Genomic DNA, 110,641 nt, shown 5'->3' on the forward strand with positions numbered 1-110,641 from the left:
CGTCAACGATTTCCGCGCCATTCTCATCGGCGCGTAGCGCGATTCACGTGAAACGGGCGCTACGGTCGCCACGCCTCAGGCCCACGGGGACACGCCTCTCATGCCACGCCGCGACTTCGACCCCGCCAGCGTCACTCCCGACGGCCGCGCCCCTGCGAAGGCGAGGCTGTTCACCCCGGACGGCGACCAGCCGTGGCGGGGGCACGTCCACGGCGAGGCCATCGGCGGCGAATGCACGGTGCTGACCTACGGCAACGACACTGTCGGGATGGGGCCCAAGCTCCACATGCACCCTTACGACGAGACCTTCGTCGTCGTGGCCGGCCGGGCGCGCTTCTTCGTGGGCGACCAGGTGATCGAGGCGGAGGCCGGCGACGTCGTGTTCGGGCCGAAGGGCCTTCCCCACCGCTTCGAGAATCTCGGCCCGGGACGGTTGCAGACGATCGACATCCACCATTCGCCGCGCTGGCTGCAGGTCGACCTGTAGCCGCCGGCCGTCGCCTTACACGTCGAGATTGGCGACGTTCAGCGCGTTCGACTGGATGAAGTCGCGGCGAGGCTCGACGATGTCGCCCATCAGCTTGGTGAAGATGTCGTCGGCGTCGGCGACCTCCTTCACCTTCACCTGCAGAAGCGAGCGGACGTTGCGGTCGAGCGTCGTCTCCCACAGCTGCTCGGGGTTCATCTCGCCGAGGCCCTTGTAGCGCTGCAGCGTCAGGCCCTTGCGGCCGAAATTCGTCATGGCGTCGAACAGCGCCACCGCGCCGCTCACCACGGATTCCTCGCCCTTGCGCACAAGCGTGGCGGGGGCGGAGAAGGCTTCGCGCAGCGATGCCGTGTGCTCCTCGAGCTTGCGCGCGTCGGCGGAGGCCAGGAGGGCGGGGTCGAGCGTCACCGCCTGACGCACGCCGCGCAGCGTCCGCTCGAGCACCAGCGCGCCGTCCGCGACATGGCCGCTCCAGCCGCGCTCGAGGTCGTCGGCGACGAGGTCGAGCCGGCGCGCGATCGTCTCGGCGACCTCGCGGGCGGCGGCTTCGTCGGCGAAGGGCCGGAACGCGCCCGCCAGGGCCGCCTGCTCCACGACGCGCGTGTCGTAGCGGCTGTGCAGCCCGTTCAGCAGGTTGCGCACGATGCGCGCCTCCTCGACCAGCCCGCGCAGGTCGCGCCCGGCGCGCTCCTCGCCGTTGGCGAGGCGCAGCAGCGCGCCGTCGACGCCCTGCTCGATCAGGTAGTCCTCCAGCGCCCGCTCGTCCTTGAGGTATTGCTGCGACTTGCCGCGCGTCACCTTGTAGAGCGGCGGCTGGGCGATGAAGATATGGCCGCGCTCCAGCAGGTCGGGCATCTGGCGGAAGAAGAAGGTGAGCAGCAGCGTGCGGATATGGCTGCCGTCCACGTCGGCGTCCGTCATGATGATGATCTTGTGGTAGCGCAGCTTGTCGGCGTTGAACTCCTCCTTGCCGATGCCGGCGCCCAGCGCGGTGATCAGCGTGCCGATCTCCTGGCTGGAGAGCATCTTGTCGAAGCGGGCGCGCTCGACGTTGAGGATCTTGCCGCGCAGCGGCAACACGGCCTGGTACTCGCGGTTGCGTCCCTGCTTGGCGGAACCGCCGGCCGAGTCGCCCTCCACGATGAACAGCTCGGCCTTGGCGGGGTCGCGCTCCTGGCAGTCGGCGAGCTTGCCCGGCAGCGAGGCGATGTCGAGCGCGCCCTTGCGGCGGGTGAGGTCGCGCGCCTTGCGCGCCGCCTCGCGGGCGGCGGCGGCCTCGACCACCTTGCCGACCACGTTGCGCGCCTCGGCCGGGTTTTCCTCCAGCCACACGGCCAGCGCCTCGTTGAGGACGTTCTCGACCACCGGGCGAACCTCGGAGGACACCAGCTTGTCCTTGGTCTGCGACGAGAACTTCGGGTCCGGCACCTTCACCGAGAGCACCGCGGTGAGACCCTCGCGGCAGTCGTCGCCGGTGAGCGAGACCTTCTCCTTGCGCATCAGCCCCGAGCTGTCGGCGTAGCCGGTGACCTGCCGCGTCAGGGCGGCTCGGAAGCCGGCCAGATGCGTGCCGCCGTCGCGCTGCGGGATGTTGTTGGTGAAGCACAGCACGTTCTCGTGGTAGCTGTCGTTCCACCACAGGGCCGCCTCGACGGCGATGCCGTCGCGCTCGGCGCGCACCATCAGCGGCGCGGCGATTAGCGGCGACTTGGCGCGGTCGAGATAGCGCACGAAGGCTTCCAGGCCGCCCTCGTACAGCATTTCCTCGCGCTTCACCTCGGCGTGGCGCGAATCCGTGAGGACGATGCGCACGCCGGAATTGAGGAAGGCAAGCTCCCGCAGCCGGTGCTCCAGCGTGTCGTAGTCGAACTCGACCATGGTGAAGGTTGCGGTCGAGGGCAGGAACGTCACCTCGGTTCCGCGCCGGTCGCCGGCGGGCCCGACGATGGCGAGCGGGGCGTCCGCGTCGCCGTCGGTGAAGGTCATGACGTGCTCCTTGCCGTCGCGCCAGATGCGCAGGCGCAGATGGCTGGAGAGCGCGTTGACGACGGAGACGCCGACCCCGTGCAGGCCGCCGGACACCTTGTAGGAGTTCTGGTCGAATTTCCCGCCCGCGTGGAGCTGGGTCATGATGACCTCGGCGGCGGACACGCCCTCCTCGTGCATGTCGGTGGGAATGCCGCGGCCGTTGTCGGTCACGGTCACGGAGCCGTCGGCGTTCAGGGTCACCGTCACGAGGTCGGCGTGGCCGGCCAGCGCCTCGTCGATGGCGTTGTCGACCACCTCGTAGACCATGTGATGCAGGCCCGAGCCGTCGTCGGTGTCGCCGATATACATGCCCGGGCGCTTGCGGACGGCATCGAGACCCTTGAGGACCTTGATCGATTCCGCGCCATAGGCGGTCGGCGCATCTTCCCGGCGTGCTGCTTCTGACATGTCTTGCTTTCGGAACCCTGTCGCGACGTGCGAACGCATTGATTCGTTTGACGTTTATACCCCGAAAACACCGGCTTTTTCACGGCGAAAACGGCCGCGCGGGGAGGCGTCCGGGCCTCTTCCGGCAGGGTGCGGCGGCGTCGCGCCCGCCGCGCTCGGGTCGTCACGCGGCCCGTATAGCCTTTACGCGCCCCGGCGTCACCTCGAACAACGCCGAATCGGCCGGAAGGTCGCCGAAAAGGGCCGAATCAGCCCCGGTCATCCAGACTTGCGACCCGAGACGGGACAGGGTGTCGTACAGCGCCTCGCGGCGGCGCGGGTCGAGGTGGGCGGCCACCTCGTCGAGCAGCACGAGGGGGGCGATGCCGCTCATCGCCGCGACCAGCCGCGCATGCGCCAGCACGAGGCCGATCAGCAGCGCCTTCTGCTCGCCGGTCGAGGCCTGCGCCGCCGGCACGTCCTTGGGACCGTGGCGCACGGCGAGGTCGGCGGCCTGCGGGCCGACCAGCGTGCGGCCCGCCGCCCTGTCGCGGGCGCGGCCCTCGCGCAGCCAGGAGCGGTAGAGATCCTCGACGTCGACGGCCGGCATGCGCCCCAGCTCCGCTTCCAGCGGCCCTTCGAGCGCGAGCGCGGCCCAGGGGAAGGGCGACGCGTCGTCGCGGCCGGCCAGGATCAGGGCGGCGAGGCGCTCCACCGTCTCGCGCCGGGCCGCCGACACCGCGACCGCCGTCTCGGCGACCTCGCGCTCGACGGCGTCGATCCACGCCGGCGCGGCGCGGTCGTCCTCCAGCAGGCGGTTTCGCGAGCGCAGCGCCCGGTCGAGCGCGTTGACCCGCGCGCCGTGCTCGGCGTCGACGGCGAGCACCAGCCTGTCGAGGAAGCGGCGACGGTCGCCGCCCGATCCGGTGAACAGCCCGTCCAGCGCCGGCGTCAGCCAGACCACGCGCACGTGCTCGGCGAAGACTCCCGGGGAGGCGACGGGCGCACCGTCGACGCGGCAGCGGCGGGCCAGCCCGCCCTCGGCCTCGGCGCGCTCCGTCCCGGTGCCGAGGCGCGTCTCGTGCCCGTCCGCCTCCAGCAGCACGGAGGCTGCGAACACGCCCGGCCCGCCCTGCCGGGCCATGGCGGCGAGCTCGGCGCGGCGCAGCCCGCGCCCGGGCGTGAACAGGGACAGCGCTTCGAGAATGTTCGTTTTGCCCGCGCCGTTCTCGCCAGTCAGCGCGACGAGCCGCGCCCCGACCGACAGGTCGAGCCCGGCATAGGACCGGAAATCGGACAGGATCAGCCGCCGCACGATCGGCGCGAGGCCGGCGGGCGAATCCGGGACGGGTGCGCTCATCGTCCTCACATGCGGCGCGGCGGGGCCCGTGGCAAGCGCTGCGTGGCCGCGCCACCGCCGGCCCCGCGTGTTTCACGGAGAGTGTTTCACGCGGCGTGTTTCACCGCGAGTGTTTCACGTGAATCACTCGATCTCCGATCCGGGGACCGGGCGGTCAGACCGGCAGGCCGTTCTCCTCGGCCAGCGCGCGCAGATTGGCGGCCGGCCGGGCCCCGAGGTGCTGGATGATCTCGGCGGCGGCGAGCGCTCCGTGCCTGGCGCAGGTGGCGGCGTCGAAGCCGCGCGCCAGCCCGTAGAGGAAGCCGGCCGCGAAGAGGTCGCCCGCGCCGGTGGTGTCGACCAGTTCCTCGATAGGGGCGGCCGGCACGGCGACGGTCTCGTCGCGCGACACCACGAGGCAGCCCTCCTCAGAGCGGGTGACGACGCCGAGCAGGTTCTCCTCGCGAAGCGCGGCCAGTGCCGTGTCGAAATCGGCCGTCTGATAGAGGCTCTTCAGCTCGGACTCGTTGGCGAACAGGATGTCGAGGGACCCGTGGCGCATCAGGCCGAGGAACTCGTCGCGGAAGCGGTCGACGCAGAACCCGTCCGACAAAGTCAGCGCGACCTTGTTGCCCGCCGCGTGGGCGATGGAGGCCGCCGTGCGGAACGCCTGCTTGGCGTGCTCGCGGTCCCACAGATAGCCTTCGAGGTAGATATAGGCGGAGGCCTCGACGGTGGCGCGGTCGACATCGGCGGGACCGAGGTTCTGGCACGCGCCCAGATAGGTGTTCATGGTGCGCTCGCCGTCCGGCGTCACCAGGATGAAGCTTCGCGCCGTGGCCGGTCCGTCCTGCGCCGGCGGCGTGGCGAAATGCACGCCGGTGGCGCGGATATCGTGGGTGAAGTGCCGCCCCACCTCGTCCGCCTTGACCTTGCCGATATAGGCGGCGCGACCGCCGAGCGAGGCGACGCCGACGATGCTGTTGGCGACCGACCCACCCGAGACGATGGTCGCCGGCCCCATCGCGGCGTAGAGCCTGTCCGCCTCCGCCTCGTCGATCAGGCGCATGGCGCCCTTGTGGAGCTTGTTGGCGATCAGGAAATCGTCCTCGGCGTGAGCGAGGACGTCGACGATGGCGTTGCCGAGGCCGAGCACGTCGAAGCGGGTGGCGGTCATCCGGGGTTCCTGGCTTGAGCGGCTTGTGCCGGGGCGTTTCGCACCCGCCCGCTCCCCGGTCAAGCGCCGCGGCGGCGCGCAGGGGCCCGGTCCAGCCGGTCGAGGAGGTCGGCGAGGTCCGCTTCCTCCAGCGTGGCGATTGCGCGGGCGAGGCGGTTGGCGAGCAGCGTGGCGGCGGGCGACAGGTCGGTGGTGTCGATGACGACGCGCGGATGCGACACGTCGGCGAGGTGCTGCAGCTCCTCGGCCTCGTCCCAGATCACGTTGAAATACTGGATGACGCGCTGCACGAAGCCCCAGCTCGGCCGGCCGCGCCGTCCGCGTTCGAGCGCCGACAGATAGGTCGGCGTCACGCCGATCTCCGCCGCCATGTCCTTCAGCGCCACGCCCCGCTCGGCGCGCAGCTCGCGCAGGCGCTGGCCGAACGGCGTCACCACGCGCCTCCCAGCTTGCCGGCCCGCCGCAGCCGGACATAGAGCGCCCCGCCGCCGCCGTGGTGGCCGGCGGCCTCCTCGAAGCCGACCACGATCGCGCGCAGATCCGCCTGGCGCAGCCAGTGCGGCGTCGTTCGCCGCAGCACGCCCCGTTCCTCGAAGATCGAGCCGCCCTCGACCGCGCCTCCCCCCTTGCCGGTGACGACGAGCACGACGCGGTGGCCGGCCGCCTGCGCGCCGTGCAGGAAGCGGCGAAGCGCCTCGTGCGCCTCGGCCTGCCGCATCCCGTGCAGGTCGATGACGGCGTCGATGGGGTGAGCGCCGCGCGACAGGCGCTGGCGCAGTCGGCGTTCCAGCGGCGCGAGAGAGGGAACCGTCGGCGCGGGCGGAGGCGGCGGCTTCACCTGCGGCGCGGCCTTGGGCTTCTTCGGCATCGGGCCGGGCGGCGGCTTTTTCGGGGGTTCGGGCGCGGCGGGCGTCGGCGGCGCGACGACCGCTTGCGCGGGATTGGCGGCGGCAGCCGGTCGGCCGGAAAAGGGCGCGATGTGGCGCGTCACATGCGCCCACAGCGCCTGCTCGTCGCCGGTGAGGGTACGGCGGCGTCGCGTCATGGCGTCGTCTCGCGCGGCAGCAGGACCGTGAGGTCCATCGCCTGCCGCACCAGCCCCGCGCGCGCGCCGGCCGCCTCCCCGGAGCCGATGAACAGGTCGGCGCGGGCCGGGCCGAGAATGGCCGACCCGGTGTCCTGCGCGATGGCGAGCGCCTGGAACGGCTCGGTGACGCCGAGCGTGACCGGCAAGGCGACGGAGACGAAGAAGGGCAGCCCGTAGGGCCACAGATTGCGGTCGACCGCGATGGAGCGCAGCGGCGACAGCGGCGCGGAAGCAGCCCCGATGGGGCCATGGGCCGGGTCCATGCCCTCCCCGCGCGCGAAGAAAATATAGGACCGGTTGAGCCGCATGATCCGGCGCGCCTCGGCCGGATGGGCGCGCAGCCACGCCTTCAGGCGGTCGAGGGTCATGTCTTCCAGCGCCATGTGTCCTTCGGCGACGATGACCCGGCCGATGGACGTATAGGGATGTCCGTTGCGCCCGGCATAGACCAGCCGCTCCACGCGTCCATCCGCCAGCCGCACGCGGGCCGAGCCCTGCACCTGCGCCAGGAACAGCTCCACCTCGTCACGGACGTAAAAGAGCGCCAGCCCGCGCCCGGCGAGCGCGCCGTCCTGGATCGCGGCGCGGTCGGGGAACGGCTCGAGGCCGGCCTGCGTCCGCCGCGCGGCGGCGAGTGAGGGATCGAGGCCGGGCGGCGTCTCGCCCGGCGGGAACGTCACGAGGTCGTCCGGCCGGCCGAGCACGGGGACGGGAAACTCCGGAGAGGGCCCGGTTCGCGCCTCCATCTCGGGCTCGTAATAGCCGGTGAGGAAGCCTCGCCCCTCGTCCGGCACGATGCGGAAGGCCTGGAACTCGCGCTCGAAGAAGGCGCGGGCGGGCCCCGGGCCGGCGAGCGCCCGGCGGCACACGGCGCGCAGGGCCTCGGGGGTCGGGAGGCCGGGCCGCAGGGCCGGCGCGTCCGCCACCAGCCCCGGACAGGTGCGCAGGAAGGCGGCGAGCGCCGCCTCGTGGTCGTCAAGCGCCCAGCCGCGCAACGCTTCGAACGCCACGGGCTCCAGGCGCGAGCCGCCCGGACCGGGGCGCGGCGGGGCGATCTGGCTGGAAGCGGTCACGGCGGCGGTTCCGAGGAGCAGGGCGGCCAGCGCCGCAACGAGCGGCGCGGCCGGCATCAATGGCCCGATTCGGTGGCGATCAGCTTCCAGTTGGGGTCGCGGGAGCCGGCCTCGCGGGCGAAGGTCCAGACGTCGGTGACGTCGACGATCTTGTCCGGCGCGCCGTCGACGACGGCGTTGGCGCGATCATAGGTGGCGGTGATGAGCTTGGACACGAACCTCACCGTTACCTGGGCCGAGCGTCCCTTGAGCTGGGCGTCGACGATCTCGGCGCGGTCGATGGAGACGAAGGTCGTCTCCACGCGTTCGCCGCGTTTCTCGCGCTCGGAAATGGCGCTGACGAAGCCATCGTTGACGTCCTTGGAGAGCAGATCCCGCAACGCCCGCCGGTCGCCCTGGGCGAAAGCCATGACGATCATTTCGTAAGCCGACTTGGCGCCGTCGCGGAACGCGCGCGCGTCGAAGGTCCGGTCGGCGGCGCTGATGGCGTCAAGGCCCGCGGCGAGCGGCGTTCCGGGCTCGGCGATGCCCTTCCAGCGGTCGGCCTCGGACTCCGGCTCGCGGTCTCCGGCGCGGTCGCCGAGCTGGACGACGTTCGAGTCGTTGGCCGCGGCGGGGGCGACCGGCTCGGCGCGGCGGACCATGTCGACCGGGCGGCGCTCGGCGCCGGTGCGCGTGCCGAGTACGGAGCGCAGGCGCCAGATGACGAAGACGGCGAGGCCGAGAAAGAAGATCGTCGTCAGGTCGAAAGAGTCCTGCATGAGCGCCTGTTCCGGTCGGGCGGCCGGCCCCACGCCAACGCCCTGTGGAGCATATAGGGTTTTCCGGGCGCGACATAAAGCGTCGCGGCGCGGCGGACCGCGCCCCCGCTTCACCTTGTTCGCTCCACGGTTCCGTGTTAGCCCGCTGGCGCTCGTCGCGGACCACGCCCGGCGACCGAAATTCAAACCCGGTCCGAGGGGGCCGGCCAGAGGAGACACACATGGCTGCAAACGGAAACGGCGCGCAGGACGAAGCGACCGCCCCGTCGCTGAACGCGCTGGCGCAGTTCATCAAGGACCTGTCGTTCGAGAACCCGAACGCGCCGCGTTCGCTGGCCCCGCAGGCGAACCCCCCGCAGATCAGCATTTCGGTCAACGTCAACGCCCGCCCGCTGTCGGACACCGACTACGAAGTGGAGCTGACGCTGGAAGGCAAAGCCGGCGAGGCGCCCAACCTGCTGTTCAGCTTCGAGCTGCTCTACGCCGGCATTTTCCGGGTGCAGAACATCCCGCAGGACAACGTTCACCCGGTCGTGATGATCGAGTGCCCCCGCCTGCTCTTCCCCTTCGCCCGCCAGATCGTCGCCGACGCGGTGCGCAATGGCGGCTTCCCGCCGCTGTTCATCGACCCGATTGACTTCGCGGCGCTCTATCGCCAGCGCATCATGGAAGCGCAGAACACCGGCGGCGACCAGCCCGTCGCCTGACAGGCTTCGTCCCCGACGTGAAAAAGCCGGCCTTCGGGCCGGCTTTTTTGTCGGCTCAGGCGGTCGCGCCGACCGCCGCCTCGTCGCGCGCCATGTACTCGCCCCAGACGGGCGTGCCCCCGCCCAAAGTCGCCACGAAGGCGGCGTGCGCGGCGATCTCCGCCTCGGTGAGGCGGGGCGGCAGCGGCTCCGGCCGCGCCCCGACCTGGCGGGGACCGCCGGCGACCCGCTGGACGCCCGCGCCCGGACTGGACGTCGACAGCCCGAGATCGGCCTGCCGGCCGCCGAGCAGTTCGACATAGACGTCCGCCAGGATCTCGGCGTCGAGCAGCGCGCCGTGTTTTACGCGACGCGAATTGTCGATGCCGTAGCGCTGGCACAAGGCGTCCAGGCTGTTGGAGCCGAACGGATTGCGCCGCCGCGCCAGCGCCAGCGTGTCGACCACCCGCCCCTCGTCGATCGGCGGCCGGCCGAGCCGCCCGATCTCGGCGTTGACGAACCCCATGTCGAAGGCGGCGTTGTGCGCCACCAGCCTGGCGTCGCCGACGAAGGCGAGGAAGTCGTCGCAGATCTGCGCGAAGACCGGCTTGTCGGCGAGGAAGGCGCTCGACAGGCCGTGGACGGCGAAGGCCTCCTCCGGCATGTCGCGCTCGGGGTTGATATAGACGTGGAAGGTCGCCCCGGTCGGGATGTGGTTGAGCATCTCGACGCAGCCGATCTCGACGATGCGGTCTCCGCCGTGAGGGCTCAGGCCGGTCGTCTCGGTGTCGAACACGATCTCGCGGACCGCCATGCCTGCCTCGCCTGTTCAGTCCCGCTCCGCCAGAGCCCGCCGGGCGGCCTCGCCGTCCCGCCCCGCGAAAGCGCGGATCGCCGCCCTCACCTGGTCGCGCGCCGCGTCGAAGCCCCGGCTCGTGTCGATGACCAGGTGGGCGCGGCGGCGCTTCTGCGAATCAGCCATCTGGCGGGCGAGAATCGCCTGAAACCGCTCCTCGGTCATCCCGGGCCGCGCCATCACGCGCTGCTTTTGCACAGCGGCCGGCGCGGAGACCACGGCGACGGCGTCGCACCTTCCCTCTCCCCCCGTCTCGAACAGCAGCGGGACGTCGAGCACCACGAGCGGCCGGCCGGCCGCGACGGCCCCGCGCAGGAAATCGCGCTCGGCCTCGCGCACCAGCGGATGCACGATCGCTTCGAGCCGCCGCATCGCCGCGTCGTCGCCGAGCACGCGCCTTGAAAGGGCCGCGCGGTCGATGGCGCCGTTCGCGGTGACCCCCGGAAACGCGGCCGCGACCGGCGCGACGGCCGCGCCGCGATACAGCGCGTGCACGGCCGCGTCGGCGTCGTGGACCGGCGCGCCCTCGGCGCGGAACATCGCGGCGGTGGCCGACTTGCCCATGCCGATGGAGCCGGTCAATCCGAGCACGAAGGTCATGCGGCGAGGCTCCCCGCGCCGCGCAGGAAGGCGAGCAGCTTCAAAAGCGGCAGACCCAGGATCGTGAAGTGATCGCCCTCAATGCGCTCGAAGAGATGCACGCCCAGCCGCTCCAGCTGGTAGGCCCCCACGCTGCCGAGCACGGCATCGCCGGCGGCTTCGAGGTAGAGCGAGATCATGGCCGGCGTGAGCGTGCGCATGGTCATGCGGGCGGTTTCGACCGTCTCGAACAGCACCGTCCCGTCGCGCACCACGGCGGCGGCCGCGTGCAGCGCGTGGGCGCGGCCCGAGAGCGCGGCGAGCTGGCGCGCGGCGTCGGCCCGGCTTTCCGGCTTGTGCAGGACGACGGCGTCCATGGCCAGCGTCTGGTCGGCGCCGAGCACGAGCCGGCCCGGCCGCCGGGCCGCGACGTCGAGCGCCTTGGCCCGCGCCAGAGCGACCGCCACGCCGCTGGCGTCCGCGCCGGCCGCCCTCGCGTCGCGCTCCAGCCCGCGCTCGTCGATGTCGGCCGGGCAGGGCTCCACCGGAAGCCCGGCCGCCTCCAGCATCGCGATGCGCGCCGCGCTGCGAGAGGCGAGGACGAGCGGCGCGGCGTCGCGCCAGAGCGAGGCCGACGCGCTCATTCGGCGATGAACTTCAGCCGATGCGTCTTGTAGAGGTCGAGGATCGCGGCGGCCGTCTCCTCGATCGACCGGCGCGACACGTCGATCAGCGGCCAGCCGTGCCGGGCGCAGAGCTTGCGGGAATAGGCGATCTCCTCGGCGACCGCCGCCTTGTCCACGTAGGAGCTGGTGTCGCCGGCGTTCAGCGCGAGGAGCCGGTTCTGGCGGATCTGCACGATGCGCTCGGGCGAGGCCACCAGCCCCACGACCAGCGGATGCTTGACGCCCTCCAGCTCGCGCGGCGGGGGGATGCCGGGCACGAGCGGGATGTTGGCGGCCTTGATGCCGCGATTGGCGAGATAGATGGAGGTCGGCGTCTTCGACGTGCGGGAGATGCCCACGAGGATGACGTCGGCTGTCTCCAGGTCGGGCGGCAGCTGGCCGTCGTCGTGCATCATCGTGTAGTTCAGCGCGTCGATCCGCTTGAAGTAGTCGGCGTCGAGCACGTGCTGCGCGCCCGGTCGCTGCGTCGACGCCGCGCCCAGATAGGACTGGAACATCGCCAGGACCGGTTCGAGGACCGACAGGCACGGGCAGCCGAACTCGCGGCAGGCGTCCTCGAGCCGTCGCGCCAGGTCCGGCTCCACCAGCGTGTAGAGCACCATGCCGGGGGCCGCCTCCAGCTCGTTCAGTACGCGGTCCAGCTGCGCCTCGCTGCGCACCAGCGGGTACATATGCTCGATCGCCGAAATCCCCTGGTACTGGGCCGCGGCGGCGCGGCTCACCGCGATCAGGGTCTCGCCCGTCGCGTCGGAGACGAGGTGAAGATGAAAATAGCTGCGTCCCACGCCTGTCTCCCGTCGGCCGTCTCCGCCTCGCGCCGCCGCCCCGCCTCCCGGCCGCCCAAGAGCGCCTGTGGAGTTCTGTGAATGACGGGGAGGACCGGCCGACTCCGACCCTCCGGCGGGAACACTCTCACCTTCCCCCCGTTCGCGATCAACAGCGCTGTCGCGCTGGAGCGATTCAGGGCCGCGTTGCCCACATCGTCGGACGGGCGCGGCCGGCCGGACAAGGCCCGCAGCCGTTAACCTTTCGTAAACGATTTGGGCGCCTTCATAATTTCTTAAGGAGTGTGGCGGGATCCGGACGGCCCGGCGGACTCGCGAAGCCGGAACCCGGCGAGGGCAAGCTGTGGGCGGCCTGTGGACGATTTGGAACCCCGGCATTTCCCGGTCTAGAAACAGAAACTGAATCAAGAATCTCTCTCATAGATAGGTTGATTGGCGTGCCTTTGAGCGTGAGCCCCGCCCCGGCGGACGGACCGAAAAAGCCCCTGATGCGCGTGCTGGCCGGAGAGCGGCTGGACAAGCCGCCGATCTGGATCATGCGCCAGGCCGGGCGATACCTCCCCGAATATCGGGAGCTGCGCGCCAGGGCCGCCTCGTTCATGGATTTCTGCTACACGCCGGCGATGGCCGCCGAGGCCACGCTGCAGCCGATCCGCCGCTACGGGCTCGACGCCGCCATTCTGTTCAGCGACATCCTCGTCGTCCCGGACGCGCTCGGCCAGCAAGTGGGCTTTGCGGAAGGAGAAGGGCCGCGCCTGCCGCCCGTGACGTCGATGGCGGAGCTCGCCAGGCTGCGGGACGAGATCGACCTGGAGCGCCTGGGGCCGGTGTTCGAGGCCATCGGCAGGGTCCGCGAGGGCCTGCCGGCCGAGACCACCCTGCTGGGCTTCTGCGGGGCTCCCTGGACCGTCGCGAGCTACATGATCGCCGGCAAGGGCACGCCGGAGCTCGCGCCCTCCCGCCTCGCCTCCTATCGCGACCCGGCCTTCCTGCAGGCGCTGATCGACCGGCTGGTGACGGCCTCGATCGCCTATCTCACGCGGCAGTTCCACGCCGGCGTCGACGCGGTGCAGATCTTCGAGAGCTTCGCCGGCGCGCTGCCGGCCGCGTCGCTGGAGCGGTGGTCGCTGGACCCGATCCGCCGCATCGTTTCGGGCGTGCGCGCCAACGTTCCGGGCGCGCGGATCATCGTCTTCGCGCGCAATGCCGGGCTCGGCCACGCGCTCGTGCCGTCGACCGGGGCCGACGCGGTCGGGCTCGACTGGAGCATCGACGGCGCCTGGGCGGCGCGCGAGGTGCAGAGCCAGCGCCCCGTGCAGGGCAACCTCGACCCGCTGACCGTGGTGGCGGGCGGGCAGGCCATGGAGCGGGGCATCGACGAGGTGCTGGCGCGGTTCTCCGGCGGACCGCACATCTTCAATTTCGGCCACGGGATCGTTCCCGAGACGCCGCCGGAACATGTCGCCGCGCTGGTCAAGCGCATCCGGGGGGCGTGAGCGTGACCTACGAGTGGATCAAGGCGCTGCACGTCGTCGCTATCATCTCGTGGATGGCCGGCCTGCTCTATCTGCCGCGCCTGTTCGTGTACCACGCCGACGCGCCGAAGGGCTCCGACGCCTCGGAAACCTTCAAGGTCATGGAGCGCCGTCTGCTCAAGGCGATCATGACGCCGGCCATGGTCGTGAGCTGGCTGGCCGGGCTGTGGCTGATGATGGAGATGGGCTGGTACAAGGCGGGGTGGTTCCACGCCAAGCTCGCTCTGGTTCTGGCGCTGAGCGGGGTCCACGGCCTGCTGGCCCGCCACGTCCGCCTGTTCGCGCGCGACGCCAACGGGAAAAAGTCGCGCTATTTCAGGATCTTGAACGAAGTTCCGACGCTCATCATGATCGCCGTCGTGGTCCTGGTGATCGTCAAGCCGTTCTGAGCGGCCTCGCGAGGGGCTTGTTTCGTAACGCGAAAACGGCTAGAGAGCGAAGGGTCCTCACCCCACGATCGTCGGGTTTCCTCGCGCTGCGGCTCCCGCCCAGCCTCGGGCCACGAAGCCCGAATGAGGAACTTCCCCGACCGGTCTCACGTTTTCACAATCCCACGCATATGCGCGCCCGCGTCTCCTGACGGGCGTATCTCAGGACCCTCCCATGCGGGAAATCAAGCTGCAGGACCTCAAGGCTAAGTCGCCTACCGAGATGCTGACCTTTGCCGAAGAGCTGCAGGTCGAGAACGCCAGCACGATGCGCAAGCAGGAGCTGATGTTCGCCATCCTCAAGCAACTCGCCTCCAACGAGGTCGAGATCATCGGGGAAGGCGTGGTCGAGGTGCTGCCCGACGGGTTCGGTTTTCTGCGCTCGCCCGATTCGAACTACCTCGCGGGCCCGGACGACATCTACGTGTCGCCCTCCCAGATCCGCCGTTTCGGCCTGCGCACCGGCGACACGGTGGAAGGCCAGATTCGCAGCCCGAAGGAAGGCGAGCGCTATTTCGCGCTGCTGAAGGTCAACACGATCAACTTCGAGGACCCGGACAAGGCGCGGCACAAGGTCAATTTCGACAACCTGACGCCGCTTTATCCGAACTCCCGCCTGAAGCTCGAGATCGAGGACCCGACGCGCAAGGATTTCTCGGCGCGCGTCATCGACATCGTCTCGCCGATCGGCAAGGGCCAGCGCGCCCTCATCGTCGCGCCGCCCCGCACCGGCAAGACCGTGCTGCTGCAAAACGTCGCGCAGTCGATCACGACCAACCATCCCGAGTGCTACCTGATCGTCCTGCTCATCGACGAGCGGCCCGAGGAAGTGACCGACATGCAGCGCTCCGTGCGGGGCGAGGTCGTGTCCTCCACCTTCGACGAGCCGGCGTCCCGCCACGTCCAGGTCGCCGAAATGGTGATCGAGAAGGCCAAGCGCCTGGTGGAGCACGGCCGCGACGTGGTGATCCTGCTCGATTCGATCACGCGCCTCGGGCGCGCCTACAACACCGTGGTGCCCTCCTCCGGCAAGGTGCTGACGGGCGGCGTCGACGCCAACGCCCTGCAGCGGCCGAAGCGATTCTTCGGCGCCGCGCGCAATATCGAGGAAGGCGGCTCGCTCACCATTATCGCGACCGCGCTGATCGATACCGGCAGCCGCATGGACGAGGTGATCTTCGAAGAGTTCAAGGGCACCGGCAATTCCGAGATCATCCTGGACCGCAAGGTCTCGGACAAGCGGGTGTTCCCGTCGCTGGACATCACGCGCTCGGGCACCCGCAAGGAAGAACTCCTCGTGCCGCCGGACGTGCTCAAGAAGATGTACGTGCTGCGCCGCATCCTCAACCCGATGGGGACGGTGGACGCCATCGAGTTCCTGCTGGACAAGCTGCGCCAGACCAAGACCAACCAGGACTTCTTCGACTCCATGAACACCTGAGCCGGAACGGCCGCGAGGCGGTCGATTCGGACTCGAAACGCCACGCGGGCAACACGCGTCGACGGCGTTCCGGACGCTGGTATGACCGGTCATCCCACCGATACCATCTTCGCCCTCGCCTCGGGCGCGGGGAAAGCCGCGCTCGCGGTGATCCGGATCAGCGGACCCCGGACTCGATTCGTCCTCGAAACAATGGCCGGGACGGTCACCCAACCGCGCCGGATGAGCCGTCGAACGTTGCGGGACGGAACGGGCGCGCCGCTGGACGATGCCCTGGTGGTGTTCTTCCCTGGGCCGGCCAGTTTCACTGGCGAAGACAGCGCGGAGCTGCATCTCCATGGCGGGCGAGCCGTCATCGAGAGGGCGCTGGCTTCGCTCGGCGCTCTCGTGGGATGCCGCCTCGCCGAACCGGGCGAGTTCACCCGCCGCGCCTTCCTCAACGGGAAGCTCGACGGAACCGAGGTCGAGGCGCTCGCGGATCTCATCGACGCCGAGACCACGGGCCAGGCTGCCCAGGCGCTGGCCCAACTCCGCGGCGCGTTGTCGACCGCCATTTCCGACCTTCGTTCCCGCTTGCTGCACGCGATGGCGTTGTTGGAAGCCGGACTCGATTTCGCCGACGAAGGCGATGTCGAGCCCGACACCCTGCCCGTTCGCGAGGCGCTGGGCGATGTCGCGGGCCTCATCGACGCATTGCTGGCCGACGCGGGTCGGGGCGAGAAGGTCCGCGAAGGCGTGAACGTCGTCATCCTGGGCCGCCCAAACGCCGGGAAATCAACTCTCCTGAATGCGCTCGCCCGACGCGACGTGGCGATCGTGACCGACACACCGGGCACAACCCGCGATCTGTTGGAAGTCCGGCTTGAACTCGCCGGCGTTCCGGTGACGCTGGTCGATACGGCCGGACTTCACGAGACGAGCGATCCCGTGGAGCGCGAGGGAATTCGGCGCGCACTGGTCCGAGCGGAGCGGGCTGACCTCGTCATATGGCTGGCGTCAACCGGAGACGAACCCCCGCCCTCAGTGAACGCGCCTCTGCTCAGCGTACAGTCCAAGGTCGATTCGACTCCGGATCGATTTGGGTGCTCCCTCGAAATTTCCGCGCGAACCGGTGAAGGGATGGACGCCCTTCTTGGCGAGCTGGAAAGGTGTGTCCGCGACCGCTTCGGGGGTGAGACTGCTGTGGTGACGCGCGAACGCCATCGTCTCGCGCTCGAAGCCGCCAAGCGGCGGGTCGAGAGCGCCATCGAGGGACTGGACGAAGGCCGACTGCCTGAACTGGTGTCAGAGGACATGCGGCTCGCCACACGTGAGGTGGAGCGGATCCTTGGCCGTGTCGACGTCGAGCAGATGCTGGACACGCTATTCTCGGGCTTCTGCATCGGAAAATAGGTCGTTTCACGTGAAACGCGTTTTGACCCGCACAAGCGCCTTCGCTACAAGCTGAGCGAGGAGATTTCGATGCATTTCGACGTGCTTGTTGTGGGAGGCGGACACGCCGGCACCGAAGCCGCATGCGCGGCCGCGCGCATGGGCGCACGGGTCGCGCTCGTGACGTTCGACCCCGCGAAGATCGGCGAGATGTCATGCAACCCGGCCATTGGGGGCCTCGGCAAGGGCCATCTCGTGCGCGAGATCGACGCTCTCGACGGCGTCATGGCGCTCGCCGCCGACCGCGGCGGCATCCAGTTCCGGGTCTTGAATCGCAGGAAAGGCGCGGCCGTTCGAGGGCCACGCGCTCAGGCCGATCGCCGTCTGTTCAAGGCGGCGGTCCAGCAGATCGTCTCCGAGACCCCGGGCCTCACCGTGATCGCGGGGGAGGTCGCCGACCTTGAGATTCAGGATGGTCGCGTGCACTCGGTGAGCCTGGCCGACGGCCGGCGACTCGCGGCGGGCGCCGTCGTCCTCACGACCGGAACGTTCCTGAACGGCGTCATTCATATCGGCGAGCTGAAGCACAAGGCCGGGCGGGTCGGCGAGGCGCCTTCGGTCCGGCTGGCCGACACGCTGGCGCGGCTTCAATTGCCGCTCGGCCGCTTGAAGACCGGCACGCCTCCCCGCCTCGACGGCCGCACCATCGACTGGGCCGGGGTGGAGATGCAGCAGGGAGACGATCCGCCGGAGCCATTTTCGGCGCTGACCTCCGCCATCACGCGCCCGCAGGTCGAATGCGGGGTCACGCGCACCGTCGAGGCCGGGCACGAGCTGATCCGCGCTAATCTTCACCGGGCTCCGATCTATTCGGGCGACATTTCCGGGCGAGGGCCACGCTACTGCCCCTCCATCGAGGACAAGGTCGTCCGCTTCGCCGACCGCGGCTCGCATCAGATTTTCCTTGAACCCGAGGGGCTGGACGACCCCACGATCTATCCCAACGGCATCTCGACCTCCCTTCCCGCCGAGGTTCAGGCCGCCTTTGTCCGCACCATCCCCGGGCTTGGTCGGGTCGAGATCCTTCGGCCGGGCTATGCGGTCGAGTACGACTTCGTCGATCCCCGCGCGCTGGAGCCGACGCTGGAACTCAAAGCCGTCAGCGGCCTGTTCTTGGCCGGGCAGATCAACGGGACCACGGGGTACGAGGAGGCGGCAGGGCAGGGGCTGTTGGCCGGAATGAACGCGGCGCTGCGCGCCTCCGGCGGGGCGCCGGTCGTGCTCGACCGGAGCCAGGCCTATATCGGCGTCCTTGCCGACGATCTGGTCACACGAGGTGTAACCGAGCCCTACCGCATGTTCACGTCGCGGGCCGAGTACCGCTTGTCGCTGCGCGCCGACAACGCCGACGAGCGGTTGACGGATTGGGGTGCCAGGCTGGGCGTCGTCGGGCGCGAGCGGCGGGACGCGTTCCGGGCGCGGCAGTCACGACTGGGGATCCTCCGCGCCAGGCTCGAGAGCCTCGTCGCCAGTCCGAACGAAGCAGCTCGGCATGGTCTGGTCATCAACCAGGATGGCGTCCGGCGTACCGCTTTCGATCTGCTGTCGCGGCCCAACGTCTCGTTCAATGACCTCGAGCGGATCTGGCCTGAGTTGGTGGACGCCCCGGATTGGGCGCGAGATCGGGTCGAGACGGACGCGAAGTACGCGGTCTATCTCGACCGCCAGCATGCCGACGTCGCGGCCTATCGGCGGGACGAGGCCCTGGTGCTCCCCTCGGACATCGATTTTGGCAGCATCTCCGGCCTTTCGGCGGAGTTGCGGCAGAAGCTCAATGCGGTTCGCCCCCGAACCCTTGGCCAGGCGGGCCGATTGGAGGGAATGACCCCCGCTGCGCTCACTTTGTTGGCGGCGCACGCCCGGCGGACGGGAGTCGCCGCGTGACAATCGATTCGGATCGGAAAAGATCGGAAGTCGACCATCGCGCCGACCGCGCCAGGGCGTTGGCGCTCGTCCCGGTTTCACGTGAAACAGCTGCGCTCTTCGACCGTTACGTCGCGCTCCTGGAGAAATGGCAAAAGATCAAGAACCTGGTCGGCCCCGCCACTCTCGCCGAAGTTTGGACGCGGCACATCGCCGATTCGGCTCAACTCGACGCTTTGGCGCCAAAAGCAGAGACATGGGTCGATCTCGGGTCCGGCGCCGGGTTTCCAGGATTGGTGATCGCCATCATGCGACGCGAAGACCCGGACTTCCATATGGAGCTTGTGGAGAGCAACGGGCGAAAATGCGCATTTCTGCGCGAAGTCTCACGCGAGTTCGGGTTGAACGTGACGGTTCGCGACGGCCGTATCGAGGATGTCCTGGCGGGATGGACCGCGCCCGTGGACGTCGTGAGCGCGCGCGCCCTCGCCCCGCTCTCTGCGCTTCTCGGGCTGAGCAGCGAGCTGTTGAAAACCGGGGCGATCGGACTCTTTCCCAAGGGACAAGATGTAGAGCACGAATTGACCGAAGCCTCTAAATATTGGAGAATCAACGCGTTGACCGTGGCCAGCAAGACCGATCCCAAGGCCAGGATCGTCCGGGTCGAGGCGCTCGCGCCGAACCCGTCTCCGCCACGGTCGTGATCGGGTAACTGAAGGCGGCGACATGGCGATCGACTCGATCCGGCTCAGCAGGGACGGCGGGCTGCCCAGGGTTCTGGCCCTGGCGAACCAGAAGGGCGGGGTCGGCAAGACCACGACCGCGATCAACCTCGGCACTGCCCTCGCCGCCATCGGCGAGCGCGTGCTGATCGTCGACCTCGACCCGCAGGGCAACGCCTCGACCGGGCTCGGCATCGACCGCAAGAGCCGCCGCGTTTCGACTTACGACGTCATGGTCGGCGCGCATACTCTCGCCGAAGCCGTGCTGGAAACGGCGGTGCCGCGCCTCAGCGTCGCCCCTTCGACTCTCGATCTGCTCGGCGTGGAGCTGGAGATCGCGTCGGAGCGCGACCGGGCGTTCCGCCTGCGCAACGCCATCGTGAAGCTGCATGAGGCCGCCCGCCTCAGTGGTGAAGAGGGTTTCAGCTACATCCTCGTCGATTGCCCGCCTTCGCTGAACCTGCTCACCATCAACGCCATGACGGCCGCCGATTCCGTGCTGGTGCCGCTGCAGTGCGAGTTCTTCGCGCTGGAGGGCTTGAGCCAGCTGCTCAAGACGGTAGAGCAGGTGCGCGCGGCGCTGAACCCGCGGCTGGGCATCCACGGCGTGGTTCTGACCATGTTCGACCCGCGCAACAACCTTTCGAACCAGGTCGTCGAGGATGTGCGCCAGTTCATGGGCGACAAGGTCTACGACACCATCATTCCCCGCAACGTCCGCGTGTCCGAAGCGCCCTCGCACGGGAAGCCCGTGCTGCTGTATGACTTGAAATGCACCGGCGCGCAGGCCTATTTGCGGCTCGCATCCGAGGTGATTCAGCGCGAACGCGCGCTCCAGGCCGCCTGAGCGCCGGACCGACATGTATCAGGAGAGTTCCATGGCCGACGAGCCGATCCGTCCACGCCTCGGTCGTGGCCTTGCCGCCCTCATCGGGGATGTCGGCGACGAAATCGGCGCGGTGGAGCGGGCCAGGGGCCAGCGGCGCGTGCCGGTCGAGTTCCTGCGGCCCAACCCGCGCAATCCGCGAAAAGGCTTCGACGAAGCCGAACTCGACGATCTTACCGCCTCGATTCGCGAAAAAGGCATTATTCAGCCCATTCTCGTTCGAACCTTGCCGGGCGTCGCCGACGTCTACGAGATTATCGCCGGCGAGCGCCGCTGGCGTGCCGCCCAGCGCGCCGGCCTCCACGAAGTGCCGGTGATCCTCGTCGAGGCGGGGGACCGGGAGGCGCTCGAGCTCGCCATCATCGAGAACGTCCAGCGCGCCGACCTGAACGCCCTCGAGGAGGCGATGGGCTATGAGAAGCTGATCGCCGAGTTCGAATATGCCCAGGCCGATCTCGGCCGCATCATCGGCAAGAGCCGCAGCCACGTCGCCAACACGCTGCGGCTGCTCAAGCTGCCGGAATCGGTCAAGGAACTGGTGCTCAAGGGAGAGCTCAGCGCCGGCCATGCGCGCGCCCTTCTCGCGGTGTCGGATCCCGAAGGGGCCGCGCGGCGGATCCTGGAAAAGGGCCTGAACGTCCGCGATGTCGAGCGCATGGCGCAGGAGGACGCCCAGGCGGCTCCGGAGACGAAATCGGGCGGAAGCGCGCGGGCTCAGCGCGAGAAGGATCCGGACACGCGGGCGCTCGAAAAGGCGCTGGAAGACGTGCTCGGCATGATCGTGACGATCCAGCACGGCGCCCGGGGCGGCGAATTGCGGATCAAATACAAGACTCTGGACCAGCTGGACTCGCTCTGCCGCCGCTTGCGCGAGTAGCGCCCCCAGGGCGTCGAGCACAAGCCGCGCGATCGCTCCACCGCTCAGCGGTTGCTTTGCATCTGCGGCGGCATGCTCTTGGTGTAGTCGATCGCGAACAGCGAGGGATCGGGCCGGTGCGTCTGGTCGACGTTCCGCAGGTTCACGGTCGTCTGGTAGCCCTGCGGATCGACGATCACCCATTGGCGCAGCACGTAGGTGCGGGCGTCGAAGAACAGCTCGATGCGCGAGGTGCCGCCGAACGTCGACCTGTCTTCCAGCAGCACCGACACGAGGTCGGGCGCGGGGTGGACGTCGATCACCCTGGTGTCGCGCGTGAGGTCCAGCTTCTCCTTGAGCAGAAATTTCAGCGGCGTCTGGGCGATGCCGTAGAGGTCCTGCGTGCCCGCGCGGCCGTCGCGGATCACCACGGAGTTGCCGTCCGCGACGATCTCGAGCGAGGCGGGCGGGTTGTATTCGAACCTCAGCCGGCCCGGTTTCTGCACGTAGAGACGGCCCTCGGCGCGGCGGCCATTGCCGCCCACCTGCACGAAATCGGCTGAAAGCGTCGTCATGGCGTTCAGCGCGACGTTCACGCGCTCAAGGACGGTCTTGGGCGAGAGGTCGACAGCGGCGGGCTGCACGGTCGCAGGCGGCGCGGCCGGCGCGGGAGCGACACGCGCCGGGGCGGCGGCCGGCGACGGCGAAGCAGCGCTGGGGACCGCGACCGGAACGGGCTGGGTCGCCGAGGCGAATTCGGCCGGGCGGGGCAGAGGCAGGGGGATGCGGGCCGGGGCCGCCGGAGTGGCGGCAGGCGCGGGGCGCGGCGCGACGGCGGCGGCCGGCGGGCGCAGCTGCAAGGGCGCGCCCTGCGCCCAGACGGGGCCGACGCCAAGCGAAACACTCGCCACAACCAGAACAGAGAAAGAACGAAGTGACATCATCGGGTGAGAATTACCGATCCCGTGTGGCGCTTTCGCGGCCCGGCGGACTTCGATCCGCGGCTGCATGGACCGGAAACGAGCGGGGGAAGGCTTTCGATCCATGGGCGGCGGAGCGCCCCGGGGCAGTATTCACGGTTCGCGAGCGCGGTCCAGAGAATCCGGGCGCGCGACCTCGCGCCCCGGTCAGTCGTCGTCGTCGAAGGGCGCGTCGTTGCGCGCAGGGGCCTCGACCAGGATCTCGCGCTTGCCCGCGTGGTTCGCGGGCCCGACGATGCCTTCCTTCTCCATCCGCTCCATCAGCGAGGCGGCGCGGTTGTAGCCGATCTGCAGGCGGCGCTGGATGTAGGACGTCGAGGCCTTCTTGTCGCGCAGGACGACGGCGATCGCCTGGTCGTAGAGGTCTCCGCCCGGCGCGCCGAACTCGCCCTTGTCGAACACGGGCGAATCCTCGGCGTCGGCGTGCTCGCCTTCCTCCTCGTCGACGAGGACGGATTCGAGGTACTGCGGCCGGCCCTGCATCTTGAGGTGAGCTACGACCTTCTCGACCTCGTCGTCCGACACGAACGGTCCGTGCACGCGGCTGATGCGGCCGCCGCCGGCCATGTAGAGCATGTCGCCCTGGCCGAGGAGCTGTTCCGCGCCCATCTCGCCGAGAATCGTGCGGCTGTCGATCTTCGAGGTCACCTGGAAGGAGATTCGGGTCGGGAAGTTGGCCTTGATGGTGCCGGTGATGACGTCGACCGAGGGTCGCTGCGTGGCGAGGATGACGTGGATGCCGGCGGCGCGCGCCATCTGCGCCAGGCGCTGGATCGCGCCCTCGATCTCCTTGCCGGCCACCATCATCAGGTCGGCCATCTCGTCGACGATGACGACGATGTAGGGCAACGGGGCGAGATCCATGACCTCGTCCTCGTACACCGCCTCGCCGGTCTCGCGATCGAACCCGGTCTGCACGGTGCGGGTGATGACCTCGCCCTTCGCCTGCGCCTCCGACACGCGGGCATTGAACCCGTCGATGTTGCGCACGCCGAGCTTCGACATCTTCTTGTAGCGCTCTTCCATCTCGCGGACGGCCCATTTGAGCGCCACGACCGCCTTCTTGGGGTCGGTGACGACGGGCGTCAGCAGATGGGGAATGCCGTCATAGACCGACAGCTCGAGCATCTTGGGATCGACCATGATCAGGCGGCACTGCTCCGGCGGCAGGCGGTAGAGCAGCGACAGAATCATGGTGTTGATGGCGACCGACTTGCCCGAACCCGTGGTGCCGGCGACGAGCAAATGCGGCATGCGCGCCAGCTCGGCGATCACGGGTTCGCCGCCGATCGTCTTGCCCAGGCACAGGGCCAGCTTGAGCTTGGTCTTCTCGAAATCCTCGGAGGCCAGCAGTTCGCGCAGGTAGACCGTCTCGCGGCGCTGGTTCGGCAGCTCGATGCCGATGGCGTTGCGGCCGGGCACCACCGCCACGCGGGCGGACACCGCGCTCATGGAGCGGGCGATGTCGTCGGCCAGGCCGATGACCCGCGACGACTTGATGCCGGGCGCCGGCTCCAGCTCGTACAGCGTCACCACAGGGCCGGGATGCACCTTGATGATTTCGCCGCGCACGCCGAAATCCTCGAGCACGCCTTCCAGCAGCCGGGCGTTCTGTTCCAGCGCGTCGCTGGAGACGGCCTGTCCGGCCTGCAGGCGGCGCGGTTCGGCCAGCAGGGCGAGCGGCGGCAGCTTGTAGTCGTCGGCGTCGAGCAGCGAGGGCTGCGCCTCGCGGGCAAGCCGCTTGCCGGGGCGGGGGGCGGGCGCGCGCTGTCCGACGCGCGGCTGCGCCGTGGCGTCGATGACCGGCCCACCCGGCGCGGCCTGGTCTTCGTCCTCGTCTACGTCGTCGATGTCCACCGGATCGGGCCTGCGGCGGGTCTCCTCGCGGGGCGGCGAGGGTTCGCGTGGCGCGAGCGCGCGCTCGGCGGGGATGGCGAAGTCCGGTTCGGCGCGGTCCGGCGACCGACGGGAGAAGCCCGCGAGCGGGTCCGGTTCGGCCGCCGGCGTCAGACTGCGCAGCCGCGCCATCAGGCCCGGCCGCGAGCCCCGGCGGGCGAGGCGGCGTGCGATGGCGGCCTTCAGGCTGAGCAAAGCGTGGATCAGCGCGCCGACCGACACGATTCCAAGGCCCGGCTCGCCGCCGCGGTCCTCCTCCTCGAGATCGTCGATCCGGGCGGGCGGGCGGCTTTCGCGCGATTCCGCCTCGGCCTCCTCGGCCTTCTCGAAGCCCATGCCGGATGCGGCGGAGAGGCTAAGAATGGCGAATCCGGCGATCGCCAGCGCCACGGCGGCGCGAATCGGGCCCGCCCCGAACGTATGGCGGACATAGCCCATGATCATGTCGCCGAGCGCGCCGCCGAGCCCGGTCGGAAGCGGCCAGCGGCCGGTGGTCGGCAGGGCGCTGGCGACGGCCGCGGCGGCGACGGTGCCCGACAGCCAGAGCACGACGCGCAGGCGTGCCCGAACCATGGGCCGGCCGGAGAGCAGGCGCAGTCCGGCGAGAGCGGGCGGGGCGAGCAGCGCGATGGCGGCGATGCCGAGGATCTGCATCAGGATGTCGGCGACGATGGCGCCGGGACGGCCCATCAGGTTCCGCACCGGGCCCTGGATCGCGTAGTTCAGGCTGGGGTCCTGCACCGACCAGGTCACCAGCGCGACGCCGCAGGCGGATGTGAGCGCGAGCAGGGTCAGGCCAGTGATTTCCGCCGCGCGGCGCATCAGGAAATCCCGAAGCGCGTCGGTCAGATGGTCGAATCCAGATCGGCTCGCACGTGTTGTCCGCATCACCCTACCCGACAGGAGGACGGAGGCCGCGACGCCAGGGTCGCTCAAGGTCCGACACTAGGGCGGTGCGGTTAAAGGGGCCTTAACCTTCGTGCTCGGTTAACCCCTGGGAAACCACGTTGACGTCGAAAAAAAGGGCGACCGTCGGTCGGTCGCCCAGTTCTCGGGAGGCCGGAGGGGCGCGGCCCCTCCGGTAAACGCTGTCGACGCCGCTCAGTAGTTGTAGGCGCGCTCGCCGTGCTCTGCGATGTCGAGACCTTCGCGCTCCTGCTCCTGCGTGACGCGCAGGCCGAACACCAGGTCGACGACCTTGTAGAGGATGGCGGAGCCGACGCCGGACCACACGACGGTGAGCGCCACCGCCTTGATCTGCGCCGAAACGGCGGTCCCGAACTCGTAGGCCGCTGACACGGCCGTGCCGGGGCTGGCGACGTAGTCGACGAGGCCGGCGCCGCCCAGCGCCGGGTTGACCAGCACGCCTGTGGCGATGGCCCCCAGGATGCCGCCGACGCAGTGGATGCCGAACACGTCCAGCGAGTCGTCGTAGCCCATGGCGTTCTTCACCGTGGAGCAGAAGAAGAAGCAGACGCCGCCGGCGAGGAGGCCGAGCACGATGGACCCCATCGGCCCGGCGAAGCCGGAAGCGGGCGTGACGGCGACCAGACCCGCCACCGCGCCCGACACCATGCCGAGCAGCGAGGGCTTGCCCTTCACGGCCCATTCCACGAACAGCCAGGACACGGCGGCCGCGGCGGTGGCGACCATGGTGTTGACGAAGGCGAGCGCGGTGGTGCCGTTGGCTTCGAGGTTCGAGCCGGCGTTGAAGCCGAACCAGCCGACCCACAGCAGCGCGGCGCCGATCATTGTCATGGTCAGCGAGTGCGGCGCCATCAGCTCCTTGCCGTAGCCGACGCGCTTGCCGAGCAGGATCGCGCCCACCAGGCCGGCGATGCCGGCGTTGATGTGCACCACCGTGCCGCCCGCGAAGTCCAGCGCGCCCCACTTGTAGATCAGGCCGGCGTCGGCGGTGACCTCGTCCAGCTTGGCGGAAGCGGCGGCCTTGGCCGCGGCGTCGCCCGCGTCGGCGACGGCCTTGGCGGCGGCGGCGATCGCATCAGGCCCGGCCCAGTACCAGACCATATGGGCGATCGGGAAATAGACGAAGGTGACCCACAGCACCACGAAGGCGATCAGCGCCGAGAAGCGGATGCGCTCGGCGATGGCGCCGACGATCAGCGCCGGCGTGATGCAGGCGAAGGTCATCTGGAACACCATGTAGACGTATTCCGGAATGACCACGCCATTGGAGAAGGTGGCGGCGGTCGAGCTGGCGTCGACGCCGCGCAGGAAGGCCTTCGAGAAGCCGCCCACGAAGTCGTTCAGCGAACCGCCATTGGTGAAGGCGAGCGAGTAGCCGTAGATCACCCACAGCAGCGCGACGATGGAGACGATCGCGAAGATCTGCGTCAGCACGGACAGCATGTTCTTGGTGCGGACGAGCCCGCCATAGAACAGGGCCAGGCCCGGGATCGACATCATCAGCACCAGCGCCGAGGCGACCAGCATCCAGGCGGTGTCGCCCTTGTTCGGCACGGGCGCGGCGTCCTGGGCCATGGCGATGGCGGGCAGCGCGCTCAGCGCAAGGCCGGCAGCAATCGCCTTGATCGGAGTAGAGAATTTCATTGGAAAATGACTCCTGTCCAGAACGCCGGCTCAGAGCGCGTCGCCGTCGCGTTCGCCGGTGCGAATGCGGACAGCCTGCTCGATGGGGGAGACGAAGATCTTTCCGTCGCCGATCTGGCCGGTCTTGGCGGCGGTGGTGATCGCGTCGATGACCTGCGGCACGAGGTCGGCGGCCACCGCGACCTCGATCTTCAGCTTCGGCAGAAAGCTCACGGCGTATTCGGCGCCGCGATAGATCTCGGTGTGGCCTTTCTGGCGGCCATAGCCCTTCACTTCGGTCACGGTGAGGCCATGCACGCCGATGGAGGTCAGCGCGTCGCGCACCTCCTCCAGCTTGAACGGCTTGATGATCGCCATCACGATTTTCATGAGTCGGGTCCCCGTTACGCCACCCCCGCGCCGCTGCGCGGTCGTTCCGCAGGTGTGCAATCAAGCACCGTGCCAATTGACGTAAGCGGCGTCGGAACGGGCAGTGGGGACGTGTTCGGGGACGGAAGGGGTCGTTCGGCCGCGCGGAGCGGCCGAGCCTGCACAATCCTTGTGCATCGAGGCTGGATTCGAGGCAGGGCCTCAGCGCTTGACGCGGATGAGGCCTTCCTGCGCGACGGATGCCACCAGTTCGCCGGACTGGGTGAAGATCGAGCCTCGCGCGAAACCCCTCGCGCCGCCGGCGAAGGGGCTATCCTGGGCGTAGAGCAGCCATTCGTCGGCGCGGAACGGCTTGTGGAACCACAGCGCGTGATCGAGGCTCGCCGGCAGGATGTCGCGCTCGAACACGGTGCGGCCATGCGCGACGAGCGTGCTGTCGAGCAGGGTCATGTCGGAGGCGTAGGCCAGAACGCATTGGTGAATGGCGGGATCGTCGGGCAGGCGGCCCGTGGCCCGGATCCACACGTTGAAGGACGGGTCGCGCTTCTCGCGGGAGGCGTAGCGCTCGAACTCGACCGGCCGCAGCTCGATCGGCCGCTCGCGGGAGAAATAGGCGCGCACCGGGTCCGGCATGGTGGGCAGAATGCGCGACCGGATCTCGTTTTCGTCCGGCAGTTCGTCCGGCGACGGAGTTTTGGGCGGCGCGATCTGATGCGAGAAGCCCTCTTCCTCGACATGAAACGAGGCTGACAGCGTGAAAATGGCGTTGCCGTGCTGGATCGCCTTGACCCGGCGGGTTGCGAAGCTGCGCCCGTCCCGGATGCGCTCGACCTCGTAGATGATCGGCACGGCCGGGTCGCCGGGCAGGACGAAATAGGCGTGCAGGGAGTGCGGCTGGCGGCCCTCGACGGTGCGCGTCGCCGCCACCAGCGCCTGGCCGATCACCTGGCCGCCGAACACGCGCTGCCAGCCGACCTGCGGGCTGCGCCCGCGGAACAGGTTCACCTCGAGCTGCTCGAGATCAAGGATCGCGAGAAGATCGCTGACCGCCTTCGTCATGTCATGGCCTGCCCGATTCGCGTCGCCGATGCCCTTTATGGCACCGCACAACGCGGTTGGGCAGGGTTTTGACGACGAATCCGCGCCTCACGAGGCCAGGTTGCGGGCGATATCGTCCACGGTGTGCTTGGTGAGGTCCTTATGCAGCTCGCCGATCACCGCCGACTTCAGATTGTCCGGGAGCGCGGCGCGCAAGTCGCCCAGCACCTTGGGCGGGGCCACGAGCACGACGGCGTTCATCTGGCCGGACGCCGCCAGCGCGGTGAGCCCGCGCACGATCTCGCCGGCGAAGCGATGCTCCTCCATCTCGTGCCAGTCCGTGTCGGCATAGGCGCTGCGCCCCGTGCCCATGCTGGACATGGCGCGGCCTGGCCGGTCGGAGCCCTGCTCGCGGGTCGGCGGGTTTTCGGAGGCGAGAACGCGGTGGACGGTCAGGGCGATGCGGTCGGGCCGGCCCTCGTTGCGCAGGAACAGCGCGCGGCGTCCGTCGCCCACGATCACCCAGGCGTCGTGCGGAACCAGAAACTCTGCCATGTCTTGCCCTCGGTTGGATCGCTCCCCGCAGACTACAAGCACAGCGTGTGTCCGCGTGTGATCTAACGCAAGGTTTTCGCGCGGGAGGGCGTCTTCCGCGAGGCTCAGTTGCCCCCGTCCAGCAGGCGGCGCGCGATGACCTGCGCCTGAATCTCCGCCGCGCCCTCGAAGATGTTGAGGATCCGGGCGTCGCACAGCACGCGGGAAATCTCGTATTCCAGCGCGAAGCCGTTGCCGCCGTGGATCTGGAGCGCGTTGTCCGCCGCCGCCCAGGCGACGCGCGCGCCGAGCAGCTTCGCCATGCCGGCCTCGAGGTCGCAGCGCTTGCCGGCGTCCTTGGCGCGACCGGAAAAATAGGTGAGCTGCCGGGCGATGTGGATTTCCACCGCCATCATGGCCAGCTTGTCGGAAACCCGGGCGAACTCGACCAGCGCCTTTCCGAACTGCACGCGTTCCTGCGCGTAGCGAAGGCCGAGGTCGAGCGCCGACTGCGCCACGCCGAGCGCGCGGGCGGCGGTCTGGATGCGCGCCGACTCGAAGGTCTGCATGAGCTGCTTGAAGCCCTGGCCCTCGACGCCGCCGAGCAGGTCGGCCGCCGGCGTCTCAAAATTGTCGAAGGCCAGTTCGTATTCCTTCATGCCGCGATAGCCGAGAACCTCGATCTCGCCGCCGGTCATGCCCTTGGCGGGAAACGGGTTTTCGTCCGTGCCGCGCGGCTTCTCGGCGAGCAGGATCGACAGCCCCTTGTAGCCGGGCTCGTCGGGATTGGTGCGCACCAGCATGGTCATCAGATCGGCGCGCACCGGGTGGGTGATCCACGTCTTGGCGCCGGTGACGCGGTAGACGTCGCCGTCGCGCACCGCGCGGGTGCGCAGCGAGGCGAGGTCGGAGCCGGTGTTCGGCTCGGTGAACACGGCGGTGGGCAGCACCTCGCCGGAGGCGATGCGCGGCAGCCAACGCGCCTTCTGGGCGTCGGTGCCGCCGCCCAGGATCAGCTCGGCGGCGATCTCCGAGCGCGTGCCGAGGGAGCCGACGCCGATATAGGCGCGCGAAAGCTCCTCGGAGACGACGCACATCGACACCTTGCTCAGGCCGAGGCCGCCGAATTCCTCAGGAACGGTGAGGCCGAACACGCCCAGTTCGGACAGCTTTTCGATGACGTCGAGGGGGATGTATTCGTTCTTCAGGTGCCATTCGTGCGCGTGCGGCAGAACCTCGCTCGCCGCGAACTTGCGCATCTCCTCGCGGATCGCCTCCAGCGTGTCGTCGAGGCCCGGGTCGCCCACCGGGCCGCCGTGGCCCTCCCGCATCAGGGTCACCAGCCGCGCGCGGCGCTCCGGCGTGTTGCCCTCGGCAATCAGCGTCGCCACGGGCTCGGTCATCCGGGCCGCGATCTGCGCCGGCGTCAGTCCGAGCGCCGGCAGGCGGACGATCTCGCCCTGGCTCATCGGAATGCCGCCGAACGCCTGGGCGAGATATTCGCCCGCCCCGATGCCGACCAGCAGCGCTTCCGTTTCGCCGAACCGGCCCTCGGCCGTCATGCGCTCTGCGTAGGCGCCGAGCTCGCGCAGCGCCTCCGCGTAGGTGGCGAGCCAGGCGAGGCCGTGGCAGGCGTGCTGTTCCCGCTCGACCAGGGCGGAGGAGACCCGGCCGTGCTCGAGCACGCGGCCGCGCACCGCCTGTGTGGCGTCGGCCACCAGGGCCTGCATCTCTCCAGCGGCCTGGACGACGAGCGCGACCCAATCGTGGTTCCGGGGCGGGCGGGCGGACGCGACACTCATTGGCGGACTCCGGCGTCAATTCTGCTGCGACCCCGAGGGGCGTTTCGCAGTGCAGCATGGCGGGTTCGCGCCGCACATTCAATCGGCAGATGGAGGAACGTCGCTGCCGTACGAAGCCTCAATGGCGGCGGGTCGCCAGGGCCACGCCGGCGGCGGTCACCGCCATGCCGACCACCTGCACGAGCGACATGGTCTCGCCGAAGAGCAGGAAGGCCTCCACGGCCACCGTGGGCGGCACGAGGTAGATCAGCGTCGCGGCGCGCGACACCGCCCCTTGGCGGATCAGCATCAGCAGCAGCCAGATCGCGCCGATCGACAGGGCGAGCACCGACCATGCCATCGTCGCGATGACGGTGACGTTCCAGTCGATGCGCATGGCCTCGGTCATGAGCGCGACCGGCAGGGTGGCCAGAAACGCGCCGGCGTATTGCAGCACTGTCACCGTGCGCAGGTCCCCGGTCGGGATGAACCGCTTCTGGTGGAACGTGCCAAGCGTCACCGAGATCATGGCGACCACGTTCACCAGCATGGGCCAGAGCGTCGCGCCCATGGCGTCCGCAGGAATGGAGGCGAGCTGCGGCTGCAGAACCAGCGCGATGCCCGCGAAGCCGAGCAGGATGCCCGCCCAGCGCCGCCGCGAAATGCGTTCGCCGATGAGCAGGGGCGCGAGCAGGGCCGTGAGGATGGGCTGAACCGCCGCGATCAGGCCGGAGATGCCGGCGGGCAGGCCGTGGCGGATCGCCCACCAGACCCCGCCCAGATAGATGGCGTGAAGGAGCACGCCCGTCAGCAAGGCGTGGCCCCAGTCGGCGCGCCTCGCCGGCCAAGAGGCTCCCGTCGCGACGGCGACGCCGGTCAACAGCGCGCCGGCCAGCGCGTAGCGCACGGCGAGAAAGGTCAGCGGGTCCGCGAAAGGCGCTGCGAAGCGCGCCGAGATCCAGCCGGTCGACCAGATGAGCACGAAAACGAGCGGCGCGGCGCGCAGCAGCAGGGGCGAGGTCATCTTGAAGGGTCCGCCGGCGGGGGAATGCGACGGAACGCCTGATAAAGCAAGGCGTTGTCGCGGTCGAGCCGAACGGCGTTCGAGGCGGCGTGGTCCGCCCGCCGGTTGTGGCGCGACCCCGCGCCGTTGACGTTCGGGACCGTGGATGTCTAACACAGATCGAGCCGCCTCCCCTTCACCTCCACGGGTCGATTCGATGCCGGGTGCGCTTCGCTCGCTGTTGAAGCTTCCGCGCCTGTTCTGGGACGCCTACTGGCGGCTCGTGGACGACGACGGCTGGGCGATCGCCTCGCACATCGCGCTCTCGGCGCTGATGTCGCTGTTCCCGTTCCTCATCTTCGTTACCGCGCTGGCGGCGACGTTCGGCACGCAGAACCTGGGCGACGCGGCCGCCGACATCATCCTGGAGGCGTGGCCTAAGCAGGTGGCCGAACCCATCACCCGCGAGGTCCGAAGCGTCTTGACCCGCACGCGCAGCGACGTGCTGACGGTCGGCGCGGCGCTGGCGCTGTATTTCTCGTCGAACGGCATCGAGGCGCTGCGCATCGCGCTCAATCGCGCCTACGGGCTGAAGGAGCTGCGCGCCTGGTGGCTGACGCGGCTGGAATCGATCGCCTATGTCGTGGTCGCCGCGATCGCCATCCTGGCGCTCTCGGTGCTGGTGGTGCTCGGCCCGTTCTTCTGGAACGCGCTGACGGACTACCGGCCGGGGTTCCTGCCGTTCTCCAGCACGGTGACGGTGTTGCGGCTGGTCGTGGCGACGTTGGTCATCGTCGTGGCGCTCACCATCGTCCACAAATGGCTGCCGTGCGGCACGCGCAAGCTGGAGGACGTGATGCCCGGCGTGCTCCTGACGGTGGTGCTGTGGCTCGGCTATGCGCTGGCTTTCGCGGCCTATCTGGGCAGGGCCGGGCAGGCCTACGTCACCACCTACGCGGGTCTCGCCTCGGTGATGATCGCGCTCGTCTTCCTGTACGCGATCGCCGCGACCTTCATCTTCGGCGGCGAGTTCAACGCCGTGATGATGCACCGGCGCAAAATGAAACGCGACGCGCAGAAGACGGCGGAGAAGGCCTGAGCCCTCCCGCCGTCCGGCGGGGACGCGTCAGCGCTGGGCCTCGATCACGTCGTCGAAGGAGCGCAGCCCGGTGCGTGGCGCATTGACCAGCACGGCCATGTTGCCCGGCGCGTGCTGGTTCTTCCACATCTTGGTGTGCGCCACCGGGATCTTGTCCCAGGGGAACACCTCGCTCATGCACGGGTCGACGCGGCGATCCAGCACGAACTGGTTGGCGGCCGCCGCCTGCTTCAGATGGGCGAAGTGCGAGCCCTGGATGCGCTTTTGCCGCATCCAGACGAAGCGCGCGTCGAAGGTCAGGTTGAAGCCGGTGGTTCCGGCGCAGAACACGACCATGCCGCCGCGCTTCACCACGAAGGTCGAAACGGGGAAGGTCTGTTCGCCCGGGTGCTCGAAGACGATGTCGACGTCCTTGCGCCCGGTGACGTCCCAGATCGCCTTGCCGAACTTGCGGGCCTCCACCATGAAGGCGTTGAACTCGGGCGAGTTCACCTTCGGCAGCTGGCCCCAGCAGTTGAAGTCCTTGCGGTTGATAACGCCCTTGGCGCCGAGGCCGAGCACGTAGTCGCGCTTGGATTCGTCCGAGATGATGCCGATGGCGTTGGCGCCGGCCGCCGCGCAGAGCTGCACGCCGAACACGCCCAGGCCACCGGAGGCGCCCCAGACGAGCACGTTGTCGCCCGGCCGCACCGTGTGGGGCTGGTGGCCGAACAGCATGCGATACGCAGTGGCGAGCGTCAGCGTGTAGCAGGCGCTCTCCTCCCAGGTCAGGTGCTGCGGTCGCTTCATGAGCTGGCGCGACTGCACGCGGCAGAACTGCCCGAACGAGCCGTCGGGCGTCTCATAGCCCCAGATGCGCTGGCTCGGCGAGAACATCGGGTCGCCGCCGTTGCACTCCTCGTCGTCCCCGTCGTCCTGGTTGCAGTGGACGATGACCTCGTCGCCGACCTTCCAGCGCTTCACCTTCCGGCCGACGGCCCAGACGATGCCGGCCGCGTCGGAACCGGCCACGTGGACGGGCTGCTTGTGGCCGTCGAACGGAGAGACGGGCTGGCCCAGCGCCGCCCAGACGCCGTTGTAGTTGACGCCGGCGGCCATCACGAGCACCAGCACCTCGTCGTCGCCGATGCTCCAGGTGGGGATCGCCTCGAGCTGCATGGCGTCCTCCGGCGGGCCGTGCCGATCCTTGCGGATCGCCCAGGCCCACATTTTTTCCGGCACGTGGCCCATCGGCGGGATCTCGCCGATGTCGTAGAGGTCCTTCAGCGGCTTGGCGGAAGCGGCGGGCGCAGCAGACACGAACAGTCCTCCCTTGGCGACGGCGAGGATTATTACGCGTCATGTTGCAGTGCGCAATTGATCCAAGAGCGATTTGCCGACTGTGCGAAATCGCTCGCATTCGAGCGAATTCCTTAACGCTTCCTTGCGTCGGCCGGGGGCAATCTGCGGCGGGGAGCTACAACCAGGGCTTGCAAAGGGTTGAGGAGCACGGACACATGTCGGTCATCCGCTACCTCGGTCTAGGTCTGTATTCAGCCGAGACGCTCGGCTGGATCCTCTTCGTCATCGCCTGTTCCAGCCTCATCGCCGGCTGGGTTTGCGACGCCGTGCTGGACGAGCTCGGCTTCGGCCTGTTCGGCAACGCCTTCCTCTGCTTCATCGGCATGACGATCGGGCTCATCGCCTGGAATCTCAACGTCTCCCTGATGACGACGAACGCCGTGATGGTCATCGGCATCGCCGCCGCCGCGGCCTTCGGCTGCGTCTTCGCCTGCGCCGGCGTGCGGCGGGCGATGAGCTGACGTCGGCATCGTCCTTAGACGGAGAGACACGACGACCGGCTTGCCGCAGGATGATGCAATGCAGCATCATGCCTGACGCGCCGCCGGAGACCGCTTGATGAGCCTCGACCAGCCTCGTCCCCCATCGGACAAGCCCTGGATTTTCCGCACCTACGCGGGACACTCCACCGCCGAGGAGTCCAATCGGCTCTACCGCAACAATCTCGCCAAGGGGCAGACGGGCCTGTCGGTGGCGTTCGACCTGCCGACGCAGACCGGCTACGACCCCGACCACGCGCTGGCGCGCGGCGAAGTCGGCAAGGTGGGCGTCTCGATCGCCCATGTCGGCGATATGCGGGCCCTGTTCCGGGACATCCCGCTCGCCGAGATGAACACCTCGATGACGATCAACGCCACGGCCGCTTGGCTGCTGGCGCTCTACGCCGCGGTCGCGGACGAGCAGGGCGCGCCGCGCGCGGCGCTGCAGGGCACCACGCAAAACGACATCATCAAGGAATATCTCTCGCGCGGCACCTACGTGTTCCCGCCGGCGCACTCGATGCGCCTGGTCAAGGACGTGATCCTGTTCACGACCGCGCAGATGCCGAAGTGGAACCCCACCAACGTCTGCTCCTACCACCTGCAGGAGGCAGGCGCGACGCCGACGCAGGAGCTCGCCTACGCGCTGGCGACCGCCATCGCGGTGCTCGACACGGTGAAGGCCTCAGGCGTGTTCTCGGACGCGGCGTTCGGCGAGGTGGTCGGCCGTGTCTCGTTCTTCGTCAACGCCGGCATGCGGTTCGTCACCGAGCTGTGCAAGATGCGCGCATTCTGCGAGCTGTGGGACGAGCTGACGCTGGAGCGCTACGGGGTGACGGACGCGCGCCATCGCCGCTTCCGCTACGGCGTGCAGGTCAATTCGCTCGGCCTCACCGAGCAGCAGCCCGAGAACAACGTCTACCGCATCCTCATCGAGATGCTGGCCGTCGTGCTGTCCCGGAACGCCCGCGCCCGCGCCGTGCAGCTGCCGGCCTGGAACGAGGCGCTCGGCCTGCCGAGGCCGTGGGACCAGCAATGGTCGCTGCGCATGCAGCAGGTCATGGCCTACGAGACGGATCTGCTCGAATATGGCGACCTGTTCGACGGATCGCGCGAGGTACAGCGCAAGGTCGACGAGCTGAAGGCGGCCGCGCGGGCCGAGCTGGCCGTCATCGAGGCGATGGGCGGCGCCATCCCGGCTGTCGAAAGCGGCTACATGAAGCGCGCGCTCGTCGAATCCAACGCGCGCCGCATCGCGGGCATCGAGAGCGGCGGGCAGGTGGTGGTGGGCGTCAATCGCTGGCGCGAGACCGAGCCTTCGCCGCTCACCGCCGGCGAGGGCTCCGTGCTCACCGTGCCGGAACAGGTCGAGACCGACGCGATCGCGAAAATCCGCGCCTGGCGCGAAGCGCGCGACGGCCGCGCGGCGGCCGCCGCGCTGGAGGCGCTACGCACCGCGGCGCGCGAGGGCGGCAATGTGATGGAGCCCTCCATCGCCTGCGCCAAGGCCGGGGTGACGACCGGCGAATGGGGCGAGGCGTTGCGCGAGATCTTCGGGCAGTACCGCGCGCCGACCGGCGTGACGCCCGAAACGCGCACCGAGGCGGCCGACCGCGAGGTGAGGCTGATGGTGGCCGAGCTCGCCGCCAGGCTGGGCGAGCAGCCGCGCCTGACCGTCGGGAAGCCCGGGCTCGACGGGCACTCCAACGGCGCCGAGCAGATCTCGCTTCGCGCCCGCGACGTCGGGTTCGACGTCACCTATGACGGCATCCGCCAGACGCCGGCCGAAATCGTCGAGAAGGCGCGGGCGACCGGGGCGCACGTCGTCGGCCTGTCGGTGCTGTCGGGCTCGCACGTGCCGCTGGTGCGCGAGGTGACGGCCCGCATGCGGCTCGAGGGCCTGGGCCACATCCCGGTCGTGGTCGGCGGCATCGTGCCGCCCGACGACGAGCTGGCGCTGCGCAACATGGGCGTGGCGGCGGTCTACACGCCGAAGGACTACGCGCTCGACGCCATCATGGCCGACATCGTGCGCATCGTCGACAAGGCGGCCGGCGCGCCGCCGCCGGAGACGAAGCCGGCGGCCGGGCGGGCCCGGGCGAAGGGCGCCGCCGCGCGGCGCGCCTGAACGGCGCGGCCGCCCGGGGCCGCCTTTCTGGGCCGAGCCCCTTGCCAAGTCGCCGCCTCCGCCCCTACACCTCCCCGGCTCAACACTTCAGTCCGCCCGGGGGGACCTCATGGCGTCGTTCAATGTACTCATGCTTCCGGGCGACGGCATCGGCCCGGAGGTGATGGCGGAAGTCGGCAAGGTCGTCGACTTCCTCGACAAGCAGGGCGTCGCCCGCTTCGAGACCGAGACCGACCTCGTCGGCGGCGCGTGCTACGACGCGCACAAGGTGTCGATCACCGACGCGGCGATGGCGCGCGCCCAGGCCGCCGACGCGGTGCTGTTCGGCGCGGTCGGTGGGCCGAAATGGGACGCCGTGCCCTATGACGCGCGGCCCGAGGCGGGCCTGCTGCGGCTGCGCAAGGATCTCGGCCTGTTCGCCAATCTGCGCCCGGCGATCTGCTACCCGGCGCTCGCCGATGCCTCCTCGCTGAAGCGCGAGGTTGTCGAGGGCCTGGACATCGTCATCGTGCGCGAGCTGACCGGCGGCGTCTATTTCGGCGAGCCGAAGGAGATCGTCACGCTGGAGAACGGCGAGAAGCGCGGCGTCGACACGCAGGTCTACACGACGCACGAGATCGAGCGCATCGGGCGGGTGGCCTTCGAGCTCGCCCGCAAGCGCCGCAACAAGGTGACGTCCTCCGAGAAGCGCAACGTCATGAAGTCCGGCGTGCTGTGGAACCAGGTGACGTCGGCGCTGCACAAGGCCGAGTTCGGCGACGTCGAGCTGGAGCACCAGCTCGCCGACGCGCTCGCCATGCAGCTCGTGCGCTGGCCCAAGCAGTTCGACGTCATCGTCACCGACAACCTGTTCGGCGACATCCTCTCCGACATCGCCGCCATGCTGACCGGCTCGCTCGGCATGCTGCCCTCGGCCTCGCTCGGCGCGGAGGATCCTGCGACCGGCAAGCGCAAGGCGCTCTACGAGCCGGTGCACGGCTCCGCCCCCGACATCGCCGGCAAGGGCCTCGCCAATCCGATCGCCATGATCGGCTCGTTCGCCATGTCGCTGCGCTACTCGTTCGGCCTTCTCGAGGCGGCCGACCTCGTCGAGACGGCCATCGCCAACGTGCTCGCCCAGGGCCTGCGCACCAAGGACATCGCCGCCGCAGGCCAGAACGCCGTCGGCACTGGCGAAATGGGCGCGGCGATTGTCAAGGAAATGCAGGCGCTCGCGCGCTGATCGTCCCCGGCGGCGGGCTCAGCGCCCGCTGCCGTAGCCCCCGAAGGGCGCGACGAAGTCCACCGTGACGCCGCAGCAGTTCGGCAGGTCGAAACGCTGCGGGAGCGTCTCAGCGCCGTAGCGCGTCGCGATGTTGGAGTAGGCCGGCGTCGCAAGCGTCGTGCCGACCGCGACGTAGTTCGTGGCGCCGGTGGAGCCGGGCCGCACCATCGTCCCGGCGTCGAAATAGGATCGGCGGGTCACGGTGATCTCGTTGGCCTTCCGCCCGGACGACTGCGCGTCGGCCGGCGTCAGGGAGACCAGGGTGGCCGTGGCGGCGATCAACGCCGCCGTCATCATTTGACGCGTCATCACACACCTCGCTCGGGTTCACGCCCCTTGAGCTTGATATGGTGATCCTTTCACAACTTTGCAGCGGCAGCTTTGCGTTTTGCGTCAAACGCCGCGGCGCGGGGCGGCCTGAGGCTTGGCCGGGCAGGCGTTCGACTTGCCGGCGAAGGCGGCGCGCATCACGAGGTCGGCGACGCCGGGGGCGAGGTCGAGGCCGTCGATGAGGCAGGCGAGCTGCGTCCGGTCGGTCCGCGCGCCCGCCCCGCAAAGCCAGCCCGAGACGTTCAGCCCGGCCCCGTCCATGTCGAGGCGGAAGCCGAGGCAGGCGCGGGGCTGGCCGTCGACGAGGAATTCCGTCTCGGACGCCTCGGCCGCGCCCAGGCGCGTCATCAGCCCCGCCGGGATTTCCGTGCGCGTGACGGCGTAGCCGGCCTGAGCCGCGAGCCGCGCCATGGCGAGAAAGAAGGAGCCCTCCCGCCGGGGCTCGTCTCCCGGCCGATACACGACGATCCGCGCGAACGCGCCTCCGGCGACCGGCGTAGCGGCCGTGAACACGTCCTCGCGCCCGCCGCCGGGCTGATGCCGGCGGGACTCGACGGAGATGGCCTCGCGTGGGAACAGGGGTGACTCGAGTAGGAAGTTCGGCGGCGTTCCGGCCGGCTGCCAGGCCGGTGCCGGCAGGGCGGGCGCGGCGTCGTCGCCGGCGGACGGCGCGCGTCCGGAGGTGAGCAGCGCGGGCAGCGTCAACCAGGCCAGCAGCAGCAGGCCGGCGAGGCCGGCCGCGTAGCGCAGCGGCGAGGGGGCCGCGGCCTCCTCGGTTTCCTCGCGGTAGGAACGGGGCAGCGAGAGCAGGGCGTCGCGCGCCCGCTTCGGCCTGAACTCTCCCGCGGTGTGATCGACCATGCTCCCTCTCCGCGTCGGGGCGTCGGGCGGAGGTCGGCGACGCCCGGCTGCGCGTCGGCGCAACGGGGGCAATTTGCGCGAAGGGATTAAGTCGATTCTTACCAAGGGCTTGCGATCGGTCGGCAGAGTCAACGAGGGGTTAGGCGACGCGGTTAACGCCCCGTGGCCAAGCGTGGGCGCGGCCGCCCGGCGCTGGCCGAAGGCCCTGATTGACTTTCCGGCCTTTCCCGTGTTTCTCACTGGCCACATCGGCATGTGCCGAGGATTGGGTCTCGCGATGTCTTTCGCTGCGTCGACCAAAACGACGACGACGAAAACGTCCGCCGCCAAAGGCGGCGCGACGCGCTGACGCTTGTCCTCGCTCCGGATCTCCCCCGGCGGGGGATGAAGGGCCCCGCGACGCCGCGGGTCTGGTTCCCGGGGGAGGCACCGCACAGACAGGAATGACAGCCATGGGTTTCAAGGTCGCCGTCGTTGGCGCCACGGGGAATGTGGGGCGCGCCATGCTCGACATCCTCGCCGAGCGCGCTTTCCCCGCCGATGAAGTCGTCGCGCTTGCCTCGACGCGCAGCCAGGGGACCGAGATCTCCTACGGCGACCGCACGCTGAAGTCCAAGGCGCTCGACCACTACGATTTCTCGGGCACGGACATCTGCCTGATGTCCGCCGGGTCGGCGGTGGCCAAGGAGTGGGGCCCGCGCATCGGTGCGCAGGGCTGCATGGTCATCGATAACTCGTCGTGCTTCCGCTACGACTCCGACGTGCCGCTGGTGGTGCCGGAGGTGAACGCCCATGTGCTGGCCGAGTACATGGCGAACCCGAACCGCCGCAACATCATCGCCAACCCGAACTGCTCGACGGCGCAGCTCGTCGTCGCCCTGAAGCCGCTGCACGACCGCGCCACGATCAAGCGCGTCGTGGTGTCGACCTACCAGTCGGTGTCCGGCGCGGGCAAGGACGGCATGGACGAGCTCGACCGCCAGACCAAGGCGCTTTACTCGCTGCGCGACGTCGAGGCGAAGAAGTTTCCCAAGCGCATCGCCTTCAACCTGATCCCCCACATCGACGTGTTCATGGAGGACGGGTACACGAAGGAAGAGTGGAAGATGAACGTCGAGACGAAGAAGATTCTCGACCCGAAGATCAAGCTCACCGCCACCTGCGTTCGCGTGCCGGTCTTCATCTCCCACTCGGAGGCGGTCAACGTCGAGTTCGAACAGCCGCTCAGCGCCGACGAGGCGCGCGACATCCTGCGCTCCGCGCCGGGCTGTCTCGTCGTCGACAAGCGCGAGCCCGGCGGCTACATCACCCCGCACGAGGCGGCGGGCGAGGACGCGACCTACATTTCGCGCATCCGCGAGGACATCACCGTCGAGAACGGCCTCGCCTTCTGGTGCGTGTCCGACAATCTGCGCAAGGGCGCTGCGCTCAACGCCATTCAGATCGCCGAGGCTCTGATCAACCGCAAGCTGCTGCTTCCGAAGCAGCAGGCCGCCTGAGCCGGCAGCCGGAACTCCCCAACAGGGCGGGCCGCGAGGCCCGCCCTTTTCGTGTCAGGGCCCGTCGGCGCGGAACATCGAGACGCGGGCGCGGACCTCGGGCTCGGCCGGCGTGAACAGGCCGGTATGGGGGTCGCGCAGCGACAGCACGCCCGTCGTCACGTCGAAATAGGCGCCATGCAGCTCAAGGCGTCCCTTCTCGACCAGAATCCGGATGCACGGGAAGGTCATCAGGTTCTCCAGGCTCTGCGCCACGGAGATCATCGCGAGCTTCTCCACGAAGTCGCCCAGCGGCTGGCCGTCTCGCGGACCCGCCTTTTCGGCGGCGGGCGCGATCAGCGTCATCCATTTGCCGATGAAGTCGCCCGGCGACAGCGGCTCGCCCTCGGAGGCGAAGGCGCGCACGCCGCCGCAGCGGCCGTGGCCGAGCACGACGATGTGCTTCACCTTGAGCGCCTGGACCGCGAACTCCAGCGCGGCGGAGGTACCGTGGAAGACGCCCTGGGTCTCGAAGGGCGGCACCATGTTGGCGACGTTGCGCACCACGAAGAGCTCGCCGGGCCGCGCATCGAAGATCACCTCGGGCGACACGCGGCTGTCGCAGCAGCCAATGATCATCGTCTCCGGCTGCTGGCCGGCGGCGGCCAATTCCTCGAAACGGAATTGCTCGCGCGGAAAACGATCTCCGAGAAAAGCCTTGTAGCCCTCGCGCAAACGGTCTGGAAACATGGAGGGTCCTCGCTTCAGGCCAGGGTCGCGGGGTCGACATTGCCCCCGCACAGCAACACGCCGACTCGTTCGCCGGCTTGCGGCCGGTAGCGGCCGGAGAGGAGCGCCGCCAGCGCCGCCGCTCCGCCGGGCTCGCTGGCGATGCGGTAGTCGCGCCACAGCAGGAGCTGCGCCGAGCGGATGGCGTCGTCCGCCACCAGCGCGACATGGTCGACGGCGCGCCGCGCCACCTGGAAGGGAATCTGGCCGACCCGGCGTGCCCCAAGCGAATCGGCGGCGATCGACTCGACCGGAACGTCGACCGGCTCGCCGGCCACCAGCGCCGCGTCGAGGCACCGCGAGCCTTCCGGCTCGACGCCGACGACGTTGACGCGCCCGGCCCACCAGGCCGCCACGCCGGCGACCAGCCCGCCGCCGCCCACGGCGATGAGGACCGTGTCCAGCGCGCCGAGGCCGAGCGCCGCCTGGTCCTCCTCCCACTCCTTCGCCACGACGCCCTGCCCGGCGACCGTGGCCGTCGAGTCGAACGGATGGACGATGAGCGCGCCGCTCGACTGCGCATGCAGGTCGCAGGCGGCCTGGGCGTCGGCGTAGCGCGCCCCGCCGATCGCCACCTCCGCCCCCTGGGCGCGGATGGCGGCGATCTTCACCTTGGACGCGATCTCGGGGACGAAGATGCGGGCGCGGTGGCCGAGCCGGCTTGCCGCCAGGGCCGTGGCGACGCCGTGATTGCCGCCCGAGGCGGCCGTGACGCCTGCCGCGGGCACCTCGCGCGACAGCAGGTTGTTGAAGGCTCCCCGCGTCTTGAAGGACCCGGCGTGCTGCATCAGCTCGAGCTTGAAGGTGACGGCGCAGCCGGGCGCGAGGTCGGCGTCGGCCCGCAGCAAGGGCGTGCGGCGGACATGGTCGCGGATGCGAGCGTGCGCGGCCTCGATGTCGGCGCGCGTGACGGGAAGGGCTTCGGCGGGAGAGGCTTGGACGGGCATGGGGCTCCGCGGGGTTCCGGGTGCGGATCGACTTCTAGGCCCGTCGTCGCGGCGTGTCACGCGCGGCGAGGCGCGTTTTCAGGCGTGAATGACCATCGGCAGGCCGTGCGCGTCACGTTCCGGGTTGTCGGGGAAGCGCCTGGCCTCGCCGCGCGCGATGCGTCGCGCGGCGACGGCGCAGGCGAAGGCGTCGAGCAGGTCGTCCGGCCCAGCCCCGCGCGGGGGCGGCGCGGCGAGCAGCCCCGGCGGCAACCCTGCCCGCGCCAGCAGCGCCCGCCGTTCGGCGAGGCCCTCGGCGAAGGGGCGCGACTTCACCTTTTTGGGGTGAGCGAGCGGGCCGCCGTTCAGCATCATGAACACGCCTTCGGGGTGGCTCTCGAACAGCCGGGCAGGGAGGGTGGGGTCGGCGCGCAGCGCCGTGTCGACCTCCCGGATCTTCGGGAACAGGAAGTAGCACTGCTTGGACACCATGCGCGGCGGGTCGGAGGTGGCCAGCGCCGCCGCGCATGCGGCGCGATAGTCGGCCTCGAACACGGCCCGTCGGGACGGCACGGCGAACACCGAGCTCTGGCGCGCGCCGAGCAGCGGCCGCAGGGCGCGTTCCGGCCCCCGGCCTCCCGGCCCGATGCGCTCCGGCAGGCCGATCGGCATGTCGACGGCGATCGCCGCGCACGATGGCGCGGCGGCGAGAACGTCGGCGAAAGTCGGGACCACGGCGATCCGGGGCTCGGCCGCCCCGTCGAGGCGAGCCAGCGCGACGATCCATCCGGCGGGGCATCCGTCCACCCCGGCGACCCAGTCCATCACCCGTGTCCTCCGCCGTTGGTCGATGATGGCGCGGCGGTAAGGTTCGGTCTATGCTGCGCCGCAACAACAACGACAGACAGAATGGCGCAGCCCCAGACCATGTCCAGCACGCTCCGCATGATCCGACCCCGCCGCTCCGCCCTCTACATGCCTGGATCGAACGCCCGCGCGCTGGAAAAGGCGCGCACGCTGGCGGCGGACGTGCTGATCCTCGATCTCGAGGACGCGGTGGCCCCCGAGGCCAAGGCGCTGGCGCGGGAGCAGGTCGCGGCGGCGGTCCACGCCGGCGGCTTCGGTCCGCGCGAAGTCGTGGTGCGGGTCAACGGCCTCGACACGCCGTGGGGGGCGGACGACTTCGCCGCCATCTGTCCCGCCGGCCCGGACGCGATCCTGGTGCCGAAGGTTTCCTCCCCGGCCCACATCTCGCGGGCGGCGTCCTCGATGGCGCTCACCGAGACACCCTCGCGGACGCGGCTGTGGGCGATGATGGAGACGCCGCTCGCCATGCTGAACGCCGCCGCCATCGGCACCGCGGCGGCCGATCCGGCCAATCGGCTCGAATGCTTCGTGATGGGCACCAACGACCTCGCCAAGGAAACCCGCGCCCGCCTGACCCCCGGACGCGCCGCGTTCGTCCCCTGGCTGCAGGCCTGCCTCGCGGCGGCGCGGGCGCATGGGCTCGACATCATCGACGGCGTGTTCAACGCCATCTCCGACGAAGCCGGGTTCCGCGCCGAGTGCGAGCAGGGGCGCGACTTCGGGTTCGACGGCAAGACGCTGATCCATCCAAGCCAGCTCGCCGTCGCCAACGAGGTGTTCGCGCCGTCCGCCGAGGAGGTGGCGCGCGCCCGCGCGGTCATTGACCTGTTCGCGATGCCGGAGAACCGCGACAAGGGCGCTCTCCAGCTCGACGGCCGCATGGTGGAGCGCCTGCACGCCGATATCGGACGCCGCACCGTGGCGATCGCCGACGCCATCTCCCGCCTGGGCTGAGGAGCCTCAGCGGCCGCCGCGCAGGGCCGTGAGCACCGACAGCGACGCCCGTCCGTCCTGCTCGGCCCCGAGCTGGCGCTGCACGTCGGCGATGGCCTGGCGCGTCTTCGTGCCGATGGCGCCGTCCGGCGCGCCGATGTCGTAGCCTTTGCGCAATAACAGGGCCTGCAGCTCGCGCCGCTCCGCGCGGGAGAGGCCGCGGTCGTTGGTCGGCCACGGCGTCACGAAGGGCCCGCCTCCACGCAGCCGATCGGACAGATGGGCGATGGCCAGCGCGTAGCTCTCGGCGGCGTTGTAGGCGTAGATGGCGTCGAAGTTGCGGGTGACGAGGAAGGCGGGGCCGGAGAGGCCCGCCGGGGCGATCAGCCCGGCGGCGCCGCCCTCCGGCATGGCGCGGCCGTCGGCGCGCCGCACGCCGAGCTTGGCCCACTGGTCGAAGCCGCGTTTCTTGCCGCGGCCGACGAGCGAGGCGTTGAACCCCGGCGGCAGCCGCACCTCGAAGCCCCACGTGCCGCCTTTCGTCCAGCCCGAGCGGGCGAGGTAGTTCGCCGTGGAGCCGAGCGCGTCCGGCACCGAATCGACCACGTCGCGCCGTCCGTCTCCGTCATTGTCGACCGCGAGCCGCAGGAAGGTCGACGGCATGAACTGCGTGTGGCCGAACGCGCCCGCCCAGGAGCCGGTGAGGTGCCCGGGATCGACGTCGCCGCGTTCCAGGATCGTCATCGTCGCGGCGAACTCGGTGCGGAAATAGGCCTGCCGCCGCCCGTAGCAGGAGAGCGTCGCCAGCGATTGCACCAGCGGCCGCTTGCCGATGGCCTTGCCGAAGTCGGATTCGACGCCCCACACCGCCACGATCGTGTAGCGGTCGACGCCGAAGCGCTGCTCGGCCGCGGCGAGCGCCGACGACCACTGGCGCAGCATCGCCTTTCCGTCGGCGACGCGCTCCTCGTCGACGAGGGCGGCCAGGTAGTCCCAGATCGGAGTCTTGAACTCGGGCTGGTCGTTGAGGAACTCGACCACCTTCATGTCGGGCTCCAGCCCGCGCGTCGCCGCATCGAAGGTTGCGGTCGAGACGCCCTTGGCGGTCACGCTCCCGCGCAGGCCCGAGAGGCAGGCGCGGAAGTCCGATTGCGCGACGGCGGGGGCGGCGGCCAGCAGCAGCATGGCCGGGAGGACGATTCGCAGCATGGCCCCGATGCTACAGGAGGCCGCGCGTCGCGTGAATCGTGGATGTCGCTCGCGAAACGGGTGCGGCCCGCCCGGGCGGACCGCCCGTCAGGTCACAGCCAGGGGCGGGACGCCGCCGCCTTGCTCTCGTAGGTGTCGATGGCCGGCGCCTTGACCATGGTGAGGCCGATGTCGTCCAGCCCGTTCAGCAGGCAATGCTTGCGGAACGCGTCGATCTCGAACGTCACGACGCCGCCGTCCGGGCCGCGGATTTCCTGGGCCTCGAGATCGACCGTCAGCGTGGCGTTGGCGCCGCGGCGGGCGTCGTCGAACAGCTTGTCGAGGTCTTCCTGCGACACGGTGACCGGCAGGATGCCGTTCTTGAAGCAGTTGTTGTAGAAAATGTCCGCGAACGACGTCGAGATCACGCAGCGAATGCCGAAGTCGAGCAGCGCCCACGGCGCGTGTTCGCGCGACGAGCCGCAGCCGAAATTGTCGCCCGCGACCAGGATCTGCGCCTTGCGGTAGGCCGGCTGGTTCAGCACGAAGTCCGGGTTCTCGGACCCGTCCTCGCGGAAACGCTGCTCGGCGAACAGCCCGGTGGCGAGACCGGTGCGCTTGATCGTCTTGAGGTACTGCTTCGGGATGATCATGTCGGTGTCGACATTCATCAGCTCGAGCGGTGCGGCGACGCCGGTGAGAGTGGTGAAGGGCTGCATGATCGTTTCCGGAGCGTGACAGGCGGGCGCGCGCACCCGCATCCGGGCGGTTCTTAGAGCAAAACGGGCGGCGATGGTAGGTCTTTGACGCTCAGCCCGCGGCCGCTTCGATGGCTTCCATGTCCTCGTCCGAAAAGCCGAAGTGATGGCCGATCTCGTGCACCAGCACGTGCGTCACGAGGTGGCCGAGCGTTTCGTCGTGATCGGCCCAGTAGTCGAGCAGCGGCCGGCGGTAGAGCCAGATCATGTTCGGCAACTGGCCGGTGCGTGGCGTCGAGCCGCCCTGCGCGAGGCCGACGCCGCGAAACAGGCCCAGAAGGTCGAACTCCGTCTCGCAGCCCATCTCGTCCAGGGTCTCGTCGTCGGGGAAGTCGTCGACGCGGATGATCACGTCGGCGCACAGCGCGCGGAACGGCTCCGGCAGCCGCGCGAAGGCGGCCTGCGCCAGGCGCTCGAGGTCGTCGAGCGACGGAGCGGCGGCGGCGGCCCAGTCGACGGGAGGGGTCTGTCGCTTGTCGGTCACTGGCGGCTCACCGGGCGAAGTGCTCGACGAGGGTCGCGACGAGGTAGATCGCGAAGACGAGCCCGAGCGTCCGGCCGATGCGGCGTCCCCACACCTCGATGCGATCCTCCGGCGGGGCGTCGCTTGCGGCGAGGTGGCGGACGGCTCGCGCCAGGGCCGACGCGCCCACCGACTCCGACTCGGCCGCGACACGGTCGAGAATCCGGCGCGATTCGCGCTGGCGCTCGTCGCCGTCCGGCGTCCGCCCCTGCTTGTCCACCGCTCGCCTCCGCCGGCCGCGTCCCGGGAAACAGATTGAACGCCGGGTGAACGGAAGGTTCGGCCGGCATTCACCCGACCACCGGTAGAACGTGCGTCATCGGCCCGCAAGAGCAAGAGAAGGGCCGGCAGAAGGAGCAATCGCCATGACCATGTTCAGGCTGACCCCCGTCCGGACCGCGCTGTTCGCCGCGCTGGCCGGATCCGGCCTGCTGGCCGCCGCGCCCGCCGACGCCGCGCCGGCGGCCCGAGGCCCCTCCATCGAGACCGCGCCGCTGGTCCAGGCGCAATGGGGCGGCCCGCCCTATGGCCGCGCCTACGGCTACCGTCGCCACCATTCCGACTATGGCTATCGCCCGTGGCGGCACGGATGCCGGACGGTCTACCACCGCCGCTGGAGCCCGTGGCGCGGCGGCTGGGTCATGCAACCCGTCCGCCGCTGCTGGTGAGGCCGGCGATCAGGCCAGGGTCTTCTTCCAGTCCTGCATCGCGCGGGTGAGGTCGGCGGAGATATGGGCGAAGCGCCCGTCGTTGAGCTCCCGCCGGGCGGCGACCTTGTCGCCGGCCAGCGCCAGTTTCAGCACGTCGGCCGTGGCGACGTGGAACTCGGCGTGCAGCCGGCGGCACTTCTCGTAGTGCGTGGAGCCACGCGCCGAGGCGGTCGCGGGGCTGTAGAGCCACTTGCCGAACTGGCACAGATTGTCCTTGCAGGCGGTTTCGACCGACTGCGAGGACGTGCCGTCGTCGATGGCGAATTGCAGGCGGCGCTTCCACAGGCCGTGAGCGCCGATCGCGGCGGTGATTTCCTGTTGGCTGACCATGGGCAACGTCTTTCACAAAAAGGGATGCTGAAACGCCCGTAACATGCCTTGATATCCGTTAAAATAGCATCACTGCGGTTCTGCGCGATTGACGCGAAAACGCGAAAGCCCCCGGCGCGAGCCGGGGGCTTTTGTCGTTGGAGGCGAAGATTTCGGAGCGGCGCTCAGCGCCACTCGCGGACGTCGACGAAACGGCCCGCCACCGCGGCGGCGGCGGCCATGATCGGCGACACGAGATGCGTGCGGCCTCGGAAGCCCTGGCGGCCCTCGAAGTTGCGGTTCGAGGTCGAGGCGCAGCGCTCTCCGGGCGCCAGCTTGTCGGCGTTCATGGCCAGGCACATCGAGCAGCCCGGCTCACGCCAGTCGAAGCCGGCCGCCTTGAAGATCTTGTCCAGTCCCTCGGCCTCGGCCTGTTCCTTCACCAGGCCGGAGCCGGGAACGATCATGGCGTTGACGTTGGCGTTGACCGTCTTGCCCGCGACGATGCCGGCGACGGCGCGCAGGTCCTCGATGCGCCCGTTGGTGCACGAGCCGATGAACACGCGGTCGACGGCGATGTCCTGGATGCGCTCGCCGCCCTTCAGGCCCATATAGTCGAGCGCGCGGGCGATGGCGGCCTTCTTCTGCTCGCTTGCCGCGTCCTCGGGGCGCGGCACGAAGCCGGAAACCGAGGCGACGTCCTCGGGGCTCGTGCCCCAGGTGACGATGGGCGGCAGGTTGGCCGCGTCGAGCCGCACCTCGCGGTCGAAGGCCGCGCCTTCGTCGGTCACGAGCGTGTCCCAGTACCGGCGGGCCGCGTCCCAGGCCGCGCCCTTCGGGGTCTTGGGACGATCCTTCAGGTAGGCGTAGGTCTTCTCGTCGGGGGCCACCAGGCCGGCGCGCGCTCCGCCCTCGATGGACATGTTGCAGACCGTCATGCGGCCTTCCATGGAGAGAGCGCGGATCGCCTCGCCCGCGTACTCCATGACGTGGCCGGTGCCGCCGGCCGTACCGATCTCGCCGATGATGGCGAGGATGATGTCCTTGGCGGTCACGCCGGCCGGCAGCTGGCCGTCGACAGTGACGCGCATGTTCCTGGCCTTTTTCTGGATCAGCGTCTGCGTGGCGAGCACGTGCTCGACCTCGCTGGTGCCGATGCCGTGCGCCAGGGCGCCGAACGCGCCGTGCGTGGAGGTGTGGCTGTCGCCGCACACGATCGTGGTGCCGGGCAGGGTGAAGCCCTGCTCGGGGCCGATGATGTGGACGATGCCCTGGCGACGGTCGAGCTCGTTATAGTACTCGATGCCGAACTCGCGGGCGTTCTCGGCCAGCGCCGCCACCTGCGTCGCGGCCTCCGGGTCGGCGATACCGTGCGAGCGGTCGGTGGTGGGCACGTTGTGGTCGACCACGGCGAGCGTCTTGCCCGGCGCGCGCACCTTGCGGCCGGACATGCGCAGCCCCTCGAAGGCCTGCGGGCTCGTTACCTCATGGACGAGATGGCGGTCGATGTAGAGCAGGCAGGTGCCGTCCGGCTGCGTGTCGACGACATGGTCGTCCCAGATCTTGTCGTAGAGGGTGCGTGGCGCCATCGGGATGCTCGCTGTGACGGAACGTGTGCCTGGATGATTTAACCGCCCGGCCCGCGGCGCGGAAGGGGCTCGCGGGGGCGGAAACGAAAACGCGGCCCAATGGGCCGCGCTCGACGTGACGCCGGCGATGCCGGCGCGAAGCCTCGCGGCGCGCTTACTTGCCGGCCTTGTCGCCCTTCGGCGCGTCCTTGCGCTCGGCGATGCGGGCCGACTTGCCGCGACGGTCGCGCAGGTAATACAGCTTGGCGCGCCGCACCTTGCCCGTGCGCACGACCTTGATCGAGTCGATCATCGGCGAGTAGATCGGGAACACGCGCTCCACGCCCTCGCCGTAGCTGATCTTGCGGACGGTGAAGCTCTCCTGGATGCCGCCGCCGTTGCGGGCGATGCAGACGCCCTCGTAGGCCTGCACGCGGCTGCGGTCGCCTTCGACCACCTTCACGTTGACCTGGACGGTGTCGCCGGGACGGAAGTCCGGGATGGCGCGGCGCGCGATAAGCTTCTCGGCCTGCTCTTTCTCGAGCTGCTGAATGATATCCATGACAATCTCCTGCCGGTTGCGCCCCCGCCTTGCGGCCCGGGCGAGCGGTACGGCCCCGCTGTTTTCAGTTGGACGCGGGTCCTTACACCAGAGCGGCGGGGTTGTCGAGACGCGGCGTCGCCGGTGCTTCGACGGCCGAGGCTCAGTCGAGCAGGTCCGGCCGCCGCTCGCGCGTGAGGCGCTCCGCCTGCTCGCGCCGCCAGCGGGCGATGCGGCCGTGGTCGCCCGAGAGCAGCACGTCGGGGATGGCGCGCCCCTCCCATTCGCGCGGGCGGGTGTAGTGGGGATATTCGAGCAGGTTGTTCTCGAAGCTTTCCTCCGCGCCGGAGGCGTCCTTGCCCATCACGCCCGGGATCAGGCGGACGCAGGCGTCCATCAGCACCAGCGCCGCCGGCTCGCCGCCTGACAGCACGTAGTCGCCGATTGAGACTTCCTCCAGCCCCCGCCCCTCGATGACGCGTTCGTCGACGCCTTCGAAACGCCCGCAGACCAGCACCGCGCCGGGGCCGGCGGCGAGCTGGCGCACGCGGGCCTGCGTCAGCGGGCGTCCGCGCGGGCTCATTAGCAGGCGCGGGCGCGGGTCGCCCTGGGGCGAGACCTCGTCCACGGCGGCGGCGAGAACGTCGGCGCGGATCACCATTCCCGCGCCGCCGCCTGCCGGCGTGTCGTCCACCGCGCGGTGGCGGCCGAGGCCGTGGGCGCGAATGTCGCGCACGTCGAGAGACCACAGGCCGCGCGCCAGCGCGTCACCGGCCAGGGACAGGCCGAGCGGGCCCGGAAACATTTCGGGGAAGAGGGTGAGGACGCTCGCCGACCAGCTCATGCGGCCGGACCGGCCTCGTCGTCGCCGGCCTCCTCCTCCTGCACCAGCACGGGCGGGCGGGCGACGATGCGGCCGCCCCGCACGTCGACGACCGGCACGACGGACTTGCTGAAGGGCAGCATGACGGGACGCCCGCCGTCGACGGGCAGCATTTCGAGGATGTCGCCGGCGCCGAAGTCGAGCACGGCGCCGATTGTGCCGAGCAGCGCCCCGTCCTCGTCCTCGACGCGCAGGCCGATGAGGTCGGCGCGGTAGAATTCCTCCTCGTCCTCCGGCTCCGGCAGGCGGGCGCGCGGGACGTGGAGCTTGACGTTGGTGAGCGCGGCGGCGGCTTCGCGGTCATTCACCCCCTCGACCCGGACGACCAGCATGTCGTCCTTCACAAGGCGGGCGGAGGCGAGGACGAACTGGCGCTTGCCGGCGGAATCGGCCAGCCGGCCGTAGCCGGCGATGGCCAGCGGGTCGTCGGTGTAGGATTTCAGCCGCAGCTCGCCGCGCACGCCATGCGGCGCGCCGAACACGCCGACGAGGATGAGGTCGCTGGGCATGGTGCGTCCGGGCGAAGAAGGCGGACGCGGCCGGTGGGCCGCGCCCGCGTGTCGATGGGCTTACTCGGCCGCGGCGGCGGCGGCGCGCTCCTGCGCCTTCTTCTTCGGCTTGGCCTTCTCCGGGTTGCTGCGGGCCTCGCGCTTGGCGACGCCGGCGGCGTCGAGGAAGCGGGCGACGCGGTCGGTCGGCTGGGCGCCCTTGGCAATCCAGGCCTTGGCCTTCTCCATGTCCATCTTCACGCGCTCGGCGGAGTCCTTCGGCAGCATCGGGTCGAACGTGCCGAGCTTCTCGATGAAGCGGCCGTCGCGCGGATAGCGGCTGTCGGCGACGACGATCGAGTAGTGCGGACGCTTCTTCGCGCCACCGCGGGCGAGGCGAATCTTCAAAGCCATTGTCGAGTTTCCTTCAGTTTCATTCCCGTCATTCGATCACGCGCGCGGCCGAGCCCCGACGGGGAAGGGGCTCGAGGCCGCGCGAAGCTCATTTCTTCCTGCCGAACGGATTGAAGCCGCCGCCGCCGAGGCCGGGCAGCTTGCCGCCGAGCCCGGGCAGGCCGGGCGGCTTCGGCGCCGCGCCGAGGCCGGCCGGCGGCGCGGCCGGGATTCCGCCGCCCGGCATGGGCGGCATGTCCGGCAGCGAGCCGGGGGGCAGCTTGTCCTTGAGCTGGGCCAGCATCTCGGGCGTCACCTGCGGTCCGCCGCCGCCCATGCCGAACATGTTGGCGAGGCCGGCGAGCGGGCCGCGCTTTCCGCCCTGCCCCATCATCTTCATCATGTCGGCCATCTGGCGATGCGTCTTGAGCAGGCGGTTGACCTCCTCCACCTTCGCGCCCGAGCCGGCGGCGATGCGCTTCTTGCGCGAGGCCTTGAGCAGGTCGGGGTTGCGGCGCTCCTTCGGCGTCATCGAGTTGATGATGGCGATCTGCCGGGAGATCGTCTTGCCGCTGAGGTTGGCGGCGGACACCTGGTCCTTCAGCTTGGCCATGCCGGGCATCATGCCCATCAGCCCGCCGATGCCGCCGATCTTCTCGACCTGGCCGAGCTGGTCGCGCATGTCCTCCAGGTCGAACTTGCCCTTGCGCATCTTCTCGGCGATGCGGGCGGCCTTCTCCTGGTCGATGGTCTGCGCCGCCTTCTCGACGAGCGAGACGATGTCGCCCATGCCGAGAATGCGGTTGGCGATGCGGGCCGGATGGAACTCGTCCAGCGCGTCCATCTTCTCGCCGGTGCCGACGAGCTTGATGGGCTTGCCGGTGACGGCGCGCATGGAGAGCGCCGCGCCGCCGCGGCCGTCGCCGTCGACGCGGGTCAGAACGATGCCGGTGACGCCGACCCGCCCGTCGAAGGCTCGGGCGGTGTTGACGGCGTCCTGGCCGGTGAGGGCGTCGGCCACCAGCAGCACCTCGTGCGGCTGGGTCTGCGCCTTCACCTCGGCGACCTCGGTCATCAGGGCCTCGTCGACCGTGGTGCGGCCGGCGGTGTCGAGCATCACCACGTCGAAGCCGCCGAGGCGCGCCGCCTCGAGCGCGCGGCGGGCGATCTGCACGGCGTTCTGGCCGGCGACGATGGGCAGGGTGGCCACGCCCACCTGCTGGCCGAGCACGGACAGCTGCTCCATCGCGGCGGGGCGGCGCGTGTCGAGCGAGGCCATCAGCACCTTGCGGCCCTGGCGGTCCTGCAGGCGGCGGGCGATCTTGGCCGTCGAGGTGGTCTTGCCCGAGCCCTGCAGGCCGACCATCAGGATCGGCACGGGGGGCACCGCGTCGAGGTTGATCGGATCGGCGTCCGACCCCAGCGTCTCGACCAGCGTGTCGTGGACGATCTTGACGACCATCTGGCCCGGGGTGACGGACTTCACCACCTCCGCGCCGACCGCCCGGCTGCGCACCTTGTCGGTGAACGAGCGCACGACCTCGAGCGCCACGTCGGCCTCGATCAGCGCCCGGCGCACCTCGCGCAGCGCGGCGTTGACGTCCTCCTCGGTCAGCGCGCCGCGGCGCGTGAGCTTGTCGAGGATGCCGGAAAGTTTCTCGGAAAGGCCGTCGAACATGAATCACCCTGCCTGCGCGGTGGAGCCGAGCCCGGCGTCGTCCGGCTCGTCGTCGTCCGGCAGGTAGCCGGCCAGTGCGGCGTCGAAATGGCGGGTCGCGGCTTCGAACTTGTCGCGGCAGCCCGGATTGCAGAAGCCGACCACGAATCCGCGATACAGCGTCAGCGAGTCCGCCGAGATCGGCTTGCCCGACCACGGGCAGGTCTCGTTGACAGCGTCGCCGATGTCCAGCGCCGTCCGCTCGTCCGCCATCCGAAGCTCCCAGCCAGGCGTCGCCCCAAAGCCGAATGCGCCCGAGGGCGCGACGCGCTGTCGGGCGTGGACCTCCGGGCTCCGGGCCCGGGCGGTGGCTCAAGGACGAGAATTCGCCAATGAAGTCCGCAGCCGATAGGGGAAAGCGCCGCCGGAGTCAAGAAAACCCCGGCAGGAACGCCTCACGCGGCCGGGTTGCGCGCCAGCGGCGTGATCCTGAGCGCGGTGATGCGGTTGCGCGACTTGCGCAGCACCTGGAAGCGGTAGCCGTGGAAGGTGAACACCTGGCCGGTGTCCGGGATGGTCTGCGCCTCGTGGATGACGAGGCCGGCGATGGTGGTCGCCTCCTCGTCGGGCAGCCGCCAGTCCATGGCGCGGTTGAGGTCGCGCACCGGCACCGAGCCGTCGACGTTCACGGAGCCGTCCGGCAGCGGCCGCACGCCCTGCACGGCGACGTCGTGCTCGTCGCGGATATCCCCGACGATCTCCTCCAGAATGTCTTCCAGCGTCACGAGCCCCATCACCTCGCCGTATTCGTCGACGACCAGGGCGAAGTGCGTCTTGCGCGCCAGGAACGCCTTGAGCTGGTCGACCAGCGAGGTGGTGTCGGGCACGAACCAGGGGTCGAGCGCGATGGCCTTGACGTCGAGCTGGGCGGCGTCGCCCTTCACGGCGTCGAGCGCCCGCAGCAGGTCCTTGGCGTGCAGCACGCCGATGATGTTCTCCGCCGTGCCGGACCACAAAGGCAGCCGCGTGTAGGGGGAGGACAGCACCTCGCGCACGATCTCCTCGGAGGAGAGGTCGGCGGAGATCGTGCGCATCTTGGTGCGGTGGATCATCACGTCCGAGACCTCGAGCTCCTCGAGGTCGAGCAGGCCGCCGAACATCTTGCGGGCCTCGGGCTCGACGCCGCCCTCGCGGTGCAGCAGCTCCACCGTGCCGCGGATCTCCTCGGAGGGAGACAGCACCGACTGGTTGGCGCGGATGTCGATGCCGACGAGGCGCAGGATGGCCCGGACGAAGGCCTCGATGGCCATGGTGAGCGGGCCGAACAAGGCGACGACCCACGACACCGGCCGCGCCAGCAGCAGCGCCGCCTGGTCCGGCTTGTTGATCGCCACGGTCTTGGGCATCACCTCGGCGAACACGACCACCAGCACCGACATGGCGACGGTGGCGTAGATCACGCCGCCCGAGCCGAACAGCTCCACCAGGACGCTCGTGGTGAAGGCGGACGCGCCGATATTGACGACGTTGTTGCCGATCAGCATGGCCCCGATCAGCCGCTCGCGCGCCAGCAGCAGGCGGTTTACGATGCCGGCGCGGCGGTCGCCCGCCGCCTGCAGTGCGTGCATGCGGGCGCGAGAGGCGGCCGTCAGCGCCGTCTCGGCGCCGGAGAAGAAGGCCGACAGCGCCAGGCAGAAGACGACGATGAGCAGCGCCAGCCAGGGGTTTGCTTCGACGTGAACGTTTTCCATCGCCCGAGCCTCACCCTTCCCGCAGCGCGTCGTCGAGGAACGCGCGCACCGCCGCCGCGTCGACGTCGCGCGCCACGAAGCTGCGGCCGATGCCGTTGGCCAGGATGAAGGTCAGCGCGCCCCGGCGCACCTTCTTGTCCTGCGCCATGGCGTCGAGAATGGCGGCCGCCCCGGCGTCCCAGCCCGGAATGTCGCGGATGGCGGTGGGCAGGCCGACCGTGCGCAGATGGCCCGCGACGCGCGAGGCGTCCTGCCCGGAGGCCAGCCCGAGCCGGGCCGAGAAGGCGAAGGCGCAGACGAGGCCGATCGCCACCGCCTCGCCATGCACCAGCCGCGCGCCGTCGTAGCGCGTGATGCGCTCGAAGGCGTGCGCGAAGGTGTGGCCGAGGTTGAGCAAGGCGCGGTCGCCGTCCTCGCGCTCGTCGCGCACGACGACGGCCGCCTTGGCGGCGCAACTGGCGCGAATGGCGGCGACGCGCGCCGCCCCGCCCGCGAACACGGCGCGGTGGTTCTCCTCCAGCCAGGCGAAGAAGGCGGGGTCGTCGATCAGCCCGTATTTCGCCACCTCGGCGTAGCCGGCGCGGAACTCGCGCGGCGGCAGCGTGTCGAGCGCCGCCGTGTCCGCCAGAACGAGTCTCGGCTGGTGGAACGCGCCGACGAGGTTCTTGCCGTGGGGGGAGTTGATGCCGGTCTTGCCGCCCACCGACGAGTCGACCTGCGCGAGCAGGGAGGTCGGGATCTGGACGAAGCGCATGCCGCGCCGCACCGAGGCCGCCGCGAAGCCGGCGAGGTCGCCGACCACGCCGCCGCCGAGCGCGACGACGAGGTCGCCGCGCTCCATGCGCGCCGCGATGATGGCGTCGCAGACGGTCTCGAACATCGCGTAGGACTTCGAGGCCTCGCCCGGGGGCACGACCACGGGGGTGGCGCGAACGCCCGCCGCGGCCAGGCTCGCCGACAACGCCGGCAGGTGAACGCGCGCCACGTTCTCGTCGGTGACGATCGCGCAGGCGGCGCCGGGTGCGACGGCGGCGATGCGCCGGCCCGCGTCGTGCAGCACGCCGGGACCGATGACGATGTCGTAGGCGCGGTCGCCAAGCGGAACGTGGACGGTCTCGGCGGGCGCGCCGGCCGCTTGTGTGTCGGGCATGGTCAGGCGGTTCTCGTCGGCAGGGGTTCGCGCAGATGGCCGCGCAGGGCGGAGACGATCTCGGCCACCACGGTCTCGTGCGGCACGTCGCGGCTCTCGACGGTGATGTCGGCGAGCGCGTAGGTCGGGTTGCGGTCGGCTATCAGCTTCCTCAGCGTGCCTTCCGGGTCCGGGGTTTGCAGCAGCGGCCGGTTGGAGCGCTTGCGGACGCGGCGCATGAGCACGTCGAACTCCGCCCGGAGCCAGACCGAAATCCCGTTCTCGGCGATGCGCTGGCGCGTCTCGGCGTTCATGAACGCGCCGCCGCCGGTGGCGAGCACCAACGGTCCCTCGGCCAGCAGGCGGGCGATCACGCGCCGCTCGCCGTCGCGGAAATCCGCCTCGCCGCGCGCGGCGAAGATCTCCGGGATGCTCATGCCGGCGGCGCGCTCGATCTCGGTGTCGGCGTCGGCGAAGGGCAGCCCCAGCCGTCCGGCGAGCCGGCGGCCCACCGAGCTCTTGCCGGCCCCCATCATGCCGACCAGCACGATCGACCGCGCGCCCAGCGCAGCCTTGATCGCGGCGTTGTCCGCCTCGACGGGCGGGTCCTCGGTCGCGGTCTCCACGTGATCCTCTTGTCGCGCCGCAAGGGCGCATCCCGGCTCTTCCCTAGCAGAGCGCGCACGTCATTTCATCTGTCTTGCCTCGCGCCGGCAGTCGTGATCGAACAGTCGCGAAACTGGATTGTCCCGCCGTGCCCGTGATTCTGCGCTTCCTGCTGGTGGTCGCCGTGCTGGTGGGCGGCGTGTACGCCGCCATGCTGGCGCTCGCGACGCTGTACGAGCCCGAGCCGCGCGAGATCACCGTCACCATCCCGGCCTCGAGACTGCCACGGTGAGCGCCCGTGCCCGCCGAGGCGCCGGGCCGGTGGACGCCTTCCTCGACATGCTGGAGGCTGAGCGCGGCGCGGCGCGCAACACCGTCGAGGCCTACCGGCGCGACCTGGCCGACTACGCGGAGAACGTCGACGGCGGCGTCCTGGGCGCGGACGCCGACGCCATCAGGGCCTGGATCGCGGGGCTGGCGTCGCGCGAGCTCAAGGCGTCCTCGGCCGCGCGGCGGCTTTCGGCCGTGCGCCAGCTCCACAAGTTCCTCTATGGCGAGGGATTGCGCGCCGACGACCCCACCGTGGCCCTCGCGGGCCCGAAACGGAGCCGGCCGCTGCCCAAGACGCTCGGCATCGACGATGTCGACCGGCTGCTGGCGGTCGCCGCCGAGGGCATCGACGACGCGGCGCGCCCTGCCGGCGAGAGGCTGCGCGCCGCCCGCATGACGGCGCTGCTCGAGACGCTCTACGCGACGGGGCTGCGCGTCTCGGAGCTGGTGGCGCTGCCCGCCTCGACGGCGCGCCTGCGCGAGCGGCTGATCGTGGTGCGCGGCAAGGGCGGCAAGGAGCGGCTCGTTCCCCTCAACGACCGCGCCCGCGCCGCCATCGCCCGCTACGGGGAATTGCGCGACGCGCAGCGACAAAGCCGCTCGCCGTTCCTGTTTCCGGCCGACAGCGAAAGCGGGCACCTGACACGCCAGGCCTTCGCTCGCGACCTCAAGGCCTGCGCGGCGGCGGCGGGCCTGCGCGGCGACGTCAGTCCGCACGTGCTGCGGCACGCCTTCGCCAGCCATCTCCTGCACAACGGGGCGGACCTGCGCGTCGTCCAGCAGCTGCTCGGCCACGCCGACATCTCGACGACGCAGATCTACACGCACGTGCTCGACGAGCGGCTGAAGAGCCTGGTGCGCGACCTGCACCCGCTGGCCGACGGGGGCTGACGGCGGTCGCTTAGGGCTTCCGAGTCAGCACGAACACCGCCTGCTCGCCGAACAGGTTCCACACCCACCACGGCATCGCGAAGCGCATCTGCTTGCCGCCGGCGTCGAGCGCGACGACACGCTCGATGCGCGCGCCGATGGCGTTCACGAGGTCGATGAAGTCGCTGATCGTGCAGAAGTGGATGTTCGGCGTCTCGTACCAGGAGACGGGCAGGTTTTCGGTGACGGGCATGCGGCCGCCGAAGGCGAGCCGCGCCCGCACCTTCCAGTGGCCGAAATTCGGAAACGACACGATGGCGTGGCGGCCGATGCGCAGCATGTGCTCCAGCACCACGCGCGGCCGGCGCGTCGCCTGCAGGGTCTGCGACAGGATGACGTAGTCGAAGGCGTCGTCCGGATAGTCGGCGAGGTCCGTGTCGGCGTCGCCCTGGATGACGGAGAGGCCGCGCGCCACGCATTCGTTGACGCCGGACTGGGATATCTCGATGCCGCGCGCGTCGACGTTGCGGCCCTCGCGCAGTAGCCGCAGCAGCGCGCCGTCGCCGCAGCCGACGTCGAGCACGCGCGACCCCGGCTCCACCATGCCGGCGACGAGCACGAGGTCGATGCGGGTGGCTGAGGCCCCGGTGGGCAGCATGGCGGCAAGGTCGGCCATTCACGCCTCCCGCGCGGGAGGCAGCCCGCGTGCGTGGGCGGCCGAGTCGATGAAGCCCCGGCTGGTCGCGAACAGCTCCGGCACGTCGAGCAGAAAGGCGTCGTGCCCTTTGTCGGTCTCGATTTCGACGAAGGAGACCGACGCCCCAGAAGCGTTGAGGGCGTGGACGATGGCGCGCGTGTCGGCGGTGGGGAACAGCCAGTCCGACGTGAACGACACCATGCAGAAGCGCGTGCGAGTCTTGCCGAAGGCGCGCGCCAGCACGCCGTCATAGTCGGCGGCGAGGTCGAAATAATCCATGGCGCGGGTGAGGTAGAGATAGGAGTTCGCGTCGAAGCGCTCGACGAAGCTGCGGCCCTGGTAGCGCAGGTAGGATTCGATCTCGAAATCCGCGTCGAACGAGAAGGTCGGGGCGTCGCGCTCCTGCAGCTTGCGCCCGAACTTGCGGTGCAGCGCGGGCTCCGAGAGATAGGTGATGTGCGCCGCCATGCGGGCGACGGCGAGCCCCTTTTCGGGCCGCGCGCCCTCCAGCAGATAGTGCCCGCCCTTCCAGTCCGGGTCCGCCATGATGGCCTGCCGGCCCACCTCGTGGAAGGCGATGTTCTGGGCGCTGTGCCGCGCGGCGGTGGCGATCGGCATGGCCGAGAACACACGCTCGGGATAGCTCGCCGCCCATTGCAGCACCTGCATGCCGCCCATCGATCCGCCGGCGACGCAGAACAGCGTGTCGATGCCGAGGTGGTCGATCAGCATGGCCTGGGCGCGCACCATGTCGCGGATGGTGACCACCGGGAAGTCCAGAGCCCAGGGCTTGACCTGGTCGGGGCCGCGCGAGGCCGGTCCGGTCGTGCCCATGCAGCCGCCCACGACGTTGGCGCAGATGACGAAGAAGCGGTCGGTGTCGATCGGCTTGCCGGGGCCGATCATCGTCTCCCACCAGCCCGGCTTGCCAGTCACGGGGTGGACGTTGGCGACGTGCTGGTCTCCCGTCAGCGCATGGCAGATCAGCACGGCGTTGCTGCGCTGGGCGTCGAGCTCGCCATAGGTCTGGTAGGCGATGGTGAAGGGCGAGAGCGAGGCGCCGCAGTCGAGGGCCAGCGGCCGGTCCGGCCCGAACTCGACCACGAGGCTCGACGGATGCTCGACCTCCTGCGCCGCCGCCGGCGCGATCGCCTGCCAGTGTGCCATCGGGTTCCGCTTTCAGCCCGGTTCGTTCGGTTTAGAGAACGATGTCGGTAGCGCTCATCGCGGCCGCCCGCAAGTCAAATCGTGGGCCCGTCGCGCGCCGTCTCTCCGGCTTTGCCTTTGGAGTGTCGGCGCTTTATGACTCGCCGCGCCGACCGCTCGCCGCCAACCCGGAAGCGTTCTCCGTCGCCTCGAACCCCGGTTGCGATCATGGCCAACCTGCCCGCCCAGCCGACCCTCGCCGACCTTCGGCGCGAGATCGATCGCATCGACGCGGCCATGCACGACCTGCTGATGGAGCGCGGCGAAATCATCGACACGCTCATCCGCATCAAGAACACGCAGGATTCCGGCTCCGCCTTCCGCCCGGGCCGCGAGGCCTCGATGATGCGCAACTTCGCCGAGCGCCACCGTGGCAACCTGCCGTTCGACACGGTGGAGAGCATCTGGCGGGTCATCATCTCCACCTTCACCTACGTCCAGGCGCCCTACACGGTGCATGCGGACGTGTCCGGCGGCGACGCGCCGATGCGCGACACGGCGCGCTTCCACTTCGGCTTCACGGTCCCCTACATGCCGCACGACAGCGCGGCCTCGGTGATCGACGCCGTGGCGCGGTCGGCCGGCGATCTCGGCGTGTTCCGCGCCGAGCCGGGCCGCAGCGCCGGCGCGTGGTGGACGGCGCTGACCGGGGCGGGCCGGCCGAAGATCATCGCCCGCCTGCCTTTCGTCGAGCGCCCCGGCCATCCGGCCGGCACGCCCGTCTACGTCATTTCGAAGCCGATCGCCGACGCGGCCGTGCGCGACAACGTGCTCTACGCGCTCGGCGTCGAGCGCTGGCGCGACGGGCTTCAGGCGGCCCTGGCCAAGGTCGGCGCCACGGTGGAGCACTCCGCCGGCGAGGAAACCGGGCTGAACCTGCTCGTCGCCGCCCCGGGCGCGGTGTCGCTCGACGACCTCTACGGCGTCATGGCCGGGCTCGGGGTGGGCGTGTTCGACATTGAGGAAATCGGCTCGCACGCCGCCCGCTTCCGCCTCGACTCCGCCAAGCCGCGCAATCCCTGATCGTCATCCGGACAGACCCATGACCGCCTCCGCAACCCCGACCCGCCCCGTCCCGCGCCCCGGCGTGATGGCCATCGAACCCTACGTGCCGGGCAAGAGCACCGCCGCCGGCGTGGCCAAGGTGTACAAGCTGTCCTCGAACGAGACGCCCCTGGGCCCCTCCCCGAAGGCCGTCGCCGCCTACGAGGCCATGGCCGGCAAGCTCGAACTGTATCCCGACGGCGCGTCGACGGCGCTGCGCGACGCGATCGGCGCCCGCTACGGGCTCGACCCGTCCCGCATCGTCTGCGGCGCGGGTTCGGACGAAATCCTGTCCCTGCTCACCCACGCCTATATCGGCCCGGGCGACGAGGGCGTGTTCAGCGAGCACGGGTTCCTCGTCTACAAGCTGGCGATCCTGGGGGCCGGCGGCGTGCCGGTGGTCGCGCCCGAAACCAACCTCACCGCCGACGTCGACGCCATCCTCGCCCGCGTCACCCCGCGGACCAAGGTCGTGTTCCTGGCCAATCCCAACAACCCGACCGGCACCTATCTGCCGTTCGAGGAGGTGAAGCGCCTGCACGCCGGGCTGCCCCCGCACGTGCTGCTCGTGCTCGACGCCGCCTACGCCGAATATGTCCGCCGCAACGACTACGCCGCCGGCATCGAGCTGGTCTCGACCAGCGAGAACGTCGTGATGACGCGGACCTTCTCGAAAATCTACGGGCTCGCGCTGCTGCGGCTGGGCTGGTGCTACGCCCCGGCCCACGTGGCCGACGCGGTGAACCGCATTCGCGGGCCGTTCAACGTCAGCGGGCCGGCCATGGAGGCGGGCGTCGCCGCGCTGGCCGACGAGGCGCACGTCGCCGGCGCGGTGGAGCACAACGAGCGCTGGCTGCCGTGGCTGACCAAGGAGATCGAGGCGCTGGGCCTGCGGGTGACGCCCAGCGTCGGCAATTTCCTGCTGATCCACTTCCCGGGGACCGAGGGCCTGACGGCGAAGGACGCCGACGCCTTCCTCACGGCGCGGGGGCTCGTGCTGCGCGGCGTCGCGGCCTACGGGCTGCCGCAGGCTTTGCGCCTGACCATCGGCACGGAAGAGGCCAACCGGCTCGTCGTCGACGCGCTGCAGGCTTTCATGCGGGAGCGCCAAGGTGCCTGACGGACTCGGACGCGGCCTCGACGCTCCGCTCTTCGAGCGGGTCGTCATCATCGGCGTGGGACTGATCGGCTCTTCGCTGGCGCGCGTGGCGCGGCGCAAGAACCTGGCGCGCACCATCGTCGCGTGCGACCGCTCCGCCGCCGTGCGCGAGCGCGTCGTCGCGCTGGGCCTGGCCGACGAGACCTATGAAGCGCCGGCCGAGGCCGTGCGCGGCGCGGATTTCGTCATCCTCTGCGTGCCGGTCGGCGCGTGCGGCGGCGTCGCGGAGCAGATGAAGGAGGGGCTCGCGCCGGGGGTGATCGTCTCGGACGTCGGCTCGGTGAAGCAGTCGGTCGTCAACCAGGTCGCGCCGCACCTTCCCGAAAATGCCCTGTTCGTGCCGGCGCATCCGGTGGCGGGCACCGAGAACTCGGGCCCGGATGCCGGCTTCGCGACCCTGTTCAAGGGGCGCTGGTGCATCCTGACGCCGCCCGGCGGCTCGGACGCGGCCACCGACAGGGTCCGCGCGTTCTGGGAAGGCGCGGGCTCCAACGTCGAGGTGATGACGCCCGCGCATCACGACCTCGTCCTCGCCATCACCAGCCACGTGCCGCACCTCATCGCCTACAACATCGTGGGCACGGCGGCCGACCTGGAGGAGGTCACGCAGTCGGAGGTCATCAAGTTCTCGGCCGGCGGCTTCCGCGACTTCACCCGCATCGCGGCGTCAGATCCGACGATGTGGCGCGACGTGTTCCTCAACAACAAGGACGCCGTGCTGGAAATGCTCGGGCGTTTCAGCGAGGACCTGACCGCCCTCCAGCGGGCGATCCGCTGGGGCGACGGCGACGCGCTGTTCAACCTGTTCACGCGCACGCGCGCCATCAGGCGCAGCATCATCGACGTGGGGCAGGAGACGGCGGAGCCCGATTTCGGACGCCGCAAGGTCGACGAGGCCTGAGCGCTCAGTACTTTGGTGGCTCAGTACACGGGCGCGAGCGCCGCGACGGCGACCGGGCCCAGGAAGGCGCGGCCGTTCTCGAACCGCAGCGGCAGGGTGAGCCCCGCCGTCTTTCCGGGCGCGGGCTGCGCCTCGGCCTTGCCGCCCAGCACGCCGGCGATGAGGCCGCTCAGCACGGCGGTGCGGGGCCCGACGCCGTAAGCCTTCAGCAGGTCGTCCATGCCCGACAGGGTCAGCTCCAGCCGGCCCTGGACGCGGCGGCCCTCGTCGAGGCCCAGATTGCCGGTCGCGGCGGCCTGCTTCACGCCCTTGCGCAGCGTCAGCGTCGACACCTGCACGCGCCCGCCGGCCTGCCGCCAGCGCTCCAGCGCCGTCGCCAGGCCCACGCCGACCAGCGGGTCGGCCTGCGTCAGCGTCGCCACCACGTCGGCGTCGAGGGGAGCCGCATCACCCGAGAGTCGGTCGAGCGGCGGCACGACGCCGCTCTCGATCCGGGAGGCGACGTCGTAGGCCCGGTCCTCGGGTGGCCGTCCTGGGGTGCGGCGCAGGTGGAAATCCGCCAGCGCGGCGCTCGCCTCCACATCGCCCCGGGGCGCGCCGGACAGATTGAGCTTCGGCTGGGTCAGCTCGACGGCGACGCGCTCCACGGCTCCCGGGCGTCCAATGACGCTGGCGCGCCCCAGCGACCAGTCCAGCCGCGCCTCGACGCCGCCCTTTTCGGTGACGAGTAGCGGGCCGTCGGCCTCCACGATCACGTGGCCGGGATTGTAGACCTGCGCCACCGCGAGCACGCGGCCGAGGCTGCCGGAGACCTCCCGTCCGTCCATCGCGCCCGCGAAGGTCGGGGCGTCGCAGGAGAACTCGATGCGGAACGGATAGCCGGCGATCGAGCGGTCCGCGCACGACCAGTTGCGCCCGAGCGAGGCCTCGCGGTTTATCCACGCGTCGATCTGACGCCCCGTCCACCACGATGCCGCGAACCAGAACGCGGACAGGCCGAGAAACAGCACGCCGACGGCGATCGCCGGCAGGCTCATCCGCCAGCGCGAGGTCCGCGCGGGCCGGGGCCGGGGGGCGGAACGGGGAGGTCGATTCATCTTGTGTCCATCTCGTGGGACGTCTGTGGTAATCCATCCGGCGTCGAAACCGAACAGGCCCAAGCGTGGGCAAGGCGATCTCCGAGACGGAACCGATGCAGGCGGATCAGGGCGATTTGTGGGTGTTCGGCTACGGCTCGCTGATGTGGCGGCCGGGCTTCGACTACGTGGAACGGGTGCTGGCCACCCTGCACGGCTTTCACCGGGCGCTTTGCGTGCTGTCGCACGTGCATCGCGGCACGCCCGAGCGGCCGGGGCTGGTGCTCGGCCTCGACAAGGGCGGCTCGTGCCGGGGCGTGGCCTTCCGCGTGGAAGCGGCGGGACGCGACGCGACGATCGAGTACCTGCGGGCCCGCGAGCAGGTGACCATGGTGTATCGCGAAACGTGGCACGACTTGCGGCTGGCCGACGGACGGCGCGTGCGCGGCGTCGCCTACACGGTGGACCGCGCCCATCGCCAGTATCGCCGCCGCCTGCCCCAGCCGGACCTGCTGGAGCACGTCCGCGACAGCGTCGGCGTCTCGGGGCCGAATCCCGACTACGTGCGCAACACCCACGCCCACCTGCTCGAGCTCGGCATCCGCGACGCGACGCTGGAATGGCTGTCCGAGAACGTCTGAGTTCCGTCGTTCAGCGCCGCTCCTCGGTGGCTCGCGCCGGGAGAACCGGCGCTCGGTCGCCCAGCGAAGCCAGCCCCTCGGCGAGCAGGCGGTCCGACGCGGTCTCGATGCCGTCCTGCATCCGGCGGTGGAACTCGTCCCGCGGCAGGCCCGGCGGCAGCGGGTCCAGGATCTCGACCAGGATCGTGCCTGGCCGGATCGCCATGCTGCGGCGCGGCCAGAACAGCCCGGCGTTGAGCGCCACCGGCAGGCAGGGCACGCCCAGCTTGGCGTAGAGGTGCGAAATTCCCTGCTTGTACTGCGGTGGCGCGCCCGGCGGCCGCCGCGTCCCCTCCGGGAAGAAGATGATCTGCCGGCCGTTGCCGCGCCGGATCTCGGCGCGGGCGCGTTCGTTGAGCTGGCTCAGCACTCGCGCTCCGCCGCGCCGGTCCACCGACACCATGCGCGCCTTGACGGCGAGCCAGCCGAACAGCGGTATCCAGGTGAGCTCCCGCTTCAGGATGAAGCAGGAATCGTCGAACAGGGCCAGGAACGCGAAGGTTTCCCAGATCGACTGGTGCTTGGAGGCGACGAGCAGGGGCCCGGCCGGGATCTTCTCGCGTCCGCGCACCTCGACGTCCAGGCCGCCGACCACTCGGCACAGCAGCAGGAAATAACGGCCCCACAGTCGCACGATGCCGCGCAGCACGGCGCGCGGCAACAGCAGCGACGGCAGGGCCAGCACCATGACGACGATCATGCTCAGGTACAGGGTCGCGTTCAGCAACAGGGCGCGCAGGGACGGCATCGCGGCTCCAGGACCGGGCCTCGGCATCGTCGTCCGCCGGGCGGCGCGGCCGGGCGATGCGCGGGCAGGGTTCTCGCGCGGCCGGAAACGACCGCCCCGCGTGCTTGGCCTATCGTCACGACTTCCGCAAGAGCGCGCCGCCGGGAAGCGACGAGCCGCGCGCCATGCTGCCGGCGGTCGGCTGCGCGCCGAGGTGGATGCGCGCCACCGCGACCACGTATTTGGCGTACTCCATGGCCAGAAGACGGGCCAGCGCCGGATCGCGCCACCAGCCGTCGATGTCCAGACGCTCGGGCACGACAGGATGCGGGACCAGCCTGACGCCGGGAAGCGAGGCCTGCAACTCGGCCAGCGTGCGCGGCATGTGGTAGGTCGAGGTCACCACCAGCAGCGAGCCGAAGCCGTGTTGCTGGACCCAGTTGCGCGTCTGCCGGGCGTTGCCGATCGTGTTCAGCGCCTCGTAGTCGAGATCGACGCAGCAGGCGAAATAGGAGCGGAACTCGGGTTTCTGGCGGGCGAGTTCCTCGCGCGTCGTCTTCTCGTTGACGCCGGTGATCAGCAGCCGCTGGCCGCGGCCGCGCGCCAGCAGGTCGATGGCGTCGGAAATGCGTTCCGATCCGCCGGTCAGGGCGACGATGCCGTCGACCGGCGCGAAATCCCGGCCCTCGGCGCGCTCGAGGCTTCCGAGGAAGACGAAAAAGCCGATCCCCAGGAGGATGGCGAGAAGCAGGGCTCCCGAAATCCCCAATCCGAAGACCAGCCGCAGAACCCTCACCATTCCCCCGTTCCAACATCCTTCCACGATGATCCTGCCGCCCCAATGAGGCGCGGCAAGGGCGGTCACGCAAGTTCAGCCAAGCTCGCGCAGCGTGTTGCGGACGGTGACGCGCGACACCACGGCGGTCACGCACGCCACCAGCACCGCGATGAACACGATCGCGACGAAGCCGCCGGGGCCCAGCGTGAAAGTCCCGAACAGCGCCTCGATCTGCGTTCCTCCCGGCGTCGCCACCATGGACGAGGTCAGCACCCCGGCGATCAGGAAGAACACCACCGCCGCCGCGCCGCCGATGCCGCCGCCGCGCAGCCCCAGCCGCAGGAAGTGCCGCTGGAACTCGCGCGCGATGTAGGAATCGGTGGCGCCGACGAAATGCAGCACCTCGACGATTTCCCGGTTGCCGGCCATCGCGCCGCGCGTCGCGAAGGCGACGGCCAGCGCGGTGGCGACGATGACCAGCCCGACGACGCCGATGCCAATGGCGACGAAGGTGTTGGCCATGGCGGCCAGGCGCTCCACCCACAGCCGATGGTCGTCGAGCGTGGCCCCGCGCAACTGTTCCGACAATTGCCGGCGGAGATCGCTGAAGTCCGGCCGCTGGCCCGGATCGAGCTTGACCACGATCATACGGGGCACCGGCAGCTCGCTGAAATTGAGTCCCGCCCCGAGCCACGGCTCCAGCAGGCGTTCCGATTCGGCCCTTGTGTAGATGCGGGTGTCGACGACGCCGGGCACGGCGCGGGCCAACGCCGCCGCCTTGGCGACGTCGGCCTCGATGTCGCGCGTCGGCGCAGGGCGCACCTGGATCGTCACCTCGCGCGACACCGACGAGCGCCAGCCCAGCGACGCGTCGCCGATCAACTGCGCGCCGCCCGCCGTCAGTGCGGCCAGGAACGTCATGATGGCGATCACCGTGACCAGCGCCCGGCCGGCGATGGAGGCGGCGGGCACGAGCGGCTGGTTGCGCCCGAGCGGCGTCGTCGCCTCGGCGTCCTCGGCGGCCAGTTCGGGACCCGCGGTGCGCAGCATCGGATCAATCATAGATGTGCAGGCGTCCATCGCCCAGCACGAGGCGGCGGGCGGAGTCGAACTGGTCCATCAGCGCGAGATCGTGCGTCGCGATGACGATGGCGGTGCCCGAGCGGTTCAGCTCGACGAACAGGCGCAGCAGGCGGCGGGCCAGAGACGGGTCGACATTGCCGGTCGGCTCGTCCGCGAGCAGCAGGTCCGGCTGCATGATCAGCGCCCGCGCGATGGCGGCGCGCTGTTTCTCGCCGCCGGAGAGCACCGGCGGCAGCACGTGCATGCGCTCGCCCAGCCCCACCCAGCGCAGCAACTCGACCACCTCCGCCCGGTAGCTCGCCTCATCGCGGCCCTGCACGCGCAGCGGGAGAGCGACGTTCTCGTACGTCGTGAGATGTTCGAGCAGGCGAAAGTCCTGGAACACCACGCCCATGCGCCGGCGCAGCGCCGTCAGCGTGTCCTTCTGGATCGTGTTGACGTCGTGGCCGAACAGGTCGATCAGGCCGCGCGTCGGCTTGAGGGCCAGCAGGATCAGCCGCAGCAGTGTCGTCTTGCCCGCGCCGGAGGGGCCGGTCAGAAACTGGAAGGACTGCGGCTCGATGCTGAAGCTGATGTCGCGCAGGACTTCGGGCCCCATGCCGTACCGCAAGCCGACGTTCTCGAAACGGACCACGGTCCCAGTCTCCGATTGCTGATTCCGGCGGTGTGAATCCCGCGCGGTGTCTTCACGCTTCGTTAACGTCGTGAAGGTTCCATGATTCCTGGGCGGGTCCGCCCGGAACGGCCACGACCTTGTCTGATTCGCCATGCTGATCGTCTGCCCATCCTGCGCAAGCTCTTATTCGCTGTCGCCCGAACAACTGGGCGACGGCCGCACCCTGCGTTGCGCGTCTTGCCGGCGCACCTGGTTCGCCGCGCCGGCCGATTCGGACGCGGCGGGAACGCCGGAAGCCGGGCCGGACAGCCGCGCCGTTGTCCTCAGGGTCGAGGACACGGCGCCGGTCGCGCAGCCGGGGAAGTCCCGCTGGAGACGGAAGGCGGCGCGGTCGAAGACGGCCTGGATGGAGACGTTGCGGCGCATGTCGGCCGCTCTTCGCCGGCTAATGAGGCCGAATTTCGCCATGCTCGCGGGCCTCGCTTGCGCCGTCCTCGTCGCCGCGGCCGTGGCTCAGCGCGGCGCCGTGGTGTCGGCCCTTCCGCGCAGCGCAGGGCTCTACGCCGCGATCGGCCTTCCGGTGAACGCGCGCGGGATCGAGTTTGCAAATGTCCGGGCCGAGATCGTCACCGACAAGGACCAGCCGGTTCTCGTCGTCGAGGGCGAGGTGCGCGGCGTGGCGCGCGGGCGCGCGACCGTGGCGCCGATCGAGGTCAGCCTGCGCGATGCCGATGGACGGCGCATCTTCGAGTGGGTGAGCGAGGCTCCCGTCGCAGCGCTCGAACCGGGCGAAGCGGCGCCGTTCCGCACGCGGATCGTCGCCCCGCCCGCGGAAGGGGCATCCGTGCTCGTTCGGTTCGCGGAGCGTGATTTCCGCGTCGCGCGCCAGTAAAACGTCCGAAGGCCGGGATTCGGCCGCAACGCAGGATGCACCCGATGGACGACAACTGGCACGTGCGCGTGCTCTTCGACGCAGACGCGATCGCCCGGCGCAACGACGAGATCGCCGCCGAGATCGCCGCCCGCAAGCCCAAGGACCTGCTCGTCGTCGCCATCCTCAAGGGAAGCTTCATGTTCGCGGCGGACCTGATCCGGGCCATGCACCGGGCCGGCATGGAGCCGCAGGTCGAGTTCATGCACCTGTCGAGCTATCTCGACGGAACGGTGTCGTCCGGAAACGTGGCCATTCTGCGCGACGTCGACAGCAACGTGAACGGCCGCGAGGTGCTGCTGGTCGACGACATCCTCGAATCCGGCCGCACCATCGCCTTCGCCAAGGATCTGCTCGCCGCGCGCGGCGCCAACGTCCAGAGCTGCGTGCTGCTGGAGAAGCCGGGCAAGCGCGCGGTCTCCATCTCTCCCGATTATGTGGGTTTCACCTGCCCCGACCTGTTCGTGGTGGGTTACGGCATGGACGTCGCTCATCGGTTCCGCCAGCTGCCCTTCATCGGTGTGATGGAGAAGGACGGCGGCGAAGCCGGGGCCTGACCGGAGCACGACGATGGCATCCATCCTGATCGCCGAGGACGAGGAGGTATTGCGGGGCTTCGTGTCGCGCGGGTTGCAGCTCGACGGCCATCGGGTCGACGCTGCGCGCGACGGAGCGGAGGCGCTCGACATGCTGACCGAGCCCGGCGCGAGCTACGACCTGCTGCTGACCGACATTCGCATGCCGATGATGGACGGCATCGAATTGGCGCTGGCCGCGTCGCGCGAGCGCCCGGACATGCCAATTCTGCTGATGACCGGCTACGCCGACCAGCGCGAGCGCGCCCGCAACCTCGAGGCCCTGATTCGCGACGTGCTGGCCAAGCCGTTCACGCTGTCCGAGCTGCGCGACGCGGTGCGCGCCACGCTCGCGCCCGCAGTCATGGGTTGAGCCAGACGATCGCCGCGTTGAGAGCGGTCGCGTAGGCGACCCACAGCGGATAGGGGGCGAGCAGCCAGCCGGCGACGCGGTCGAGCTTGGCGAAGGCGTAGAGCGTCGCCAGAATCGCCGCCTCCAGCGCCAGGATGACCGCCAGCGCCAGCGGCGGGTTGCGGAGTCCGAAGAAAACGACCGACCACAGGGCGTTCAGGACGATCTGCGTGGCGAACGTCATGATGGCCTGCCGTCGCCTCGTGCGGTCCGGCGGCAGCCGCAGGATGCGCCAGAACGCCAGCGCCATCATGGCGTAGAGAAGCGTCCAGACAGGGCCGAACACCCAGTTCGGCGGCGTGAAGGCGGGCTTGGCGAGGCGCTCGTACCACAGGGGAATGCTGGGCAGGGTCGCCGCGCTGCCGATGGCGCCGGCGGCGAACACCACGCCGACGGCGATCACCGCGTGCAGCCAGGGGCTCGTCGCGTTGCGGTCGCTCGCCTGGGCACTCATCGAAGGTCCTGTCTCCGGCCGTCCTCGCCTCGATATGGCGCGGCGGCGGGCCGCGGCAAGGGCGGGCTTCCTTTCGCGGGCGCGGTCTGGTTAAGTCGCGCGCCCCGACAGCCGGACAACCAACATGACCGCTTCCGATCGCCGCTCCAATGCCCCCTGGTCCAAGCGCACGCTGAGTGCCCAGGCGCTCGGGCGCATCGATCCCATCACCAAGGGCGTCGTGCCGCCGATCCACGTGGCGACGACCTATATCCGCGACCCCGACAACCAGTACAGCTCGGGCTTCGTCTATGGCCGCCCGGACAACGAGACGGTGCGCGAGGCCGAGGCGGTGATCGCCATGTGGGAGGACGCCGAGGCGGCGATGGTGTTCTCCTCGGGAATGGCGGCGGCGACCTCGGTGGTGATGGCGCTGTCGCCGGGGGACCACATCGTGGCGCCGACGGTGATGTACTGGGCGCTGCGCAACTGGCTGCTGACCGAGGCGACGCGGTGGGGGATCGCGGTCGATCTCGTCGACACCGCCGATCTGGCCGCCGTGAAGGCGGCGCTGCGGCCGGGCCGGACCAAGCTGGTGTGGCTGGAAACTCCGTCCAACCCCTTGTGGTCGCTCGCGGATATCGCAGCCATCGCCGAGCTGGCGCATGGCGTCGGCGCGCGGCTGGCGGTGGACTCCACGGTGGCGACGCCGGTGTTCACCCGGCCGCTGGAGCTGGGGGCCGACATCGTCATGCACGCCGCCACCAAGGCGCTCAACGGGCATTCAGACGTCGTTGCGGGCGTCCTGGCATGCAAACTTCAGGACGATTTCTGGTCGAAGATCGCGGCAGTTCGCAAGAATTTGGGCGCAGTTCTGGGACCCTTCGAAGCCTTCCTGCTGATTCGGGGACTTCGCACCCTGGATCTTCGGGTCCGCACGGCGTCAGCCACCGCGGCGACGCTGGCGGAGCGGTTCTCAACCCACGCGGGCGTGGCGCAGGTGCTCTACCCCGGGCTGAAGAGCCATCCCGGCCACGACATCGCCGCGAAGCAGATGCAGGGCGGGTTCGGGCACATGCTGTCGATCCGCGTCAAGGGCGGCGAGGCGGCTTCCATCGCGACGGCGGCGGCGGTGACGCTGTGGAAGCGCGCCACCTCGCTCGGCGGGGTCGAGAGCCTCATCGAGCACCGCGCGTCCATTGAGGGGCCGGGCACGCCCTGCCCACCGGACCTGCTGCGCCTCTCCGCCGGCATCGAGGACCCCGACGACCTGTTCGCCGACCTCGACCAGGCCCTGCGCGCGGCGCACTCCTAGGCGCGCCGGCCCTTGCCGTCGCGGGCGCGGGGCGTTAACCCCTCGTCAACCCTGAACCGAACCCCCGGAGCCGAGGCGTGCGCCTGAGAGTCGCCACCTGGAACATCAATTCCGTGCGCCTGCGCTCGGGCCTCGTGTCGCAGTTCCTGGCCGACCACGGGCCGGACGTGCTGTGCCTGCAGGAGACCAAGTGCCAGGACGAGCAGTTCCCGTCCTCGGTGTTCCGCAAGGCCGGCTACGAGCACATCGCCGTCCACGGGCAGAAGGGCTATCACGGCGTCGCGGTGGTCTCCCGCCTGCCGTTCGAGGGCCGCGAGGCGCGCGCTTTCTGCGGCAAGTCGGACGCCCGGCACATCTCGATCACGCTGACGCGCGAGGCCGGCGACGCCGCCGGGGTGTCGATCCACAACTTCTACGTGCCGGCGGGCGGCGACGTGCCGGACCCCGCCCTCAACGACAAGTTCGCCCACAAGCTCGCCTTTCTCGACGAGATGCGCGACTGGTGCGGCCTCGACAAGCCGGGCGCCGGGCGCGCCATCCTGGTGGGCGACCTCAACATCGCCCCGCTCGAATCCGACGTGTGGAGCCACAAGCAGCTGCTCGACGTCGTCTCCCACACGCCCGTGGAGTGCGAGAAGCTCGGCCTCGTGCAGGGCGAGGGCCGCTGGGTCGACGCGGTGCGGGCGTTGCGCCCGGAGCCGGAGAAAGTGTTCACCTGGTGGAGCTACCGCAACCAGGACTGGCAGAAGTCCGACCGCGGCCGGCGGCTCGACCATGTCTGGCTGTCGGAGCCCCTGGCCGGCCATCTCGCCGGGGCCGAGATCGTGCGTCACGCCCGCGACTGGGAGCGCCCGTCCGACCACGTGCCGGTCATCGTCAACCTGGACGTGTAAGCCGGACGGCGGGTCGCGCCACAACACTCGACCATTGTAGATCTTGCAAACGGCAAGACGACTCAACTATTGCGGCCATCGACATGTGCAATCACAAGTTGTGCGTTTCGAGGAAATCCACCCAATTCATGGTTTATTCATTCCCGCTTGCAACAACCTCATGACAAAGCAAGACCAGTGATCGCAGCGCGACGCCGGTCGGCCCTCAGGGAGGTTTTCATGAGCAAATGGCTGTCGTCGTCGCTCGGGAGCCGGGCGGTTCTGCTTGTCGTGCTGGCGGGGCTCGTCGCCGTCGGGGTGGCGCTCGCCGGAGGGGCCGCGCTCGACGTGCAGGCGCGCTACGCCCGCGAGGTCCGCGACGCGCAGGAGCGAGCCCAGTTGGCGGAGCGTCTGAACGGTCTGATCTACCAGGCGGTGATGGAGAGCCGCGGCATCTACGGCGCGCCCACGCTGGATGCGGCGCGGCCGTTCGCCAAGAACCTGCTCGCCGTCCTCGACGAGGCCAACGCGGTGGCGATCGGCATCGACGCCATGGTCGACAGCTCCACGACCCATGCTCTGCGCGAGCGCGTGGCGGAGTTCGGCCGGTTCCGCACGGAACTGGCGCGGCTCGGCACGGAGGTGTCGCCGATGGCCGCCGACGCGGCCGGGAACAACGCGGCCAACCGCGCCAACCGCAGCGCGCTCAACAAGGAAGTCCTGGCCTTCCTCGACACGGCGCGCGCCGAGGCCGCCACCCTGTCGGCGGAGGGCGAGCGCAGCGCCGCCGTGCTGCGGCGGCTGTTCCTGGCGGGCTCGGTCGCCGGCGCGCTTGCAATGGCGCTGATCGGCGCGTTCGTCGTCCATCGCACGATCCGCCGCCCGCTGGCGGAGCTGACCGACGCGCTGAAGCGCATGCTGGCGCGCGAGGAGGTGGCGATCCCCGGCCTCGACCGCGCGGACGAGCTGGGCGTCATCGCCAGGATCATGGAGTCCGCGCAGGTCACCGAGCGGCAGCTGCGCGAGTTGGAGGCGGCGCGCCAGGCTCAGGCCGGCGAGACGCTGGCCCGAGCCGAGCGCATGACCCGCCTGCAGGAGCGCTTCGCGCGCGTGGTCGAGGGCGCCTTGCAAGGCGACCTGTCGCAGCGCGTCAACCTCGCCCTGCCGGACCGCGATCTTCAGGCCGTCGCCGACGGCATCGACGAGCTGCTGGCCGGCTTCGACCGCGGCATCGGAGAGGTCCAGACCGTGCTGCGCGATCTGGCGCGCGGCAGGCTCTCGGCACGCGTGGTGGGCGAGTACGCCGGCGCGTTCGACCGGCTGAAGACGGACGTCAACGATCTCGCCGGCGAGTTCGAGGACATGCTGGCACGGATCGCCGAGGCGACCACGGCGGTGCGCACCGCCACCGGCGAAATCCTCGCCGGCGTCACCGACCTCGCCGACCGCACGGCCGATCAGGCGGCGGTCGTCACCGAGACGACGTCGCGGCTCGGCCGCTTCTCCAGCGCCTTCCGCGACGGCGCCCGCAACGCCATCGACGCGGCGACCCGCGCTCGCGCCGCCGAGACGGACGCCCGCGAAGGCGCGGAGGTGGTCCGCTCGGCCTCCGGCGCGATGGAGCGCATCGCCAGCTCGTCGCGCCGCATCTCCGACATCATCGACCTCATCGACGAGATCGCGTTCCAGACCAACCTGCTCGCGCTCAACGCCGCGGTCGAGGCGGCCCGGGCGGGCGAGAGCGGGCGTGGCTTCGCCGTCGTCGCCGCCGAGGTGCGCGGCCTCGCCCAGCGCGCCGCAGCGGCCTCGAACGACGTCAAGCAGCTCGTCGTCACCGCCCAGCGCGACGTCGCGTCCGGCGTGCAGCTGGTCGACCAGACCTCGGAGATGTTCGAGCGCATCACCGGGTCGGTGAACGAGGTGACGCGCCTGATGGACGTGCTCTCGGCCGCCTCCGACGGCCAGGCCCGCGACATTGGCGGGCTCGGCGGCGAGGTGGAGCGCATCGACGAGATGACGCAGCAGAACGCCGCCCTCGTCGAGGAGACCAACGCGGCGCTGGCCGTCACCGACCGGCAAACGGCGGGGCTGGATTCGCTGGTGCGGCGCTTCGAGTTCCGCTCGGGGGCCGGAGCGTCGGAGCCGGCGCGCGGCTCGGCCCGGGCGGCCTGAGCGTCAGCCGCCGATCGCGTCGAGGCTGTCGCCGATTTGCCCGAGGCGGGCGACCGTCTCGTCCATGCGCCGCGCGATCATCTCGCGCAGCGCCTCCGCCGCGGCGGGATATTCCTCCAGCACGCGGCGGAACACGGGCCGGGTGATCTTGAGCACGTGGCCGGGGGCGCTGGCCACGGCGGTGAGGGGGCGCTCCGTATCGGTGAGCAGGGCCAGCTCGCCGAGCAGGGTGGCGCGCCCGGCCTCGACGGGTCCGGCGGGATCGCCCTCCAGCGTCACGCCGCCGCTCATCACCACATAGGCCCCGTCGGAGGGCTCGCCGCGCCGGAACAGCACGTCGCCGGGCTGGACCCGCCGCGACTCGGCGGCGAAGGCGATCAGCCGCAGAGCCTCATGGTCGAGCCGCCGGAAGAACGGCACCGACTCGAGCGTGGCGATATCCTGGGCGAGGGTCACGGCGTCAGGGCAGGAGCTTGTAGCCGCCGGCCTCGGTCACGAGGATCTGGGCGTTGGAGGGGTCTTTCTCGATCTTCTGCCGCAAGCGGTAGATGTGCGTCTCCAGCGTGTGGGTCGTCACGTTGGCGTTGTAGCCCCACACCTCGGTCAGCAGCACGTCGCGCGTCACCACCTTGCGGTCCGCCCTGTAGAGGAAACGCAGGATGGCCGTCTCCTTCTCCGTCAGCTTGAGCTTGGAGCCGTTCGGCGCGACCAGCAGCTTGGCGCTCGGGCGGAACGTGTAGGGGCCGATGGAGAAGACGGCGTCCTCGCTGGCGTCGTGCTGGCGCAGATGCGCGCGGATGCGGGCCAGCAGCACGGAGAAGCGGAACGGCTTGGCGACGTAGTCGTTGGCGCCCGATTCCAGACCCAGCACGGTGTCGGAATCGGTGTCGTGGCCCGTCAGCATGATGATCGGCGAGCGGAACCCGCCCTTGCGCATCAGCTTCACGGCCTCGCGGCCGTCCATGTCGGGCAGGCCGACATCCATCAGCGCCAGGTCGACGCGGCGGTCGCGCACCGCGGCCAGCGCCTTGGCGGCGGTGTCGACGGTCCGCGCCTCGAATTCCTCGTGGAGCGCGAGCTGCTCGGCGAGCGCCCCCGCCAGATCGGGATCGTCCTCGACCACCAGAATGGAACGCACGTTCGCCATCAAGCCTGCCCCGTCGTCGCCCGGAACGATGTTCCGCACTGGAATATACGCCGGATTTGGTCCAAGTAGACCACCCCCGCGTGGCCATGCAAGCCAGGCGTCCCCTTCCACCGCGCCGGATCGCCCCTCCCGTGACCCACCGCACCCTCGATCGCGTGCTCGTCCGCAGCCGGGTCGGCGACCCGAGCAAGGGTCTGCTCGTGGCCGGCGGGCTCGCCATTCCGTGCGCGCTGGGACGCGGCGGCGTCGCGCGGCGCAAGCGCGAGGGCGACGGCGCAACGCCGGCCGCCACGCTGCGCCCGGTGGCGCTGATGGCGCGCCGCGACAGGCTGCATCCGCCCGCGACGGGCCTGCCCGCCTCCGCCATCCTGCCGACGCAGGGCTGGTGCGACGATCCGCGCCACCCGCTGTACAACCGCAAGGTCCGGCTGCCCTTCCGCGCCTCGCACGAGACGATGTGGCGCGAGGACGGGCTCTACGATCTCGTGGTCGAGCTCGACTGGAACCGCGGCCCCGCGGTCAAGGGCCGGGGCAGCGCCATCTTCATGCACGTGGCGCGGCCGGGCTTCGCGCCGACGGAGGGCTGCATCGCGCTGGCCCCGGCGGCGCTGCGCCGCCTCTTGCCCATGCTGACGCCGCGCACGCGCTTCGTCGTGCGCTGAGACCTTCCCGAGGACCAGAGATGACCGCCGCCTCCGCCCCCGGCCTGCTGTTCGACCTCGACGGCACGCTCGTCGAGACCGACCCGACCCATCTCGGCGCCTTCAAGGACATCCTGGCGCCCTACGGGGTGGAGGTGGACGAGCACGTCTACAACACGCACATCATCGGCAATCCCAACGCCGACATCTTCATGACCCTGCTGCCGCGCCTGACGCCGGCCGACCATCGCCGCCTCGCCGACGAGAAGGAGGCGCTGTTCCGCTCGCGCGCCGGCGGGCTGAAGCCGGCCGAGGGCCTCATCGACCTGCTCGACCGCGCCGACGCGAGCGGCGTGGGGACGGTGGTGGTGACCAACGCGCCGCGCGCCAACGCGGTGATGATGCTCGACGTGCTCGGCATCGCGGACCGCTTCCGCGCGCTGGTGATCGGCGACGAGATGGAGCGGCCGAAGCCCCATCCCGACCCCTATCTGCGTGGCTTGTCGCTGCTCGGCGCGGCGGCGGGCCGGTCGCTCGCCTTCGAGGATTCGCGCTCCGGCGTGCGCGCCGCCGCCGCCGCGGAGCTGCCGGTGGTCGGCATCACCTCGTCGCTGGCGGGCTCCGCCCTGCGCGAGGCCGGCGCGACGATGGTGGCGCGCGACTTCACCGACCCGGCGTTGCTGGCGATGGCGCGCGAGCTGACGGGGCTGCGCTAGGGTTCGAACCGAGATCCCGGGCCCACGCGAGGAAGCCGCGTCAGCCCCGATGGCCGAAGATGGCGCTGCCGACCCTCACATGGGTCGCGCCGAGCTGGATGGCGGCGTCGTAGTCCGCGCTCATGCCCATCGACAGCGTCGTCAGTCCGTTGCGCGCGGCGATGGCGCGCAGCAGGGCGAAATGGGGCGAGGGCGGCTCGTCCGCCGGCGGGATGCACATCAGGCCCTCGACCCGCAGCTCCCAGCGCTCGCGGCAGGCGGCGAGGAACGCGTCGGCCTCGGCCGGCGCGACGCCGGCCTTCTGCGGCTCCTCGCCGGTGTTGACCTGCACCAGCAGGCGCGGCAGCCGGCCGCGCTTGGCGCGCTCGGTGGCGAGGGCCACGGCGAGGCTTTCGCGGTCGAGCGTCTCGATGACGTCGAACAGGGCGGCGGCCTCGCGCACCTTGTTGGACTGCAGCGGGCCGATGAGGTGCAGCTCGACGCCGGGGAACCGCGCCTTCAGGCCCGGCCACTTGCCGGCGGCTTCCTGCACGCGGTTCTCGCCGAACACGAGCTGGCCGGCCTCCAGCACGGGCGCGATCTCCTCCGCGCCGAAGGTCTTCGACACCGCGACCAGCGTGACGGAGCCCGCCGGGCGGCCATACTCCGCCTCGGCGCGGGCGATGGCGTCGCGCACCTGGCGCAGGCGCGCGACCGCGCCGCCGGGCTCCGTGTCCGTCTCGTGCTCGTTCCCGCGCTCGCTCATGCGTCCGCTCCCGAAAGCCGGGCCCGCCGGAGATTGACCCCGGCGCGGCTTTCGTGTCCTAGTCCGAACGAACCGCGCCGCGCAAGCGGGCGCGCGCATGGCCTGTTGGACCTTTTTCCGAGCGTGAAATTCCCGTCATGATGTCCGAGCGTTACAACGCCCGCGAGGCCGAACCCAAGTGGCAGCGCGTCTGGGAGGAGCGGGAGCTCTTCCACACCCGCAACGACGATCCGCGTCCCAAGTATTACGTGCTGGAGATGTTCCCCTATCCGTCGGGGCGCATCCATATGGGCCACGTGCGCAACTACGCCATGGGCGACGTCGTGGCCCGCTACAAGCGGGCGCGGGGCTTCAACGTGCTGCACCCGATGGGCTGGGACGCGTTCGGCATGCCTGCCGAGAACGCCGCCATGGCCAACAAGGTGCATCCGGCGGCGTGGACCTACGCCAACATCGCCACCATGAAGGCGCAGCTCAAGTCGATGGGCCTGTCGCTCGACTGGAGCCGCGAGATTGCGACCTGCGATCCGAGCTATTACCGCCACCAGCAGCGCATGTTCCTCGACTTCCTCGAGGCGGGGCTGGTCGACCGCAAGACCGCCAAGGTCAACTGGGACCCGGTCGACCAGACCGTGCTGGCCAACGAGCAGGTGATCGACGGACGCGGCTGGCGCTCGGGCGCGCTGGTGGAGCAGCGCGAGCTGACCCAGTGGTTCTTCAAGATCACCGACTACGCGCAGGAGCTGAACGACGCGCTCGAAACGCTCGACCGCTGGCCCGAGAAGGTGCGCGTGATGCAGCGCAACTGGATCGGCCGGTCCGAGGGCCTGCTGGTGCGCTTCGCCATCGACCCCGCGACCGCGCCCTCCGGCGAGACCGAGCTGAAGATCTACACGACGCGCCCGGACACGCTGTTCGGGGCCAAGTTCATGGCCGTCGCCGCCGACCATCCGCTGGCCCGCGCCGCCGCCGCCAAAGACCCGGCGCTCGCCGCCTTCGCCGCCGAGTGCCGGCGCACCGGCACGGCGCAGGAGCTGATCGAGACGGCCGAGAAGAAGGGCTACGACACCGGCGTCCGCGTCTCCCACCCGTTCGACCCGGACTGGAAGCTGCCCGTCTACGTCGCCAACTTCGTGCTGATGGAGTACGGAACCGGCGCGATCTTCGGCTGCCCGGCGCACGACCAGCGCGACCTCGACTTCGTCAACGCCTACGGCCTTGGCAACCAGGTGGTGGTCTGCCCGCCGGACGTCGACCCGGCGAGCTTCGTGGTGACCGACGTCGCCTATGACGGCGACGGCACGCTGGTGAACTCCCGCTTCCTCGACGGCATGACCATCGCGCAGGCCAAGGAGGAGGTCGCGCGGCGGCTGGAGGCGGCGCGGCTCGACGGCGAGCCGGTGGGCGAGCGCAAGGTCAATTTCCGCCTGCGCGACTGGGGCATCTCGCGCCAGCGTTACTGGGGCTGCCCGATCCCGATCATCCACTGCGAGGAGTGCGGCGTCGTGCCGGTGCCGAAGGCGGACCTGCCGGTGCGCCTGCCCGACGACGTGTCGTTCGACACGCCCGGCAACCCGCTCGACCGCCATCCGACGTGGAAGCACGTGCCCTGCCCGCGCTGCGCCCGCCCGGCGCGGCGCGAGACGGACACGATGGACACCTTCGTCGATTCCTCGTGGTACTTCGCGCGCTTCACCGACCCGTGGCTCGCCGAGGAGCCGACCGACCGCGCTGCCGTCGACGGCTGGCTGCCGGTCGACCAGTATATCGGCGGCATCGAGCACGCGATCCTGCACCTGCTCTACTCGCGCTTCTTCACCCGCGCGATGAAGAGGACCGGCCACGCCGGCGTCGACGAGCCGTTCGCCGGCCTGTTCACGCAGGGCATGGTGGTGCACGAGACCTATCGCGCCGCCGACGGCGCGTGGGTGTCGCCGGCCGAGATCCGCATCGAGGCCGACGGCGCGGGCGGCCGCAAGGCCAGCCTCCTCGCCACCGGCGCGCCGGTGGAGATCGGCGCCATCGAGAAGATGTCGAAGTCCAAGCGCAACACGGTCGACCCGGACGACATCATCGGTACGTTCGGGGCCGACACGGCGCGCTGGTTCATGCTGTCCGACTCGCCGCCCGAGCGCGACGTCATCTGGACCGAGGAGGGCGTGCAGGGCGCGTCGCGCTTCGTGCAGCGCGTGTGGCGGCTCACCGGCGAGATCGCCGGCCTCGCCGCGCCGGTCGGCACGCCGATGCCCAACGCCTTCGGCGACGCCGCGCTGGCGGTCCGCAAGGCGGCGCACCGCACGCTGATCCGCTTCGAGGAGGACGTCGAGCGCCTGCGCTTCAACCGCTGCGTCGCGGCGATCTACGAGCTGGCCAACGCGCTCAGCGCCGCCATCGGCGCCATCGACACGCCGGAGCGCCCGGCCGACCTCGCCTGGGCCTTCCGCGAGGCCGGCGACGTGCTCGTCCAGGCGCTGTCGCCGATGATGCCGCATCTGGCGGAGGAGTGCTGGGCCGCGCTCGGCCACGACGACCTCGTCGGCCTCGCGCCCTGGCCGCTGGCAGACCGCAAGCTCGTGGTCGAGGACACGATCACTCTGCCGGTGCAGATCAACGGCAAGAAGCGCGCCGACGTCACCGTGCCGCGCGAGGCGAAGCCGGCCGAGGTGGAGGCCGCCGCGCTGGCGCTCGACGTGGTGCAGCGGGCGCTGGAAGGCCGGCCGGTGCGCAAGGTGGTGGTCGTGCCGCAGAGGATCGTCAATGTGGTCGCCTGAACTCTTCCGCGCCGCGCGCGGCGTCGCCCTCGCGCTCGTGCTGCCGCTGGCGCTGTCGGGCTGCCTGCGCCCGCTCTACGCGGAAGCGCCCTCGGGCGGGACGGTGCAGGAGAAGCTCTCCGGCATCATCGTCGACGAGGTGAAGGACCGCATCGGCCACTACCTCGTCGAGGAGCTGCGCTTCAACCTGGACGGCTCGGGCGCGCCGGCGAAGCCGCGTTACCGGCTCGCTATGGAGGTCAAGGAGACCGTCAGCACGGCGATCATCTCCAGCCAGACCGGCCGCGCCGAGAGCGCCACCGTGACGGCCAACGTCGCCTTCACGCTCAAGGCCATCGGCACGGACGAGACCGTGCTGACCGGCCGCGCCTACGCCTCGGCCAGCTACGACCGCAGCTCCCAGCGCTTCGCCGACGTGCGCGCCGCGCGCGACGCGGAGATCCGCATCGCCCAGCAGGCGGCCGACCAGATCCGGACGCGCATCGCCGCGCACTTCGCCACCAAGGGCTGAGCCCGATGGCCTCGCGGAAGGCCCACGAAGTCGACGCCTGGCTGAGGCGGCCGGACCCCGCGAGCGTCGTCGTGCTCGTCTACGGCCCCAATACGGGGCTGGTGAACGAGCGGGCGCGGGCGCTGGCGCGCGGCGCGGTCGACGACCCGGAGGACGCGTTCCAGCTCGTGCGCATGGACGGCGACGCCGTGGCGTCCGATCCGCTGCGCCTCGCCGACGAGGCCAACACGGTGGGCCTTTTCGGCGGCAGGCGCGCGCTGTGGGTGCGCGCCGGCGGCCGCAACCTCCTGCCGGCGGTGCAGCCGCTCCTCGCCGAGCCGCCGCGCGATACGCTGGTGGTGATCGAGGCCGGCGACCTCGCCAACAAGAACCCCCTGCGCGCCGCCGTCGAGGCGTCGCGCGCCGGCATGGCGCTGCCCTGCTATGCCGACGAGGCGCGCGACCTGCCGGCGCTGATCGACGGCGCGTTCCGGGAGTTCGGGCTGACGGCGACCCGCGAGGCGCGCGACGAGCTGGTCGGCCTGCTGGGGGCCGACAGGCTGCTGTCGCGGCGCGAGCTGGAAAAGCTCGCCACCTACGCCCACGGCCAGGACAAGGTGACGCCGGCCGACATCGAGGCCGTGATGGCGGACGCCTCGGCGTTGGCGCTCGACACCGTGGTCGACGCCGTCTTCCTCGGCGACCTCGAGACGATGGACCGCGGACTGGCGCGGCTTTTCCGCGAGGGCGAGGACGCCTCCATGACGCTGCTGGCGGCGCTGCGGCACGCGATCTCCCTCCACAAAGCCCGCGTCGCCGTCGAGGGCGGGGCGTCGATGGAGTCCGTGCTGGGGGCGGCGCGGCTGTTCTTCAAGCGCAAGGCGGCGTTCCAGCGGCAGGTGACGCGCTGGCCCTCCGGCGCCCTGGAGAGCGCCATCGCCAGCCTCCGCGAGGGCATGGCGGCGGCGCGCCGCAACGGCGGCCTTGGCGAAGCCATCGCCTCGCGCGTCTTCCTCACCATCGCGATGCGGGTGGCGCGCGGTTGACGCCCCTTTCGGCGCATTGCGGGCCGCGCGCGGCGGGACTACGGATGGGCGGGATTTCGGGAGTTTCGTCATGACTGATCGGGCCGACCGCGCCGACGTTCTGATCGCGGGGGGCGGCGTCGCCGGCCTCGCCCTCGCCGTCGCGCTCAAGACCGCCTTGTCGGGCCGGCTGCGCGTCGTGCTGTGCGACCCCGCCCTCGCCCGGCCCGCGCGGCGCGACGACCGCGCCTTCGCCATCGCCGCCGGCCCGCGCCGCATGATGCAGACGCTCGGCGTGTGGGACGCCATCGAACCCGGCGCGCAGCCCATCGTCGAGATGGCGATCAGCGACAGCCGGGTGAACGACCCGGTCCGCCCGGTCTTCCTCACCTTCGGCGGCGAGGTCGAGCCCGGCGAGCCCTTCGCGCACATGATCGAGCACGCGACGCTGCTGGAGGCGCTGACGGCTGCGGCGCGCAAGGCCGGCGTCGACCTGCGGGCGGAGGGCGTGACGGGGACGGAGATGGAAGACTTCGCGCGCGTCGCGCGGCTCGGCTCGGGCGCGCGGGTCGCGGCGACGCTGGTCGTCGCCTGCGACGGGGCGCGCTCGCCGCTGCGCGAGGAGGCCGGCATCGGGCTGGTGCGCTGGGCCTACAAGCAGTCCGGCATCGTGGCCACCATCGGCCACGAGCGCGACCATGGCGGACGGGCGGACGAACAGTTCCTGCCCTCCGGCCCCTTCGCCATCCTGCCGCTCAAGGGACGCCGCTCCTCCATCGTCTGGACCGAGCGCACGGACAACGTCCCGGCGCTGCTGGCGCTGGACGACGACGACCTTCTGGCGGAGATCGAGCGCCGCTTCGGGCTGCGGCTCGGCAAGCTGACGCTGGAGACGCGCCCCGTGGCCTATCCGCTCTCCTTCGCCATCGCGCGGGCCTTCGTCGGTCCCCGGCTGGCGCTGGTGGGGGACGCCGCCCACATCGTGCATCCCATCGCCGGGCAGGGGCTCAATCTCGGCTTCCGCGACGTCGCGGCTTTGGCGGAGGAGATCGTCGAGGCGGCGAGCCTCGGCCTCGACGTGGGCGCGGCCGACGTGCTGGAAGCCTACCAGCGCGCGCGCCGCTTCGACACGGTGCTGAACGGCGCGCTGATGGACGGGCTCAACCGGCTGTTTTCGAACGACGCGACGCCGCTGCGCATGCTGCGCGACCTCGGCCTCGGCGTCGTCGACCGCCTGCCGGGGCTCAAGCGCTTCTTCATCCGCGAGGCGGCGGGCCTGGCCGGGGCCGCTCCGCGCCTGCTGCGCGGCGAATCGCTGTAGCGCGGCGGCTCAGTCGTCGAGCCGCCGGGCTTCCTCCGGCAGCATGATCGGGATGCCGTCGCGGATCGGGTAAGCGAGCTTCGCCTTGCGGCTGATCAGCTCCTGGCGCGCCGCATCGTATTCCAGCGTGGCGCGGGTCAGCGGGCAGACCAGGATTTCGAGCAGCTTGGGGTCGATCCGCGTGCCGCCCGAAGCGGGGGCGGAATCGGGCCGGTCGGTGGGGTCGGACATGGCGTCGCCTTATTGCAGCGGGGAGTCGGAGCCGCCGCGGGCGAGCTCCATTTCGGTGATCGCGATCAGGATCTCGGCGCGCGTCTTGAGGTCGGGCGCCTCCAGCAGCGCCTGCTTCTCGCGCGGCTCGAACGGACTCATCATCGCCAGCGCGTTGACCAGCGCCTCGTTCGAGGCGTCGCGGATGCCCTTCCAGTCGACCTTCAGCTCGTTGGCCTCGACGAACAGCTTGAGCGTGCGGATGACGCCGTCGCGGTCGACCTCCTGCTCGCCGGCGCGCGGCTCGAAATCGCGCGCGTAGGGGGAGAAATCGACCCTGGCCTGGCGGAACGGCGTCGCCGTTTCGAGTTCGTGGACCACCCGGAAGCGCGCGATGCCGGTCAGCGTCACGAGGTAGCGGCCGTCGCCGGTCTCGGCGAACTGGGTGATGCGGCCGGCGCAGCCGATGGCCTGCAAAGGCGGCGCGACGACCAGCCCCTCCTGCGGGTCGTGGCCGAGTTCCGGCTGGATCATGCCGAAGACGCGCGCGCCACGCAGCGCCTCGTCGATCATCGCCACGTAGCGCGGTTCGAAGATGTTGAGGGGCATTTCGCCGCGCGGCAGCAGCAGCGCGCCCGGCAGCGGAAACAGCGGCAGCACGGCCGGGCAGTCGGAGGGTCCCCGGTAGGGCGTGTTCATGCTCATGACGGCCCTCCCCGACCGATGCGCGCCGACGGACTCAGCGGAACAGCACGGCGGAGAGCTTGCGCCGCCCCGCCACCGTCATCTCGTCCATCGGCCCCCAGGCCTCGAAGAACTGCAGCAGCTGCCGGCGCGCGCCGTCGTCGTTCCAGGCGCGGTCGCGCTTGATGATCTCGACCAGATGGTCGGTCGCGGCCTCCCGGTCGCCGCCGGCGGCGAGCGCCAAAGCGAGGTCGAAGCGCGCCTGATGGTCGGCCGGGTTGGCCGCGAGCTTCGCCTCCAGCTCGGCGTGGTCGCCGAGCGCGGCGGCCTGTTCGGCGAGATCGATGGCGGCGCGCACGGCTGCGATGGCGGGGTCGCCGGCCTTGTCGGCCGGGGCCATGGCCAGGAACCGCTTGGCGGCCTCCAGGTCGCCGAGGTCGAGGTGCAGCTTGGCCAGCGCGGCGATGGCGCGCAGATTGCCGGGCTCGTGCTCCAGCGCCTCGGCGTAGAGCGCCGCCGCGCCGGTGACGTCGCCCGTCGCGGCGATCGCCTCGGCCTCCTCGAGGATCTCCTCGACGGGGCCGGGGCCGGCCGGGCCCGCCACCTTGTCGATGAAGGCCTTGACCTGCGCCTCCGGGAGCGCCCCCATGAAACCGTCGACCGGCTGGCCGCCCTTGAAGGCGATGACCGCCGGGATCGACTGGATGCCGAGCTGGCCCGCGATCTGCGGGTGCTCGTCGATGTTCATCTTCACCAGCTTCACCGCGCCGCGCGCGGCGGTGACGACCTTTTCCAGCACGGGCGTGAGCTGCTTGCACGGGCCGCACCAGGGGGCCCAGAAGTCCACCAGCACCGGCCGGCGCATCGACTCGGCCATCACGTCCTGGCGGAAGCCCTGCGTCGTCGTCTCGGAAATCAGGCTGTCTCCGGCGCCGCCCGCCGCGAAGGAATCAAGGGACATTCTCGTGTTCTCCCAGGCCTGGCCGGCTGGTTGGTCAAAATCGTGAGGTCGCCGGCGTCGCCGGCCCGTTCGCCCGCAAAGATGGGGCGGGCGGGCTCATTCTGCAATCGCGCTCTCGGCCTCGGCCGCCGGCGCGGGGAACGCGACCACGACGGGCTCGTGGCCGGTCGAGCGCAGGAAGGCGAGCAGGCCCTCGCGGCTGACGCCCGTGGTCATCGTGTTGACGAGCGGGTGGACGTTGATGCGATCGTGATCCATCAGCCGCGCGTCGAGGACCACCGTGACCCGGCCCGCCGTGTCGTTGATGGCGGCGAACGGCGTCACCGATCCCGGCTCGACGCCCAGCGCCTCGCGCAGCAGCTCGGCCGAGCCGAACGAGACGCGGCCGGAGCCGCCGATCAGCTCGTGCACCCGTTTCAGGTCGATGCGCGTGTCCTCGACGGCGGAGATGAGGAACAGCCGGCTCTTCTTGTCCTTGACGAACAGGTTCTTGACGTGCGCGCCCGGGAGCACGCCGCGCAGGCGCTTGGATTCCTCGACCGTGAAGACGGCGGGGTGATGCTGCGTCTCGTGCGCGAGGCCGAGGCTGTCGAGGCGCGCGAACAGGTCGTCCGGGGTCGCGGGGGCCGTGGGCTGGGGTGTGGCGTGCATGGCGGGTCCAGGGGCGTGGCCGCGAAGGCGGCCCGGACCTTCTACGCCACGGGCCTGCCGGCGGGCAATCGCGGCGCGCCTGGGCCCGCCGAAAGCGCGGAAAAAAGCGCCGGGGCCTGTTGCGTCCCGCGCCGAGATGGGGCATATACCGCCCCGCCGGACGCGACAGCGTCCTGCCCCACGGATGCGGGTGTAGCTCAGGGGTAGAGCACAACCTTGCCAAGGTTGGGGTCGAGGGTTCGAATCCCTTCGCCCGCTCCAATTTCCTCCTCGCGGGGGATGGTGAAAAAGGCCGGGCCTCTCGCCCGGCCTTTTCGCGTTTCAGGAGCTGGCGATAGGGCCCGCGCGCGCCGCGCCCGCATTGACCGGCCCGATGGCGGGCGGCACATTGCGCGCGCTCTCAACCGGATCGGGACGTCGCGTCGCATGGGAATCGAATCGGTCCGCGCCTTCCTCGCCGAAAAGGCGCCCGACATCAGTATCGTCGAGCTGGAGCGCAGCACCGCCACGGTGGACGAGGCGGCGCGGGGGCACGGTGTCGCGCCGGGCCGCATCGCCAAGACGCTGTCGCTGCGGGTCGGCTCGCGCGTCGTGCTGCTGGTGACGCGCGGCGACACGCGGCTCGACAACCGCAAGATCAAGGCGGCGTTCGGCGGCAAGGCCAGCATGCTGGGGGCGGAGGAGGTGGCCGCCGTCACAGGCCATCCGCCGGGCGGCGTCTGCCCGTTCGGCCTGGCGAGCGCGCTCGACATCTATTGCGACGTGTCGCTCAAGGCGTTCGACGAGGTGCTGCCGGCGGCGGGCTCGGTCAACTCGGCGCTGCGCATCGCGCCCGAGCGGATGGCGGCGCTGGTCGGCGCGCAGTGGGTCGACGTCTGCCAGGCGCCGGAAGCCTAGGCCGGCGGCGCGAACTCGCCGGTCTCGAAAAAGCGCTCCATGGCATCCTCGTGCGCGGTCAGGTCGAGCCCCTGCCGGCGCAGCCAAGCCTCGTCGAGGTGCGTGCTGCGGTAGCGCTCGCCCGAATCGCAAAGCAGGGTGACGACGGAGCCGGTCTCGCCGCGCGCCGCCATGCCGGCCACGATGCGGGCTACCGCCCACATGTTGGTGCCGGTCGAGCCGCCGCAGGAGCGGCCGGTGCGCCGCGACAGGACCCGCGCCGCCGCCAGGCTCGCGGCGTCCGGCACGGCGAAGGCGCGGTCGATCAGCTCGGGCACGAAGGAGGGCTCGCAGCGCGGCCGGCCGATGCCCTCGATGAGCGACGACGGCGCGTCGCTGGCGCGCACGCTTCGGTCGGCGAGGTGGCGGTGGAACACCGAGGCCTCGGGGTCGGCGAGCGCCAGGCGCGTCGGCAGGCGGCGATAGCGCAGGAAGCGGCCGATGGTCGCCGAGGTGCCGCCGGTTCCCGCCCCCACCACGATCCAGGCTGGGATGGGGTGCGGCTCGGCCGCCATCTGCCCGAAGATCGATTCGGCGATGTTGTTGTTGCCGCGCCAGTCCGTGGCGCGCTCGGCGTAGGTGAACTGGTCCATGTAGTGGCCGCCCAGCTCCGCCGCGAGGCGGGCGCTGGCCTCGTACATCTCGGTCGCGCTGTCGACGAAGTGGCATTCGCCGCCCTGGAAGGCGATGGCGGCGACCTTCTCGGCCGAGGTCGAGCGCGGCATCACGGCGATGAAGCGCAGCCCGAGCATCCGCGCGAAATAGGCCTCGGACACGGCGGTCGAGCCGCTCGACGCCTCGATAATGGGCGTGTCAGGCCCGATCCAGCCATTGCACAGCCCGTAGAGGAAGAGCGAGCGCGCCAGCCGGTGCTTCAGGCTGCCGGTCGGGTGGGTCGACTCGTCCTTGAGGTAGAGCGACACGCCGGGCGCGCCCGGCAGGACCACCTTCAGGAGGTGGGTGTCGGAGGAGCGGGTGAAGTCCGCCTCGATGGCGCGGATCGCGCCGTCCACCCAGTGTCGCGCCACCTCGTCCATCGCCATGCGTCCCTCCTCCGGCCCCGGTCTCCGGGTCCTTATAGACAGGGGCGGCGCGAAGCGCGACCTCAGGCGTCGTCCGACAGGCGGCGCAGGCCCAGCAGGCAGACGACGAGCGGGGCGATGAGGAAGGCGAGGCGGGCGAGCACCCATCCGCGCTCGGTGCTCCAGCCGGGGACGTCCTCGATGCCGACGGCGACGTTGCGCGTCCAGCCCGTGACGGCGGAGCGATGCGCCGCCACCACCACTTCGCGCCCGTCGAGCGTGGAGGCGCGGAACACGCCGGCGGAGCGGTCGCCGAGCCGGTCGAGATAGCTGCTGGTGGGGCGGCGGCCGATCCAGCGCAGCGGGTCGGGGATGCGGGCCAGCACCACGCCGGAGTCGCTCACCACGGATTCGATGGCGTCGGTGACGGGCGTGCCCTGGCTCGCGAGCTGCTCCTGCACGCGGGTGAACGGCACCACGGCGGACACGAGCGTCGGCGCGGCGGCGTCGGCCGCGACCGCCACGGTGAGCACGATGGCGACGTCCCACGGCGCGGCTTCCGAGCCGGGCGGGGTGCAGACCACGACGTCGCCGCGCAGCGCGCGCGCCAGCTCGTCCGGGCAGGGGGAGCGGCGTGGGCCGGCGGTCGGCACCGGCGCGGCCTCGGCGAGGATGCGGCCGTTCGCGTCGAGGATGGACACGCTGTCCCAGGCCCGCGTCGCGCCGAGCGCCGCCGCGGCGGCGCGGCGCAGCGCCACGGGGTTGTCGGCCTGTCCCAGCGTCGCCGTTCCCAGCACCTGCAGGAGCTGCAACTGCGCGCGGACCCAGTCGTCGAAATTGCGCGAGGCGTAGGCGGCGCGGTCGGCGATGAGCCGCTCCATCTCGGCGCGGCGGTGCGCGGCGCGGACAAAGGCGGTGGCCACCACGGTAACGATGGCGAGCACCAGCAGCACCGCGATCGTCTTCAGGACCGTTCGGACGGGCGTCGCGCGCGCGGCCCGGGCGGTCGGGGGAGAAAAGGCGATCGCGCTCACGTCCGGCCTCGGGGGAATGGGCGTTGCGAATCGCCCTGGCTCAGGTTCGTCGCGAACGCTTCTAGCACCCGCGACGCCCAAGGTATCGCTCGTTCGAATACGAATGCAGCGGCGGCGCGGGTCAGTTGGCGGCCGGAGAGACCTTGCGGACGTCGATGTCGCCGGGGTGCGGCCCGGTCCGGCGCACCTCGATGCGGTCGCCCTCGCGGATCTCGCCCAGCCTGATCTCGCGGTCCGGCAGGATCACCGTCGCCGACTTGTTCAGGAACACGATCACGTGGCGCTGCTCGTTGAGCGCGGCGATGGCCCAGCGCCGGATCTGCGCGAGATAAGGCTGCGCCTTCCAGGCGGCCGGGTGGCCGGGGTCGAGCTGGATCAGCAGGTTGCGGCTCGCGGGGTCGACGCTCATCACGAACTTGCAGCGCTCGGGCTTCCACTCGGGGCCGAGGAAGCTCTCCGTCATCCACAGGCAGTGGAAGGAGCGGCAGTGCTGCGGACGCGTGGCGTGGATGCCGCAGCCCCGGCCGGGCTGGCAATGGCCGCACCACACGCCCGCCGGCTTCTCCAGCGAGGGCACGTCGTAGACCTTGCAGCACAGCGTGCAGGTTCCGCAGTCGCGCCCGGGCGCGGGCTGCGAGACGAACTGGGCGGGGTCGAGCATGGCGGCACTCGCTGGAGTTGAAGGCGGCGCACAGAATACCAGCTTGGCCGCAGCGTCAAATGGGCGGCCCGAAAACGCGAACAGGGAAGCGCCTGGCGCTTCCCTGCCGCGGGTCCTCATTCCGCCGCGCCGGCCCGGCGGGCGGGCGCGGGCTCAGGCGCGCTTGTTCTGGCGGTGGTCGATCAGGTCGTTGACGACGCCCGGATCGGCGAGGGTCGACGTGTCGCCGAGATTGCCGAACTCGTCCTCGGCGATCTTGCGCAGGATGCGGCGCATGATCTTGCCGGAGCGCGTCTTCGGCAGGCCGGGCGCGAACTGGATGAGGTCGGGCGAGGCGATCGGGCCGATCTCCTTGCGCACCCACGTCACCAGCTCCTTGCGCAGCTCCTCGCTGGGCTCGATGCCGGTCATCAGCGTCACGTAGGCGTAGATGCCCTGGCCCTTGATGTCGTGCGGGTAGCCGACCACCGCCGCCTCGGACACCTTGGGGTGGGCCACCAGCGCGCTCTCGACCTCGGCCGTGCCCATGCGGTGGCCGGACACGTTGATGACGTCGTCGACGCGCCCGGTGATCCAGTAGAACCCGTCCGCGTCGCGGCGGCAGCCGTCGCCGGTGAAGTACTTGTTCGGGTAGGTGGAGAAATAGGTCTCCATGAAGCGCTGGTGGTCGCCGTACACGGTGCGCATCTGGCCGGGCCACGAATCGGCGATGACGAGATTGCCCTCGCAGGCGCCTTCCAGGACCTTGCCGTCGGCGTCGACCACCTCGGGGCGGATGCCGAAGAAGGGCCGCGTCGCCGAGCCGGGCTTCAGCGCCGTCGCGCCGGGAAGCGGCGTGATCAGGATGCCGCCGGTCTCGGTCTGCCACCACGTGTCGACGATGGGGCAGCGATTGTCGCCGACGACGCGGTAGTACCACTCCCACGCCTCGGGGTTGATCGGCTCGCCGACCGAGCCCAGCAGGCGCAGGGAGGCGCGCGAGGTCTTCTTCACCGGGTCCTCGCCGGCGCCCATCAGCGAGCGGATCGCCGTCGGGGCGGTGTAGAAGATGTTGACCTTGTGCTTGTCCACGACGTCCCAGAAGCGGGAGATCGACGGATAGGTCGGGATGCCCTCGAACATCAGCGTGGTCGCGCCGTTGGCGAGCGGGCCGTAGACGATGTAGCTGTGGCCCGTCACCCAGCCCACGTCGGCGGTGCACCAGTAGATGTCACCGTCGTGGTAGTCGAAGACGTACTGATGGGTCATCGCGGCGTAGACGAGATAGCCGCCGGTGGTGTGGACCACGCCCTTCGGCTTGCCGGTGGAGCCGGAGGTGTAGAGCAGGAACAGCGGGTCTTCCGCGTTCATCGGCTCAACCGGGCAGTCCGCGGGCACGGACTTCACCGCCTCGTCGTAGTAGACGTCGCGGCCGGCCTGCATGGTCACGGCGCCGCCGGTGCGGCGGACCACGATGACGGTCTTGAGGCAATCCACCTTGTCGGCGGCGGCGTCGACATTCGCCTTGAGCGGAACCTTGCGGCCGCCGCGCAGGCCCTCATCGGCGGTGATCACCACGGCCGAGGACGCGTCCTCGATGCGGCTCGCCAGCGAGTCGGGCGAGAAGCCGCCGAACACGATGGAGTGGATGGCGCCGATGCGGGCGCAGGCCAGCATGGCGTAGGCCGCCTCCAGGATCATCGGCAGGTAGATGGTGACGCGGTCGCCCTTCTTGACGCCGTGCGCCTTGAGGACGTTGGCGAAGCGGCAGACCTCGGCGTGCAACTCACGGTAGGTGACGCTCTTGGATTCGTTCGGGTCGTCGCCTTCCCAGATGATCGCCACCTGGTCGGCGCGGCGGGCGAGATGGCGGTCGACGCAGTTCAGCGCCACGTTGGTGACGCCGTCCTCGAACCACTTGATCGACACCGCGCCGGGCGCGTAGCTGACGTCCTTGACCTTGGTGAAGGGCTTGATCCAGTCGATCCGCTTGCCGTGTTCGGCCCAGAAGCCAGCCGGATCCGCCACCGAGGCCGCGTACATGGACTTGTACTTGGCGTCGTCCACCCAGGCGCGCTTCGCCCACTCGGCGGGGACAGGATAGATCTTTTCGGACATGGCGTTTTCTCCCCTGGGCGAAGCCGCCCTTGCCGGGCCTCCGCGGACAACACCGGGTCGGCCCGCGCACGCATGACGCGTGGCGACGGTCCGACCCTTCGGGGCGCATTATGCGAACCGGCCCCCTCCGCTTCAAGCGCGGGCCGCTCGTGCTTTCGTCGCTAACCTTTCGGCGAAGCGCGTTTCGAGGGTTTCGCGGAGGCGGCCTGGCCTTCGCCGGCGAGCTCCATGACGACGCTCCACTCCTCATCCGTGACCGGCTGGACCGACAGCCGCATGCAGGTGACGAGCGACATCTTGGCGAGCCGCGGCTCGGCCTTCACCTGCGCCAGCGTCACCGGCCGCTCGAGCTTTTTCACGGCCTTCAGGTCCACCGCCACCCAGGGCGCGCCGGGATCGGCCGTCGGGTCCGGATAGGCTTCGCGGATCACCTCGACGATGCCGACGATCTCCTTGCCCTCGTTGGAATGGTAGAACAGGCCGCGGTCGCCCTTTTTCATGGCGATCATGTTGAGCTTGGCGAGATGGTTGCGCACGCCGTTCCAGAACGTGCCCTTGGCGCCCTCGGCAACCTGCTGGTCCCACGACCAGACGGACGGTTCGGACTTGTAGAGCCAGTGCGCCATGTGTCGATGTCCCCCGCGAATCCCGCCGCAGCTTAGTCGAGGCCGGCCGAAAAGGGAGCGTCCCCGTGCTCGGCGCGCAGCGGCCGCGTCATCAGCGCGTCCATCGCGGCGCGAATGGAGAGCCGCCCCTCCAGCACCGCGTCGACGGCCTGGGCGATCGGCATGTCGACGCTCCGCTCCGCCGCCATGCCGGCGAGCACGCGGGCGGTGAACGCGCCCTCGGCCAGCTTGCCGCCGCCGGCCGCCGCGACCGGCGCGCCGCGCCCGAGGTCGTGCCCGAAGGCGAAGTTCCGCGATTGCAGCGAGCCGCAGGTGAGGATGAGGTCGCCCAGCCCGGACAGGCCCATCAGCGTCTCCGGCCTTGCACCGTGGACGCGGGCGAAGCGCGACAATTCCGCGAAGCCGCGCGTCGTCAGCGCCGCCTTGGCGCTCTCGCCCAGCCCCATGCCGGCGGCGATGCCCGCGGCGATGGCGAGCACGTTCTTGGCCGCGCCGCCGATCTCGACGCCGCGCACGTCGTCGCCATGGTAGACGCGGAAGCTCGGCGAGCTGAGCGCGGCGGCGAGGCCCTGCGCGAGCGCGGCGTCGGCGCAGGCGAGGACGACGGCGGTGGGCAGGCCGCGCGCCACGTCGGCCGCGAAGCTCGGCCCCGACAGCACCGCAGGCACGGCGTGGGGCAGCGTCTCGGCCACGATCTCGCTCATGAAGCGGCCGGTGTCGCGCTCGATTCCCTTGGCGCAGATCACGGCCGCCGCGCCCTGGCGCATGTGTGCAGCGGCGAGCGAGGCGACCGCCCGCAGCGACTGCGCGGGCACGGCCAGCAACACGGCGCGGGCCTCGGCGATGGCGGCGATGTCGGCGGTCGGCGCGACCGAATCGGCGAGACGCACGCCCGGCAGGCGGGTGGCGTTCTCGCGCGTCGCCGCCATCTCCTGCGCCTGGCCGGCGTCGCGCGCCCACAGGGTCACGCGCCGTCCGCCGCGCGCCGCCGCGTTGGCGAGCGCGGTGCCCCACGCGCCGCCGCCCAGCACGGCGATGGACCCGAAGCGCTCGCGGGGCATGGCGCGGTCCTCCCCGGTCAGGCCCGCGCGGGGGCTGGCGCGAGCGGCCAGCGCGCCCGGGGCGCGACGGAGAGGTCGTCGACGAGGCCGCGCCGCAGCCGCTCGATACCGGCCCAGGCGATCATCGCGCCGTTATCGGTGCACAGGGCGGGCGGAGGCACGGCCAGCCGCAGCCCCGTCTCGCCGGCGAGGCGCTGCAGGGCGCGCCGCACCGTGGCGTTGGCGGCGACGCCGCCGGCCACCACCAGCGCGCTCGGATGTCCCGCCGTCTCGCGGAACAGCTTCAGCGCCACGCGGGTGCGGTCCACCACGACATCGACGACGGCAGCCTGGAACGACGCGCAGAGATCGGCGACGTCCTTGCCCGTCAGCGGCGCGATGCGCTCGGCCTCCACCCGCACGGCGGTCTTCAGCCCCGACAGGGAGAAATCGGGCGCGGCGCGGCCGAGCATCGGGCGCGGCAGGGCGAAGCGCTCCGGGTCGCCGCGCTCGGCCTCGCGCTCCACCTGCGGCCCGCCCGGATAGGGCAGGCCGAGCATCTTGGCGGTCTTGTCGAACGCCTCGCCGATGGCGTCGTCCACCGTGCCGCCGAGGCGCACATAGTCGCCGACGCCCTTCACCGCGACGAGCTGGGTGTGCCCGCCCGACACGAGCAGCAGCAGATAGGGGAAGGCGACGCCGTCCGTGAGGCGCGGCGACAAGGCGTGCCCTTCGAGATGGTTCACCGCAACGAGCGGCTTGTTGGCCACCAGCGCCAGCGTCTTGGCGGTGGTGAGGCCGACGATGACGCCGCCGATGAGGCCCGGCCCCGCTGCCGCCGCCACGCCGTCGAGGTCGCTCAGCCGCACTCCGGCCTTGGCCAACGCGCGCTCCACCAGATGGTCGACCACCTCGACATGGGCGCGCGCCGCGATCTCGGGGACCACGCCGCCATAGGCCGCGTGGTCGGCGATCTGGCTGAGGATCTCGTTGGAGAGGATTTCGCCGTGCCCGTCGCGCTCGGACGACACCACCGAAGCCGCGGTCTCGTCGCAGGTCGTCTCGATGCCAAGCACCAGCATTCGCGTAGTCGCCTCCGGTCGGTGGGGCCTGCGAAGGGCGCGGTCGACGCGCCTTTCGCCGGCGGGATCGACACCCTATAGTCCGCGCCGCGAGCGAAGGAAACGGTCGCGCGGGCGCAGGGCCCGCACGGGCTTGGACGGACTGGGGACGAGGGTGATGGCGGGCGACGGGGTTTTCAGGATCGGCACGCGCGGCAGCCCGCTGGCGCTCTGGCAGGCGCGCACCGTGCGCGCCGCGCTGATCGCGGCGCACGGCCTGCCCGAGGAGGCGGTCGAGATCGTCGTCATCAAGACCTCGGGCGACATGATCCAGGACCGCGCGCTGTCGCAGGCCGGCGGCAAGGGGCTGTTCACGAAGGAGATCGACGCGGCGCTGCTGGACGGCGGCGTCGACCTCGCCGTCCACTCGGCCAAGGACATGCCGACGCTGTTTCCCGACGGCATCGTCATCGCCGGCTACCTGCCGCGCGAGGACGTGCGCGACGCCTTCATCTCGACGCGCGCGCGCACGCTGATGGAGCTGCCGCAAGGCGCCGTGGTCGGCAGCGCCAGCCTGCGGCGGCAGGCGCTGATTCGCCGCCTGCGGCCGGACATCCGCACGACGCTGCTGCGCGGCAATGTCGAAACGCGGCTGCGCAAGATCGCCGAGGGCGAGTTCGACGCGACGCTGCTGGCGCTCGCAGGCCTCAAGCGGCTCGGCATGGCGGACCGGGTCGCCTCCGTGCTCGACCTCGACGCGTTCCCGCCCGCCGTCGGGCAGGGCGCCATCGCCGTCACGGCGCGCGACGGGGACGCGCGCACGCGCGCGGCGCTCCAGGCCATCGCCCACGCGGAGACCGGAATCGCCTTGGCCGCCGAGCGCGCCTTCCTCACCGTGCTCGACGGCTCGTGCCGCACGCCGATCGCCGGCCACGCGGTCGTCGAGGGCGGCGTGGTGCGGTTTCGCGGCCTCGTGCTGCGCGCCGACGGCAGCGAGAGCTTCGAGGCCGCGCGCGAAGGCGCGCCGGAGGACGCCGCGCGCCTCGGCGGGGAGGCCGGCCGCGACATCCTGGCCCGCGCGCCGTCCGACATCCTCGCCCACTGACATCGATGCGGGTCGTCGTCACCCGGCCCGAGCCCGACGCCGCCCGCACGGCGCGCCGGCTCGCGGCGCTCGGCTACACCCCCGTCGTCGCGCCGCTGTTCGAGGCCGTCGCGACGTCCTCCGCTCCCGCGGGGGACGGCTGGGCGGCCGTGGTGGCGACGAGCGCGCGGGCGTTCCTGGCCGGCGCGGCGGACCCGGCGGCGCTCTCCTCGCCGCTGTTCGCGGTGGGCGAGCGCACCGCGTCCGCCGCCCGCGCGGCGGGCTTCCGCGACGTGCGCGCGGCGGGGGGAACGGCGCTGGCGCTCTCGCAACTTCTGGCGCGCGAGCTGCCGGCGGGCGCGCGCGTGCTGTATCTCGCCGGGACGGTGCGCAAGCCGGAGCTCGAGGCGCGGCTGGCAGCGGCCGGGCTGCGGGTGACGGTGCGCGAGACCTACGCCATGCGCCGGGTCTCGGCGCTGCCGGCGGCCTTCGCCGAACTGCTGCGTTCCGGCGCGCCGGCCCTCGTGCTTCACTACTCGCGCCGGGGGGCTGAGACGGCGCTCGACCTGGCGGCGCGGGCGGGGCTTCAGGACGCGCTGGCGGCGCTCGCTCACCGCGCGCTGTCGGCCGATGTGGCTGAGCCGCTGCAACGCGCCGGCGCGTCGGATGTTGTCGTTGCGGTCGCGCCGGACGAGGACTCGCTATTCGCCACGCTTCCGCCTTGCGGATGAGGCCGAATGCGGGTTCGCCCCGTCGCGGGGCGGTGCTAAGGACGAAACGCGCCCCTCTCCGGGGCCATCGGGCGGGATACATGGCGGGCGACGACGACACCATCGACACGAAGCGCACGGACGGCGACGCCGGACGGCCGAACCGGCCCGGCCGCAAGCCCCCGCGCGAGCCCGCCACGCTGGACCTCACCGCGCGCCATGTCGCGGACGCGGAGCCCACGCCCGAATCGGACCCCGCCGCCGCCGACCCCGCGCCCGATCCGCTCATGCCATCCGCGCCGGAGCGCGACGCAACCGTAGCGCCCGGCGAACCCGCGACTGCGGACGCCGCGCCGCCTCCCGTCGATTCCGAGCTCCCTTCCGCCCCGCCGGACGTGGAGCCCGAGCCCGCCCCCTTCGGCCGGAGCGAACCGCCGCCCGCCGTCGCGACGCAGCCGCCGCCGCGCCTCGGCCGGGCCGCCCTCGCGGGGTTCGGCGGGGGCGTGCTCGCCGTGCTGCTGACCGGCGTCGCGCTGTTCACGGCGGGGCCGCTGGCCGACCTGTCCGACCGGCTCGCCTCGCTGGAGACGGCCGTGGGCGAGCGCGCGCCTCGGCGCGGGCTCGAGGCGGTCGAGAAACGCGCTGCCGCCATCGAGGCCGCGCAACAGCAGGCTCGCGCCGACATCGACAAGCTCGACGCGCGCCAGCCGCCGCCGCCGGTCGACCTCGCTCCGCTGACGCAGCGCCTCGCGGCCGTCGAGCGCGGGCTGCGGGAGGCGTCGCCCGGGCCCGCTCCCGCCCAGCCCGCCGCGCCCGTGGCCCCGCCGCCGCCCACGGCCTCGCCGGAGACGGCGCGGCTGGCCGTCGCCATGCTGGCGCGGGACGAGCTGGCGCAGGGCCGGCCCTACGCCCGGGAGCTGGCGGCGCTTGAGGGCGCGGGCGCCGACGCGCAGCTCGTCGCCGCCCTCAAGCCCTTCGCCGCCTCCGGCGCGCCGACCCCGGCGCGGCTGGCGGCCGACTTCGCGCCGGTGCGCGACGCGCTGACCCGTCCGCCCGAGGCGGCGGCCGGAAGTGTCCTTGACCGCGCGACCGCGGCGGTGCTGCGCGTCGTCAAGGTGCGCCCGGTCGGGCAGGCGCCGGGCGACGAGCCGCCGGCCATCGCCGCGCGCACCGAGGACGCTCTGCGGAAGGGCGACCTGCCGGCCGCGGCCGAGGCGCTGCAGCGCCTGCCCGAGCGCGACCGCGCGGCGGCCCAGCCCTTCCTCGACCGGCTGCGGGCCCGCATCGCCGCGGGCCAGGCCGCCGACGCCATTCTCACCAAGGCCGTGGACGACGTCCTCGCCGTCATGAAAGCCAGTGGAGGCCCCGCGCGATGATCCGCGTCCTGCTCTTCATCGCCCTTCTCGCCGCGCTCGCCTTCGGCGGCGTCTGGCTCCTCGACATGCCCGGGGGCGTGGTGATGACGGTCCAGGGCTACCGCATCGAGACGTCGCTGATCGCGGCGGCGGGCGTCGTGCTGGCGCTCACCGTGGCGCTGCTCTTCGTCTGGTCGGTGCTGCGCTACGTGCTGCGCCTGCCGGCGACGATCGGGCTCGCCACGCGGGCACGCCGCCGCGCCAAGGGCTTCGCGGCGGTGTCGCGCGGCATGGTCGCCGTGGGCGCGGGCGATCCGCGCGCCGCGCGCCGCTACGCCGCCGACGCGGGCAAGCTTCTCGGCGACGAGCCGCTGGCCCTCCTGCTGCGCGCCCAGGCGGCGCAGATGGCGGGCGACCGGGGCTCGGCCGAAGGCGCGTTCCGCCGCATGCTCGACGAGCCGGAGACGCGCGTGCTCGGCCTGCGCGGACTGTTCGTCGAGGCGCGCCGCAAGGGCGACGGGGCCGCCGCCCGCGCCTACGCCGCCGAGGCCGCGCGCATCGCCCCCACGGTGTCGTGGGCCGGCGAGGCGCTGCTCGAATACCAGTGCGCCGACCATGACTGGACCGGCGCGCTCGGCACGCTGGAGCGCGGGGCGAAGGGCCTCGACAAGGCGACGGTGCGCCGCCACCGCGCCGTGCTGCTCACCGCCGACGCGATGGCGCGCGCCGATCGCGAGCCCGAGGCCGCGCTGTCGCGCGCCCAGGAGGCGCTGAAGCTCGCGCCGACCCTCGTGCCGGCGGCCACGCTGGCGGCCCGGCTGCTGGCCCGGCGCGGCGATCTGCGCAAGGCGTCGCGCACCGTCGAGACGATCTGGAGCCACGAGCCGCATCCCGACCTCGCCGCCGCCTATGTCAACGTGCGCGCCGGCGATTCCGCCAAGGACCGCCTCAAGCGCGCGGAACGCCTGCTCTCCCTGCGCCCGCGCGACGCGGAGAGCCGCATCGCGGTGGCGACCGAGGCCGTCGCGGCGCGCGAGCCGGCGAGGGCGCGCGAGGTGCTGCGTCCGCTGGTCGAGGCCGAGGAGCGGCCGAGCGTCCGCGTCTGCCTGCTGATGGCCGACGTCGAGGACATGGAGCACGGCGCGGACGGCGCGGTGCGCGAGTGGTTCGCGCGCGCCTCGCGCGCGCCGCGCGACCCGGCCTGGATCGCCGACGGGGTCATCGCCTCCACCTGGGCGCCGGTCTCGCCGGTCACCGGCCGGCTCGACGCCTTCGTGTGGGGAACGCCCGTCGAGCAACTGGCCGACTACGACCCCGAGCGCCCCGCGCCCGGCGACCGCGCCCGGTTCCATCTCGCCGCGCCCGACGCGGTGATGGCGGATGTCGACGAGCCGGTCGCGCTGTCGCCCTCCCGCGTCCACGAGGCCGCGCCCGCGGAACCGCCCGCCGTCCAGCCGGCCCCGGTCCCCGAGCCCCCGCCGGTCGTCGAACCCGTCGCGCCTCCGGCCCGCGAGCCGGCAACCGCCGCCGCCGAGACCCCGCCCGCCCCGGCGCAGGAGCCCGTGCCTTTGCCCGTTTCCGAGCCCGTTCCCGAGCCCGCGCGCCTCGCATCGCCCGCGCCGGAACCCGAGCCCACCGCGCCGCCCGCGCCCCCGAAGGCGGAGCGCGAGCCGGCGGCCGAGACGCGGCCCGCCCCGCCTCATGGGGAGCGCGACCTCGCGGCCGAGGCGCGGCCCGTGGCGACGGACACGCCGCGCCGCCCGGCGGATCGCGGCGCCGGCCGCCGCTCGCCCGGCCCGCTGCCCGTGGTCTTCCCCGTGCCGACGCCGCCCGACGACCCCGGTCCCGAGCGCGGCGACTCCGGCGAACGCGCCCGCATCGGCTTCCTGCAATAAGCGGTCCGGCGGGCGGCCTGGAGGCGTTCTGGCGGGCGGATTTGTCGCCCGCCCGCCTTGCCAATCCGGGCCGATGACGCTATGACCTCCGCGCGTCGCCGCAATAGCTCAGCTGGTAGAGCACCTCATTCGTAATGAGGGGGTCGGGGGTTCGAATCCCTCTTGCGGCACCATCTTCCTTCGGCACCATTTTCCATCAGCACGAGATGTGAAGCACCGGGACCTTTTCGGGATCGCGGAAAGCCGGAATCCACACCCGGCGCCTCACGGGTCCTCGCGGCGACGGTTTACGGCTGGACGACGAAGGAGCCCTGCGCACGTCAATGCGTCGGCCAGGACCAGAACCCCGCGCCTTCCTTGTCGAGGAAGCCGTTGAGCACCATGCGATGCACCTCGTCCGCCCCGTCCACGAGACGGGCCTGCCGGGCGTAGCGGTAGATCCACTCCAGCACCGTGTCGGTGGAATAGCCGCGCGCGCCGTTGATCTGGATCGCCACGTCGGCGGCCCGGTGAAGCAGGTTGGCGACGTGCACCTTGGCCATGGAGACCTCCTTGCGCGCGAAGCCGCCGCGGTCGAGCTCCCATGCGGCCTTCATCACGAGCAGGCGGCCGATCTCGATGTCCATGGCGAGTTGGCCCAGCATCAGCTGAATGCTCTCCCGGTCCGCGAGGCGCACGCCGAAGCCGGTCCGCACCGCGGCGTAGTCGCGCGCGACCTCCACGCAGCGCTTCGACAGGCCGATCCAGCGCATGCAGTGCGTGAGGCGCGCGGGGCCGAGGCGGATCTGGGTGAACTTCATCCCCTGCCCCTCCTCCAGCAGCCGGTTCCCGACCGGGATCTCCAGCCCGTCGAACTCCAGCTCGCAATGGCCGCCATGCTCCTCGGGGCCCATGATGCCGATGCGCCGCGCGATCCGCCATCCGGGCTGGTCGCGGTGGAACAGGAAGGCCGTGAGGCCGTGACGCGGATCGTCGGAGGTGCGGGCGATCAGGATGAAATGGGCCGCGTCGTCCGCGCCGGTGATGAACCATTTGCGCCCCTTCACGACGTAGACGTCGCCGCGCCGCTCGGCGCGCGTGGCGATCATCTGCGGGTCGGAGCCGCCGCCGGGATGCGGCTCCGTCATGGCGAAGGCGGAGCGCACCTCGCCGCGCACGATGGGCTGAAGCCAGCGTTCCTGCTGCGCGGGGGTGGCCGTCTTCTCCAGCACCATCATGTTGCCGTCGTCGGGCGCGGCGGAATTGAAGCAGACGGGCCCGAAGATGGAGCGGTTCATGGCCTCGTAGCAGGCCGCCATCCCGATCTTGCCGATGCCGAGGCCGCCCGTCTCGGGCCTGAGCTGCAGGCACCAGAGCCCTTCCCCCTTGGCCTTCGCGCGCAGGGCCGCGAGCGGGGCCGCGGCGATGTTTCCGTGCGCGTCCCAGTTGGCCCGGTCGGCCTCGACAGGCAGGATCTCGCGCTCGACGAAGGCGGCGACGCGCCCCCGCACATCCTCGATCGCGGCAGGGAGGGTGAAATCCATGGTGCTCGTTCCTTCGTTCGCTGCCTGCCGTCCGCTCACATCTCCGAGACGAGATGCCCGCCATCCACCGTCAGCACGCTGCCGGTCATCATGCCCGAGGCGCTCGACGCCAGCAGCAGAAACGGACCGTCAAGGTCGCCGGGGTCGCAGAGCCGGCGCATCGGGATGCGCTCGATCATCTTCTGCCCGGCTGGCGACTCAAAGAATTCGCGATTGAGGTCGGTGAGCACGTAGCCGGGGCACAGCGCGTTGACGCGGATGCCGTGGCGGGCCCATTCGAGCGCCAGCGCCTTCGTCATCTGCACGACGCCCGCCTTGGAGATGGCGTAGGGCGCCACGCCCCTGCCGACGCGCAGGCCGAGGATGGAGGCGACGTTGAGGATGACGCCCGGCCGCCCCGCGTTCCGCCATAGGCGCGCCGCTTCCACGGACAGGAGCCACGGGCCGCGCAGATTCGTGCCGATGATCCGGTCGAAGAGGTCGGCTTTCACAGCCATGGCCGGCTCGCCCGCGGCGATCCCGGCATTGTTGACCAGCACGTCGAGCGCCGGCGCGCTGTCTCCCGTGGCGGCCGCCAGCGCGGCGCGGATCGATCCTTCGTCCGTGACGTCGAGCGCCACGGCCCGCGCATGCGGCGCGCCCGCGACGGACAGGTCTTCCACGAGCGCCTGCAGCCGGTCGACACGACGGGCAGCCACCGTCACGGCCGCCCCGCATCCCGCGAGCAGGCGCGCGAAATGCTCGCCGAGCCCGCTTGAGGCGCCCGTCACGAGCACGTGCCTGCCCCGCATCAACGCGCCGAGATCCATCCCCGCCCTCCTTCAGGACGCCATCGCGAGGGCATGCGCCCGCCGCGCGAAGTTCACCGCCAGCCGACCGGTTTGCGCGGCGTTGGCGTCAGCCGCCGTGCCAGCCCGCGCCCGATCGGCGATCCCGACGAAGATGACCGCGAAGCGGAAGAGCGCGAAGACGATGTGGACCGGTTGCAGCCGCCCCGAGGGGGCCGGCAGGCCCTCGTAGCGCGCGACGAATTCGTCCTGGGTCGGAATGCCGAGCGCCGCGATGTCGAGCCCGAGAACGCCGGAATATTCCTCTGGTGACGTGTGCCACGTCATGCAGCAGAAGCCGACATCGGCCAGGGGATGGCCGAGCGTCGCGAGCTCCCAGTCGAGCACGCCGATGACGCGCGGCTCGGTCGGATGGAACATCAGGTTGCCGAGCCGGAAATCGCCGTGTGCGATGGCGGGCGGCGCATCGTCCCGGGGCAGCTTGCCCGCGAGCCAGTCCACCACCGCGTCAAGCTCCGGGATGTCGTCCGTGGGCGATTCCGCCCATTGCCGGGACCAGCGCGCGAGCTGGCGGGCGAAGTAGTCGCCCGGCCTGCCAAAATCGTCGAGCCCGATGGCCGCCGGATCCACCGCGTGCAGCGCGGCCAACGTCTCGGCCATCGAAAAGTACATGGCCCGCCGCTCCCGCGGCGCGAGTCCCGGCAAGGCGCAGTCGTGGAAGACGCGGCCTTCAAGGTGCTCCATGACGTAGAACGGCGTCCCGATCACGCCGGCGTCGGGCTCGAACAGCAGCGGTCGCGGCACGGGGACCGCCGTGTCCTTCAGCGCGTCGAGGACGCGAAACTCGCGGTCGACCGCGTGCGCCATGGGCAGGATCGGGCCGGAGGGCTTCTTGCGCAGGATCGCCCTGCCGGCGGGGAAGGTGAGCGCGTAGGTGGGATTGGACTGCCCGCCACCGATGCGGCGCACCGCCATGGTCCCCGTCGCAAATGGCAGGCGCGGGCCGAGATGGGCGGCAAGCCTCTCCGGATCGAAGTCCAGGACATCCGAAGCCGACCCCACGCCCGTCACTTGCGAACATCCTGACCAACGGCGTGCGCGGGCCGCGCTGCCGGCCGGCAGCGGGCCTCACCGGCAAGCGTGCCTTTCCGGGATGTCCGAGGTTCCGAGCCCGCCACAATCCGCTCCAGCGACAATCCGACCATGGAGGCGTCCCCGTCATTGAAGCGCATCGCTGGGCCCCGATCGAGACGGGCCATCTCACCGATGCACGCCTCACAGGCGCCGGCATGCCGGCGCTTACTGTCCTCGAACTCCGAAACAGTGTCGAGTGTCGCCTGGCGCGAGAGTCCCTTGGCGCGAGTGTCCCCTGGTGGATGTGGTTGGCCGTGCGCGCAGGTCACGACAGGGCCGGGGCCGTGGTCTCGGATGCTTGAATCGCCTGCACCCCGAACGCATGATGGCGAGCGTCCTTCGACGATCCGCGATTCAATCGGCCGAGACGCCGCTGTCGATCGCAGGTCTTCGGAACGTTTCCACTGCAAGACTGATGGGACGACCCTGTCTTCCGCGCCGGGCGTCGCCACCGCGCAGGAGCGCCTCGAATGCGTCCCGATCCGCCGACCCGCCGCGCGAACCACGTCCCGCTGTCCCCGCTGGACTTCCTGGCGCGTGCGGCTGACGTGACTCCGGGCCGGATCGCCGTCGTGGATGGCGAGCGGCTGTTCACCTACGCGGAGTTTCGCGACCGGGCCGCGCGTCTGGGCGGGGCGCTCGTCGGACTCGGCGTCAAACCCGGCGATGTGGTCTCGGTGCTCTGTCCGAATGCCGCGGAGATGCTGGAAGCCCATTTCGGCGTACCCTTGGCCGGCGGCGTGCTGAACGCCATCAACACGCGGCTCGACCCGCCCGCCATCGCGCGGATCCTTCTCCATGCGGAGTCGAAGGCGCTGATCGTTCACGCGGCTCTGGCCAGGCCCGCGCGGGCGGCGCTCGCGGAGCTGGAGACGCCGATCCCGGTCATCGCCTTCGGCATGACGGCCGCCGAGCGAACGTCCATGGGCGCCATGGACTACGAGGAGACCCTGGCGAAGGCGACGCGACAAAGCTGGTCGGGTCCGGCAGACGAATGGGAGTCGATCGCACTCAACTACACGTCCGGCACGACGGGCCAGCCCAAGGGCGCGCTGTACAGCCATCGTGGCGCCTATCTCAATGCGCTTGGAAACGTCATCACGTTCGGATTGCGCCCGGACTCCGTCTATCTCTGGACCTTGCCGATGTTTCACTGCAACGGGTGGACCTATCCGTGGGCGGTGACGGCGGTCGGCGCGCGGCACGTTTGCCTCCCCGCGATCGACCCTGCCGAAATCTTCCGGCTGATCCGCGAGCACGGCGTCACGCACCTGTGCGCCGCGCCCGTCGTTCTGACGATGCTGATCCATGCGCCGGGCGCGGACGCCATTCGTCTTCAGCACCCCGTCGAGGTCGCTACGGGTGGAGCCGCACCTCCGAGCGCCGTGATCGAGGCCATGGAGCGGATGGGCTTTCGCCTGACGCACCTGTACGGGATGACGGAATGCTACGGCCCCTCCACGTCCTGCTTCCCGCAGGACGAATGGCGCGAGCTTCCACTCGCCGAGCGCGCGGTTCTGATGGCGCGACAGGGCGTGCGGAACCTCACGATGCAGGCCCAGGACGTCATCGACAGCCAGACCGGCGCGCCGGTCCCGCGGGACGGCGCGACGCTGGGCGAGTTGGTGCTGCGTGGAAACACGGTGATGAAGGGCTATCTCAAATCGCCGGACGAAACGGAACGGACACTCGCCGGAGGCTGGTTGCACACGGGCGACCTGGCGGTCGTCCATCCCGACGGATACGTCGAGATCAAGGACCGATCGAAGGACATCATCATATCGGGCGGTGAAAACGTCTCGTCGCTCGAAGTCGAAGAGGTCCTTTACAAGCATCCCGCGGTGATGGAGGCGGCGGTTGTGGCGAGGCCGGACGCGAAATGGGGTGAGACGCCTTGCGCCTTCGTCACGCTCAAGCCCGGAACGGCCGCCGTGACGGAGGGCGACATCGTCGCGTTCTGTCGGGACAGGCTCGCGCATTTCAAATGCCCCCGAACGGTGGTGTTCACAGCCCTGCCGAAAACGTCGACCGGCAAGATCCAAAAGTTCGAGCTGCGCGCGCGCGCCAGATCGCTATGAGGCTTCGGCGTTCGAACGACGGCTCTCAGGTGAGGCCGGGCCCGCTCCCAGCGGGGCGGATACGTCCTCGGAACGACGTTCCAGAAAAATCGCAAGCTTGACGGCCGCCTCGATTCGGGACCGCAGGCCGAGGCGCTTGAGCGCGGACGCCACGTGCGACTTCACCGTCGCCTCGGCGATCCCGCACTGATAGGCGATCTGCTTGTTCAGCTTGCCGCGGCAGATCAGGAGCAGGATCAGGAACTGCATCGCCGACAGGCTTCTCAGGCGCGCCTCGAACTCGTCGTCATCAGCCAGCATGGGCGCTGAGACGCTGAACATGGCGGGATGCGACGTGATCCTGAGGAGGATATTTCTCTCGTTCGTCGACCAGCGAAGAAATGGCGCCATTCTCCGCAGGCCGGACGGATCGCCGGGATCGTCGTTGCCGCAGGCTTGCCGGCAATCGCTCATTGCCGCTCGCCGTCAAGAGCCTGGGGTGTTGCCTGGCCTGTCCGGGGCCGGAGGGCCAGGGCGAGTCCGGCCAGCATATCGCTCATGTCCTGCAGCCCGTTCATGCGCGAGCCGCCGGCGAGGTGCGGCGTGAGAATGACACTCGGGAGCGCCAGGAACTCGTCGTCCGGCGGGACAGGTTCAACGTAGTGCACGTCGAGACCCGCCCCTGCGATGCGACCCGACCGCAGGCCGTCCAGAAGCGCCGTTCGATCGACGGCGCCGGCACGCGCGACGTTGATCAGGAAAGCGCCAGGCTTCATGCGCGCAATGGCTGCCGAATCCAGGAGATTTTGAACGGTCTTGGGCACATGCACGCTCAGGACGTCGCTGGTCGACAGGATCTCGTCCCAGGGCCGGAACTGCACGCCCAGGGCTGCCTCCTCCTCCGCGGACAGGCGCGTGCGCTGGAAATAGCCGACGTCCATGCCAGCGCCGACGGCCAGCCGCGCCATCTCGCGGCCGATCTCACCGAATCCGATCAGGCCGAGCCGGCTGCCGTGCAGGGTCCGCAGACCGGCGACCCGCCCCCAGTTGGCGCTGGCCGTATGACGCGTATCGAAGGGACCCGGCGCGAACCCGGCCGCTCGAAGCCGCTCGTCCGTCACGAGGTTCGAGATCTGGTGCAGGCGCTTGCACAAGGCCATCAGCATGGCGAACGCGTGCTCCGCCACCGCGATATTCGTCCGCCGCCGAAGGCTCAGGACGGTCACCCCGCGCTGTCGGCAGGCGTCCAGGTCGATGCCGCGCAGGACCGTGCCGAAACGCTGCACGACCTTCAGGCTCGTCGCCGAAGCGAGTTCGTCCGGACCGAAGGGCAGATCTTCCAGGATGACGGCTTCCGCTCCCGGAAGCGCGGCCAACAGCTCGGCGCCGTCGCGCACGAACACCACGTCGGCGCCCGCGATCCCGGCGAAGCGCTGGCGGGCCTGGGCCGACCAGGCATCGAAGTCCGGACAGTCGTGCCGGACATACGCCGCGAACGCCGCCCGACGCTCGGGATCCGTCGCGGGGTCCAGCAGGACGCCGGCCAGACGGAGAACGGCGTCGTCCTCGATGACGATCCTCGTCATCGTGCCGCCCCGCCGAGCTCCAGCAGGTCGAGCAGGCCCGAAACGCCGGCCTCCCTCCGGCCCAGATAGGCCGCCAGCCGCTCGGCCGAATCGGGGGGAAGGCGCCCCCGCGTGCAGTCGGCGAACTTCTCGAGCAGATCGTCCTCGCGAGCCGGATTGGCCGGCGTTCCCTTGTGGTGGAGAACGGTATGCGAGACCTCCTGCCCCCCCTTCAACCGGAGAGTCACGGTCACAGGCTGGTCGAACGGCAGGGCGCGAACGGCGGGGTTGCTCTCATCGAGTTCGGGGGGAACGCGGACCTGGATGCGGTCCATCACGGCCCGGATCTCGGGCCGGGAAACCGCGGCGTCCGTATAGCTGTCGAGCGTGGGGCGTCCTTCGACGAGCGCCGCGGCGACGCAGTACTGCAGCGATGTCTTCCCCTGGAGCCCCGTCACAGGCTTCGAGTGGATCAGCGTCCGTGGATACATGAAGCTCACATCGCAAATGACCGCCTCGATCTCATCGAGGCGGTCTCCCGCCTTCGAGCGAACCTCGAGCGCCGCCTCTATGGGCGCGATGGTGGGCCTTCCCGTCGGCAGCAGCTTGAACACGGGGCCGGACCTGACGATGTTGAATGGGTCGCCCCATTTTGTGAGCGAGCTCCTCAGCTTCTCCGGATCCCACTCGCGGCAAAGCAGGTGCCCGATGCTCATCGCGCCGTCGAAGACGCGGGGGTCGGCCGTGAACCCCTGGGCCGCCAGCTGCGCGCTGCGCACGCCCGAGGAGGCGGCGAGACCGCTGTGGTAGGACATCGTCATCGTCCCGAAGTTCCGTCGGACGCCGCCCAGCATGGAAGCGGCGATGCCCAGGGCCCGCGCCGTGGCCTCCGCGTCGAGCCCGAGCAGAACGGACGCGGCCGCGGTCGCGCCGAACGTGCCCTGGGTGGCCGTGGCGTGCCAGCCGACCTCGTATTGCGAGGGGTTGAGCAGCGGTCCGAGCTGGCACTCGAACTCGTAGCCCACGATGAAGGCGCGTAGCGCCTGGTCGATCGTCGCGCCGCAGAGTTCGCCGAGCGCGAGGACAGCCGGGAGGACCGGGCCCGTCGGATGTCCGCGCATCTCGGAATGGTTGTCGTCGAACAGCAGAAGACTCACCATCATGCCGTTGACGAGGGCAGCCGTCTCGGCCCGGCACCGGCCTCTTCCGCCGATGACGCGAGCCTCGGCGGGCGCATCGCCATGACCCGTGACCTGCCACAGCATGTCGATGGGCGCCATGTCGGCCGCGGCCAGGGCGACCGCCAGACCGTCAATGAAGCAAAGTCGCGCATTGGCGAGTTCCGCCTCGCCTGCCCGCGACGGCAATTGTTCCACACACAGCCGTGCGATGGTCTCTGTCATGCTCATGACTGACGTCCCCCGTTGGTCGAACTCGGCAAGCGGCTTCAAGCAGGGCCACGGAGCAGCGCAGCCAGGCTCCCCACGTCGGATTCGCCTTCGATGCCGGCGAGGCGGTCGAGAAGGGCGTTGATGGCCGCCTCGTCGAGAAGAAGGCTGGCCTGTCCACGAAACTTCACCTCGAGCTCCTCGTCGGTCATGGGCCTCCCGATGCTTCCACGGCAGGACCGCACAAATTCGACCAGCGGAGGTCCGTCGCGCCTGACGATGGTCACCTCCGCCGCTTCCCGGCCGAAATCCTCGCGGGGGATCAAGCGCACGCGGTTTCGAAGCGCGACCACGGCCGGATGATGGACCGCGGCATCCTCCCCTTCCTGAAGCCCAGCCTTGCCGAACACGAGCGCGGCCGCGGCCCAATGCTGCGAACTGACCATGGCCTGCCGGCGCCCGTCGGGCGCTGGCCGATTTGTCAGCTGGATGGCGAGCGGGTTCACCTGGATTTCGATGCGCTCGACATCCTCCGCTCTGAAGTCGGGCCGGCGCGCCATCTCCAGACACGCGTCGATGACCGGATGAATCACGAATCCGCAGGGAAAGGGCTTGTAGGCGGTCGCCAGAATCTCGAACGTCGCGCCGAGCCCTTCGACGGCCGCCGCCGGGACGGCGTTCGTCGCGTAGGAAGCCGCAAAGCCCTTCGGTCCGTCCAGCATCGTTTCCGAGCAGCCGTAGCCGGATTCGGCCAGAAACGCCGCGGTCAGCCCGGCGCGTGCGGCGTTGGCGGGGGTGAAGTGGCTGCTCATCGTGGCGTGGGCTTCTCGCAGCCCCGCGGACTGGTTCGCGGCGATGCCGATCGCCCGTGTCAGCGCTTCAGCATCCAGGCCGAGCGCCTTCCCGACCGCGACCGCCGCCCCGATGCAGCCGACCAGGCCCTGCATGGACAGGCCCACGCCGCAGGTCGCCGGCGGCGTGACCAGCATGTTGCCGATCCGGCACTGGATCTCGTTGCCGAGAATCAGCGCGCCGAGGAATTCCGGGCCGGATATGGTCCGCTCCTGCGACAGGGCGAAGAGAGCGGCGGCCACGGGGCTCGTGGGATGAGCGACGGTCGCAAAATGCGTGTCGTTGAATGAATGAACGCTCGAGCTGAGGCTGTTGAGGAACGCGCCCAGGAAAATGTCGACGTCCTTGTCGTGACCGATCACGAGCGACTGGCGCGGCCCGGAGAAGCGGTCAAACGCGGCGAGGGCGCAAGCCACCGCACCTTCATGCGCGCCGCCGAGAGCGCACCCGACCCAGTTCAACATCGCGCGCCGGCCCTCCTCGCGAACGGCTCGCGGAAAGTCCTCGTAACGGCCCTGCGCGGCGTAGACGCCGAGAGTTCTTGCCACCGCTGTCATCGGCGCGCCTCCATTCTGGAATCGGGGTTGGTCGGAGATCGCTCAGCGACGGAGCAGCACGAGCGCGGCCGGATCGACCCGCGCGAAAATCTCGCGACCGCTCTCCCACAGCTGGGGAGGGCTCAGCTGGCCCCGGAGCTCTATGCCATGCGTTTCAAGAGTCAGATCGGCGACGTTCCCGAGGAAAAACGACGACTTCACCCTTGCGGGAAACCCATTCGGCCCCGCGAGCGGGTTCAGGCTTGTCTGGATGTCTTCCGGACGGAAAATGACGTCCACGGCGTCCCCCGGCCGGAATTCTCCGGCCTCCGCCTCCAGCGCCCAACCCGGCGCAATCTCGACCGTGGTGCGCCCGCCGCTGGCGAGCACACGGCCGCCGAGGATGTTGGTGAGACCGACGAACTCGGCGCTGAAGCGCGAACGAGGCTTCTTGTAGAGCTCGACGGGCGGTCCGATCTGCTCGACCTCGCCCTTGTTCATCAGCACGATCCGGTCGGCGACGACCATGGCTTCCTGCTGGTCATGCGTCACGTAGATCGAGGTGATCCCCAGTCGCTGCTGCAGTTGGCGCAGCTCGAAGCGCATTCGCTCGCGCAGCTTCGCATCGAGGTTGCTGAGCGGTTCATCGAAGAGCAGGACCTTCGGCTCCAGCGCCACGGCGCGCGCGAGCGCGACACGCTGCTGCTGTCCACCCGAAAGCTGACTGACATGGCGCTCCGCGTAGTCCTCCAGGCCGACGAGTTCGAGCGCTGACCTGAGCCGCCTGGAGACGACCTCGGCAGGGAGCTTCTGGAGCTTGAGGCCGAACGTGACGTTCTGGGCCACGGTCATGTGCGGCCAGATGGCATAGGACTGGAACACCATCCCGATCTGCCGCCGTTCAGGCGGAACGGATCGGTCCGGCTCCGACACGACGTGCCCGCCCACCTCGATCGAACCGCCGCTGACGTCCTCGAGGCCCGCGATGCACCGCAGCGTCGTGGTCTTCCCGCATCCGCTCGGCCCGAGAAGCACCACGAATTCACCTTCGGCGACATCGAGATCGATGCCGGCCACGGCTGTCACCGCCCCATACTTCTTCACGAGCTTCTTGATCTGTACGCGAGACATCGGACGCCTTTGTTGCGGGCTTCGTACCCTTGCAGCACCTCACCCCTTGGCCAGGGCTTTCTCGAGATTGACCCGGAACGCCAGCCGCGTGATGACGACGAGCGCCACCATGATCATGGACTGCACCACCCCAACGGCGGCGGCGAACTGGAAATTGCCGGATTCCATGTAGCTCCAGGTCAGGACCGACAGCACGGGGCCACGCTGGGAAGCGAGAAGCACCGAAGCGGAGAGCTCCTTGATGCTCATCAGCATGACGAAGAAGAAGATGGCCGCGAGCGTCGGCTTCAGGATGGGCATCGTGATGCGCCGCAAGGCGGTGAGCGAGGATGCCCCCGACATCCGCGCGCTCTCCTCCAGCTCGCGGTTGATCTGCAGGATCCCCGAGCGGCTCACCACGATGGCGTAGGGGATGAACTTGGCGATGTAGGCGAGGAGGAGGATCCAGACCGTTCCGTAGATCGGCGTCCTCAGGTAGGTCCAGAGCAGGCCGATTCCATAGACCAGGCCGGGCACGGCGACCGGAAGCACGCCGATGAAGGCGACGATGGAGGCGAGCACCGTCTTGCGGCGCATCTCCATGTAGCTGATCAGCGTTCCGGCGACCATGCACACCGCGCCGCTCAGCAGTCCCAGCATCAGT

The 110,641-nt window shown here is 70.5% G+C and carries 113 protein-coding genes and 2 tRNA genes (2 of these 115 cut by a window edge); 44 read left to right on the forward strand and 71 right to left on the reverse strand.

What is annotated here, in order from left to right; translation table 11 throughout:
• On the forward strand, positions 1 to 37 hold the 3' end of the coding sequence (locus NK718_RS08950) for a glycerate kinase type-2 family protein (protein ID WP_254740770.1). Its footprint begins 1,229 nt before the window's first position; 37 of the gene's 1,266 nt are visible here — the last part of the coding sequence; the start codon falls outside the window, past its left edge; the stop codon is at positions 35 to 37.
• A gap of 63 nt (positions 38 to 100) precedes the next feature.
• Positions 101 to 487 (forward strand): cupin domain-containing protein, encoded by a 387-nt coding sequence (locus tag NK718_RS08955; protein WP_254740772.1) that lies wholly within the window; start codon positions 101 to 103, stop codon positions 485 to 487.
• A 15-nt stretch (positions 488 to 502) separates the two neighbouring features.
• Here NK718_RS08955 and gyrB read toward each other — a convergent pair whose 3' ends face one another.
• The 7 genes from gyrB to NK718_RS08990 form a co-directional block, all read right to left on the reverse strand.
• Positions 503 to 2,923 (reverse strand): DNA topoisomerase (ATP-hydrolyzing) subunit B, encoded by a 2,421-nt coding sequence (gene gyrB, locus NK718_RS08960; RefSeq protein ID WP_254740774.1) that lies wholly within the window; start codon positions 2,921 to 2,923, stop codon positions 503 to 505.
• A gap of 163 nt (positions 2,924 to 3,086) precedes the next feature.
• The gene (gene recF / locus NK718_RS08965; protein WP_254740776.1) at positions 3,087 to 4,262 is read right to left on the reverse strand and encodes a DNA replication/repair protein RecF; all 1,176 of its coding nucleotides are present in this window, start codon (positions 4,260 to 4,262) and stop codon (positions 3,087 to 3,089) included.
• 154 nt (positions 4,263 to 4,416) lie between these two features.
• Complete coding sequence (locus tag NK718_RS08970) at positions 4,417 to 5,418, reverse strand: adenosine kinase (protein WP_254740778.1); 1,002 nt, start codon at positions 5,416 to 5,418, stop codon at positions 4,417 to 4,419.
• A 59-nt stretch (positions 5,419 to 5,477) separates the two neighbouring features.
• The gene (locus NK718_RS08975; protein WP_254740780.1) at positions 5,478 to 5,852 is read right to left on the reverse strand and encodes a helix-turn-helix domain-containing protein; all 375 of its coding nucleotides are present in this window, start codon (positions 5,850 to 5,852) and stop codon (positions 5,478 to 5,480) included.
• Positions 5,849 to 6,463 carry a Smr/MutS family protein gene (locus NK718_RS08980; protein WP_254740782.1) on the reverse strand — a complete coding sequence of 205 codons (615 nt, stop codon included), beginning with the start codon at positions 6,461 to 6,463 and terminating at the stop codon, positions 5,849 to 5,851. The genes NK718_RS08975 and NK718_RS08980 overlap by 4 nt, the downstream gene beginning before the upstream one ends.
• Positions 6,460 to 7,578, reverse strand: a complete 1,119-nt coding sequence (mltA, locus tag NK718_RS08985; protein WP_254740784.1) for a murein transglycosylase A — start codon at positions 7,576 to 7,578, stop codon at positions 6,460 to 6,462. The genes NK718_RS08980 and mltA overlap by 4 nt, the downstream gene beginning before the upstream one ends.
• Positions 7,579 to 7,634: 56 nt before the next feature.
• Entirely contained in the window at positions 7,635 to 8,339 is a 705-nt protein-coding gene (locus NK718_RS08990) for a Tim44/TimA family putative adaptor protein (RefSeq protein ID WP_254740786.1), read from the reverse strand.
• Positions 8,340 to 8,560: 221 nt separating this feature from the next.
• Between NK718_RS08990 and secB the strand changes: the two genes are divergently transcribed.
• The gene (secB, locus tag NK718_RS08995; protein WP_254740788.1) at positions 8,561 to 9,046 is read left to right on the forward strand and encodes a protein-export chaperone SecB; all 486 of its coding nucleotides are present in this window, start codon (positions 8,561 to 8,563) and stop codon (positions 9,044 to 9,046) included.
• Between the two features lie 55 nt (positions 9,047 to 9,101).
• On the opposite strand, the gene dnaQ is transcribed toward secB, so the two are convergent.
• Genes dnaQ through NK718_RS09015 form a run of 4 tightly spaced genes read right to left on the reverse strand, consistent with a single transcriptional unit; the run spans position 9,102 to position 11,931 of the window.
• The gene (gene dnaQ, locus NK718_RS09000) at positions 9,102 to 9,839 is read right to left on the reverse strand and encodes a DNA polymerase III subunit epsilon (RefSeq protein ID WP_254740790.1); all 738 of its coding nucleotides are present in this window, start codon (positions 9,837 to 9,839) and stop codon (positions 9,102 to 9,104) included.
• A 15-nt stretch (positions 9,840 to 9,854) separates the two neighbouring features.
• A complete protein-coding gene (gene coaE / locus NK718_RS09005; protein WP_254740792.1) occupies positions 9,855 to 10,481 on the reverse strand; it encodes a dephospho-CoA kinase in 627 nt (208 codons plus the stop codon).
• The gene (locus tag NK718_RS09010) at positions 10,478 to 11,104 is read right to left on the reverse strand and encodes a Maf family protein (RefSeq protein WP_254740794.1); all 627 of its coding nucleotides are present in this window, start codon (positions 11,102 to 11,104) and stop codon (positions 10,478 to 10,480) included. The genes coaE and NK718_RS09010 overlap by 4 nt, the downstream gene beginning before the upstream one ends.
• Positions 11,101 to 11,931 (reverse strand): pyruvate, water dikinase regulatory protein, encoded by an 831-nt coding sequence (locus NK718_RS09015; protein ID WP_254740796.1) that lies wholly within the window; start codon positions 11,929 to 11,931, stop codon positions 11,101 to 11,103. The genes NK718_RS09010 and NK718_RS09015 overlap by 4 nt, the downstream gene beginning before the upstream one ends.
• Positions 11,932 to 12,380: 449 nt before the next feature.
• Between NK718_RS09015 and hemE the strand changes: the two genes are divergently transcribed.
• From hemE to NK718_RS09055, 8 genes are all read left to right on the forward strand, one after another.
• The gene (gene hemE, locus NK718_RS09020) at positions 12,381 to 13,427 is read left to right on the forward strand and encodes a uroporphyrinogen decarboxylase (protein ID WP_371877253.1); all 1,047 of its coding nucleotides are present in this window, start codon (positions 12,381 to 12,383) and stop codon (positions 13,425 to 13,427) included.
• Between the two features lie 2 nt (positions 13,428 to 13,429).
• On the forward strand, positions 13,430 to 13,855 hold the full coding sequence (gene hemJ / locus NK718_RS09025; RefSeq protein ID WP_371877254.1) for a protoporphyrinogen oxidase HemJ: 426 nt from the start codon (positions 13,430 to 13,432) through the stop codon (positions 13,853 to 13,855).
• 214 nt (positions 13,856 to 14,069) lie between these two features.
• On the forward strand, positions 14,070 to 15,335 hold the full coding sequence (rho, locus tag NK718_RS09030) for a transcription termination factor Rho (protein WP_254740801.1): 1,266 nt from the start codon (positions 14,070 to 14,072) through the stop codon (positions 15,333 to 15,335).
• An 81-nt stretch (positions 15,336 to 15,416) separates the two neighbouring features.
• Positions 15,417 to 16,727: a tRNA uridine-5-carboxymethylaminomethyl(34) synthesis GTPase MnmE gene (gene mnmE / locus NK718_RS09035; RefSeq protein ID WP_254740803.1), complete on the forward strand. Its 1,311-nt coding sequence runs from the start codon at positions 15,417 to 15,419 to the stop codon at positions 16,725 to 16,727.
• 69 nt (positions 16,728 to 16,796) lie between these two features.
• The gene (gene mnmG, locus NK718_RS09040; protein WP_254740805.1) at positions 16,797 to 18,650 is read left to right on the forward strand and encodes a tRNA uridine-5-carboxymethylaminomethyl(34) synthesis enzyme MnmG; all 1,854 of its coding nucleotides are present in this window, start codon (positions 16,797 to 16,799) and stop codon (positions 18,648 to 18,650) included.
• A gap of 2 nt (positions 18,651 to 18,652) precedes the next feature.
• Positions 18,653 to 19,333: a 16S rRNA (guanine(527)-N(7))-methyltransferase RsmG gene (gene rsmG, locus NK718_RS09045; protein ID WP_371877255.1), complete on the forward strand. Its 681-nt coding sequence runs from the start codon at positions 18,653 to 18,655 to the stop codon at positions 19,331 to 19,333.
• A 22-nt stretch (positions 19,334 to 19,355) separates the two neighbouring features.
• Positions 19,356 to 20,198: a ParA family protein gene (locus NK718_RS09050; protein ID WP_305883667.1), complete on the forward strand. Its 843-nt coding sequence runs from the start codon at positions 19,356 to 19,358 to the stop codon at positions 20,196 to 20,198.
• Positions 20,199 to 20,229: 31 nt separating this feature from the next.
• A complete protein-coding gene (locus tag NK718_RS09055) occupies positions 20,230 to 21,114 on the forward strand; it encodes a ParB/RepB/Spo0J family partition protein (protein WP_254740807.1) in 885 nt (294 codons plus the stop codon).
• Positions 21,115 to 21,158: 44 nt separating this feature from the next.
• Here NK718_RS09055 and NK718_RS09060 read toward each other — a convergent pair whose 3' ends face one another.
• From NK718_RS09060 to NK718_RS09095, 8 genes are all read right to left on the reverse strand, one after another.
• Entirely contained in the window at positions 21,159 to 21,953 is a 795-nt protein-coding gene (locus tag NK718_RS09060) for an outer-membrane lipoprotein carrier protein LolA (RefSeq protein WP_254740809.1), read from the reverse strand.
• Between the two features lie 267 nt (positions 21,954 to 22,220).
• A complete protein-coding gene (locus NK718_RS09065) occupies positions 22,221 to 24,857 on the reverse strand; it encodes an FtsK/SpoIIIE family DNA translocase (protein ID WP_254740811.1) in 2,637 nt (878 codons plus the stop codon).
• A 213-nt stretch (positions 24,858 to 25,070) separates the two neighbouring features.
• Positions 25,071 to 26,540, reverse strand: a complete 1,470-nt coding sequence (locus tag NK718_RS09070; RefSeq protein ID WP_371877249.1) for an ammonium transporter — start codon at positions 26,538 to 26,540, stop codon at positions 25,071 to 25,073.
• Between the two features lie 30 nt (positions 26,541 to 26,570).
• Entirely contained in the window at positions 26,571 to 26,909 is a 339-nt protein-coding gene (locus NK718_RS09075) for a P-II family nitrogen regulator (protein WP_254740813.1), read from the reverse strand.
• 201 nt (positions 26,910 to 27,110) lie between these two features.
• A complete protein-coding gene (tesB, locus tag NK718_RS09080) occupies positions 27,111 to 27,968 on the reverse strand; it encodes an acyl-CoA thioesterase II (RefSeq protein ID WP_254740815.1) in 858 nt (285 codons plus the stop codon).
• A gap of 87 nt (positions 27,969 to 28,055) precedes the next feature.
• Positions 28,056 to 28,502, reverse strand: coding sequence for a baeRF12 domain-containing protein (locus NK718_RS09085; protein WP_254740817.1), 447 nt, complete (start codon positions 28,500 to 28,502; stop codon positions 28,056 to 28,058).
• Between the two features lie 104 nt (positions 28,503 to 28,606).
• Positions 28,607 to 30,283, reverse strand: a complete 1,677-nt coding sequence (locus NK718_RS09090) for an acyl-CoA dehydrogenase family protein (RefSeq protein WP_254740819.1) — start codon at positions 30,281 to 30,283, stop codon at positions 28,607 to 28,609.
• A gap of 118 nt (positions 30,284 to 30,401) precedes the next feature.
• Complete coding sequence (locus tag NK718_RS09095; RefSeq protein ID WP_371877256.1) at positions 30,402 to 31,274, reverse strand: DMT family transporter; 873 nt, start codon at positions 31,272 to 31,274, stop codon at positions 30,402 to 30,404.
• A 208-nt stretch (positions 31,275 to 31,482) separates the two neighbouring features.
• Here NK718_RS09095 and NK718_RS09100 point away from each other — a divergent pair, with 208 nt between their 5' ends.
• On the forward strand, positions 31,483 to 32,364 hold the full coding sequence (locus NK718_RS09100) for a YihY/virulence factor BrkB family protein (protein WP_254740823.1): 882 nt from the start codon (positions 31,483 to 31,485) through the stop codon (positions 32,362 to 32,364).
• Positions 32,365 to 32,391: 27 nt separating this feature from the next.
• On the opposite strand, the gene ccrA is transcribed toward NK718_RS09100, so the two are convergent.
• Positions 32,392 to 33,669 (reverse strand): crotonyl-CoA carboxylase/reductase, encoded by a 1,278-nt coding sequence (gene ccrA, locus NK718_RS09105; RefSeq protein ID WP_254741086.1) that lies wholly within the window; start codon positions 33,667 to 33,669, stop codon positions 32,392 to 32,394.
• Positions 33,670 to 33,860: 191 nt separating this feature from the next.
• On the opposite strand from ccrA, the gene NK718_RS09110 reads away from it, so the two are divergent.
• The 3 genes from NK718_RS09110 to leuB all read left to right on the forward strand — a co-directional run bounded on the left by NK718_RS09110 (position 33,861) and on the right by leuB (position 37,534).
• On the forward strand, positions 33,861 to 34,166 hold the full coding sequence (locus NK718_RS09110; protein ID WP_254740825.1) for a hypothetical protein: 306 nt from the start codon (positions 33,861 to 33,863) through the stop codon (positions 34,164 to 34,166).
• 97 nt (positions 34,167 to 34,263) lie between these two features.
• A complete protein-coding gene (locus tag NK718_RS09115) occupies positions 34,264 to 36,312 on the forward strand; it encodes an ethylmalonyl-CoA mutase (protein WP_254740827.1) in 2,049 nt (682 codons plus the stop codon).
• A gap of 109 nt (positions 36,313 to 36,421) precedes the next feature.
• Positions 36,422 to 37,534: a 3-isopropylmalate dehydrogenase gene (gene leuB, locus NK718_RS09120; RefSeq protein WP_254740829.1), complete on the forward strand. Its 1,113-nt coding sequence runs from the start codon at positions 36,422 to 36,424 to the stop codon at positions 37,532 to 37,534.
• An 18-nt stretch (positions 37,535 to 37,552) separates the two neighbouring features.
• On the opposite strand, the gene NK718_RS09125 is transcribed toward leuB, so the two are convergent.
• Together NK718_RS09125 and NK718_RS09130 are read right to left on the reverse strand one after the other, a co-directional pair.
• The gene (locus tag NK718_RS09125; RefSeq protein ID WP_254740831.1) at positions 37,553 to 37,885 is read right to left on the reverse strand and encodes a hypothetical protein; all 333 of its coding nucleotides are present in this window, start codon (positions 37,883 to 37,885) and stop codon (positions 37,553 to 37,555) included.
• Positions 37,886 to 37,969: 84 nt separating this feature from the next.
• On the reverse strand, positions 37,970 to 38,767 hold the full coding sequence (locus NK718_RS09130) for a hypothetical protein (protein ID WP_254740833.1): 798 nt from the start codon (positions 38,765 to 38,767) through the stop codon (positions 37,970 to 37,972).
• A gap of 452 nt (positions 38,768 to 39,219) precedes the next feature.
• Between NK718_RS09130 and NK718_RS09135 the strand changes: the two genes are divergently transcribed.
• Entirely contained in the window at positions 39,220 to 40,266 is a 1,047-nt protein-coding gene (locus tag NK718_RS09135; protein WP_254740835.1) for an aspartate-semialdehyde dehydrogenase, read from the forward strand.
• A 54-nt stretch (positions 40,267 to 40,320) separates the two neighbouring features.
• Here the strand turns inward: NK718_RS09135 and NK718_RS09140 are convergent, their stop codons facing one another.
• From NK718_RS09140 to NK718_RS09150, 3 genes are all read right to left on the reverse strand, one after another.
• Positions 40,321 to 40,995, reverse strand: coding sequence for a carbonic anhydrase (locus NK718_RS09140; protein ID WP_254740837.1), 675 nt, complete (start codon positions 40,993 to 40,995; stop codon positions 40,321 to 40,323).
• A gap of 14 nt (positions 40,996 to 41,009) precedes the next feature.
• Positions 41,010 to 41,981, reverse strand: coding sequence for a threonine/serine dehydratase (locus tag NK718_RS09145; RefSeq protein ID WP_254740839.1), 972 nt, complete (start codon positions 41,979 to 41,981; stop codon positions 41,010 to 41,012).
• Between the two features lie 78 nt (positions 41,982 to 42,059).
• Positions 42,060 to 42,785, reverse strand: coding sequence for a DUF429 domain-containing protein (locus NK718_RS09150; protein ID WP_254740841.1), 726 nt, complete (start codon positions 42,783 to 42,785; stop codon positions 42,060 to 42,062).
• An 84-nt stretch (positions 42,786 to 42,869) separates the two neighbouring features.
• Here NK718_RS09150 and NK718_RS09155 point away from each other — a divergent pair, with 84 nt between their 5' ends.
• The gene (locus NK718_RS09155; RefSeq protein WP_254740843.1) at positions 42,870 to 43,781 is read left to right on the forward strand and encodes an HpcH/HpaI aldolase/citrate lyase family protein; all 912 of its coding nucleotides are present in this window, start codon (positions 42,870 to 42,872) and stop codon (positions 43,779 to 43,781) included.
• Positions 43,782 to 43,787: 6 nt separating this feature from the next.
• Here the strand turns inward: NK718_RS09155 and NK718_RS09160 are convergent, their stop codons facing one another.
• From NK718_RS09160 to NK718_RS09175, 4 genes are all read right to left on the reverse strand, one after another.
• Positions 43,788 to 44,969 carry a lytic murein transglycosylase gene (locus NK718_RS09160; protein ID WP_254740845.1) on the reverse strand — a complete coding sequence of 394 codons (1,182 nt, stop codon included), beginning with the start codon at positions 44,967 to 44,969 and terminating at the stop codon, positions 43,788 to 43,790.
• Positions 44,970 to 45,061: 92 nt separating this feature from the next.
• The gene (gene leuD / locus NK718_RS09165; protein ID WP_254740847.1) at positions 45,062 to 45,667 is read right to left on the reverse strand and encodes a 3-isopropylmalate dehydratase small subunit; all 606 of its coding nucleotides are present in this window, start codon (positions 45,665 to 45,667) and stop codon (positions 45,062 to 45,064) included.
• Between the two features lie 91 nt (positions 45,668 to 45,758).
• Positions 45,759 to 46,190 (reverse strand): metallopeptidase family protein, encoded by a 432-nt coding sequence (locus NK718_RS09170; protein WP_254740849.1) that lies wholly within the window; start codon positions 46,188 to 46,190, stop codon positions 45,759 to 45,761.
• Between the two features lie 7 nt (positions 46,191 to 46,197).
• Positions 46,198 to 46,449: a hypothetical protein gene (locus NK718_RS09175; RefSeq protein ID WP_254740851.1), complete on the reverse strand. Its 252-nt coding sequence runs from the start codon at positions 46,447 to 46,449 to the stop codon at positions 46,198 to 46,200.
• Between the two features lie 145 nt (positions 46,450 to 46,594).
• On the opposite strand from NK718_RS09175, the gene NK718_RS09180 reads away from it, so the two are divergent.
• On the forward strand, positions 46,595 to 46,897 hold the full coding sequence (locus NK718_RS09180) for a hypothetical protein (protein WP_254740853.1): 303 nt from the start codon (positions 46,595 to 46,597) through the stop codon (positions 46,895 to 46,897).
• A gap of 9 nt (positions 46,898 to 46,906) precedes the next feature.
• On the opposite strand, the gene NK718_RS09185 is transcribed toward NK718_RS09180, so the two are convergent.
• The 11 genes from NK718_RS09185 to NK718_RS09235 form a co-directional block, all read right to left on the reverse strand.
• Positions 46,907 to 47,269 (reverse strand): CZB domain-containing protein, encoded by a 363-nt coding sequence (locus NK718_RS09185; RefSeq protein WP_254740856.1) that lies wholly within the window; start codon positions 47,267 to 47,269, stop codon positions 46,907 to 46,909.
• Positions 47,270 to 47,433: 164 nt separating this feature from the next.
• Positions 47,434 to 48,837, reverse strand: coding sequence for a 3-isopropylmalate dehydratase large subunit (gene leuC / locus NK718_RS09190; protein WP_254740858.1), 1,404 nt, complete (start codon positions 48,835 to 48,837; stop codon positions 47,434 to 47,436).
• 154 nt (positions 48,838 to 48,991) lie between these two features.
• A complete protein-coding gene (rplS, locus tag NK718_RS09195) occupies positions 48,992 to 49,378 on the reverse strand; it encodes a 50S ribosomal protein L19 (protein ID WP_254740860.1) in 387 nt (128 codons plus the stop codon).
• Positions 49,379 to 49,520: 142 nt separating this feature from the next.
• Positions 49,521 to 50,201 carry a tRNA (guanosine(37)-N1)-methyltransferase TrmD gene (gene trmD / locus NK718_RS09200; protein ID WP_254740862.1) on the reverse strand — a complete coding sequence of 227 codons (681 nt, stop codon included), beginning with the start codon at positions 50,199 to 50,201 and terminating at the stop codon, positions 49,521 to 49,523.
• A complete protein-coding gene (rimM, locus tag NK718_RS09205) occupies positions 50,198 to 50,749 on the reverse strand; it encodes a ribosome maturation factor RimM (RefSeq protein WP_254740864.1) in 552 nt (183 codons plus the stop codon). The genes trmD and rimM overlap by 4 nt, the downstream gene beginning before the upstream one ends.
• A 60-nt stretch (positions 50,750 to 50,809) precedes the next feature.
• Entirely contained in the window at positions 50,810 to 51,142 is a 333-nt protein-coding gene (rpsP, locus tag NK718_RS09210; protein ID WP_254740865.1) for a 30S ribosomal protein S16, read from the reverse strand.
• Positions 51,143 to 51,230: 88 nt separating this feature from the next.
• Entirely contained in the window at positions 51,231 to 52,799 is a 1,569-nt protein-coding gene (gene ffh / locus NK718_RS09215) for a signal recognition particle protein (protein ID WP_254740866.1), read from the reverse strand.
• Positions 52,800 to 52,802: 3 nt separating this feature from the next.
• Complete coding sequence (locus tag NK718_RS09220) at positions 52,803 to 53,051, reverse strand: glutathione S-transferase (protein WP_254740867.1); 249 nt, start codon at positions 53,049 to 53,051, stop codon at positions 52,803 to 52,805.
• A 182-nt stretch (positions 53,052 to 53,233) separates the two neighbouring features.
• Positions 53,234 to 54,529 (reverse strand): HlyC/CorC family transporter, encoded by a 1,296-nt coding sequence (locus tag NK718_RS09225; protein WP_254740868.1) that lies wholly within the window; start codon positions 54,527 to 54,529, stop codon positions 53,234 to 53,236.
• 10 nt (positions 54,530 to 54,539) lie between these two features.
• Positions 54,540 to 55,679, reverse strand: a complete 1,140-nt coding sequence (gene aroB / locus NK718_RS09230; RefSeq protein WP_254740869.1) for a 3-dehydroquinate synthase — start codon at positions 55,677 to 55,679, stop codon at positions 54,540 to 54,542.
• A 2-nt stretch (positions 55,680 to 55,681) separates the two neighbouring features.
• Positions 55,682 to 56,284 (reverse strand): shikimate kinase, encoded by a 603-nt coding sequence (locus tag NK718_RS09235; protein ID WP_254740871.1) that lies wholly within the window; start codon positions 56,282 to 56,284, stop codon positions 55,682 to 55,684.
• 128 nt (positions 56,285 to 56,412) lie between these two features.
• Between NK718_RS09235 and NK718_RS09240 the strand changes: the two genes are divergently transcribed.
• Positions 56,413 to 56,556, forward strand: a complete 144-nt coding sequence (locus NK718_RS09240) for a histidine kinase (RefSeq protein ID WP_254740873.1) — start codon at positions 56,413 to 56,415, stop codon at positions 56,554 to 56,556.
• Entirely contained in the window at positions 56,553 to 57,485 is a 933-nt protein-coding gene (locus NK718_RS09245; protein WP_371877250.1) for a site-specific tyrosine recombinase XerD, read from the forward strand. The genes NK718_RS09240 and NK718_RS09245 overlap by 4 nt, the downstream gene beginning before the upstream one ends.
• A gap of 10 nt (positions 57,486 to 57,495) precedes the next feature.
• Here NK718_RS09245 and metW read toward each other — a convergent pair whose 3' ends face one another.
• Positions 57,496 to 58,140: a methionine biosynthesis protein MetW gene (gene metW / locus NK718_RS09250; protein ID WP_254740875.1), complete on the reverse strand. Its 645-nt coding sequence runs from the start codon at positions 58,138 to 58,140 to the stop codon at positions 57,496 to 57,498.
• Complete coding sequence (gene metX, locus NK718_RS09255) at positions 58,141 to 59,328, reverse strand: homoserine O-acetyltransferase MetX (RefSeq protein ID WP_254740877.1); 1,188 nt, start codon at positions 59,326 to 59,328, stop codon at positions 58,141 to 58,143.
• Between the two features lie 207 nt (positions 59,329 to 59,535).
• Between metX and NK718_RS09260 the strand changes: the two genes are divergently transcribed.
• From NK718_RS09260 to NK718_RS09270, 3 genes are read left to right on the forward strand one after another with little or no spacing between them, the layout of a single operon-like run.
• The gene (locus tag NK718_RS09260) at positions 59,536 to 60,390 is read left to right on the forward strand and encodes a chorismate mutase (protein WP_254740879.1); all 855 of its coding nucleotides are present in this window, start codon (positions 59,536 to 59,538) and stop codon (positions 60,388 to 60,390) included.
• Between the two features lie 19 nt (positions 60,391 to 60,409).
• Entirely contained in the window at positions 60,410 to 61,531 is a 1,122-nt protein-coding gene (locus tag NK718_RS09265; RefSeq protein ID WP_254740881.1) for a pyridoxal phosphate-dependent aminotransferase, read from the forward strand.
• The gene (locus NK718_RS09270) at positions 61,524 to 62,471 is read left to right on the forward strand and encodes a prephenate/arogenate dehydrogenase family protein (protein WP_254740883.1); all 948 of its coding nucleotides are present in this window, start codon (positions 61,524 to 61,526) and stop codon (positions 62,469 to 62,471) included. Before NK718_RS09265 ends, NK718_RS09270 begins: the two co-directional genes overlap by 8 nt.
• Before the next feature lie 20 nt (positions 62,472 to 62,491).
• Here NK718_RS09270 and NK718_RS09275 read toward each other — a convergent pair whose 3' ends face one another.
• Positions 62,492 to 63,508 (reverse strand): DUF2125 domain-containing protein, encoded by a 1,017-nt coding sequence (locus tag NK718_RS09275; protein WP_254740885.1) that lies wholly within the window; start codon positions 63,506 to 63,508, stop codon positions 62,492 to 62,494.
• A 155-nt stretch (positions 63,509 to 63,663) separates the two neighbouring features.
• Between NK718_RS09275 and NK718_RS09280 the strand changes: the two genes are divergently transcribed.
• On the forward strand, positions 63,664 to 64,188 hold the full coding sequence (locus NK718_RS09280; protein WP_254740887.1) for a gamma-glutamylcyclotransferase: 525 nt from the start codon (positions 63,664 to 63,666) through the stop codon (positions 64,186 to 64,188).
• Between the two features lie 10 nt (positions 64,189 to 64,198).
• Here the strand turns inward: NK718_RS09280 and NK718_RS09285 are convergent, their stop codons facing one another.
• The 4 genes from NK718_RS09285 to ftsE all read right to left on the reverse strand — a co-directional run bounded on the left by NK718_RS09285 (position 64,199) and on the right by ftsE (position 67,449).
• Entirely contained in the window at positions 64,199 to 64,975 is a 777-nt protein-coding gene (locus NK718_RS09285; RefSeq protein WP_254740889.1) for a lysophospholipid acyltransferase family protein, read from the reverse strand.
• A gap of 115 nt (positions 64,976 to 65,090) precedes the next feature.
• Positions 65,091 to 65,753 carry a YdcF family protein gene (locus NK718_RS09290; protein ID WP_254740891.1) on the reverse strand — a complete coding sequence of 221 codons (663 nt, stop codon included), beginning with the start codon at positions 65,751 to 65,753 and terminating at the stop codon, positions 65,091 to 65,093.
• 72 nt (positions 65,754 to 65,825) lie between these two features.
• Entirely contained in the window at positions 65,826 to 66,782 is a 957-nt protein-coding gene (locus NK718_RS09295) for a cell division protein FtsX (RefSeq protein ID WP_254740893.1), read from the reverse strand.
• 4 nt (positions 66,783 to 66,786) lie between these two features.
• Complete coding sequence (ftsE, locus tag NK718_RS09300; protein ID WP_254740895.1) at positions 66,787 to 67,449, reverse strand: cell division ATP-binding protein FtsE; 663 nt, start codon at positions 67,447 to 67,449, stop codon at positions 66,787 to 66,789.
• Between the two features lie 133 nt (positions 67,450 to 67,582).
• On the opposite strand from ftsE, the gene NK718_RS22260 reads away from it, so the two are divergent.
• From NK718_RS22260 to NK718_RS09320, 3 genes are read left to right on the forward strand one after another with little or no spacing between them, the layout of a single operon-like run.
• Positions 67,583 to 68,323, forward strand: coding sequence for a zinc-ribbon domain-containing protein (locus NK718_RS22260; RefSeq protein ID WP_503826997.1), 741 nt, complete (start codon positions 67,583 to 67,585; stop codon positions 68,321 to 68,323).
• 44 nt (positions 68,324 to 68,367) lie between these two features.
• A complete protein-coding gene (gene hpt / locus NK718_RS09315; protein ID WP_254740901.1) occupies positions 68,368 to 68,919 on the forward strand; it encodes a hypoxanthine phosphoribosyltransferase in 552 nt (183 codons plus the stop codon).
• A 13-nt stretch (positions 68,920 to 68,932) separates the two neighbouring features.
• Complete coding sequence (locus tag NK718_RS09320) at positions 68,933 to 69,310, forward strand: response regulator (RefSeq protein WP_254740903.1); 378 nt, start codon at positions 68,933 to 68,935, stop codon at positions 69,308 to 69,310.
• Here NK718_RS09320 and NK718_RS09325 read toward each other — a convergent pair.
• Entirely contained in the window at positions 69,300 to 69,803 is a 504-nt protein-coding gene (locus tag NK718_RS09325) for a TspO/MBR family protein (RefSeq protein ID WP_254740905.1), read from the reverse strand. The genes NK718_RS09320 and NK718_RS09325 overlap by 11 nt on opposite strands.
• Before the next feature lie 124 nt (positions 69,804 to 69,927).
• Between NK718_RS09325 and NK718_RS09330 the strand changes: the two genes are divergently transcribed.
• The 3 genes from NK718_RS09330 (at position 69,928) to NK718_RS09340 (ending at position 74,141) form a co-directional block, all read left to right on the forward strand.
• On the forward strand, positions 69,928 to 71,097 hold the full coding sequence (locus NK718_RS09330; RefSeq protein WP_254740907.1) for a trans-sulfuration enzyme family protein: 1,170 nt from the start codon (positions 69,928 to 69,930) through the stop codon (positions 71,095 to 71,097).
• Between the two features lie 77 nt (positions 71,098 to 71,174).
• Complete coding sequence (locus NK718_RS09335) at positions 71,175 to 71,990, forward strand: exodeoxyribonuclease III (RefSeq protein WP_254740909.1); 816 nt, start codon at positions 71,175 to 71,177, stop codon at positions 71,988 to 71,990.
• A 219-nt stretch (positions 71,991 to 72,209) separates the two neighbouring features.
• Positions 72,210 to 74,141 carry a methyl-accepting chemotaxis protein gene (locus tag NK718_RS09340; protein WP_254740911.1) on the forward strand — a complete coding sequence of 644 codons (1,932 nt, stop codon included), beginning with the start codon at positions 72,210 to 72,212 and terminating at the stop codon, positions 74,139 to 74,141.
• A gap of 3 nt (positions 74,142 to 74,144) precedes the next feature.
• On the opposite strand, the gene NK718_RS09345 is transcribed toward NK718_RS09340, so the two are convergent.
• Complete coding sequence (locus tag NK718_RS09345; protein WP_254740913.1) at positions 74,145 to 74,597, reverse strand: cyclic nucleotide-binding domain-containing protein; 453 nt, start codon at positions 74,595 to 74,597, stop codon at positions 74,145 to 74,147.
• 4 nt (positions 74,598 to 74,601) lie between these two features.
• Positions 74,602 to 75,288 carry a response regulator transcription factor gene (locus tag NK718_RS09350; RefSeq protein WP_254740915.1) on the reverse strand — a complete coding sequence of 229 codons (687 nt, stop codon included), beginning with the start codon at positions 75,286 to 75,288 and terminating at the stop codon, positions 74,602 to 74,604.
• A 119-nt stretch (positions 75,289 to 75,407) separates the two neighbouring features.
• Here NK718_RS09350 and NK718_RS09355 point away from each other — a divergent pair, with 119 nt between their 5' ends.
• Positions 75,408 to 75,950: a L,D-transpeptidase family protein gene (locus tag NK718_RS09355; protein WP_371877257.1), complete on the forward strand. Its 543-nt coding sequence runs from the start codon at positions 75,408 to 75,410 to the stop codon at positions 75,948 to 75,950.
• Positions 75,951 to 75,970: 20 nt separating this feature from the next.
• Positions 75,971 to 76,645 (forward strand): HAD family hydrolase, encoded by a 675-nt coding sequence (locus NK718_RS09360; protein WP_254740919.1) that lies wholly within the window; start codon positions 75,971 to 75,973, stop codon positions 76,643 to 76,645.
• 40 nt (positions 76,646 to 76,685) lie between these two features.
• On the opposite strand, the gene NK718_RS09365 is transcribed toward NK718_RS09360, so the two are convergent.
• Positions 76,686 to 77,390 carry a YggS family pyridoxal phosphate-dependent enzyme gene (locus tag NK718_RS09365; RefSeq protein WP_254740921.1) on the reverse strand — a complete coding sequence of 235 codons (705 nt, stop codon included), beginning with the start codon at positions 77,388 to 77,390 and terminating at the stop codon, positions 76,686 to 76,688.
• 137 nt (positions 77,391 to 77,527) lie between these two features.
• On the opposite strand from NK718_RS09365, the gene leuS reads away from it, so the two are divergent.
• The 4 genes from leuS (at position 77,528) to NK718_RS09385 (ending at position 82,997) form a co-directional block, all read left to right on the forward strand.
• Positions 77,528 to 80,161, forward strand: coding sequence for a leucine--tRNA ligase (leuS, locus tag NK718_RS09370; RefSeq protein WP_254740923.1), 2,634 nt, complete (start codon positions 77,528 to 77,530; stop codon positions 80,159 to 80,161).
• Complete coding sequence (gene lptE, locus NK718_RS09375) at positions 80,148 to 80,672, forward strand: LPS assembly lipoprotein LptE (RefSeq protein ID WP_254740925.1); 525 nt, start codon at positions 80,148 to 80,150, stop codon at positions 80,670 to 80,672. Before leuS ends, lptE begins: the two co-directional genes overlap by 14 nt.
• 5 nt (positions 80,673 to 80,677) lie before the next feature.
• Positions 80,678 to 81,697, forward strand: a complete 1,020-nt coding sequence (gene holA / locus NK718_RS09380; protein WP_254740927.1) for a DNA polymerase III subunit delta — start codon at positions 80,678 to 80,680, stop codon at positions 81,695 to 81,697.
• 70 nt (positions 81,698 to 81,767) lie between these two features.
• Positions 81,768 to 82,997, forward strand: a complete 1,230-nt coding sequence (locus NK718_RS09385; protein WP_254740929.1) for a ubiquinone biosynthesis hydroxylase — start codon at positions 81,768 to 81,770, stop codon at positions 82,995 to 82,997.
• Between the two features lie 9 nt (positions 82,998 to 83,006).
• Here NK718_RS09385 and NK718_RS09390 read toward each other — a convergent pair whose 3' ends face one another.
• The 4 genes from NK718_RS09390 to NK718_RS09405 form a co-directional block, all read right to left on the reverse strand.
• A complete protein-coding gene (locus tag NK718_RS09390; RefSeq protein WP_254740931.1) occupies positions 83,007 to 83,228 on the reverse strand; it encodes a Trm112 family protein in 222 nt (73 codons plus the stop codon).
• A gap of 9 nt (positions 83,229 to 83,237) precedes the next feature.
• Positions 83,238 to 83,912 (reverse strand): LON peptidase substrate-binding domain-containing protein, encoded by a 675-nt coding sequence (locus NK718_RS09395; RefSeq protein ID WP_254740933.1) that lies wholly within the window; start codon positions 83,910 to 83,912, stop codon positions 83,238 to 83,240.
• A gap of 34 nt (positions 83,913 to 83,946) precedes the next feature.
• Positions 83,947 to 84,852, reverse strand: coding sequence for a thioredoxin (gene trxA, locus NK718_RS09400; RefSeq protein ID WP_254740935.1), 906 nt, complete (start codon positions 84,850 to 84,852; stop codon positions 83,947 to 83,949).
• 96 nt (positions 84,853 to 84,948) lie between these two features.
• Entirely contained in the window at positions 84,949 to 85,503 is a 555-nt protein-coding gene (locus NK718_RS09405) for a prolyl-tRNA synthetase associated domain-containing protein (protein ID WP_254740937.1), read from the reverse strand.
• Positions 85,504 to 85,689: 186 nt separating this feature from the next.
• On the opposite strand from NK718_RS09405, the gene NK718_RS09410 reads away from it, so the two are divergent.
• Positions 85,690 to 85,764: transfer RNA gene (locus tag NK718_RS09410), tRNA-Gly, on the forward strand.
• Between the two features lie 165 nt (positions 85,765 to 85,929).
• Entirely contained in the window at positions 85,930 to 86,400 is a 471-nt protein-coding gene (locus NK718_RS09415) for a YbaK/EbsC family protein (protein WP_254740939.1), read from the forward strand.
• On the opposite strand, the gene NK718_RS09420 is transcribed toward NK718_RS09415, so the two are convergent.
• From NK718_RS09420 to tsaD, 7 genes are all read right to left on the reverse strand, one after another.
• Positions 86,397 to 87,482, reverse strand: coding sequence for a PLP-dependent cysteine synthase family protein (locus tag NK718_RS09420; RefSeq protein WP_305883668.1), 1,086 nt, complete (start codon positions 87,480 to 87,482; stop codon positions 86,397 to 86,399). The genes NK718_RS09415 and NK718_RS09420 overlap by 4 nt on opposite strands.
• Before the next feature lie 62 nt (positions 87,483 to 87,544).
• On the reverse strand, positions 87,545 to 88,495 hold the full coding sequence (locus tag NK718_RS09425; RefSeq protein WP_254740941.1) for a PDC sensor domain-containing protein: 951 nt from the start codon (positions 88,493 to 88,495) through the stop codon (positions 87,545 to 87,547).
• 121 nt (positions 88,496 to 88,616) lie between these two features.
• Complete coding sequence (locus NK718_RS09430) at positions 88,617 to 89,156, reverse strand: hypothetical protein (RefSeq protein ID WP_254740943.1); 540 nt, start codon at positions 89,154 to 89,156, stop codon at positions 88,617 to 88,619.
• A 153-nt stretch (positions 89,157 to 89,309) separates the two neighbouring features.
• A complete protein-coding gene (acs, locus tag NK718_RS09435) occupies positions 89,310 to 91,253 on the reverse strand; it encodes an acetate--CoA ligase (RefSeq protein WP_254740945.1) in 1,944 nt (647 codons plus the stop codon).
• Between the two features lie 161 nt (positions 91,254 to 91,414).
• On the reverse strand, positions 91,415 to 91,879 hold the full coding sequence (locus tag NK718_RS09440; protein ID WP_254740947.1) for an EVE domain-containing protein: 465 nt from the start codon (positions 91,877 to 91,879) through the stop codon (positions 91,415 to 91,417).
• A gap of 32 nt (positions 91,880 to 91,911) precedes the next feature.
• A complete protein-coding gene (locus NK718_RS09445; protein WP_254740949.1) occupies positions 91,912 to 92,940 on the reverse strand; it encodes an NAD(P)H-dependent glycerol-3-phosphate dehydrogenase in 1,029 nt (342 codons plus the stop codon).
• A 17-nt stretch (positions 92,941 to 92,957) separates the two neighbouring features.
• Complete coding sequence (tsaD, locus tag NK718_RS09450) at positions 92,958 to 94,001, reverse strand: tRNA (adenosine(37)-N6)-threonylcarbamoyltransferase complex transferase subunit TsaD (protein WP_254740951.1); 1,044 nt, start codon at positions 93,999 to 94,001, stop codon at positions 92,958 to 92,960.
• 157 nt (positions 94,002 to 94,158) lie between these two features.
• Here tsaD and hemC point away from each other — a divergent pair, with 157 nt between their 5' ends.
• The 5 genes from hemC (at position 94,159) to NK718_RS09475 (ending at position 99,197) form a co-directional block, all read left to right on the forward strand.
• Positions 94,159 to 95,085 (forward strand): hydroxymethylbilane synthase, encoded by a 927-nt coding sequence (hemC, locus tag NK718_RS09455; protein ID WP_254740953.1) that lies wholly within the window; start codon positions 94,159 to 94,161, stop codon positions 95,083 to 95,085.
• Positions 95,086 to 95,090: 5 nt separating this feature from the next.
• Positions 95,091 to 95,795: a uroporphyrinogen-III synthase gene (locus tag NK718_RS09460; RefSeq protein WP_254740955.1), complete on the forward strand. Its 705-nt coding sequence runs from the start codon at positions 95,091 to 95,093 to the stop codon at positions 95,793 to 95,795.
• A gap of 80 nt (positions 95,796 to 95,875) precedes the next feature.
• Positions 95,876 to 97,150, forward strand: a complete 1,275-nt coding sequence (locus NK718_RS09465) for a COG4223 family protein (RefSeq protein WP_254740957.1) — start codon at positions 95,876 to 95,878, stop codon at positions 97,148 to 97,150.
• Positions 97,147 to 99,024 (forward strand): heme biosynthesis protein HemY, encoded by a 1,878-nt coding sequence (locus tag NK718_RS09470; protein ID WP_254740959.1) that lies wholly within the window; start codon positions 97,147 to 97,149, stop codon positions 99,022 to 99,024. Before NK718_RS09465 ends, NK718_RS09470 begins: the two co-directional genes overlap by 4 nt.
• A gap of 97 nt (positions 99,025 to 99,121) precedes the next feature.
• Positions 99,122 to 99,197: transfer RNA gene (locus tag NK718_RS09475), tRNA-Thr, on the forward strand.
• A 147-nt stretch (positions 99,198 to 99,344) separates the two neighbouring features.
• Here NK718_RS09475 and NK718_RS09480 read toward each other — a convergent pair.
• From NK718_RS09480 to NK718_RS09490, 3 genes are read right to left on the reverse strand one after another with little or no spacing between them, the layout of a single operon-like run.
• Positions 99,345 to 100,547: an acyl-CoA dehydrogenase family protein gene (locus NK718_RS09480; protein ID WP_254740961.1), complete on the reverse strand. Its 1,203-nt coding sequence runs from the start codon at positions 100,545 to 100,547 to the stop codon at positions 99,345 to 99,347.
• A gap of 35 nt (positions 100,548 to 100,582) precedes the next feature.
• A complete protein-coding gene (locus NK718_RS09485; protein WP_254740963.1) occupies positions 100,583 to 101,356 on the reverse strand; it encodes an SDR family NAD(P)-dependent oxidoreductase in 774 nt (257 codons plus the stop codon).
• A 12-nt stretch (positions 101,357 to 101,368) separates the two neighbouring features.
• Complete coding sequence (locus NK718_RS09490) at positions 101,369 to 102,406, reverse strand: phosphotransferase family protein (protein WP_254740965.1); 1,038 nt, start codon at positions 102,404 to 102,406, stop codon at positions 101,369 to 101,371.
• Between the two features lie 533 nt (positions 102,407 to 102,939).
• On the opposite strand from NK718_RS09490, the gene NK718_RS09495 reads away from it, so the two are divergent.
• Positions 102,940 to 104,547 (forward strand): AMP-binding protein, encoded by a 1,608-nt coding sequence (locus tag NK718_RS09495; RefSeq protein WP_254740967.1) that lies wholly within the window; start codon positions 102,940 to 102,942, stop codon positions 104,545 to 104,547.
• Here NK718_RS09495 and NK718_RS09500 read toward each other — a convergent pair.
• The 6 genes from NK718_RS09500 to NK718_RS09525 form a co-directional block, all read right to left on the reverse strand.
• Positions 104,542 to 105,000 carry a helix-turn-helix transcriptional regulator gene (locus tag NK718_RS09500; RefSeq protein WP_254740969.1) on the reverse strand — a complete coding sequence of 153 codons (459 nt, stop codon included), beginning with the start codon at positions 104,998 to 105,000 and terminating at the stop codon, positions 104,542 to 104,544. The two genes, NK718_RS09495 and NK718_RS09500, sit on opposite strands and share 6 nt — an antisense overlap.
• Positions 104,997 to 106,112 carry a 2-hydroxyacid dehydrogenase gene (locus NK718_RS09505; protein ID WP_254740971.1) on the reverse strand — a complete coding sequence of 372 codons (1,116 nt, stop codon included), beginning with the start codon at positions 106,110 to 106,112 and terminating at the stop codon, positions 104,997 to 104,999. The genes NK718_RS09500 and NK718_RS09505 overlap by 4 nt, the downstream gene beginning before the upstream one ends.
• Positions 106,109 to 107,500, reverse strand: coding sequence for an MmgE/PrpD family protein (locus tag NK718_RS09510; protein ID WP_254740972.1), 1,392 nt, complete (start codon positions 107,498 to 107,500; stop codon positions 106,109 to 106,111). Before NK718_RS09510 ends, NK718_RS09505 begins: the two co-directional genes overlap by 4 nt.
• 38 nt (positions 107,501 to 107,538) lie before the next feature.
• A complete protein-coding gene (locus tag NK718_RS09515; protein ID WP_254740973.1) occupies positions 107,539 to 108,888 on the reverse strand; it encodes an MmgE/PrpD family protein in 1,350 nt (449 codons plus the stop codon).
• A gap of 42 nt (positions 108,889 to 108,930) precedes the next feature.
• Entirely contained in the window at positions 108,931 to 109,944 is a 1,014-nt protein-coding gene (locus tag NK718_RS09520) for an ABC transporter ATP-binding protein (RefSeq protein WP_254740974.1), read from the reverse strand.
• A gap of 93 nt (positions 109,945 to 110,037) precedes the next feature.
• A protein-coding gene (locus NK718_RS09525) for an ABC transporter permease (protein ID WP_254740975.1) crosses the window boundary here: on the reverse strand, positions 110,038 to 110,641 show its 3' portion. 1,145 nt of this gene lie beyond the right edge of the window; the window shows 604 of its 1,749 coding nt (coding positions 1,146-1,749); its start codon lies off the right edge, out of view; it ends in the stop codon at positions 110,038 to 110,040.

Source organism: Alsobacter ponti (assembly GCF_024294805.1).
Taxonomy (GTDB): Bacteria; Pseudomonadota; Alphaproteobacteria; order Rhizobiales; family Beijerinckiaceae; genus Alsobacter; species Alsobacter ponti.

Bases quoted from the DNA above. Each gene is read 5' to 3' on its own strand.
- NK718_RS08970 (WP_254740778.1), bottom strand. From the start codon at position 5,418: ATGACCGCCACCCGCTTCGACGTGCTCGGCCTCGGCAACGCCATCGTC.
- NK718_RS09150 (WP_254740841.1), bottom strand. From the start codon at position 42,785: ATGGACTGGGTCGCCGGGGTGGACGGATGCCCCGCCGGATGGATCGTC.
- NK718_RS09385 (WP_254740929.1), top strand. From the start codon at position 81,768: ATGACTGATCGGGCCGACCGCGCCGACGTTCTGATCGCGGGGGGCGGC.
- hpt (WP_254740901.1), top strand. From the start codon at position 68,368: ATGGACGACAACTGGCACGTGCGCGTGCTCTTCGACGCAGACGCGATC.
- NK718_RS09260 (WP_254740879.1), top strand. From the start codon at position 59,536: ATGGCCAACCTGCCCGCCCAGCCGACCCTCGCCGACCTTCGGCGCGAG.
- mnmG (WP_254740805.1), top strand. From the start codon at position 16,797: ATGCATTTCGACGTGCTTGTTGTGGGAGGCGGACACGCCGGCACCGAA.
- NK718_RS09460 (WP_254740955.1), top strand. From the start codon at position 95,091: ATGCGGGTCGTCGTCACCCGGCCCGAGCCCGACGCCGCCCGCACGGCG.
- NK718_RS09340 (WP_254740911.1), top strand. From the start codon at position 72,210: ATGAGCAAATGGCTGTCGTCGTCGCTCGGGAGCCGGGCGGTTCTGCTT.
- NK718_RS09510 (WP_254740972.1), bottom strand. From the start codon at position 107,500: ATGAGCATGACAGAGACCATCGCACGGCTGTGTGTGGAACAATTGCCG.
- metX (WP_254740877.1), bottom strand. From the start codon at position 59,328: ATGGCACACTGGCAGGCGATCGCGCCGGCGGCGGCGCAGGAGGTCGAG.
- aroB (WP_254740869.1), bottom strand. From the start codon at position 55,679: ATGCCCGACACACAAGCGGCCGGCGCGCCCGCCGAGACCGTCCACGTT.
- NK718_RS09330 (WP_254740907.1), top strand. From the start codon at position 69,928: ATGACCGCTTCCGATCGCCGCTCCAATGCCCCCTGGTCCAAGCGCACG.
- NK718_RS09420 (WP_305883668.1), bottom strand. From the start codon at position 87,482: ATGGCGATGGACGAGGTGGCGCGACACTGGGTGGACGGCGCGATCCGC.
- NK718_RS09440 (WP_254740947.1), bottom strand. From the start codon at position 91,879: ATGGCGCACTGGCTCTACAAGTCCGAACCGTCCGTCTGGTCGTGGGAC.
- leuD (WP_254740847.1), bottom strand. From the start codon at position 45,667: ATGCAGCCCTTCACCACTCTCACCGGCGTCGCCGCACCGCTCGAGCTG.
- NK718_RS09065 (WP_254740811.1), bottom strand. From the start codon at position 24,857: ATGCGGACAACACGTGCGAGCCGATCTGGATTCGACCATCTGACCGAC.
- secB (WP_254740788.1), top strand. From the start codon at position 8,561: ATGGCTGCAAACGGAAACGGCGCGCAGGACGAAGCGACCGCCCCGTCG.
- rpsP (WP_254740865.1), bottom strand. From the start codon at position 51,142: ATGGCTTTGAAGATTCGCCTCGCCCGCGGTGGCGCGAAGAAGCGTCCG.
- NK718_RS09085 (WP_254740817.1), bottom strand. From the start codon at position 28,502: ATGGCAGAGTTTCTGGTTCCGCACGACGCCTGGGTGATCGTGGGCGAC.
- ffh (WP_254740866.1), bottom strand. From the start codon at position 52,799: ATGTTCGACGGCCTTTCCGAGAAACTTTCCGGCATCCTCGACAAGCTC.
- NK718_RS09100 (WP_254740823.1), top strand. From the start codon at position 31,483: ATGCCGGGTGCGCTTCGCTCGCTGTTGAAGCTTCCGCGCCTGTTCTGG.
- acs (WP_254740945.1), bottom strand. From the start codon at position 91,253: ATGTCCGAAAAGATCTATCCTGTCCCCGCCGAGTGGGCGAAGCGCGCC.
- NK718_RS09075 (WP_254740813.1), bottom strand. From the start codon at position 26,909: ATGAAAATCGTGATGGCGATCATCAAGCCGTTCAAGCTGGAGGAGGTG.
- NK718_RS09515 (WP_254740973.1), bottom strand. From the start codon at position 108,888: ATGACAGCGGTGGCAAGAACTCTCGGCGTCTACGCCGCGCAGGGCCGT.
- NK718_RS09115 (WP_254740827.1), top strand. From the start codon at position 34,264: ATGAGCCTCGACCAGCCTCGTCCCCCATCGGACAAGCCCTGGATTTTC.
- NK718_RS09415 (WP_254740939.1), top strand. From the start codon at position 85,930: ATGGGAATCGAATCGGTCCGCGCCTTCCTCGCCGAAAAGGCGCCCGAC.
- NK718_RS09160 (WP_254740845.1), bottom strand. From the start codon at position 44,969: ATGCTGCGAATCGTCCTCCCGGCCATGCTGCTGCTGGCCGCCGCCCCC.
- NK718_RS09135 (WP_254740835.1), top strand. From the start codon at position 39,220: ATGGGTTTCAAGGTCGCCGTCGTTGGCGCCACGGGGAATGTGGGGCGC.
- NK718_RS09325 (WP_254740905.1), bottom strand. From the start codon at position 69,803: ATGAGTGCCCAGGCGAGCGACCGCAACGCGACGAGCCCCTGGCTGCAC.
- NK718_RS09125 (WP_254740831.1), bottom strand. From the start codon at position 37,885: ATGACGCGTCAAATGATGACGGCGGCGTTGATCGCCGCCACGGCCACC.
- NK718_RS09055 (WP_254740807.1), top strand. From the start codon at position 20,230: ATGGCCGACGAGCCGATCCGTCCACGCCTCGGTCGTGGCCTTGCCGCC.
- mnmE (WP_254740803.1), top strand. From the start codon at position 15,417: ATGACCGGTCATCCCACCGATACCATCTTCGCCCTCGCCTCGGGCGCG.
- NK718_RS09500 (WP_254740969.1), bottom strand. From the start codon at position 105,000: ATGAGCGATTGCCGGCAAGCCTGCGGCAACGACGATCCCGGCGATCCG.
- NK718_RS09010 (WP_254740794.1), bottom strand. From the start codon at position 11,104: ATGAGCGCGTCGGCCTCGCTCTGGCGCGACGCCGCGCCGCTCGTCCTC.
- metW (WP_254740875.1), bottom strand. From the start codon at position 58,140: ATGGCCGACCTTGCCGCCATGCTGCCCACCGGGGCCTCAGCCACCCGC.
- holA (WP_254740927.1), top strand. From the start codon at position 80,678: ATGGCCTCGCGGAAGGCCCACGAAGTCGACGCCTGGCTGAGGCGGCCG.
- NK718_RS09130 (WP_254740833.1), bottom strand. From the start codon at position 38,767: ATGGTCGATCACACCGCGGGAGAGTTCAGGCCGAAGCGGGCGCGCGAC.
- tsaD (WP_254740951.1), bottom strand. From the start codon at position 94,001: ATGCTGGTGCTTGGCATCGAGACGACCTGCGACGAGACCGCGGCTTCG.
- NK718_RS09180 (WP_254740853.1), top strand. From the start codon at position 46,595: ATGACCATGTTCAGGCTGACCCCCGTCCGGACCGCGCTGTTCGCCGCG.
- NK718_RS08980 (WP_254740782.1), bottom strand. From the start codon at position 6,463: ATGACGCGACGCCGCCGTACCCTCACCGGCGACGAGCAGGCGCTGTGG.
- NK718_RS09225 (WP_254740868.1), bottom strand. From the start codon at position 54,529: ATGGAAAACGTTCACGTCGAAGCAAACCCCTGGCTGGCGCTGCTCATC.
- NK718_RS09275 (WP_254740885.1), bottom strand. From the start codon at position 63,508: ATGAGCCTGCCGGCGATCGCCGTCGGCGTGCTGTTTCTCGGCCTGTCC.
- NK718_RS08955 (WP_254740772.1), top strand. From the start codon at position 101: ATGCCACGCCGCGACTTCGACCCCGCCAGCGTCACTCCCGACGGCCGC.
- NK718_RS09350 (WP_254740915.1), bottom strand. From the start codon at position 75,288: ATGGCGAACGTGCGTTCCATTCTGGTGGTCGAGGACGATCCCGATCTG.
- trxA (WP_254740935.1), bottom strand. From the start codon at position 84,852: ATGTCCCTTGATTCCTTCGCGGCGGGCGGCGCCGGAGACAGCCTGATT.
- trmD (WP_254740862.1), bottom strand. From the start codon at position 50,201: ATGAGCTGGTCGGCGAGCGTCCTCACCCTCTTCCCCGAAATGTTTCCG.
- NK718_RS09445 (WP_254740949.1), bottom strand. From the start codon at position 92,940: ATGCCCCGCGAGCGCTTCGGGTCCATCGCCGTGCTGGGCGGCGGCGCG.
- leuB (WP_254740829.1), top strand. From the start codon at position 36,422: ATGGCGTCGTTCAATGTACTCATGCTTCCGGGCGACGGCATCGGCCCG.
- NK718_RS09495 (WP_254740967.1), top strand. From the start codon at position 102,940: ATGCGTCCCGATCCGCCGACCCGCCGCGCGAACCACGTCCCGCTGTCC.
- NK718_RS09320 (WP_254740903.1), top strand. From the start codon at position 68,933: ATGGCATCCATCCTGATCGCCGAGGACGAGGAGGTATTGCGGGGCTTC.
- dnaQ (WP_254740790.1), bottom strand. From the start codon at position 9,839: ATGGCGGTCCGCGAGATCGTGTTCGACACCGAGACGACCGGCCTGAGC.
- NK718_RS09465 (WP_254740957.1), top strand. From the start codon at position 95,876: ATGGCGGGCGACGACGACACCATCGACACGAAGCGCACGGACGGCGAC.
- NK718_RS09155 (WP_254740843.1), top strand. From the start codon at position 42,870: ATGGCGCAGCCCCAGACCATGTCCAGCACGCTCCGCATGATCCGACCC.
- NK718_RS09365 (WP_254740921.1), bottom strand. From the start codon at position 77,390: ATGAGCGAGCGCGGGAACGAGCACGAGACGGACACGGAGCCCGGCGGC.
- NK718_RS09220 (WP_254740867.1), bottom strand. From the start codon at position 53,051: ATGGCGGACGAGCGGACGGCGCTGGACATCGGCGACGCTGTCAACGAG.
- NK718_RS09395 (WP_254740933.1), bottom strand. From the start codon at position 83,912: ATGAGCATGAACACGCCCTACCGGGGACCCTCCGACTGCCCGGCCGTG.
- NK718_RS09485 (WP_254740963.1), bottom strand. From the start codon at position 101,356: ATGGATCTCGGCGCGTTGATGCGGGGCAGGCACGTGCTCGTGACGGGC.
- recF (WP_254740776.1), bottom strand. From the start codon at position 4,262: ATGAGCGCACCCGTCCCGGATTCGCCCGCCGGCCTCGCGCCGATCGTG.
- NK718_RS09280 (WP_254740887.1), top strand. From the start codon at position 63,664: ATGCAGGCGGATCAGGGCGATTTGTGGGTGTTCGGCTACGGCTCGCTG.
- NK718_RS08990 (WP_254740786.1), bottom strand. From the start codon at position 8,339: ATGCAGGACTCTTTCGACCTGACGACGATCTTCTTTCTCGGCCTCGCC.
- rimM (WP_254740864.1), bottom strand. From the start codon at position 50,749: ATGCCCAGCGACCTCATCCTCGTCGGCGTGTTCGGCGCGCCGCATGGC.
- NK718_RS09140 (WP_254740837.1), bottom strand. From the start codon at position 40,995: ATGTTTCCAGACCGTTTGCGCGAGGGCTACAAGGCTTTTCTCGGAGAT.
- NK718_RS09480 (WP_254740961.1), bottom strand. From the start codon at position 100,547: ATGGATTTCACCCTCCCTGCCGCGATCGAGGATGTGCGGGGGCGCGTC.
- NK718_RS09405 (WP_254740937.1), bottom strand. From the start codon at position 85,503: ATGCACGCCACACCCCAGCCCACGGCCCCCGCGACCCCGGACGACCTG.
- leuS (WP_254740923.1), top strand. From the start codon at position 77,528: ATGATGTCCGAGCGTTACAACGCCCGCGAGGCCGAACCCAAGTGGCAG.
- NK718_RS09290 (WP_254740891.1), bottom strand. From the start codon at position 65,753: ATGGTGAGGGTTCTGCGGCTGGTCTTCGGATTGGGGATTTCGGGAGCC.
- NK718_RS09285 (WP_254740889.1), bottom strand. From the start codon at position 64,975: ATGCCGTCCCTGCGCGCCCTGTTGCTGAACGCGACCCTGTACCTGAGC.
- NK718_RS09050 (WP_305883667.1), top strand. From the start codon at position 19,356: ATGGCGATCGACTCGATCCGGCTCAGCAGGGACGGCGGGCTGCCCAGG.
- NK718_RS09110 (WP_254740825.1), top strand. From the start codon at position 33,861: ATGTCGGTCATCCGCTACCTCGGTCTAGGTCTGTATTCAGCCGAGACG.
- NK718_RS09265 (WP_254740881.1), top strand. From the start codon at position 60,410: ATGACCGCCTCCGCAACCCCGACCCGCCCCGTCCCGCGCCCCGGCGTG.
- NK718_RS09360 (WP_254740919.1), top strand. From the start codon at position 75,971: ATGACCGCCGCCTCCGCCCCCGGCCTGCTGTTCGACCTCGACGGCACG.
- gyrB (WP_254740774.1), bottom strand. From the start codon at position 2,923: ATGTCAGAAGCAGCACGCCGGGAAGATGCGCCGACCGCCTATGGCGCG.
- leuC (WP_254740858.1), bottom strand. From the start codon at position 48,837: ATGGCGCCACGCACCCTCTACGACAAGATCTGGGACGACCATGTCGTC.
- NK718_RS09090 (WP_254740819.1), bottom strand. From the start codon at position 30,283: ATGAGTGTCGCGTCCGCCCGCCCGCCCCGGAACCACGATTGGGTCGCG.
- NK718_RS09505 (WP_254740971.1), bottom strand. From the start codon at position 106,112: ATGACGAGGATCGTCATCGAGGACGACGCCGTTCTCCGTCTGGCCGGC.
- NK718_RS09185 (WP_254740856.1), bottom strand. From the start codon at position 47,269: ATGGTCAGCCAACAGGAAATCACCGCCGCGATCGGCGCTCACGGCCTG.
- tesB (WP_254740815.1), bottom strand. From the start codon at position 27,968: ATGACGAAGGCGGTCAGCGATCTTCTCGCGATCCTTGATCTCGAGCAG.
- NK718_RS09390 (WP_254740931.1), bottom strand. From the start codon at position 83,228: ATGTCCGACCCCACCGACCGGCCCGATTCCGCCCCCGCTTCGGGCGGC.
- NK718_RS22260 (WP_503826997.1), top strand. From the start codon at position 67,583: ATGCTGATCGTCTGCCCATCCTGCGCAAGCTCTTATTCGCTGTCGCCC.
- NK718_RS09470 (WP_254740959.1), top strand. From the start codon at position 97,147: ATGATCCGCGTCCTGCTCTTCATCGCCCTTCTCGCCGCGCTCGCCTTC.
- rho (WP_254740801.1), top strand. From the start codon at position 14,070: ATGCGGGAAATCAAGCTGCAGGACCTCAAGGCTAAGTCGCCTACCGAG.
- coaE (WP_254740792.1), bottom strand. From the start codon at position 10,481: ATGACCTTCGTGCTCGGATTGACCGGCTCCATCGGCATGGGCAAGTCG.
- NK718_RS09145 (WP_254740839.1), bottom strand. From the start codon at position 41,981: ATGCCCGTCCAAGCCTCTCCCGCCGAAGCCCTTCCCGTCACGCGCGCC.
- NK718_RS09430 (WP_254740943.1), bottom strand. From the start codon at position 89,156: ATGCTCGACCCCGCCCAGTTCGTCTCGCAGCCCGCGCCCGGGCGCGAC.
- rplS (WP_254740860.1), bottom strand. From the start codon at position 49,378: ATGGATATCATTCAGCAGCTCGAGAAAGAGCAGGCCGAGAAGCTTATC.
- NK718_RS09295 (WP_254740893.1), bottom strand. From the start codon at position 66,782: ATGCTGCGCACCGCGGGTCCCGAACTGGCCGCCGAGGACGCCGAGGCG.
- lptE (WP_254740925.1), top strand. From the start codon at position 80,148: ATGTGGTCGCCTGAACTCTTCCGCGCCGCGCGCGGCGTCGCCCTCGCG.
- hemC (WP_254740953.1), top strand. From the start codon at position 94,159: ATGGCGGGCGACGGGGTTTTCAGGATCGGCACGCGCGGCAGCCCGCTG.
- NK718_RS09070 (WP_371877249.1), bottom strand. From the start codon at position 26,540: ATGAAATTCTCTACTCCGATCAAGGCGATTGCTGCCGGCCTTGCGCTG.